66 protein-coding genes and 2 tRNA genes (1 of these 68 running past the window's edge) are annotated in these 87,603 nt (G+C 39.1%); 31 read left to right on the plus strand and 37 right to left on the minus strand.

Annotated elements, in window-relative coordinates:
* From BM107_RS13375 to msrA, 3 genes are all read right to left on the minus strand, one after another.
* Nucleotides 1-1,119, minus strand: partial view of a malate:quinone oxidoreductase gene (locus tag BM107_RS13375; protein ID WP_090984095.1) — the 5' portion only. It extends 399 nt beyond the left edge of the window; 1,119 of the gene's 1,518 nt are visible here — the first part of the coding sequence; it begins with the start codon at nt 1,117-1,119; the stop codon falls past the left edge of the window.
* Between the two features lie 222 nt (nt 1,120-1,341).
* On the minus strand, nt 1,342-1,698 hold the full coding sequence (locus tag BM107_RS13380; protein WP_208864383.1) for a VOC family protein: 357 nt from the start codon (nt 1,696-1,698) through the stop codon (nt 1,342-1,344).
* Nucleotides 1,699-1,821: 123 nt separating this feature from the next.
* Nucleotides 1,822-2,421 carry a peptide-methionine (S)-S-oxide reductase MsrA gene (msrA, locus tag BM107_RS13385; RefSeq protein ID WP_090984099.1) on the minus strand — a complete coding sequence of 200 codons (600 nt, stop codon included), beginning with the start codon at nt 2,419-2,421 and terminating at the stop codon, nt 1,822-1,824.
* A 223-nt stretch (nt 2,422-2,644) separates the two neighbouring features.
* Between msrA and BM107_RS13390 the strand changes: the two genes are divergently transcribed.
* The 3 genes from BM107_RS13390 (at nt 2,645) to BM107_RS13400 (ending at nt 5,164) form a co-directional block, all read left to right on the plus strand.
* The gene (locus BM107_RS13390) at nt 2,645-3,607 is read left to right on the plus strand and encodes an isopenicillin N synthase family dioxygenase (protein WP_090984102.1); all 963 of its coding nucleotides are present in this window, start codon (nt 2,645-2,647) and stop codon (nt 3,605-3,607) included.
* A 177-nt stretch (nt 3,608-3,784) separates the two neighbouring features.
* Complete coding sequence (locus BM107_RS13395; RefSeq protein ID WP_090984104.1) at nt 3,785-4,312, plus strand: Crp/Fnr family transcriptional regulator; 528 nt, start codon at nt 3,785-3,787, stop codon at nt 4,310-4,312.
* A gap of 132 nt (nt 4,313-4,444) precedes the next feature.
* Entirely contained in the window at nt 4,445-5,164 is a 720-nt protein-coding gene (locus BM107_RS13400; protein ID WP_090984106.1) for a sterol desaturase family protein, read from the plus strand.
* A 197-nt stretch (nt 5,165-5,361) separates the two neighbouring features.
* Here the strand turns inward: BM107_RS13400 and BM107_RS13405 are convergent, their stop codons facing one another.
* On the minus strand, nt 5,362-7,155 hold the full coding sequence (locus BM107_RS13405; RefSeq protein WP_244278808.1) for a serine hydrolase domain-containing protein: 1,794 nt from the start codon (nt 7,153-7,155) through the stop codon (nt 5,362-5,364).
* Nucleotides 7,156-7,165: 10 nt separating this feature from the next.
* Complete coding sequence (locus BM107_RS13410) at nt 7,166-8,800, minus strand: amidohydrolase (RefSeq protein ID WP_090984110.1); 1,635 nt, start codon at nt 8,798-8,800, stop codon at nt 7,166-7,168.
* A 627-nt stretch (nt 8,801-9,427) separates the two neighbouring features.
* On the opposite strand from BM107_RS13410, the gene mutL reads away from it, so the two are divergent.
* The 7 genes from mutL (at nt 9,428) to BM107_RS13440 (ending at nt 18,565) form a co-directional block, all read left to right on the plus strand.
* Entirely contained in the window at nt 9,428-11,266 is a 1,839-nt protein-coding gene (gene mutL, locus BM107_RS13415; RefSeq protein ID WP_090984112.1) for a DNA mismatch repair endonuclease MutL, read from the plus strand.
* A 119-nt stretch (nt 11,267-11,385) separates the two neighbouring features.
* On the plus strand, nt 11,386-11,523 hold the full coding sequence (locus tag BM107_RS24710; protein WP_159435242.1) for a hypothetical protein: 138 nt from the start codon (nt 11,386-11,388) through the stop codon (nt 11,521-11,523).
* Nucleotides 11,524-11,577: 54 nt separating this feature from the next.
* Nucleotides 11,578-12,309 carry a rhomboid family intramembrane serine protease gene (locus tag BM107_RS13420; protein WP_090984114.1) on the plus strand — a complete coding sequence of 244 codons (732 nt, stop codon included), beginning with the start codon at nt 11,578-11,580 and terminating at the stop codon, nt 12,307-12,309.
* Nucleotides 12,302-13,171 (plus strand): rhomboid family intramembrane serine protease, encoded by an 870-nt coding sequence (locus BM107_RS13425; protein WP_090984116.1) that lies wholly within the window; start codon nt 12,302-12,304, stop codon nt 13,169-13,171. The genes BM107_RS13420 and BM107_RS13425 overlap by 8 nt, the downstream gene beginning before the upstream one ends.
* Nucleotides 13,171-14,283, plus strand: a complete 1,113-nt coding sequence (locus tag BM107_RS13430; RefSeq protein ID WP_090984118.1) for an endonuclease/exonuclease/phosphatase family protein — start codon at nt 13,171-13,173, stop codon at nt 14,281-14,283. Before BM107_RS13425 ends, BM107_RS13430 begins: the two co-directional genes overlap by 1 nt.
* A gap of 473 nt (nt 14,284-14,756) precedes the next feature.
* The gene (locus tag BM107_RS13435) at nt 14,757-15,389 is read left to right on the plus strand and encodes an NAD(P)H-dependent oxidoreductase (RefSeq protein ID WP_090984120.1); all 633 of its coding nucleotides are present in this window, start codon (nt 14,757-14,759) and stop codon (nt 15,387-15,389) included.
* A gap of 449 nt (nt 15,390-15,838) precedes the next feature.
* Nucleotides 15,839-18,565: an alpha-2-macroglobulin family protein gene (locus BM107_RS13440; protein ID WP_244278809.1), complete on the plus strand. Its 2,727-nt coding sequence runs from the start codon at nt 15,839-15,841 to the stop codon at nt 18,563-18,565.
* Nucleotides 18,566-18,957: 392 nt separating this feature from the next.
* Here the strand turns inward: BM107_RS13440 and BM107_RS13445 are convergent, their stop codons facing one another.
* The 10 genes from BM107_RS13445 to BM107_RS13490 all read right to left on the minus strand — a co-directional run bounded on the left by BM107_RS13445 (nt 18,958) and on the right by BM107_RS13490 (nt 36,890).
* Complete coding sequence (locus BM107_RS13445; protein WP_090984122.1) at nt 18,958-19,917, minus strand: 2-hydroxyacid dehydrogenase; 960 nt, start codon at nt 19,915-19,917, stop codon at nt 18,958-18,960.
* 42 nt (nt 19,918-19,959) lie between these two features.
* Complete coding sequence (locus BM107_RS13450; RefSeq protein ID WP_090984124.1) at nt 19,960-20,766, minus strand: DUF4249 domain-containing protein; 807 nt, start codon at nt 20,764-20,766, stop codon at nt 19,960-19,962.
* Between the two features lie 4 nt (nt 20,767-20,770).
* Nucleotides 20,771-23,095, minus strand: coding sequence for a TonB-dependent receptor (locus BM107_RS13455; protein ID WP_090984126.1), 2,325 nt, complete (start codon nt 23,093-23,095; stop codon nt 20,771-20,773).
* Between the two features lie 108 nt (nt 23,096-23,203).
* Nucleotides 23,204-24,391, minus strand: coding sequence for a multiheme c-type cytochrome (locus BM107_RS13460; protein ID WP_134204185.1), 1,188 nt, complete (start codon nt 24,389-24,391; stop codon nt 23,204-23,206).
* Between the two features lie 15 nt (nt 24,392-24,406).
* Nucleotides 24,407-26,158, minus strand: coding sequence for a cellulase family glycosylhydrolase (locus BM107_RS13465; RefSeq protein WP_090984131.1), 1,752 nt, complete (start codon nt 26,156-26,158; stop codon nt 24,407-24,409).
* Between the two features lie 17 nt (nt 26,159-26,175).
* Nucleotides 26,176-27,573: a glycoside hydrolase family 30 protein gene (locus BM107_RS13470; RefSeq protein ID WP_090984133.1), complete on the minus strand. Its 1,398-nt coding sequence runs from the start codon at nt 27,571-27,573 to the stop codon at nt 26,176-26,178.
* Nucleotides 27,574-27,660: 87 nt separating this feature from the next.
* Nucleotides 27,661-29,190, minus strand: a complete 1,530-nt coding sequence (locus tag BM107_RS13475) for a RagB/SusD family nutrient uptake outer membrane protein (RefSeq protein ID WP_090984135.1) — start codon at nt 29,188-29,190, stop codon at nt 27,661-27,663.
* A gap of 10 nt (nt 29,191-29,200) precedes the next feature.
* Nucleotides 29,201-32,320, minus strand: coding sequence for a SusC/RagA family TonB-linked outer membrane protein (locus BM107_RS13480; protein ID WP_090984137.1), 3,120 nt, complete (start codon nt 32,318-32,320; stop codon nt 29,201-29,203).
* A gap of 260 nt (nt 32,321-32,580) precedes the next feature.
* Entirely contained in the window at nt 32,581-35,499 is a 2,919-nt protein-coding gene (locus tag BM107_RS13485) for a ligand-binding sensor domain-containing protein (RefSeq protein ID WP_090984139.1), read from the minus strand.
* 731 nt (nt 35,500-36,230) lie between these two features.
* On the minus strand, nt 36,231-36,890 hold the full coding sequence (locus tag BM107_RS13490) for a GDSL-type esterase/lipase family protein (RefSeq protein ID WP_090984141.1): 660 nt from the start codon (nt 36,888-36,890) through the stop codon (nt 36,231-36,233).
* A 187-nt stretch (nt 36,891-37,077) separates the two neighbouring features.
* Here BM107_RS13490 and BM107_RS13495 point away from each other — a divergent pair, with 187 nt between their 5' ends.
* Nucleotides 37,078-37,794 (plus strand): hypothetical protein, encoded by a 717-nt coding sequence (locus tag BM107_RS13495; RefSeq protein WP_090984143.1) that lies wholly within the window; start codon nt 37,078-37,080, stop codon nt 37,792-37,794.
* A gap of 894 nt (nt 37,795-38,688) precedes the next feature.
* On the opposite strand, the gene BM107_RS13500 is transcribed toward BM107_RS13495, so the two are convergent.
* Nucleotides 38,689-40,770 carry an FUSC family protein gene (locus tag BM107_RS13500; protein WP_159435243.1) on the minus strand — a complete coding sequence of 694 codons (2,082 nt, stop codon included), beginning with the start codon at nt 40,768-40,770 and terminating at the stop codon, nt 38,689-38,691.
* A 270-nt stretch (nt 40,771-41,040) separates the two neighbouring features.
* Here BM107_RS13500 and BM107_RS13505 point away from each other — a divergent pair, with 270 nt between their 5' ends.
* The gene (locus BM107_RS13505) at nt 41,041-42,021 is read left to right on the plus strand and encodes an SMODS domain-containing nucleotidyltransferase (RefSeq protein WP_090984146.1); all 981 of its coding nucleotides are present in this window, start codon (nt 41,041-41,043) and stop codon (nt 42,019-42,021) included.
* On the plus strand, nt 42,014-42,919 hold the full coding sequence (locus BM107_RS13510) for an S-4TM family putative pore-forming effector (protein ID WP_090984148.1): 906 nt from the start codon (nt 42,014-42,016) through the stop codon (nt 42,917-42,919). Before BM107_RS13505 ends, BM107_RS13510 begins: the two co-directional genes overlap by 8 nt.
* Nucleotides 42,920-43,033: 114 nt before the next feature.
* Here BM107_RS13510 and BM107_RS13515 read toward each other — a convergent pair whose 3' ends face one another.
* Nucleotides 43,034-43,480 (minus strand): JAB domain-containing protein, encoded by a 447-nt coding sequence (locus BM107_RS13515; protein WP_090984150.1) that lies wholly within the window; start codon nt 43,478-43,480, stop codon nt 43,034-43,036.
* A 1,632-nt stretch (nt 43,481-45,112) separates the two neighbouring features.
* Here BM107_RS13515 and BM107_RS13525 point away from each other — a divergent pair.
* The 8 genes from BM107_RS13525 (at nt 45,113) to BM107_RS13560 (ending at nt 50,520) form a co-directional block, all read left to right on the plus strand.
* A complete protein-coding gene (locus tag BM107_RS13525; RefSeq protein WP_090504529.1) occupies nt 45,113-45,847 on the plus strand; it encodes a DUF6261 family protein in 735 nt (244 codons plus the stop codon).
* Nucleotides 45,848-46,405: 558 nt separating this feature from the next.
* Entirely contained in the window at nt 46,406-46,906 is a 501-nt protein-coding gene (locus BM107_RS13530; protein WP_090984155.1) for a hypothetical protein, read from the plus strand.
* Nucleotides 46,907-47,022: 116 nt separating this feature from the next.
* Nucleotides 47,023-47,400 carry a nuclear transport factor 2 family protein gene (locus tag BM107_RS13535; protein ID WP_090984158.1) on the plus strand — a complete coding sequence of 126 codons (378 nt, stop codon included), beginning with the start codon at nt 47,023-47,025 and terminating at the stop codon, nt 47,398-47,400.
* Nucleotides 47,401-48,082: 682 nt separating this feature from the next.
* Nucleotides 48,083-48,274 carry a hypothetical protein gene (locus BM107_RS13540; RefSeq protein ID WP_090984160.1) on the plus strand — a complete coding sequence of 64 codons (192 nt, stop codon included), beginning with the start codon at nt 48,083-48,085 and terminating at the stop codon, nt 48,272-48,274.
* 260 nt (nt 48,275-48,534) lie between these two features.
* Complete coding sequence (locus tag BM107_RS13545) at nt 48,535-49,056, plus strand: DUF2199 domain-containing protein (protein WP_090984163.1); 522 nt, start codon at nt 48,535-48,537, stop codon at nt 49,054-49,056.
* A gap of 70 nt (nt 49,057-49,126) precedes the next feature.
* Nucleotides 49,127-49,801 (plus strand): hypothetical protein, encoded by a 675-nt coding sequence (locus tag BM107_RS13550; protein WP_090984165.1) that lies wholly within the window; start codon nt 49,127-49,129, stop codon nt 49,799-49,801.
* 1 nt (nt 49,802) lies between these two features.
* A complete protein-coding gene (locus BM107_RS13555; RefSeq protein WP_090984167.1) occupies nt 49,803-50,189 on the plus strand; it encodes a hypothetical protein in 387 nt (128 codons plus the stop codon).
* 1 nt (nt 50,190) lies between these two features.
* Nucleotides 50,191-50,520, plus strand: coding sequence for a hypothetical protein (locus tag BM107_RS13560; RefSeq protein WP_090984169.1), 330 nt, complete (start codon nt 50,191-50,193; stop codon nt 50,518-50,520).
* Nucleotides 50,521-50,999: 479 nt separating this feature from the next.
* Here BM107_RS13560 and BM107_RS13565 read toward each other — a convergent pair whose 3' ends face one another.
* The 4 genes from BM107_RS13565 to BM107_RS13580 all read right to left on the minus strand — a co-directional run bounded on the left by BM107_RS13565 (nt 51,000) and on the right by BM107_RS13580 (nt 56,125).
* Entirely contained in the window at nt 51,000-51,362 is a 363-nt protein-coding gene (locus BM107_RS13565; RefSeq protein WP_090984171.1) for a hypothetical protein, read from the minus strand.
* Nucleotides 51,363-51,472: 110 nt separating this feature from the next.
* Nucleotides 51,473-53,920 (minus strand): TonB-dependent receptor domain-containing protein, encoded by a 2,448-nt coding sequence (locus BM107_RS13570; protein ID WP_090984173.1) that lies wholly within the window; start codon nt 53,918-53,920, stop codon nt 51,473-51,475.
* A gap of 112 nt (nt 53,921-54,032) precedes the next feature.
* Nucleotides 54,033-55,775, minus strand: a complete 1,743-nt coding sequence (locus BM107_RS13575; RefSeq protein WP_090984175.1) for a PspC domain-containing protein — start codon at nt 55,773-55,775, stop codon at nt 54,033-54,035.
* A gap of 14 nt (nt 55,776-55,789) precedes the next feature.
* Nucleotides 55,790-56,125 (minus strand): PadR family transcriptional regulator, encoded by a 336-nt coding sequence (locus BM107_RS13580; RefSeq protein WP_025145298.1) that lies wholly within the window; start codon nt 56,123-56,125, stop codon nt 55,790-55,792.
* Between the two features lie 1,047 nt (nt 56,126-57,172).
* On the opposite strand from BM107_RS13580, the gene BM107_RS13590 reads away from it, so the two are divergent.
* Entirely contained in the window at nt 57,173-58,627 is a 1,455-nt protein-coding gene (locus BM107_RS13590; RefSeq protein ID WP_090984179.1) for an amino acid permease, read from the plus strand.
* Between the two features lie 207 nt (nt 58,628-58,834).
* On the plus strand, nt 58,835-58,999 hold the full coding sequence (locus tag BM107_RS24875; RefSeq protein ID WP_166672338.1) for a hypothetical protein: 165 nt from the start codon (nt 58,835-58,837) through the stop codon (nt 58,997-58,999).
* 14 nt (nt 59,000-59,013) lie between these two features.
* Here the strand turns inward: BM107_RS24875 and BM107_RS13595 are convergent, their stop codons facing one another.
* From BM107_RS13595 to BM107_RS13605, 3 genes are all read right to left on the minus strand, one after another.
* Nucleotides 59,014-59,910: an NAD(P)/FAD-dependent oxidoreductase gene (locus BM107_RS13595; protein WP_090984181.1), complete on the minus strand. Its 897-nt coding sequence runs from the start codon at nt 59,908-59,910 to the stop codon at nt 59,014-59,016.
* Between the two features lie 68 nt (nt 59,911-59,978).
* Nucleotides 59,979-60,611 (minus strand): class I SAM-dependent methyltransferase, encoded by a 633-nt coding sequence (locus tag BM107_RS13600; RefSeq protein ID WP_090984183.1) that lies wholly within the window; start codon nt 60,609-60,611, stop codon nt 59,979-59,981.
* A 106-nt stretch (nt 60,612-60,717) separates the two neighbouring features.
* Complete coding sequence (locus BM107_RS13605; RefSeq protein WP_090984184.1) at nt 60,718-61,629, minus strand: UbiA prenyltransferase family protein; 912 nt, start codon at nt 61,627-61,629, stop codon at nt 60,718-60,720.
* Nucleotides 61,630-61,745: 116 nt separating this feature from the next.
* Between BM107_RS13605 and BM107_RS13610 the strand changes: the two genes are divergently transcribed.
* Complete coding sequence (locus BM107_RS13610; RefSeq protein WP_090984185.1) at nt 61,746-62,162, plus strand: VOC family protein; 417 nt, start codon at nt 61,746-61,748, stop codon at nt 62,160-62,162.
* A 472-nt stretch (nt 62,163-62,634) separates the two neighbouring features.
* Here the strand turns inward: BM107_RS13610 and BM107_RS13615 are convergent, their stop codons facing one another.
* The 5 genes from BM107_RS13615 to recO all read right to left on the minus strand — a co-directional run bounded on the left by BM107_RS13615 (nt 62,635) and on the right by recO (nt 64,922).
* Entirely contained in the window at nt 62,635-62,886 is a 252-nt protein-coding gene (locus tag BM107_RS13615; protein WP_090984187.1) for a GIY-YIG nuclease family protein, read from the minus strand.
* A gap of 11 nt (nt 62,887-62,897) precedes the next feature.
* The gene (locus tag BM107_RS13620; RefSeq protein ID WP_090984189.1) at nt 62,898-63,587 is read right to left on the minus strand and encodes a hypothetical protein; all 690 of its coding nucleotides are present in this window, start codon (nt 63,585-63,587) and stop codon (nt 62,898-62,900) included.
* A gap of 212 nt (nt 63,588-63,799) precedes the next feature.
* Nucleotides 63,800-63,877: transfer RNA gene (locus BM107_RS13625), tRNA-Val, on the minus strand.
* A 147-nt stretch (nt 63,878-64,024) separates the two neighbouring features.
* Nucleotides 64,025-64,102 (minus strand) — tRNA-Val (locus tag BM107_RS13630).
* 94 nt (nt 64,103-64,196) lie between these two features.
* A complete protein-coding gene (gene recO, locus BM107_RS13635; protein WP_090984191.1) occupies nt 64,197-64,922 on the minus strand; it encodes a DNA repair protein RecO in 726 nt (241 codons plus the stop codon).
* A gap of 120 nt (nt 64,923-65,042) precedes the next feature.
* On the opposite strand from recO, the gene BM107_RS13640 reads away from it, so the two are divergent.
* Nucleotides 65,043-67,394, plus strand: coding sequence for an efflux RND transporter permease subunit (locus tag BM107_RS13640; RefSeq protein ID WP_244278810.1), 2,352 nt, complete (start codon nt 65,043-65,045; stop codon nt 67,392-67,394).
* 677 nt (nt 67,395-68,071) lie between these two features.
* Here the strand turns inward: BM107_RS13640 and BM107_RS13645 are convergent.
* On the minus strand, nt 68,072-68,344 hold the full coding sequence (locus tag BM107_RS13645) for an isoleucyl-tRNA synthetase (protein WP_186462462.1): 273 nt from the start codon (nt 68,342-68,344) through the stop codon (nt 68,072-68,074).
* The gene (locus BM107_RS13650) at nt 68,341-68,529 is read right to left on the minus strand and encodes a hypothetical protein (protein ID WP_090984193.1); all 189 of its coding nucleotides are present in this window, start codon (nt 68,527-68,529) and stop codon (nt 68,341-68,343) included. Before BM107_RS13650 ends, BM107_RS13645 begins: the two co-directional genes overlap by 4 nt.
* Before the next feature lie 84 nt (nt 68,530-68,613).
* Between BM107_RS13650 and ileS the strand changes: the two genes are divergently transcribed.
* From ileS to BM107_RS13670, 4 genes are all read left to right on the plus strand, one after another.
* Complete coding sequence (gene ileS / locus BM107_RS13655; protein ID WP_090984195.1) at nt 68,614-72,015, plus strand: isoleucine--tRNA ligase; 3,402 nt, start codon at nt 68,614-68,616, stop codon at nt 72,013-72,015.
* A gap of 29 nt (nt 72,016-72,044) precedes the next feature.
* Nucleotides 72,045-72,428 (plus strand): TraR/DksA family transcriptional regulator, encoded by a 384-nt coding sequence (locus BM107_RS13660; protein ID WP_090984197.1) that lies wholly within the window; start codon nt 72,045-72,047, stop codon nt 72,426-72,428.
* Nucleotides 72,428-73,030 carry a lipoprotein signal peptidase gene (locus BM107_RS13665; RefSeq protein WP_090984198.1) on the plus strand — a complete coding sequence of 201 codons (603 nt, stop codon included), beginning with the start codon at nt 72,428-72,430 and terminating at the stop codon, nt 73,028-73,030. Before BM107_RS13660 ends, BM107_RS13665 begins: the two co-directional genes overlap by 1 nt.
* A 369-nt stretch (nt 73,031-73,399) precedes the next feature.
* On the plus strand, nt 73,400-73,939 hold the full coding sequence (locus BM107_RS13670; protein ID WP_090984199.1) for a DUF4269 domain-containing protein: 540 nt from the start codon (nt 73,400-73,402) through the stop codon (nt 73,937-73,939).
* Nucleotides 73,940-74,067: 128 nt separating this feature from the next.
* Here BM107_RS13670 and BM107_RS13675 read toward each other — a convergent pair whose 3' ends face one another.
* The 6 genes from BM107_RS13675 to BM107_RS13700 form a co-directional block, all read right to left on the minus strand.
* Nucleotides 74,068-75,480 (minus strand): MBL fold metallo-hydrolase, encoded by a 1,413-nt coding sequence (locus BM107_RS13675; RefSeq protein ID WP_090984200.1) that lies wholly within the window; start codon nt 75,478-75,480, stop codon nt 74,068-74,070.
* 654 nt (nt 75,481-76,134) lie between these two features.
* The gene (locus BM107_RS13680; protein WP_090984202.1) at nt 76,135-77,154 is read right to left on the minus strand and encodes an asparaginase; all 1,020 of its coding nucleotides are present in this window, start codon (nt 77,152-77,154) and stop codon (nt 76,135-76,137) included.
* A gap of 502 nt (nt 77,155-77,656) precedes the next feature.
* Nucleotides 77,657-78,424 carry a TatD family hydrolase gene (locus tag BM107_RS13685; RefSeq protein WP_090984204.1) on the minus strand — a complete coding sequence of 256 codons (768 nt, stop codon included), beginning with the start codon at nt 78,422-78,424 and terminating at the stop codon, nt 77,657-77,659.
* A 76-nt stretch (nt 78,425-78,500) separates the two neighbouring features.
* On the minus strand, nt 78,501-81,416 hold the full coding sequence (uvrA, locus tag BM107_RS13690; RefSeq protein WP_090984206.1) for an excinuclease ABC subunit UvrA: 2,916 nt from the start codon (nt 81,414-81,416) through the stop codon (nt 78,501-78,503).
* A 379-nt stretch (nt 81,417-81,795) separates the two neighbouring features.
* A complete protein-coding gene (locus BM107_RS13695; protein ID WP_090984208.1) occupies nt 81,796-82,836 on the minus strand; it encodes a ferredoxin--NADP reductase in 1,041 nt (346 codons plus the stop codon).
* Between the two features lie 465 nt (nt 82,837-83,301).
* The gene (locus tag BM107_RS13700) at nt 83,302-84,084 is read right to left on the minus strand and encodes a lytic transglycosylase domain-containing protein (RefSeq protein WP_090984209.1); all 783 of its coding nucleotides are present in this window, start codon (nt 84,082-84,084) and stop codon (nt 83,302-83,304) included.
* Nucleotides 84,085-84,346: 262 nt separating this feature from the next.
* Here BM107_RS13700 and BM107_RS13705 point away from each other — a divergent pair, with 262 nt between their 5' ends.
* A complete protein-coding gene (locus tag BM107_RS13705) occupies nt 84,347-85,798 on the plus strand; it encodes a pseudouridine synthase (RefSeq protein WP_090984210.1) in 1,452 nt (483 codons plus the stop codon).
* 251 nt (nt 85,799-86,049) lie between these two features.
* Nucleotides 86,050-87,159, plus strand: a complete 1,110-nt coding sequence (locus tag BM107_RS13710; RefSeq protein WP_090984212.1) for a lactonase family protein — start codon at nt 86,050-86,052, stop codon at nt 87,157-87,159.
* Nucleotides 87,160-87,603 lie beyond the last annotated feature (444 nt).

The following is an 87,603-nucleotide window of genomic DNA, read 5'->3' on the forward strand; positions in this document are numbered from 1 at the left end:
CTGCCTAACCTGTTCGATTAAATATTTTGTTAAATCGAGGTTATGTAAACCAGCCGAAATCATTGGTCGGATATTGTTAAATTTTATTGATTTTGGTAAGTCTAAAAACGATCCGTTTTTGAGAAATTTAGTCGAGAAACCTGCATATGGCCCAAACAACAATGCCTGCTTGCCATTAATCATTCGCGTATCCAGGTGCGGTACCGACATGGGTGGAGCGCCAACCGCAGCCTTACCGTAAACTTTGGCGTGGTGTTTTTTGATAATTTCTTCGTTGGTGCATTTTAACCATTGTCCGCTAACCGGGAAACCGCCAAATCCTTTTCCTTCCGGGATATCAGATTTTTCCAACAACGGCAATGACCCGCCACCGGCACCGATAAATACAAATTTAGCTACTCTTTTGCGTTTGTCGCCACTTTCCAGATCTTTAACCTTTACAATCCAGTTCCCATCCTTATTCTTCTTTAAGTCGCGGATTTCGTGATTGAAATACAGGTTAACGTTGCTTTCTTCCTTTAAGTGGTTAAACATATCGCGGGTTAACGTACCGAAGTTGACATCAGTACCCAAATCCATTTTAGTAGCCGCAATTTTCTCGCCTTTTTTACGACCATCCATAATCAATGGTGCCCAGCTTTTTACAAGCTCAGCATCTTCTGTATATTGCATGTCGCTAAACAGATCGCATTGAGTTAAGGCATCATAGCGTTTTTTAAGATATTCGACATTCTTTTTACCCCAAACAAAACTCATGTGTGGAATATTGCGGATAAAATTGCAGGGATCAGATACCAGTCCCTTGCTCACCAGATATGACCAAAATTGCTTGGAAACCTCAAAATGCTCTGCAATTTGAACCGCTTTTTTTATTTCGATAGAACCATCTTTCTTTTCGGGGGTGTAGTTTAATTCGCAAAAAGCCGAATGTCCTGTACCAGCATTATTCCATGCATCAGAACTTTCTGCTGCCGCAATATCTAAACGTTCGTAAATTTCTATGCTTAAATTCGGCTCTAATTGTTTTAATAAAACACCAAGGGTTGCACTCATGATGCCAGCCCCTATCAAAATTACATCAGCGTCAGTTTTGCCAACTGTCTTTTTCTTTTTTGTCATCTTAGCTTAAAGGAGTTACAAATTTAGAATGATTTTAAACATACCACGAATTTTGGAGAGATTAAATCTTAAAAAATTGCTCAAAAATTAGAAATATTTCTAGTTTTTTAACAATTAATAATCAAATTTTAATCCAAAAAACAGTTTGATCAATTAAAAACAAAAAATGCAGGTTGAAGTTTACAAAAAGCTGGCTACTAAAACTGCTAATCGCATTGATAATTAAACGGTAACATGGCTTAGAATATTAACCAACTTACCAAATGGATCTCTGGTGTAAAACCGCCTTACACCCCATGGTTCGTTAACCGGTCCGTATTCTACAGGAAGCCCGGCCGCTTTTACCTTTTCAAATACATCATCAACATTGTCTACCTCAACGGATAAATCTGGCGTTGGTGTACCTGATCCTCCTTCAGACGCGAAACTGATCTGTACATCCATCTTTTCACCTATCGCACCGTAAGTTGCAATCCAGCCATGGTCCATGATTAGATCAAGTCCCAAAATGTTTTTATAGAAACTGGCCGCAGCTAAAATTTCCGGCGTATCAATATTAAGTACAATTCTTTTTACCATAAGGAAAAAGGTTAAATGGTATTTCATCATGAGCCTGTCGCAGGAACTACCTAAATAGGATAATCGTTTCGACAGGCTCAATGAGACATAAATTCAATATTGAGTGGAACTGTATTTTCCGAATTAGTTTTTAAGCTTAGCTTTAAATACTTTTTCCAGTTTCTGTATTTTTGGAAGGATAACCAACCGGCAATACGGCTCACTCCCGTTTTTGTTAAAATAATTCTGGTGATAATTTTCAGCGACATAAAAAGGCTTTGCGGCCTCTATTGCCGTCACCACTTTCTTGCCATAAGCATTGGTTTTGTTTAATTCGGCCTTGTACTTTTCTGCCAATGCTTTTTGCTCTGCTGAATGATAAAAAATTACCGATCGGTATTGTGTACCGCTATCTGCGCCCTGGCGATTTAGTGTAGTCGGATCGTGGCTTTTCCAAAAAACTTCCAATAGCTCATCGTAAGAAATCACCATTGGGTTATAGGCAATCTCCAAAACCTCGGCATGCCCGGTAGCCCCTGTACAAACCTCTTCGTAAGTTGGGTTGCTCAACGTACCGCCTTCATAACCTGATTTTACAGAGATTACACCTTTTAATCTTTGAAATATCGCTTCGGTACACCAAAAACAGCCCATACCAAAAGTCGCCTTTTCCGTCTTTTTTCCTTGTGCATTTGCCTGGTTTAACGACAGTATGGCAAGTAGGATCAAAAATATTTTTCTCATGTGTGTTTTTATTTATATCTAATTATACGCAAAATAAAAGGGTGTAGTTTGTATTAAATCAATAATGGATTTTGTATGACAATCGCAACAAATTGTTGATTCTGCTGGTAATGTTAACAACTTAATACATTAAATAACAAATATTTAAGTCGTTATTTTATTATCAAAACACACTTATTAACAATTCTTTTTTAAATTCGTACAACATTATAAATATAAGATTATGTCTACACCGTATATCCCCTGTTTAGATTTAGGTTCCTACATCAACGGTTCTGAAGAAGATCGTAAAAGGTTTTCTGATGAATTAGGCAGGGCTTTTAACGATTCTGGTTTCGTTACCATTACCAACCATGGTTTAAGTCAGGAATTGATTGATAAACTTTACGAAAACATCAAAGCGGCATTTTCGTTACCCGTTGAAATCAAAAGGAAATATGAAAAACCAGAATTGGCAGGCCAGCGCGGCTATACCAGCGCGGGTAAAGAGACGGCTAAGGGTGCAAAGACACCTGATTTAAAAGAATTCTGGCAGATTGGGCAAGAAGTAACCGATGGCGATCCGGTTAAAAATGAATATCCTGATAATGAAATTTTAGAGGAATTACCTGACTTTAATAAGGTAACGGGAGAAATCTATAAAAAACTGGAAGAAAACGGAACGCACTTATTGCGTGCCATTGCCACTTATTTAGAGTTGCCGATCAATTATTTCGATCAACATGTCCATAATGGAAATTCTATTTTGAGAGGTATCCATTACTTCCCGATCGAAAACCCTGAAACCATTCCGGATGATGCGGTACGCGCAGGCGCACATGAAGACATCAACCTGATCACCTTGTTAATTGGTGCCAGTGCCGATGGTCTTGAGGTGTTAACAAGAAGCAACGAATGGTTGCCAATTAAAGCACACCATACTGATATTGTGGTAAATGTAGGTGATATGTTGCAGCGCTTAACCAATAATAAACTAAAATCGACAACGCACAGGGTAGTAAATCCGCCACGTGAGTTGATGAAAACTTCCCGTTACTCTGTTCCATTCTTTTTACACCCGCGCAGCGATATGGATTTAACCAGTTTACCATCAACCATTGATGCGGAACACCCTAAAGCCTATAGCGATATGACGGCTGGTGAATACCTGGATGAAAGGTTAAGGGAAATTGGATTGAAGAAGTAGTATGGAGTTGGGAGTCCCCAGTCTTGAGTCTCCAGCGAATTTTATAAAAAACATTAAAAGCACCAGTTTCAGCCGGTGCTTTTTTTTGGTCCTTTGACCATTAGCTAAAAGAGTCACTCACTTTTACATATTGACATATAAATCTTAGATTTATGATAGTGTTTCATTAACAAAATTATGTTACCAGAGGATTATCTAGAAAACTATCAAAACTTATTTTCGGTTTTTAGCGCCATACACCCCCTTAGTAAAGAACTCAAATCTGCTATTGTTAAAAATAGCCATATTGCTCAAGTCAAAAAGAAGACCGTAATATTAAGCGCTGGAGAAAGCAGCAATGCCATCTATTTTATTGTTTCAGGAGCCGCAAGAGTATATTATCTTGATAAAGATGGCAAGCAGACCAATACCTGGTTTTTATTCGAAAACGAATTATTGATTTCTGTTTATGGTTTCTTTACCGGGCAGCCGAGTTTCGAATATATTGAAACAATGGAGAACACAACCTTGGTAGTTGTAAAAAAAGAAAAACTGGACGAAATATATCGCAAGTTTATGGAGTTCAATTTTATTGGCCGGAAACTGACAGAATATTACTATATCCGTAATGAACTACAAACTAATGAATTACGGATGTTAAGCGCGAAAGAACGTTATGAAAACCTACTCAAGCGAAATCCACACTTTTCCAGCGCGTCTCTTTAGGCCATATTGCCTCTTATTTAGGCATCTCGCAGGAAACATTAAGCAGGATTAGAAAGTAAATTTGTTTTTTGACTTTTATCAAAAATCAGCAACTTATACATCCATAGATTTGAATCAATAAATCTTAAATCTATGTTAATTATAATCTTTATCGTATTCGGATGCTGCTTTCTTATTGAAAAAATTAAACCGGGCTGGAAGTTGCCAAAGGTCTCAACCTGGACCGTTAGGGTTTTAGGAATTAATTTCATCCAATTGAGCATCGTTCTTTTAGCTGGCTTTACCTGGGAGAAATGGCTATCTTCTGTTTCGCTATTCCACCTTTCAAACTACATGCCCAATTGGCTGGGTGGAATCATAGCCTATTTTATTGCGACGTTTATTTTTTATTGGTGGCACCGTTGGAGACATACAATAGATTTTTTATGGCTGGGTTTTCATCAGATTCATCATAGCCCACAACGCCTGGAGGTGATTACCTCCTTTTATAAACATCCATTGGAAATGACTGTAAATTCGATTATTGGAAGCCTTTTAGTTTACACCTTGCTAGGTCTAAATCCCGAAGCAGGGGCTATTTACACCCTATGTACCGCCTTAGGCGAGTTTTTCTACCATACCAATATGAAAACGCCACAATGGATTGGCTATATTTTCCAGCGGCCGGAAATGCATCGTATTCATCACGAATATGAAAAACACATTCACAATTATGGGGATATTGTTTGGTGGGATATGTTATTCGGCACCTATAAAAACCCAAAAGAATTTAAAAGTTCATGTGGATTCGACAATGAAAAGGAACAAAAGTTATTGGATATTATGATGTTTAAAGATGTACACAGGCAGTAGACTGTCCTTCTTCTTAATCCCCTTAAATCAGCAATTAGATAAAAATTTACTTAATTATTTCCGTGAAATAGACTTTAAGCGGATACGACATAACCTGTAAGTTAAAGGATGATGTCATTTGCAATTAGCGCTCAGAGTTGTCAACTTTATAGCAAACCGGCTATTAAAGTTGACAACTCTGAATAATACACCAAGTTCTATTTTTTCGATTCATCAATGGCTTTATTGATTACATCCTGAATTCTACCCCTGATTTTTAAATTGGAAAGTTTATCGGTAACAGTTGGATTTACACGGTTAGATAAAAATACATAAACCAACCCCCGTGACGGATCTACCCAAACGCAGGTTCCGGTATATCCGGTATGACCATAAGTTTGTGGTGAGGCCAGATCAGAAGGATAATGTTTGGTGCTATCCGGGTCCCAAAGATCGAAACCTAAACCCCTGCGGCTCACATTTGATTGTTTGGAAGTAAAAAGATCTACCGTTGTATTTTTGAAATAAGTTTCTCCTCCATAGGTACCACGGTTTAACAACATCTGGTAAATAATGGCCAGATCGTTGGCACTGGCAAATAAACCGGCATGACCTGAAACTCCACCTGCTAAGGCCGCGCCCTGATCGTGCACATAACCTACAAGTAAGGTTTTTCTAAAATACTTATCATCTTCGGTTGGAATGATCTGCTCCGGTTTAAAACGGTTGCGCGGCAGAAAACCTGCCGTTTGCATCCCTAGTGGCTTGTAAAAGTTTTCGTAAGTGTATTGATTTAAAGGCTCCTCGCTAATATGCTCTACAATATCTTTCATTACATACATGCTTATATCGCTGTACACATATTTACCCCGCGTTTTGATGGGCGAATTTAGCATCTTAGGCCACATGAAATCTTTAAAAAAGCCTTTTTTGATATAATAATTATCGGCTACTTTGGTTGGATAGGCTGCAGATGAATCTCTGCTATAATCGCCGGTTTTAACGTAATCATGAAAAGGAATGTAAGGGATAAAACCTGCCTGGTGCAACATCACTTCGCGTACCTGAATATTATTCATAGGCGTAGTGCGTGCTTTAGGAATGTACGCCCCGATATTGGTATCCAGTTTCAGTTTTCCTTCTTCAAACAAGCGCATTACCGCTGGTGTAGTTGCCGTTATTTTCGTTACGGATGCAAGATCAAAAATATCGGTTACCTTATCTGGCACATTGCTATCATAGGTATGATTACCATAAGCCTTATTAAAAATTACTTTACCATCCTTCGCCACCAAAACCACTAATCCTGGAGTAGCTTTTTGTGCGATAGCTTCGGCAGCAATAGCATCAATTTCTTTTAAGTTGTTAGCATTTAAACCAGCATCTTCCGGAACGGTATATTTTAATCGCGTAGCTGTTGTCGTAAAACCAGACCCCATCGTATAACGGGCAGAATAAGCAGTGGTTAACTTATTTGAAGCAGCCATACCTCCAAAAATATACTGCGGTACAATAGCCGCAGCATCAGCATTGTTTTGACTGGTCCATATAATCGGCGATCTTAACAGATCGAATGATTTTAAACCGGGTCCATTGCCAAAAAATGAAACAATTACCTGTTTATTTTTACTAATACTGTTAATGAAGTTAATGTATCGGGCCTTAGTTACCTGCTGATCATCAATCGCAACTAAAATGGTATTGAAATATTTAAGGTCATCTTCCAGATCATTCAAATTCAGGCTATCTTTATAAGAATTAGTAGAAAACGAGGTGACCTTATCATATTTATTAGCCAGACTATCAAAAACGTTGCTATAGGCAAAGCCAAGGCTAACCGAAGCGATATTTTTTTTTGCTAATGATTTTAAAGGAATAATTCCATCCTGATTGTTTAACAAAACCGTTGTGTTAGCAATTGCATTCGCAATAGCCAATTTTTTTTCATTCGCTGTATGATCCTGTGCGCAGGCCATTAAACATAAAATATTGCAACAAAATGCTACAGCCATAATACACAATCTATTTCGCTTCATATACTTTTTCTCCGTTCAGATAGGTTTTTAAAATTTTGGTTTTTAATATATTTTGTGGCATTGATTTCAAAATATCGTGATCAAGCATAACAAAATCGGCTAATTTGCCTTTCTCAAGGCTACCTTTTTCATGTTCTTCGAAATTGGCTTTTGCTGCCCATATCGTCATTCCGCGTAGGGCCTCTTCAGGTGTCAGGGCATTTTCTACCTGAAAACCTCCCTTCGGAAAACCTTTTGCATCTGCTCTTACCGTTGCTGCATAAAACGTTAATAATGGATTAATGTTTTCTACAGGAAAATCTGTACCTAATGGAATCCAACCGTTTTGTTTTAGCAATTGTTTGTAGGCATATGCATTTTTTAACCTTTCACCACCTAAACGCTGTTTCGCCCAATACATATCGGAAGTGGCATGTGTAGGTTGCACGGAAGGAATAACACTGGCGTTTCCAAACAGGTTAAAATCTTTAGCATTAACTACCTGGGCATGTTCAATCCGCCAGCGCTGATCGTTTTTACCCTTTAAAATTTTATTGTAAATATTGAGGATTACGCGATTGGCCGAATCTCCAATGGCATGGGTACACATCTGGAAATGATTGGCAGCTATTTTTGCGGCCACTTCTTCAAAATGTTTCTGATCGCTTAATAAAAAACCGGTTTTATCTGGCATATCGTGATAAGGATGCAGCAGACAGGCACCACGCGAACCTAAAGCGCCATCGGCATACACCTTAAAAGCACGAACATTTAACCGGTCGGTTTTGATCGGGCCACGGTTAAAAAGATAGGTATAATTATCAGGCTCATCTGAAAGCATGACGTATAGCCTTATTTTCAGTTTTTTCGATTGCTGCAGTTTTTCGATAAACTCAACCGTCAGATAACTTAATCCACAATCATCAATGGTGGTTAAACCAGCAGCGAAACAGTTCTGCTGCGCATCCATAAATATCTTTTCGGCCAGTTTAGCATCTGGCGATGGGATTTTACGCTCTACTAACGCTACTGCATTATCAATCAACACGCCAGTAAGTTTGCCGTTTTGGGTAAGCATATCGCCACCTGCCAATTTTTGCTCACTTTTAATCCCAGCTTCATCCAGGGCTTTTTGGTTTGCAATGGCGGCGTGTCCATCAATCCGGTTTAAAAATACCGGTCGATCTGGAAAAAGAGCGGTCAACTTTTCATTTGTAGGAAAGGCTTTATTGTCCCAATCGTTTTGGTCCCAGCCATTGCCGATTAACCAGCCATCGGGATGCGTTCTGGCAAAATCAGTTAAACGGGTAAGCACTTCATCCCAGGATTTGGTTTCCCGCAGATCAGCGGTTTGCAAACTTTGTCCATAGCCATAAAAATGGGCATGTGCATCTATAAAACCGGGATAAATGGCTTTGCCTTTCGCATTGATTTCTTCTTTTGCTGCATATTGATCTTTTATCTCATCACTTCTACCCAGTGCCAGGATTTTTCCATTTTTTACTGCAAACGCTTCAACCGTATCAAACTTACTGTTAACGGTATAAACCCTTGCATTGTAAACAATGACATCAACCGCTTCCTTTTTGGCGCAGGAAGTAAACAACAATGCCAGAAAAAGACTGTATAAGATGGATTTCATTCCGCTAAAGATAGAAAAATGAAAGCATTTGGATTTGTAAATTCGGTTTTACAGAAAGACGACTCAATCGTGCATCAATCCTGGTCTTAGCGTCTCGCTAAGACCTTATAACTATACCACAATTTTTTGCCATGGAAACACAGAAAGCACGGAAATATAGCTTGACTTGATCAACCCTGGTCTTAGCGTCTCGCTATGACCTTATAACTATACCACAATTTTTTGCCACGGAAACACAGAAAGCACGGAAATATAGCTTGATTGATTAAATACCCGTAAACAAGCAAAAATTCTTCACCAGTTCAGAACGGCAGGCCCATGTAAAATAAACCTGATGGGAACGGCACCTTTTCTGGCTGTCACCCTGAGCGGAGTCGAAGGGCAGCCAAAAAGTATAGTGTACAGCAGGACTACCGGAACCGATTGGTGCAGAACCCTGCTTTTCAAAAAAACAAAACTGAGGCAAGAATAACAAATTGTTCCTTACAAAGATTCTTCACTGCGTTCAGAATGACGGGCAGCAATTCAATCCTATTTACCCACAGTCATTTATATGTTGAGTTTTAAACAAATCAGGTTCTTTAAGCTTATTTTGCATAATTTAGCAAATTCACTTTGCCTTAATACATGACTGATATTATTCACTTATTGCCTGATGCTGTTGCCAATCAGATTGCTGCCGGAGAAGTGGTTCAACGACCTGCTTCTGCGGTAAAAGAATTGCTCGAAAATTCGATAGATGCTGGTGCAGATAAGATTCAACTGGTAATAAAAGATGCAGGCAAGGCATTGATTCAGATTATTGATAATGGCTGTGGAATGAGCGTTACCGATGCCAGGATGTGTTTCGAACGCCATGCTACATCGAAAGTAAAAAAAGCAGAAGATTTATTCGCCATCCGTACCATGGGTTTTCGTGGTGAGGCCATGGCTTCTATTGCAGCCATTGCACAGGTAGAAATGAAAACCCGCAGGCACGAAGATGAAATAGGCACTTGCATTTCTATCGAAGGCGCTCAGGTAACCAATCAGGAACCGGTAGCTACGTCTCCCGGAACGCAGATTTCCATTAAAAACCTGTTTTTTAATACGCCAGCCAGAAGGAACTTCCTGAAAAGCAACCCGGTAGAAATGCGTCACATCATAGATGAATTTCAACGCGTAGCATTGGCACATCCAGGTGTTTTTCTCAGCCTGCACCATGATGGGGTTGAAATTTTCAACCTTCCAAAGGGCAACTTAAAACAGCGCATCGTCCATCTTTTTGGCAACAACTATAACGAACGTTTGGTCCCTGTTGAGGAAGAAACCACGATTATTAACTTAAAAGGATACATCGGCAAGCCTGCTTTTGCAAAAAAAACCAGGGGTGAACAGTTCTTTTTTGTAAATAACCGCTTTATTAAAGACCCCTACTTAAATCATGCAGTAAGCTCTGCTTTTGAAGAGTTACTGCCTGATGATAGTTACCCGTTATATGTATTGTTTATCGAGATCGACCCTTCAAAAATCGATGTAAACGTACACCCTACCAAAACAGAAATTAAATATCTGGATGAAAAGTCGATTTACGCCATCATGAGATCGGCTGTAAAACGTTCTATTGGCCGGTATAATATTGCCCCGACGCTGGATTTTGATCAGGAAACAGGTTTCAGCAATATGATTACTCATAAGGCAGTTGAAGATATTGTACCACCGAGTATTAATTTCAATCCTGATTTCAATCCTTTTGCGAATGACAGCAGTTCTACCTCCGGTTATGCCTCTTCGCCAAGAAATTACGATGCAAAACCGAGCGCCAAAAACTGGGGTTCGCTTTACGATATAACCGAACAGCCTGTTGTAGAGCAAACCTCTATTTATGAGGATGAAACTGTTTTGGAAACGAAGCAGAAACAATATATGCAATTACATAACCGCTATATTGTTTCGCAGATCAAGTCGGGGTTGATGGTGATCGACCAACAAATGGCACACGAGCGGATCCTTTACGAGCGTTTTCTCGTACATCTGGATGACCGCAAAGGCGCATCGCAGCAGAGTTTATTTCCGCAAACCATTACGCTAAATGCGAATGATTTCGAACTGGCCAAAAGTTTACTGGATGATATAAAAAGCCTGGGCTTTGATGTACGGGAATTCGGGAAAAATACGTTGGTAGTAGAAGGTGTTCCGGTTGACCTGGGCAGCAGCAACATCAACGAAACGCAATTATTTGAGCAATTGATTGAGGGCTTTAAAAACTCACAACAAGAATTAAAGTTGAGCAAACGCGATAGCCTGGCAAGAAGCCTGGCAAAAAACAGCGCCATAAAAGCCGGAACAAGTCTTGGTCAGGAAGAAATGAATACACTAATTGATGAGCTTTTTGCCTGTAAAACGCCTAACTTTAGTGTAAGTGGCAAACCGATTATCCAAACCATTACACTGGCAGAGCTGGATAAGAAGTTTGAGAAGGGATAGTGGTTTTTAGTTTGGAGTGAGGGTTTGGAGTCGGGAAGTCGAGGATCCGAAGATATGGAGCAGACAGACTAAGCAGTAGATCGAAAGCACTAAAGCTTTGATGCCCTTAAATGTCTTATATGGTGAAAAAAGACAGAAGTTGGGAAGTAGAGGTCAGAAGATATGGAGCAGACAGAACCAGAAGACTTAAAGCCTGGGGATTCTTAAAATATAAAAATCTGGCAACAAACATACCTCCCTTTAAAAGAGGCTATTAGATAAATAACAGTTAACCGATTTAAAAATTAACCAGTTAACCCATTTTAAATTAAATGAACAACATATATATTCCACCAGTAGTAAAAAACCTACTGATTATTAACGTCTTATTTTTCGTAGCCACTTATTTATTAACTAGCCTTCATCTGGATGATATTTTAGCTGTTTATTATTTTGATTCGCCTAAATTTGAGATATGGCAACCCATTAGCTACATGTTTATGCATGGTGGCATAGCGCATATTTTCTTTAATATGTTTGCGTTGTACTCCTTTGGAAGCATCCTTGAATCGAGATGGGGCGGCAAAAAGTTTATCATTTTTTATTTTATTACTGGTTTGGGAGCATTGGCCCTACAGTGGGCAGTACAGGCTTATGAGGTACACCAAATTATAGGTAGCGCCACCAATAATGGAAAAATAAACCTTGCCGCATTATTTCAGGGCGAATTTAATACTTCACAGCTTTCAATGGCACAAGCCGTTACACTTAGAAGCATCTACTTTGGTGGCATGGTTGGCGCTTCGGGTGCTATTTTTGGTCTGTTGGTTGCTTTTGGCATGCTTTATCCAAATGCCGAACTACTGATTATGTTTATCCCGGTTCCTGTAAAAGCTAAATATATTATACCCATTTATATTTTAGTAGAGTTATCTTTGGGTGTTGCCCAGTTTGAAGGCGATTCCATCGCCCATTATGCACACCTGGGAGGTGCCTTAATTGGCTTTATACTGGTTAAAATATGGAAAGATAAAAACGATACATTTTATACACTCTATGAATAATACTTTCAAAGATTTAAAATACAAGGTTTTTCAATCGGGCAACCCATTGTTCTTTTACATCGGGATTAATGTTATCCTTTTTTTAGTTACTGCCATTATTGGCGTAGTTGTTTTTTTAGGTCGTATTCCTGTCGATACCAATTTATGGATCAGGGAATATGTAGGCTTGCCGGCTAGTCTTCCGAAATTACCGGAACGTTTTTATACCCTGTTTACGTATATGTTTTTTCACGACGGGATTCTCCACGACGGGATTCTCCACATCTTGTTTAACATGCTCGGCTTATTTTGGTTCGGCAACATATTTATGAATTTCCTGAAAAGCAGGCAGTTTCATTTTGTATACCTTGCAGGCGGCTTATTTGGTGGTTTATTTGCTCTTGCTGTATTAAATATATTCCCTGTTTATGCTGATGGATTAGCTGGCGTAACGATTATCGGAGCGTCGGCCGCCGTAATGGCCATTATTTTCGCGGCAGCCACGCTGGTACCCAATTACAGCATTATGCTGCTTTTCTTTGGCGAGGTTAAAATAAAGTGGATCGCCATTGTATATTTTATCCTGGATTTTATTGCTATCGGCTCTGTAAATGCCGGTGGAAGTTTAGCGCATATTGGTGGTGCACTTTTAGGTTTCACCTTCATTAAAAGTTTGCAGAACGGACGGGATTGGAGCAAGATATTTGAGCGTAAACCAAAATTAAAGGTAGTACGGAATGAAAAACCAGTTAAAAAACCTGAATTTAAAGGCGGAGTAACACAACAGGAAATAGATGCCATTTTAGATAAAATATCAACTTCAGGCTACGATAAATTAACAACTGTAGAAAAGGAAAAACTATTTAAGGCAAGTAAAGATTAATGGCTACGAAAGCGAAGAAATACAGTTTCATAGATAAGCTCCTCTTGCCTATCGCGATTCTATTGGCAATTGCTTTGCTTTTAGGGGTGCTGGCCGGAAATATGGATCCGAGAAAACACGCCATTATAGCTTTTTTCGGGCTTGCTTACCCGTTTGTCTTATTTGCGAATATAATTTTCCTGGTTTGGTGGTTTTTAAGCAAGAAATGGATTTTTGCAATCGCTACCATTCTGGTAATCGCAATGGGTGCTAAAACCTTAAAAGCAACCTTTGCCATTGGTGGTGATGAAGGCAGTGCTGAAAAGGTTGATCATAGCATCAGAATGATGACATACAATGTACACAGTTTTAAATTGTATGGCGAAGACAATACCGAATCGGTAAAGGAAAAGATGCTTCAGGTAGTAAAAGACCAGAATCCGGATATTATCTGCTTTCAGGAATTTTACACCCGTTACAAAGGTGCCTTTGATACGGTTGATAGCCTGAAAGCGTTACTAAACACGAAATATTATTACTTTGTACCCATCGATAAAAATGATTATGAAGCCGTTGGCTTAGCTATATTTTCTAAATATCCGATCGAAAATTCTGGTAAAATCCCTTTTGTTGAAGGCTTCTCCAATAACATGAGTATTTATGCCGATTTAAATATTAAGGGAAAAACCCTGAGAATCTATAACGTACATTTTCAGTCTATTTCTTTTGAAAAGCAGGATTACGAATATTTGGATAAGGTTAAAGAAATGAATACCGAACTGCAGCCCTCTAAACGTATTTTAAGAATGCTTAAAAATGCCTTTCTCAAACGCAGCAGTCAGGTGGACATTATGAAAAAGGAGATGGCCGCCTGTAAAACACCTTACCTTATAGCAGGCGATTTTAACGATACGCCGGCATCTTACGTGGTTACTCAAATTACCGACGGTTTAAATAATAGTTTTATTAAAAAAGGCAACGGTTTCGGTAAAACCTATAACGGCAAATTTCCCAATTTTCAGATCGATTATATTGCTACATCCAAAGAACTTGAGGTGTTGAATTACAAAATCATTCAGGCTAAGTTATCTGATCATTTCCCGGTTAGAAGTGATTTAAGGTTTGTACCTTAAGCTTTCCCTGGTTGTGTCTCTACAGACCAGCCTTGATTATTCCCTTTTTCGTTCTGTGAGGACACAAATCAAGGATAGTTTTTTTTTATAAGAAGCGCAAGGTCTGTACAGAATAATAAGTTTCTTCCCGTTTTCCGCTTTTACGCTTCGCTTCCTCGTACCTCGTTGTTGCAGGGTAACGCTACAACCGGGGCTAGGTGGGCCAAAACAGCATTCCATTTTTGCGGTTGCAGGTCGCAGAACCCTTGTTCATAAACCTGATTGAGCGGAATAGCCAGCAGCGTAGCGAGGACTATAAGCGAAAGCGGGGCTGAAAACCGCCAAGCCCTACAACCCGTTCATTTCCTAATTCTATTTCAGTCGGTAAGACATCAACCAATAGCAAAATTATATTTTCTTACCATACATCAACAATAGGTCTATTCCTTATTTCCATATTTGCTTTATAAAATTTAAAAAAAATCTTCAAAAATATGAGCTTAATAGATGCCCTGAACTGGCGTTATGCCGTTAAGAAAATGAATGGTCAGCCTGTTGAACAAGAAAAGGTTGATAAAATTATTGCTGCAGCACATTTAGCACCAACGTCATCAGGTTTACAGCCTTTTAAAATCATTGTGGTAACCAACCAGGAGTTGAAAGAAAAAATTGCACCGATTGCTTTTAACCAATCGCAAGTAATTGATTCTTCTCACTTATTGATTTTTGCCGCAAACGAAAACTATACAGAAGAAGGTATAGACGAAGTTTTCGACAGAATGAATACCGAACGTGGTTTACCATTGGATACTACAGATGCTTACAAAACACAACTTAAAGGTATGCTTCTAAACAGAACAGCAGAAGAAAACTTTAACCATGCGGCCCGTCAGGCTTATATTGCTTTCGGTATTGCCATTGCAGAAGCTGCTGTGTTAAAAGTAGATGCTACACCAATGGAAGGTTTTAACGGACCTGCTTTAGACGAACTTTTAGGCTTAGACAAAAAAGGCTTAAAAAGTGTTACTTTATTGCCTTTAGGATACAGAGACGAAGCGGGTGATTGGTTAGTGAACCTTAAAAAAGTACGTACACCAAAACAAGAGTTCTTGATTGAATTGAAATAACAGGCAAACACCATTATAATTAAAACGGGCCGCTTATTTAGCGGCCTTTTTTGTTTTACATTTTTTTCATACCAGATATTATATGACAAAAATCCGTCATTGCGAACTGAAGCGCTGCCAGTGGAATGGCGTGAAGCAATCTTTACACATAAATTTAACTCGAAAGATTGCTTCGTCGGCTGAAAAAGCCTTCTCGCAATGACGGTGGCGATTAGTTTGAAAACTACTACCTATTAACCGATTTAAACAATTCACCTGAAAAGCCTCCATATATTAGATCCTGAAACAAATTTATAGCTATCGAATCAGGAGAATACGGCATGCGGGGGATGAACCAATGACAAGTGAGCCAATGAACCTGAATCTTTTGTAAAAAAATGTTAAACCACCATACAATTTAGGACAGCTATTTATAATTGGATATATTTACGAGCTTTAATATCCAATCCATGAAGATTTTTAGATTATCGTTTATAATACTGTCGCTTTTATCCACCCTAAGTTTTTCTTCTTCGGCTCAAACCGATACCATTAGCATCAACAGCATCATTGCCAAAACCAGTAAGGTATTAAGTAATTACCCTGCTGAAAAGATTTACCTTCATTTTGACAAACCTTATTATGCAGTTGCCGATACAGTTTGGTTTAAAGCTTATGTTACCGAAAACCAGAATTTTTTATCAGGCATCAGTAAAATCATCTATGTAGATGTGATCAACCAGAAAGATTCGCTGATCCAGACTATAAAGTTACCCATAACCGGTGGTTTTGCTTATGGCAGCTTTCCTTTAGATCAGATTAACTATAAACAAGGTAATTACCATATCAGGGCTTATACATTATGGATGCTTAACAGCGATGACCCGGCTTATTTCAACAAAACCTTCTATGTAGGCGAAGCCATTGATAAAGAGGTAAAAACCCACATCACTTACAAAAATACCTCTACAGATAAGTTGGAAAAAATTGATGCGCGTGTACAATTTAAAGATGCCAACAATAAACCCTACGCCAATAAAAATGTGAGCTGGCAGGTGGTTACCAGCTATACGGTTATTGCCAAAGGCAGGGGTACAACAGATGCCAATGGCTATTTAACCATTGCGATGAGCAATGCACAAAAGGCAGAATATCAATTACAAAAAGGCGAACTGATTACCAGCATTAATACCACCGATAAGGATGTGGCAAGCAGTAGCTTCCCGCTTAAGAAGGCTATCGTAAGCAAAGATTTTCAATTTTTCCCGGAAGGCGGAAGTTTAATTGCCGGCCTTAACAATAAAGTGGCATTTAAAGCCATTAAAAGTGATGGTTTAGGTATTAACTCAAAAGGTACCGTAACCGATAATGACGGCAAAACGGTTGCCACTTTTGCAGCGCAGCATTTAGGGATGGGCAGTTTTGAATTATTGGCAGAAGCTGGAAAAACTTACAAAGCTGCTGTTACCTATGCTGATGGCACTACTCAAACTTATAATTTACCTGCAGTTGCTGCAAATGGTGTTGCTGTGAAAATAGACAATAGCAATCCGGATAATATTGCCATAAAAATCCTGGCTAATGATGCCTTTTTTGAACAGAACAAAGGAAAAAAGCTTTATCTGATTGCGCAGAGTAAGGGCGTTATCTGCTATGGGGCGCAAACAGCATTATCAAATACAGAATATAATACTACGGTGCTTAAATCTAAATTCCCAAATGGAATTGCACAATTTACGCTGTTTAACGAATTTGGCAAACCGCTGAGTGAACGACTGGTTTTTGTTCAACACAAAAATACCATGGCGGTAACGCTTTCCAGTGCAGCAACGACGTATGGAATTAAGAAAAAGGTGAAGATAAATGTGGCCGCCAAAAAAGATGGTGCTCCTGTAGAAGGTAGTTTTTCTGTAGCGGTTGTAGATGAAACCAAAGTTCCATCAAGCGAAGACGCCACCAGCACGATATTAACAGGCCTGTTATTAAGCAGCGATGTTAAAGGTTATATTGAAAAAGCCAATTATTACTTTAATGCACCCGACGCCAGGAAAAATGCAGATTTAGATGTATTGCTTCTCACCCAGGGCTATCGCAGTTTTAAATATACCGACATCATTGCCAATAAACTGCCAAAAATTGATTTCTTACCAGAACAGGGTATTGAAATTTCAGGCATTTTACGTCAGAACAATGGTATTCCGGTTAGAAAAGGTGCCCTGCTTTTAAGCATCCCTGATAAACGTTTTAACCAGGAAGGCACTACAGATCCGGTAGGAAACTTTAAATTCTCGAACCTGGTATTTAACGATTCATCGAAAGTAACCATTACTGCCAAGTATAATCCAAACTATAAAAACATGACCTTGAGCTTAAATGGTGCGCCGGTACCTACACTAACCAGAAATTTTAGTGCCGCCGAAGAGGTTTTAAATATCGATAGTACTTTGACCAGTTACCTGGATAATAGTAAAAAACAATACGCTTACCTACATACTTTAAAAGATGTAAACATTAAAGCCGCTGCAGTTCCGAAAGTAAGCCATAAGGATTATCCTGCATTGAGCGGGCTTAGCCAGATGGCCGACCATGAAGTGAGTGGCGACCGATTTAAGGGCTGCGGTTTATTGATTAACTGTTTACAGGGTATGCTGGCAGGGGTTACTTTTGCCGATAATAACTTTTACGTAACCCGCGATTACAACCAGGGTAAAAAAATCCCGATGGGTATTTTCATTAACGGTATGAATGTGGATGTAAACCAGATTAATACAATAGATGTTAACATGCTCGAGTCGGTTGAAGTATTTTTAAGAGACGATTTAGGCTTGGTAAACCGTGCCAACAATATAAACGGTGTAATTGTATTTAACCAGAAAAAAGCACCAAAGGGCACCAGGATTTCAAAAGCGCAGTTAATGGATATGCTTCCAAAATACTACGAACTTACCTTCTCGCCACAAGGTTATAACAAAGAAAAACAGTTCTATTCACCTAAATATGATGTACCTGCCAGCATGAACCGGAACGACTTAAGGACCACCATTTACTGGAACCCTAAAGTAGTTACAGATGCAACAGGTAATGCTTCTTTTGAATATTACAATGCGGATGGTAAAGGACAGTATAAAGTAATTATTGAAGGAATAGATGCCAATGGTAATTTAGGAAGATCAGTATTTAAGTACTTGGTTAAGTAAAATGGAAAATGTGAGATGGATGATGGAATTATTTATTTCTCCCCTCATCCATCTCACCTCTCACAAATTGTTAATAGCCTGAGTGGATTATTAATATTCTCTCTAGGTAGTTTATATCGGCTTTTTAATCAAGCGGCCGTCACCCTGAACCGAGCATTGGCGAGCTCACCGAAGGTAATTCATTTCAGGGTCTTTTTCTGCTAAAAAGATGCTGAAACAAGTTCAGCATGACGAATCGGTCATGGATAGATCGTCTATAAGAAAGTATTTTTAATTAAATAATAATTATTTAGTTCGGGTTAATAGCCTAAATGGAAAATGTAAGGTGATGATGAAATTGGCTTATTTCCCATCTCACATCTCACATCTCACATCTTAAATCTTACATCATTCTACTTCACCTCAAACGGTAACTGCTCCCCTTTCAACCCTGCCACAACATTCTGCACAATAATTTTGGCCATGGCTGCTCTCGTTTCTTCAGTGGCTGAGCCAATGTGTGGTAGAACGGCAACGTTTTCCATCGCTAACAAAGGGTTATCTTTATCCATCGGTTCCGGATTGGTTACATCTAAACCAGCTCCCCATATTATTTTCTCTTCCAGGGCTCTGATCAAATCCTTTTCGTTATGAATACCACCCCTGGCTGTATTGATGAAAATTGAATTGGGTTTCATCTGTTTAAAAATATCAATTGTAAACTTATCCTGGGTTTCGGGGGTTAGCGCTGTATGGATAGAAAGCACATCACTTTGGGACAAAAGCGTTTCGAAGGATACATATTCTGCGTCGATTTCTTTTTCAGCATCTTCATTACGCGAGCGGTTATGGTAAATCACCTTCATTTGGTAGGCCGCAGCACATTTCCTGGCCATTTCTAAACCAATTTTACCCAGCCCAAAAATACCGAGCGTTTTGCCTTTTACTTCAATGCCTAGTTCTGGCGAAGGCTCATAGTTTTTCCACTCGCCCTGAATGATTTTCTTATGCGAAAAAAATGCTTTTCGAGATACGGCCAGCATCAGTAAAAAAGCTGTATCAGCAGTTGCACCACTTAAAACACCAGGCGTATTACCAATGGGGATATTCAATTTTTTGGCGGTATCCAAATCAACCTGATCGAAACCTACTGAATGCAGCGCAATCACCTTTAAGTGCTTACAGGCATTTAAAAATCCGGCATTCAATTTATTAGGGCCTACGCTGACCAAAGCATCCTGATCCTTACAGGCTTCAATCAGCTCTTCAGCCGTAATCTGCCTGTTTTCTTTCCATTGGGTAATTGTTATATTATTTTCTTCCAGTTGCTTTAAACCAACCGGAGCAATGTTGCCGCTTATAAATACTTTCATATTCATTTAACAGTAAAATCTGAACAGGAGTTTTAATAATGCTTATTTTACCGTAGTGGTAAGTACCTGATAAGTATTTGCACTAAAATAACCCAGGGCATTGTTGGTAATGTTTGATGTGGGGTTGGCCGGTGTGGTACCCTGGTTAGGTCCACGGTCTGACTGTTGACTCAATGCATACCAATAATTAAAAATATTACTGTCAATACATTCCATTTCCACCTTAATCTTATCATTGTTGTTCAGCTCATCACTGTCATGGTCATTGTTGGGTTTAAAGAAGAGCTGGATCCGTAAATCATTACCATTGGTTAACCTGTCGTTATAAGCATAATAGCGTCTTGATAGCACATCATTTACATATAGGTTAAAATGGTAAAAATTGACCTCGTTAACCGGATCTTTTAAGAAAGCGGCCGCTGTTTTGCGCTCACGCCCAAAAAAAACATTATTAATAATCCCGATTGAATCCAACTTAACCAAATTAGGCATTTTAGAACTGGCCGTATAGTTTTGTCCTTCAACAATTGCATTTAAGTTATAGGTAACACCAGGCTCCCCTTTCATGCGGTTAATATAGGTACCAGGCTTAGTTCCTTCTTTGAATATAAAAGTATTGCCTTTGCTATCGGTTACGGTAACCGTAGCACCTGAAATTTTTGGAAAAACATTTTCCTCGGTATAACCTATCGTTTTGCTGATTTTAATTTCCTGATCAATCAACTGGTTATTTATAATTCCTTCAATAACAACCTGTGGATCGGCATTTTCCGTATCAATGGAAATAATTTTTTTACATGAAGCGAAACACAGCGTAAATAAGGCAAAATATATCGTTAGTTTTTTCATGTTGTTAAAATTTAAAATCCCAGGTAACAGAAGGAATAAGGCCAAAAAGTGAAGTTTGCTGCGCGGCAGTTTTGTTCGGATTTTCAGGATCGGTGATAAATTCTATGGAGTAAGGATTTTTACGTCCAAGCACATTGTAAATACCAAAATTCCAGCTCGATTGGTATTTACCCTTTTTCTTGCCTGCTAACGTTGCACTTACATCTAAACGCATGTTGTAAGGCATACGGCCTGCATTACGCTGGGTATAATAATAAGCGGGTTGTCCACCGATGGTATATTTTCCTGCAGGAAAAGTAACTGCATTACCTGTACTATAAATAAAGCTCGATGAAAAAGTCCACCTTGAGGTCATGTTGTAAATGCCAACCAATGAAATATCATGCGTGCGGTCTTGCCTGGCCGGAAAATATTTGCCGTTATTCAGTTCGGTAAATTTACGTTCGGTACGCGATAGGGTATAACCCACCCAGCCGTTCAGCTTACCAAATTTCTTTTTAAAAAACAATTCCATTCCATAAGCACGGCCTATACCGTAAATCAGCTCCGATTCTACATTCGAATTGGCAAGTAATTGGGCAGCATTCTTGTAATCGATCTGGTTTTGAAGCCATTTATAATAAATTTCGGCAGACAATTCATAGGTGTTCTCCTTGAGGTTTTTAAAATAACCTAAGGCTACCTGATCGGCAATTTCGGGCTTGATGTTATTGCTGCTCAGCACATACTGGTCGGTTGGCGAACTGGATGTAGCATTAGTTAAAATGTGAACATTCTGCGTATTACGATTGTAGGATGCTTTAATTGAGTTTTGTTCATTAAGCAGGTAACTCACCGAAAAACGAGGCTCCAGATTGAGATAGTTTTTATAGAATTTGCCTTTAGCTACATTTTCTGTCGAGGTAATTTCGCCTGCCGCATTGTAGGTATTAAAATTACCAGGGCCCATTAAAGAGAAAGCAGCCAGCCTTACACCATATAAAAAGTTGAGGTGTTCATTTACACTCCATTCATCAGCAATATAAGCAGCAGATTCTATTCCATACCTGCGCTCTTGCGAAAGCGAATTCACCTGCGAGGAAGCATCGCTATCAATATCAATCGGCGAAATGCGGTGCTGGGTAGCATTTAGCCCAAACCTGAGGATATGCTTGTTACTGAAATACTGAAAATCTTCTTTAAAATTAAAATCGCGCACCAGCGAAGTGGCCTTAAAATTAGTCACATCGTTGAGCAAACGAACAGTATAATTATAATTGTTGTAAATGAACGATGTGTTGGAGAATAAACGATCGCTAAAAATGTGGTTTAAACGGATAGTGGTAGTTACGTTACCCCAGTTGTTTTCAAACAAATCCTTCACACCAATATTATCCTTGCCAAAATAGCCCGAAATATAGATGGTGTTTTTGTCGTTGATTTTATAGTTTGCCTTGGCATTAATATCATAAAAATTTAGGGTACTGCCATTAACAGACGAATCTGGCGAAGCCCTTAAAAACAGATCGATATAGGTCCTACGGAAACTCACCATAAATGAGCCACGGTCTTTCACAATGGGGCCTTCTGCTTTTAAACGTGAAGCAATTAAACCGATCCCGCCCTGAAATTTATATTCTTTATTGTTTCCATCATCCATTTTAACATCTAAAACGGATGATAAACGGCCGCCATACTGCGCTGGCATGCCACCTTTGTATAAACTTACATCCTTAATCGCATCGGCATTGAAGGTGGAGAAAAAGCCTAAAAGATGCGAAGAATTGTACACCACAGCCTCATCTAAAATGATCAGGTTCTGATCGGCAGCACCACCACGAACATAGAAACCGGTGTTTCCTTCGCCACCCGATTTTACACCTGGTAAGAGCTGGATCGTTTTTAAAATATCCTTTTCGCCAAGCAATACCGGAATGGAATTAAGTGTTTTCATATCAATTCTTTCCAGCCCCATCTGTGCACTTTTAACATTTTCATTTTTACGGTTATTGGCGCTAACCGTTACATCGGCCAGATCGTTTGCACTTCGTAATTCTTCATTTAACTTGGTATCTTTTTTTAAACTGATGGTTTTAACCACAGCGGTATAACCTGTATAACTTACTGCCACCGTGTAAGTTCCTTCGGCCTGCGTTAAAGCGAAATATCCATAATTATTGGTTAAAGTAGCTGCGGTAGAAGCCCCTGATATCCTTACCGTAGCACCAATTAAGGTTTCGCCGGTACCTGCATCACGGATCGTGCCGCTAAGGGTAAATTTCTTTTGAGCAAAAATAGAGGTGGATAGAAAAAGGAGGGAAAATAAGGCTAAGTAGTATTTTATGGACATATTGGCTACTATCGAATTTTTATGTTAGAAACCAAATGTACGAAATCAAACTCCTATTATTGGATAATGGAGGATTTCTTAATAAATTTTGGGATTTTATGGATTAATCTAGGGATGAATAGCAATACGGTGTGAACGTAAAAGGTAAGGACTTAAATCATCTTTACCTGCCTGCTGAAAGGTAATTAATTTAGAAGCTTCTTTAGGCATATGGCAATCGATGCAGTTTGCATTGAGCGATCCTTTTGCCAAAGTAACCTCACTGTGCTTTGTACTTTGGTGACAGCTGATACAACGTTGGGAGTAAACTTTTAAATTGCCCTTACTATTTTCATGGGTATTATGGCATGATTGACAAGTCATGTCTTTGCTTTTCCGATAGCAATTGCTGCCCATTAACATGCTGGTCTGGTTGCCGTGTACATCCGGATCGCCACCACCAAAACCCAAAAAATCCTGTGCGTAGTAATCATCGATATTATCGCCAGGGGTAAAACCAAAAACCGATTTTTGGGCAACCAAGGAATTGCCGGAGTGGCATACCCCGCAGGCATCCATCTTTTGTTTACGGCTTAGCGTCTTATAAATGGTGATGAATTTTGCGGTTTTCTCTTCTGGATTTTCGAGGTGAAAAACGGCATGTTTACGGCCAGGTCCGTGGCAACGTTCACAATCTATACCGTAAATCAGTGTACCACGCTCCAACTCCTCATCAGTAGAAACACCTGAAGTTTGGATTACTTTTTTATCTACGTACGAAGCATGGCATTCTAAACATCGGCTACCAATGGGCCTGTCGTAATAAAAGGTTTGTTTGGAGAAACCCGGACTAATGGCCCAGTTACGGATCCCGGAGAAATAGGAAAGTGGCAGCTCGTACAGCTTTTTACCTTTCCAATAGGCATAGGTATAAGCCTTTTCGCCCGAACCAAATATCATATCAAATTTTTCGGCACGAACTTCTTTTCCATCTACATAAGCGACCTGAAAAATGCCACCAGCTCTTTTTTCAATAACCACTTTTTGGTGTACATCAAAGTTGAATACATTAGCATCTGGGGTAAAAACCTTTAACAGTTCCTGATCGTACACAGGTTTAGAGCTTAAACCATGTGCATCATGCGCAAAAGACTGCTTAATCTCCTGATGGCATTTCACACAAGTGGCAGCACCGGTGTAAGCTTCACCCCTAATGTCTTTTGGCAAATCATCGTCCGTATTCATGCATCTTGAAAGGATCATGACTACTCCTGCCATCACGCCCAAAATAATGAGGATGCGTTTTATACCTTTCAAAATATTTTTTTCTCTTTATTTTATAAACTGAATATAACTAAAATTATAACCACCATTAGCGGCGAATACCTTAATTTTTTGGCACCCAGCCTTTAAAGGCACATTTTTGATTTCGAAAGTGGCAAACTTTTTCATATTGCGGGTATTTGGAACCACTACATCACTGGCAACGGTTTTACCATCAATTAAAACGGTAATGCGTCCGTTGGCCTGATCTGCTGCTGCATTGATTTTTAACGTATAGTTACCTTTTTGTGCCACCTTAACCGTGTATTGCAACCACTCTCCTTTTTCGATATGGTTTACATAATATTTTTCGTACTGAAGAGAATCTTTGGCAATATCTACACCATCATTGCGGTAAATGCCGCCGCGGTTTCCAGCCGTCCGCTTATTGGTAACCGTGTGGTAATCGGCCGTATCGTGATCGAAATAGGCAAATCCGTTTTTTCCCAAATCATAATCAACGGCGTAAATAATGCTTTTATCCTGAATTAAATTGGCCTTAAAAGGTTTGGTTTCATTGCTGAAAGGCTGGCGGATCATCGCATCAATTACATCACGGTGAATAATGGTATTTTCTAACTTCGAATAAATGGCCACTTCCATCAGGCCACTATATACGTTGCTATCTTTAGGTTTATTACCGCCATGGTTCAGGTATTTAACCAGTGCATCGTAATTGGGGTTCGATTTAATTTCCATCGGGTTATTAACGCCCATTTTCTTTAAAGGCCACCACGACCAGCCAATGTTGTTTTTTTCTAACAGATGGATGGCATCGGTAAACCAAACGTTTGAATTTTCGCCTGTTTCGCCCAGCCAAACGGGTACATTTTGCTCATCGCGGGCCTTAATGATGTGCGCTATGGAAGCCTGGTCGTTATAGTTCCAATATTTATGAAAGCTCAAGGCCATGTTTTTGTCCCATAGTGGAAAAATACCGTTGTAGTTATTGCCCCAACCATTACCTTCAATAATAATGAGGTGCTGCTGATCTACCTCGCGGATGGCTTTGGTAATCGCAACCATCAGTTTTTTTAAAGGGGCATTCACTTTCTCCTGGGTCCCGTTTTTATCTTCCTCAGGATTACTGAAACCATAATTGGGTTCGTTTATAATATCATAGGCACCGATGTAGGGCTCATTTTTATAACGTTCGGCCAGTTTCCGCCACAGGGCTATGGTTTTCTCCTGGTTGGCCTCACTATCCCACAGGTAGGGTTTCGACGGATCACGGTCGGCAATGTTTAAATCGTTACCCTGTCCGCCAGGTGCAGCATGTAAATCCAAAATGAGGTACATTTTATTGGCTTTGCACCAGTTGAGCAAACTATCGGTTAAGGCAAAACCTTTTTCGAGCCAGGTATTTTTACCAGCCACAGGCTCCTGATCAACCGGCAGGGTATAAAGATTATAGTGCATGGGTAAGCGGATAGAGTTAAAACCCCAGCGTTTCATCGAATCAACATCAATTTTACGCGTATGGTTAGCCAGCCAGGCATCATAAAATTCCTGCGTTTGCTTTGGCCCCATCAGGTCGGTAATCCTTTCGCGGATGCGGTACTGCTGCGACTCTTTATTAATTTTCAGCATGTAGCCTTCCTGCAACATCCAGCCACCCAGGCCAATGCCGCGCAACAATACGTTCTGGCCCTGCCCATCAATAATTTTTGTGCCTGATGCTTTTAAAAAACCCTGACCAAAACCGGTAAACGAAATGCTGCTGAACAGAAAAACAGATAATATAGATCTTTTAAAAAACATAGTTGATTGATTAAAAATTACCAGATATAAGTAGCTACTGCACCCTTATCGAGCGCCGCAGCATAGCTTTTGCCCTTTAGGCTAATGTTAAATGCTGCAGTTGCTTTGCCCGTATTGGCCACAATAAGTACATGTTTACCTTCGGGTGTTTTAAATGCAACATTAGCCAAACCCTCCGGCTCGTTAGATGCAACCCTTACGGAGCCCGGCCTTACAAACTTAGCGGCATGGGCAATGGAAAAGTAGGCCAGGTTACGGCTATAATGGTCGCCGTTAATGGTAACTGCACCCTGGCACATCGAGCAACCTCCCCTATCGGTATAAGGTTTATTTTCAGGATCGGCAGCGAGGTTCCATTCCAATACATTTCTGGCCCAGTTACGTGTGGCACCGATAATTAAACGCGCTACCGGATTTATGATATCAATAGTCGTAGCATCAGGCTGTTCTACCACCATTTGCTCAGAAAAATAAATATTTTTATCAGGATGGGCATCATGCACATCGCTGAGTGCTTCTATTTTCCCGCCGTAAAGATGGAAAGCAGATCCATCGATATATTTTCTGGCTTCCGGATCATCCAAAATACTGATCGGATAATCGGGCCGATCGGCATTATGATCGTAAACAATAATTTTGGTTTTAATGCTGGCTTTTGCAAACGCGGGGCCTAGAAACTGCTTTACAAATAGCGCCTGATCTGGTGCTGCCATAAACAAACTCGGGTTATTGCCCGGATGTAAAGGTTCGTTTTGCACCGTGATGGCATCAATAGAGATTCCCTCCTTTTTCATTTCCTGTACATAACGCACAAAATATTTAGCATAAGCGGCATAATACTCCGGCTTAAGCATCCCTCCGCGGGCATCGTATGTTGTTTTCATCCATAAGGGAGGAGACCATGGCGAACCCATTATTTTGATTCTAGGATTAATGGCCAGGATTTCCTTCATTACCGGAATAACATCTGCTTTATCAGGGCCTAAATCAAATTTAGCCTGCTCGACATCGGTTTGTCCTTCAGGAATGTCGTTATAAGAAAATACTTTTTCGTTTAAATCAGATGCACCAATGCTCAACCGGATGTAGCTTACACCGATATTGTTTCCATCAGTAGCAAACAACTCTCTCAATAAGGCCGCTCTCGCCGGCGCCGACATTTTAACAATATGCTGCGCACTACCCCCGGTTAATGCATAGCCAAAACCATCTATACTTTGGAAGGTTTTTTTATCGTTTATTGCAATTACAGGCTGTTTTTTTTTGGCTGCAGACAGTCTTAAACCTGCAGTCTGACGGGTAAACAGGGCTGTACGATCGGCTTTGGTTAGCCATACCTGTGGCTGGCTTTGCGCCATAACCGAAAAAGTAAAAGCACAACCTATTAAGAGTCCAATGGACTTGGTAATTAGCATATAAGGAAAATAATCTGATAAAAAACAGGAAGAAAGACTTGGCTTTCTCCCTGTAACAATTAAACTTTAACGATATAATATTCGAGCTTATTTAGTGCCGCCCCACTCTTTACTTTGTACAATTTTGGTATTGGCAAGTTCCCTTTCCGGAATTGGAAATATCTCGTTTCTGCCTGCTTTAAAACCTTTACCAGCTAATACTGTTGGTGCCAGGCCCCAGCGTACCAGATCAAACCAGCGGTGTCCTTCTGCAGCAAGCTCTAAACGGCGCTCACGCATAATATTATCCATGGTTACCGGTAATGGATTCAGGCCCACCCTTGCCCTTACGGCGTTAAACATTGTATAAGCTTTAGTTCCGGCACCAACACCTGCACCACTTTTTAACAGTGCTTCTGCTTCTAACAAATAAGTATCGGCTAAACGGATTTCGTACATGTCCTGACCAAAATTAAGTTCCAGCTGGCCAGTGGTCGCTTTTGTAGAATTACGGCCGGCATATTTTTCTATAAAGTATCCCGTATTAGCATATGCATGCTTATAAGTTACAATACCCGCTTTTTCCAAGCTGTCCAAATTTGCTACAGTTGCTTTATTCCTGGGGTCGAAATGAATCTGATCAAAGAAATCTTTGGTAAAAGGCAAAAAGCTCCAGCCCGAGATATAATCAGGTGCCAGCGCGGCATTAACAGGCACATAGTTACGCGGACCTACCAAAATACTCATTACGTTTCCTTCGCGGCTGCCAACGGTACCCCATCCCATATCAGAGGTAGTATTGTACACGATTTCGAGAACCGACTCTGAATTGAATTTATTTTTAACGTTCCATAAATCGGCGAAGTTGGGCAATAATTTATAACCATAGGTGCTGGCACCCGGAGCAGGTCCGTTTACCAAAGCAAATTCTGCCGCAGCTTCAGCCCATTTTTGTTGCCACATGTATACTTTACCCAAAACGGCGTGTGCAGCTCCCTGGGTAAGCCGTCCACCTTGAGACGCGACAGGAACCGTAGTAGGAAGGTTGGGTATAGCTTCTGATAAATCTTTAACGATCAAAGCGTAAACCTGATCTGCAGGAACCTGTAATACATCAAACATGGCACTTGGCTCAACCACATCGGTTAATAACGGAATGTTCTTGAACAACCTCACCAGATCGAAATAATAGATGGCCCTTAAAGTTTTTACCTCGGCGATATACCGTGTTTTAGTGGCTTCATCTAAACCTGCACCATTTACTTTTTGCAAAAATACATTTGCCCGGTAAACGCCGGTAAAGCCTTTGCCCCATAAGTGGCTGGCCGCCCCTGAGGTAGAAGTCAGGGTATAGTTATTAATCGTTTGTAAATCGCCAATATCGGATGGCGAGTCACCTCCGGCAAAATGATCATCAGAACCTGCCGATAAAATATTCACCTTAGTAAGGTATCCTGAAGACTGATTTCCCAGAACATCATACACCGAGATTAGTGATGTTAATGCTTCAGCAGGGGTTTTATAATAACCTGTTTCCAAAATGCGGTCTCTAGGGTTTACATCCAGCTGTTTTTTGCAAGAGACAAACAATTGCGATGAAGCGACAATAGCCGCGATATAAAAAATATTCTTTTTCATTATTCAACTATTAAAATCCAACGTTTAAACCAATCATAAATGAACGTGCCTGAGGGTAAACACCACGGTCTACACCCAATACCGTTCCACCGATTTCCGGATCATATCCGGTGTATTGGGTAATGGTCCATAAATTCTCGCTCATCAGGTAAGCCCTAACTTTTTGTGCACCAATTTTTTTCGAAACATTTTGAGGAAGGGTATAACCTACCTGTAAGGTTTTTAACCTGAAATAGTCGCCTTTTTCAAGGTACAGTTTAGAGAATTTAATATAGTTTCCATTTGGATCAGATTCTACAATACGCGGCATTGAAGTAGATGGGTTGGCTGGTGTCCAACGATCTAATATCTTGGTCTGCCAGTTGGCGTAGGTAACATCTAAACGACGTAAACCCTGAAAAATCTGGTTTCCGCCAACACCATTACCAAAAGCAACCAGATCCCAGTTTTTATAAGCCAGGTTAATGGTGATGCCGTAAGTATATTTCGGAATTGGGCTGCCTAAAAATGTCCTGTCTGATGAGTTGATTTCATTATCTCCATTTAAATTCGCGAACTTAATATCACCAGGTTTGGCATTTGGCTGTAATTTAGTCCCAGCCGGACCAACGTAGCTGTCAATTTCTGCCTGAGTTTGGAAAATACCGAGCATATCATAACCATAATATTCGTTGAAAGATCTGCCCAGGCCAGTTCTGGTAAAGTTACCCATGGTTTGAAAGCTTTGCGCATTATCTTCGATGAAGGTTTTACCTGGTAATAACCTGGTCACTTTGTTTTTAAGGAATGATATGTTTCCATTTACACCCAGGTTAAATTCACCGATTTTTTTTCGGTATCCCAGTTCAAACTCAAAACCGGTATTTTGCATATCACCTACGTTTTGCGTTGGCCCACCGGCTGCACCCACATACAGTGGAATATCAGGCGTTTGCAATACTCCTACAGTTTTCTTCTTGAAATACTCTGCAGACAAGGTGAAATCAGTAAATAAGGTCGCATCAAAACCGATATTGGTTTGGCGGGTTTCTTCCCACTTCAAATCCGGATTCGATAATGCAGCAGGACTCCAGCCGATTACGCTCTGATCGGTCGTACCAAAAGTATAGTTACGGCCACTGCTTACCAAAGAAACATATCTGAAATCGCCCAAAGCATCGTTACCGGTAACCCCATAACCTCCGCGTATTTTTAAGAAATTTACGATATCATTTTCTTTCCAGAAAGCCTCTTTTGAAGGCACCCAACCCAATGAGAATGAAGGAAAATATCCGAAGCGGTTGTTGGTACCGAAGCGCGAAGAACCGTCACGTCTCATAATACCGGTAAACAGGTATTTCTCATCATAATCGTAAGTAACGCGGGTAAATAAAGAGTTTACCACATGTAATGTTCCATCGCCACCGCCTACAAGTTTATTCGCGGTTCCCGGGTCATAATTTAAATTTGCTTCGTAGAAGCTATTGGCAATAATATTCTGATACGTGGTATTTAAACTTCTGCTGTTATTATCCATGTAATAGCCTTGCCCCAAAATGATGAAAGCGTGGTGCTTACCAAAATTGCGCGCGTAACTTAAAGTATTTTCCCAGTTATAGTTTAATACCGTGTTAATTTCGCGGTAGAACGATTTTTTATCATTTTTAGAAGAAGAGTTCAGGTAAAAAAGCGGTGTATAAGAATCGCCGCCGTAAAACGCAACTTTAGTACCTAAACTTGATCTGAATTTCAGATTGGCAATCGGTTCAATCTCCGCAAAAGCGTTACCAACAATATTATGATCCCAGCTATAATTACCCAGGCGGGTTTGTATATAAGCTAAAGGGTTACTCATTTCCTGACCAACAATAGGCGAAATACCATAAGGGAAGCCATCCGGATTTCTGAGCGTATTGGCAATGGTGTAAGGCGATTTGGCAATTAAAGCCGGATCAGTTTCTATTACAGGTGTAATCGGATCGAGGTTAATGGCCGAGCTTAACGGTCCTCCGAATTCGCTATTCGTATTACCTACACTGCTGTTTACAGAGTGGCTATAGCCCAGGTTCTCGCCAAAAGTAATCCATTTTGCAGGTTTATATGTTGAATTGATCCTTACGTTTGCCCTGTTCCATTTAGAAATCGGGCTGGCCACAATACCATCCTGTTTAATGTAGCCCATCGAACTGTAGATGGTAAATTTATCATTTCCTCCACTAACGCTAAACTCATGCGTTTGGCGGCGGGCATCATCATTAAATACCTGATCCTGCCAATCGGTACCTGCACCAAAAGCAGCAGGATTTGCATAAGGTTGGGATAATCCGGAGTTTGCTGCCGATTCGTTTCTGATGGTAGCATATTGCGTAGCATTTAATAAATCGAGTTTTTTAGCCGGTGCGGAAGTACCGTAAAAACCGTTATAATTTACGCTGATTAAACCAGCTTTACCTTTTTTGGTTGTAACAATAATTACTCCGTTAGCTGCTCTGGCGCCATAAATAGCCTGCGAGGCCGCATCCTTTAAAACCTCGATAGATTCGATATCTGCCTGGTTAAGGTAACCAATGCCACCATTATCTACAATTACCCCATCTACAACCCAAAGCGGATCGTTGTTACCTCCTGAAGCGAAAGAAGTATATCCCCTCACCCTTACAGTAGAAGAAGTACCCGGTTGTCCGTTACCACTGGCAATGGTTAAACCCGAGGTTCTGCCTTGTAAGGCCTGCTCCACCCTATTGATGGGCATACTTTCCAGATCTTTTGCCTTAACGCTCGAAATAGATCCGGTTACCACACTTTTCTTCTGCGTACCGTAACCTACAACTACTACCTCGGTCAGATCTTTCGAACCGGCCATTAGGGCTACATTAATACGGCCTCCTGCCGGAACTGTTACCGTTTGTGTGGTCATACCAATTAAACTGATGTTTAATTTTCCACCAACAGGCGCCTGGATGCTGAAAACACCATTGGCATCAGTAGATGCAGCCTTAGTTGTGCCTTCCAGCCGAACCGTTACACCTGGCAACGGACTACCATTTTGTTCTGTTACTTTTCCTGTAACCGGAATGTCTTGAGCCAATAAGGCCAACGGTAATGCCAGGATACAGTAAACGAAGAATACGAATGTAAATCTTCCTCTCATAGAAATTACTTTTAAGTGAATTAATTTGGTTAGTTCATGATACAGTCTTACTGGTTGCTGTTCATGGATCAAATCTATACACGTGTATAGCAACAGCAGAATTTAACCCTACTACACCAACCATACAACAGCCTTAAAAGTGGATAAAGAATAGAAAAAATGGACCTACATAAGCCCTACAGGCAAGTCATAAAAATCTGTATAACAGCCACTTGAATATTTCAATCAAAAAGAGCAGCGTTTGTAACAAAAAACGGCGTTTATGGCATTTTCTGTCGTGCTATTTCAATCAAAAACTCATACAGATTGGTTTCAGGCTTCAGCTGAAGTTTTTTCCGAAGGCGATAACGGCCTACTTCAATCGCTTTAATCGTTACGTTCATCAGTTGGGCCATTTCTTTTGAAGAAAGGTTCATAGACAGATAGGCACAGAACTTCAGGTCATTCTGGCTCAGGTCTGGATAAAGATCTTTTAGTCGGGTAAAGAATTCGGTATTTACATGATTGAAGTGTACACTCATGTGATCCAGTTCCTGGTCTTTTTTCTCTACATCCTTAATCAGCCTGATCAGGTGCCTGAAACTTGGCGAACTCTCATTAAGGTCGTGGTTTTTAATTACCGCAGATATCACTTCCTTAATTTTGGCCAACACCTTACCGCGTTGCACCAGGTGCATGGTCATGGTAGAAAGCTCTTTGTTTTTATAATTTACATCGGCTTCGAGCTTTTCATTCTGCAGCCGCACAATTTCTTTTTCATTTCGATCAAGCTCCAGCTGGTGCAGGTAGCTCATGCGTTCCTGCTCTTTAATGTGTTTCGTTTTTTGCCACCTGATCATTAACCTTATGGCCATTACAACTAAAATCAGGTAAACAATCCGCATCCAAATGGTATTGTACCAGGCCGGCAGCACCACGAAAGTATAACTGACCACCTCCGATTCGTTACTGATACCCGTACTCGCCTTCACATTAAACGTATATTTTCCGGCCGGTAAATTGGTATAATCTTTTTCACTTTTCGTACTCCAGGCAGACCATTCGCCATCAAAGCCCGTAAGCTGATAACTGAATTTAATGTTTTTATCATGCTCAAAAAGTGTAGAGGCATATTCGAAATGGATAGAATTTAAGCTGTTTACGTACTCAGGGATGTCATGCAAATCCTGCTTGGCGACAATGCTTCCTTTATCTACAAAATAGCCGCCAAAAACCACACTATCTTTATTGCCCATTAATTTTACGGTGCCCAACACCACGTTTGGCCGGGTGATATTCTGAATGTATTTTTTATAATTGATATGATAAGCGCCTTTGTTGGCCCCGATAAATATATTCTGACTATCGGGTGCGTATATCGATTCGAAACCACCAACCACTTTGCCATTCAGCTCGGGCAGGTATAAAATACTGAAGGGAGTTTTCCCGTTTGGCCTATGGAAATCGATAACGCCAACCTTCTTATTTGTTACAAACCAGATATTACCATCATTATCTTCTTTCAGATATTGAATAGGAATACCATTAAGGGCTGAGCCGAACAATTTAAAACGGATAAACTTTTTGCTTGCAGCATTGTATTCGAAAATTCCGCTTGTGGTGGCAATAACTACCCTGTTTTTAATATGAAATACATAATTGTAAAGCTTGGTTGGTAAGCCATCCCGATCGGAGAATAAGGTGGTATGCAAAATACTTTTATGATCGGGCTTGAGTTCTATTTTATATACACCATGGTAAGGATGCGAAGCCCAGATCTGATCGGGATTATTATTATCGGCAACTATAAAACGCAGTGTTTCGTTAATACCTGCAATTTTACCACCATTTATAAAGCGGCTTCCATCATAGGTGAGTTCCTGTAATCCGGCATAAGTACCGGCTATGACCTCTCTGGTTGGATAAACATTATCTATGGTTTGGTACATCCAGGTACCGATTAAGCTATACAGCGGGGTGGCGGTATTATCTTTCACCAGCAGGGTTCCATCTTCATGCGCCATTAGCAGCTGGTTATTAATTTCATCCAATCCCCATACCTGCCCTTTACTGTTTTTTACCTCTTCGAAATTAGCTGGCGAATAGCTTAAATCGGGCATTGCCGAATTAATTTTGGCCTGGTACAAACCGTTAGAGGTACCAATATAAATTGATTGTCCGTATTTGCGAAAGGCGTAACTGGTAATCTGTTTATTCCGATCGGGAGAAATGCTTTTTACTGCACTATTAATGGCCACGTAAGCAATCCCATCATCCAACGCCAGCCACATGTTTTTATCCTTATCCAGCAGTATACCGCGTACATTGTTGTTCTGTAAGCCCTCTTTATAGTTATATTTCTGCACCAGATTGCCGTTTTTATTCATAATATACACCCCACCAGAAGTGGTGGCTACCCCATATAAATCTGAACTGAGCTGGGTTGCAAAATAAATCCTTTCGTTTAAAAAAACCTGGTTTAAACTGCTGGTCAAAGGTTTTAGTTGATGGTTAATAAGCAAAAACAATCCTTTTTTTAACATCGAAACCAGTAAAGTATCGCCACTATAGGGCAATACAGCTGTTATACCTGATCGGTTTAAAATACTGTCCTTACAAAATGGTTTCCACATGCCGTGATCGTAAACCATGAGGCCCGAATCAGACGACTGCGAAAAGATTTTGCCTTTTGCAGTCCCCATAAACATCCAGTTGGTATTGGTTTTATAACTTTTAATTACCCCATCTTTATAATGCAGAATAGCATGTATCGACCTAAAAAATACTTCATCCCGAACCACTGAAACACCCCAGATATCGGCCAGTTTCCGCATATTTTCGGGTAATAGGTTTAACAGCGAAGTATATTTTAAAATACCCTGTGCATTGGGATAGAAATAACCAAACTCATCTTGTCCGCCTACATAAATGCGGTTTTTGGAATCGATCCCCACCGAACGTACGGAGGTAAAATTGGGTAATTTGAAGAGGTTCCAATAGCGGCCGTTAAAAGTTAGCAGTCCCTCATTGTTACCAAAATAAAGGATGCCATTTTTATCCTGCTCTACATCCCAGTTCTGAATGCCACCATTATACTGCTCGTTATTGTAGTTTACCACTTGCGGTATCCCTAACAGCACCTGTGCATGGGTATAATAAGCAGTTAAGAAGAATAATATAGCCGGTAAAAGTCGCTTCATTTTGGTTAGGGAGGAGTTAAAACGCAATAATAAATATATAATTTTAATTCTGGTTAGCCGCGCTTACAATTTCAGTGGCTTACGCGCGTTTCTAACGCGTGCAGAAATAGTTTAACGATTGTATCGTTTAATGCGCAGCATTTATAAAAGCATTTTTGAATATCTAACTTTTTGCTTTGGTCTTTCCTATTTAGTCTTCCTGTTATTTTGAAGCGCACTACCTGTGGTTAGTAGGTTGGGTTCGGTCCCGCTTTCACTGCAAGTCCTCACTCATACTTCGCTCCGGGCTTTCCGTTCTATCGGGGCTGGTTTATTGGAGACCGTGGCTTATTTGTGCTGAACAACATCCATGTTTGCGCGCGTTTCTAACGCGTGCAGAATAGCTTAACGATTGTATCGTTACGCTATTACAATACACCTTGATCGCCTATTACAAATAAATTTTAAACTCAATATCCTTACCACAGATTTCTCCACTTCGTCGCACTACGGTCGAAAGGACGAATTCAGGTTCTGGGCTTGCGCGCGTTTCTAACGCGTTCTAACGCGTGCATAATAGCTTAACGATTGAATCGTTACGCTATTACAAGACACTTTAATCAAATATTACTGATTAATTTTAACCTCAATATCATTACCATAGATTTCTCCACTTCGTTGCACTACGGTCGAAATGACGGAATTTATGTTTGGTATTCAACTTTAGTTTTCGGACTTTCCGACTAAAAAATCTACTTCAACAAATGCGGTTCAACCGCTTTTCTCCAGATGGCATAACCTTTAGCATTCATATGCAGCATATCCTCCACAAACAGTTCGGGTCTTAATTTTCCATCTTTCGTTAACATCAAAGAATAAACATTAACAAAGGTTGTATTCGCTTCTCCGGCAAGAAACTTTTTAATTAATGCGTTAGATGCTACTGCTTTCTCCTTAAATTTATCCCTGCTCGGACTTGGTTTAATCGAAATGTACACAATAGGTATAGTTGGCATTTTGGTCCTAATGGCCTGGTATAACTTGATGGTGCGGTTTAAAACGGTATCGGGTGTTACCGTTTCATTTGGCAGGTCGTTTTCGCCCACATATAGTACAATCTGTTTTGGCTGATATGGAAAAACAACATCATTTAAATAATAGGTGATATCGTTAATAACAGCACCACCAATACCACGGTTCAAAGCATTGTGTTTAGCAAAAATCTGTGTACAATCGTCCCATTTGCGGATAGATGAACTTCCCACAAACAGCACCGGATTTACAGGTGGTTTATACATTTGATCGTACTTTTTAATTACCTGTACATCATCCCAGAAATTGGGTTTCTTTTGGGCAAAAGCAGTAATCGTTAAAAAGGAAACTAAAAACAGGGCTAGAAATGATTTTTTCATATTAATAAGGATGTAAAAGTTCACAATATAACGATATCTACATTTTTATAAACCAATCAATCAAATTTATTACGCCTAAACGATTAAACCAGATCAGATCAAACTCACAAATAAATTACATCACAAACAATTGAAACTAAATAAATAGTTTTTATATTTAATCAACCAAATAATTAATTAACAGCTCATGCAAAACTACCACTTGCTACCAGCCCTTACAGGCAAAACCTTAATCAAAAAAATCAGTGTGATTCTATTTCTTGTTGCAGGTATCTTATGCTCTTGTAAACAAAATAATAAACCAGTAGATCGTCAACCAAAACCAGGCGCAAAATTGGCCAACGATAGCGCAGTTAAAATCTATCTGAATGTTATAGGACTAAAATACCCGAAAGACTCTTTAGAAAGTGCCGTTAAACTCTACAAAACAGCTTTGGCTGAAGATCCTGAATCTAAATTGGTATTTTATAATTTCTTAAATTGCTACAATTACATGAACAATTACAATGCATCCATTGCACTATGTTCTGCATGGCTAAAGAAAAACCCTGAGGATGTAGATGTTCAATATCAAAGATCGATGATTTACGAATTACAAGGGAAAAGTGAGCTGGCTAAATCAGGTTTTAAGGCAGTTGTTGATGAGATCGGCAAAAAACAAATTCCAAAAATTGATACATCCTTAACACCTGTACAGATTGATGAGTTATTGGTCGACGCCAGTTTATTGTACATTGCGGAGAAAGACAACAGCAAGTCTTTATCCTTAGTCAACCAATTAAAAGCAAGTTTCCCAGATAACACGAGGATTGAAGGTGTTTATAATACCATCATAAAGAATAATAGACTCGAAAGAATTAAAGAACACCTGAATTATAAAGGTAGTGGTGTGGCTTTGCGATAAATCGCCTTCCCTTGGTTATCGTTCTAAGCGTAGGCCAAGGAGCTTTGCGATAAATCACTGAAAGAGTTGATGCTTGCTGGTCTTCGACTCCGCTACCATTGAAAGAATCCACTAGTTCGGTCGCCATTCTCGCGCATGCAGGAATCTTAATGCAACTTTATAAGATTCCCAATCAAGTTGGGAATGACGATCTTTACATAGGAATCTGTCATCCTGAGCGTAGTCGAAGGATCTTTTATGTACAAAAATTTTGAAAATTAACATTTGATACGGTCTTCGACTCCGCTCAGACTGACAAAAAAATTAAATTTATCTTCGAAAACCAGCACTGGATATTGTGAATAAACCTGATCCTATAACTATCGGATGAAATGGAAAGCCCGAAATCCCGATTCTTCATCGAGTGAGGACTTGGAATGGAAAGCAGGACTACAATCCGCCAAGATATACTGCCCTTTCATTTCCAAAAAAACAACTAAATTGGTCTATCGACGAGGTCTTCAACTCCGCTAACATCGACGTTATTTCAAAATCACTTATTAATGATCGACTTATGGAACTATGCATTTCCATCCAGCTAGGCCATACCACCAAATCTACGTTCTACTTAAATCCGGCCTAAGAAATTTTTCGGGTTCCAATGACCAGGCCCTGCCACTGGCTTTGAAAGAAAAATTTTCAGCCGGCATTTTATTAATGGTTTTCCATTGTTTTCATTGGTATTAATGAGCTCGGCAACGCCTCGGTTTTGTTACTTTTTGATGTCAAAAAGTAAGAGCCCTTCAGCGGCGGCGAGCCGAGGCAAGACTGCGCCGTAGAACAAGAACACAATTGTACGTCACTCATATTGATTTTACACCATAAATTATCCTTCAGACTGACAAGCAATCAAATTCACCCGAAAAAACAAGCACTAAACCGCTTAAATTCATCCGATAAAGCGGCAATGTGTGCCAACTTCTGGCTCGTAGAATGATCGTCATGATTTAAATCCCTAACATCAACACGCGGTAGTGCATGATTTTTTAATACAGTTCCCTTATTCAGGTTACTTATAATTTGTTTCACCAGCAACGCATTGGCCTGCCCCGGTTGATGATGACCCGAAAGGTATATAGATGTGATAATGGCATTAATCTGGTAAATGATAGCCTGTACATCATAAAGTCCATTAAAATCGATGTGTTTCCGCATCGGTTCCTGGCTGGCGGAATCAATCGCTTCGCTTAAGCCAGACAAACTTAAATTGGCATTTTTTCGCGCCATACGCGATTGATTCTCATTCCGGTCAACGTGGTTTTGAATGGCCACCTCCAGGTAACGGATACTGGCTGTAACCGCATCCGTAATTTTTGCCCTTAGCTGCTGGCTATCCCAAATTGGGAACAAATAGGTGGCAAAAATGGCAATCACGCAGCCCAGTACGGTGAAGATAATCCGGTCGTGCACCAGGTGATCGAAATGACCTTGATAACTGCCCAGTGTTAAAATAACCGCAGGGGTAATACACAGCACACTAACGGTATAATTTAAGCGGTTAAAGGCATAAAAACCAAGCAAGAAAACCACCGAAAAAGACAGCAGCACCGCCGGACTTTTCACAAAATAGATGATGATCAGTCCGATTACCACCCCGCCCATACTTCCTTTTAAACGCTGTAAATTCCTTTTCCAGGTAATCGAAAATTTAGGTCGCGCTACAATAACCAGCGTTAAGAAAAGCCAGTAACTGTATTTGCTCGGCTCCAACTGCCAGATGAGCAGGAAACCAAACAGGAAACAGATAGCCAACCGCAGTGAAAACCTAAAAATGGGCGATTTTAGCGTCAGGTGCTCCTTAATGGAAAAGCGATCGCCGGTAATAAAAAGGGGGTAAGAAATCTTTCCGCTCAGTTCCTGCAAGTGTTTTTCGGTGGCGCGCTCATTGCCCCTGATCATTTCAATAATCCGCACAATATCGTTCATGTTCGAAACCACCTTCAGCACAATTTTACGCTGGCTTTCGTTTAAACGTTCCATCTCCTGCAATAACACGATGCGTTGCTGCTGATATTCGATATTGGTGGCTACCTCACCTTTATAAGCCTTTGCCGAACGCACGTGCCTGCCCAACTGCTCCAGCTCTTTAGCCAGTAACCTGATCAAACTGGCAATCAGTTTTAAACTCGGGCCGGTAGCCAAAGTTTTTCGTACCAAAGCATAATCGTAATGTACCGCGTTCAACTGCTCATATAAATCAATCAGTAACCTCGCCCGCTCCAGCAACAACCGGCCTTTGGGGTTGTCGGGATTCATAGCATATTTATCGGTAAGCAGCAGGTTCCGGATCAGCTCGTGTTTCTGGTTTACCTTGATGTGCAGTTTAATGGCCTCCTTCTGTTGTGGATCAAGCGGTACATCCACATCATAATTTTTAGCCTTTGCATTTAAAAATGAGGCACTGCTCATCAGGCATTCGAAAATAGCATGGTGCAGCGAACGGTAAGGCCGTATCAAAATCTGGATCAGGCTGATGACATAATACCACACACCACCCAGCAAAATATAACTACTAAAGTACAGCGGCCTGGCCGGATGGAGCCCCATTACAAAGGTGCATACAATCAGGGCCATGGTACCAATCAACGAGAGTTTTTGCCCATATACCGCAAACATAGAACAGCCAAAAGCCGCCATAACCACCACTGCCGCGGTAAGGTATGGATGGTACAATACGGATGAAACCACCAAGGTGGCCAGGAAAAACACGATGATACTGGATAAGGCTGTTTTCAGTTTATTCAGCCGGTTATCAGGCAGATCGGTTAAACTGATTAGCAAAGCCCCAACCCCTATTCCTTTTGCCGCTTCGGGATTGCCCAGGTAAAAAAATAAAATAATGGGTAATACCACGGTAATGGTGGTGCGCAGGGCATCAGAAAAGTACTCGCCTAAAAAGAAGTACGAAATGGTAGAGCCGATGCTGTTTTTGCCCATGAATAGGATAATGAATGCGGATAAGGTGTTAAAAGCTGCAAAGATAACAGATTTATAATGCATGCATAGCAAATACTATGCAAAACCAGATACCGATTTGTTCTTTGGACTTAGAGGAGGTAGTTGTAAGTTATAACTTAATCTTCGTGTTACTCTTATGAAATCTTACTCAACTGTATGATCTTACTAAAAATGTGTAATTACGGTTTACCGTATAGTTATATGTTATTTCTTTTCCATATTAGCAAATCTAATTTTCAATATTTCTTTATGGCACAGACAGTAAATACAGCATTTAACGAATTCAATACCAACATTGTAAACCTTGATCCTAACAGAACGGACAGAGCAAATTCTAGTAGAGATTGGCTTTGGGAACAATTGAATAAATTGGATGACAAAGATGACTTAGATTTTCCTTTTAAATATAAAGAAAGGCATATAAAATATGGTTCCTTTGCAAGGAAAACTAAAATTAGAGAATTAGATGATGTCGATGTAATGTTTTGCCTTACTGCGAATGGCGCAACATATCTAAAACAATATGAAAATTATATTATTAATACCCCGAATGCAGGTAATAGATTAAGGCTTTTATCAGATAATGACATTTTAAATTCAACCAAAGTTGTAAATAAGTTAAAGCTCTCACTTGCAAAAATTGAACATTATAAATCCGCCAAACTTCACAATCGAGGAGAAGCCGCAACTTTAGATCTTAATTCTTATGAATGGGTCTTTGACATTGTTCCCTGCTTCTATACCGATACTGATTTATATTTAATTCCCGATGGAAATGGAAACTGGAAATCAACTGACCCGAGGGTAGATCAAAAATTAGTCACTGAAGTAAATCAAAAAAATCAAGGTAGAGCCTTGCAACTTATCAGAACGCTTAAATATTGGAATAGGTACAATTCTACACATACAATTACTTCTTACCTATTTGAACAAATAGTCATTAATTTCATAACTACATCTCAATTGGGTCAATGGTTAGATTTTGATATAAGAGATTTTTTTTATTATTTGTCAGTACACATCTACTATGCTGTAAATGATCCAAAAGGAATTCAAGGAGATTTAAATTATCTAACTTACGAACAGAAGAAAGCAATATTAGAGAAGTCAAGTTGGGCTTTTGATAAAGCAAAAGAGGCAGTTAGCGCGGAAACCCAAGAAAAAAATCAAGAAAAAGCAATTAACAAATGGCGCGAAATATTTGGCTACAACTTCCCTAAATATGAATAATGGAAATCAAATATTGACGGCTCAAAATCTGGATATAAATATAGATAAATTGCTTGCCCAACGTAGATTATATTCAAATGCAAAAATATTACAATATTTCTTGCTTTTGATGACTATTCTAGTTCCAATTTTTTTGTCGATTATTACAAACTTTACTGCTTTAATAATAAATGAGAAGGGTTGGATTTATGTAACATATTCGATCATCGTGTTAATTTTTGAAAAAATGGTTGAAAGTATTATTGATCGTCATAAAAAAATAGCAGCCTCAATACAAGAAAAATTTGATATAGATGTTTTAGGAGTAATAGAAAACGAAACACTAAACCTAGTTCCAATAGACTTTGATATTATCCGATCAAACTCTATAAAAGATAAATTAGATCCTCATAAAGTTTTAAAGGTGACAAACTGGTATTCAACCAAGATTGGCTTGTTACAAACTAATGTTGCGATATTATTTTGTCAAAGAATGAATATATGTTATGACTTTTCAATTAAGAGGAAATATAATAATTACTTGGTAGTGATTTCTATATTGACTTTTTCTTGTTTACTGGTATTTTCTCTTTTAAATAATTTCAGTATGCAAAAGTTTATTGTCGAAGTAATCTTTCCCTCATTACCAATATTTGTGTTCACGTATAAAGAAATATCTACGAATTTAGAATCAATAGATAATCTTCAAAAACTAAAAGAAATTATTGAAAAAGAACTAGATCAAGCTGATCTACAAAATGACATTGATATTGAAAAAATAAGAAGGATACAAGATAGAATATATAATAATAGAATTTTAAGTCCTCTAATTCCCAATTTTATTTATAATATATTATGGACAAGGCTAGAAGATGAAATGAATTATTCTGTTGAAAATAGAATAATTGAATTACAATAATTTTATCGAGATAGATTTCTTTACTGCGTCGCACTCCGGTCGTATGACGGGAGGGAGCGTAAAAGCCATAAACACTAAAAAGATAGGGCTGTCTCTCAACAGCCCAGTAGAATTTTAATCCCTATACCCATCTCTAAAACTATAATGCGTTTGCGCATTACAGATTACATAATCGATAATTTCGATGTTTAGCTTTGCGCAGGTATTAAAACAGGTGCTTACAAAAAGTTCGTCGAGGGGGTTAACCTTAATGCTTTTCACATCGCAATAGTTTACCACCAGTACACCATAAGCATTACAGGCAATAGCCAAACCCGCCAGTTGCTGTATGCAGTTAATCGGTTTGGCCTGTTGCTTTAGTTTGTGCCAGCAAAAAACCTCGTGGTTTTGGTTTACAAACAGTACATACCAATCGCATTCTTTATTAGATGATGGTTTGCCACGGAGCTGTTTTAAAAATTGAATTGAATTTTGCGCCAGGTTTACATTAAAAGGCCTTTTGAGTGTGCGATAACTAAACTCCAGTTTAGATAAAGTAATTTGATTTTTTGTTAGGTGCATTTTGCGAAAAATTTAAATACAGCCCAACTGTGTTCGCGATATAAATATAGCAAAATTTTACAATTAAGCTGCTAAAAAACAAATTAAAAGAAGAATTAAATTTGTATACAGATATATTAACTACCGGATAGACCCTGAAATAAATTACCTTCGGTGAGCTCGCTTAAGGCTCGGTTTACTGCGTAGCTTTCCGCTGCGCTACAGGTCAGGGTGACGATCATCTTCAATATACTACTTCTTCTTTCTGCGCCTGCCCAAGCATTATTTTTGCCACGGAAGCACGAAGAATACGGAAAAACTTTAATTTCCTCCGTGATTTCTGTGTTTCAGTGGCTAATTAATTTTTGCACATGTTATAAAAGCGGACTTCCCTACCACCGCAACTGCCCTGCCCTTCAGTTCGCAATGATATGCCTGGAAATTTCTCCATCCGATTATCCGTCATTTCGAGCGGCGCACAGCGAAGTCGAGAACCCGAAGGCTCAGCGAAGCTAAATCTTTTAAAGTTGCATGTAAAACCCAGTTCAAAGATTTCTCCACTGCGGTCGAAATGACGATACGCCTAGAGATTTGCTATAGAAATTTCTCCATCCGATCATCCGTCATTTCGAGCGGAGCGCAGCGAAGTCGAGAACCCGAAGGCTCAGCGAAGCTAAATCTTTTAAAGTTGCATGTAAAACCCAGTTCAAAGATTTCTCCACTGCGGTCGAAATGACGATACGCCTAGAGATTTGCTATAGAAATTTCTCCATCCGATCATCCGTCATTTCGAGCGGAGCGCAGCGAAGTCGAGAAATCTTTTAACATAGTCCAAAGATCTCTCTCCCGAACGTTCGGGACTGCGCTACAGTCGAGATGACGACCAATTTTTGATACATAAATATCTGCTAAAAGATTGCTTCACGCCACTACAATAGCCCTTCGCTTCAGTTCGCAATGACGACACCAAACCTCAGTCTTCGGTCTTTCCAACTTCTGACTATAACTTGTGTCCTTTGCGCCTTTTTCTCTGTGCCCTTTGCGGTTAAAAAATTCGCAATGACGAAGCAGAGTATTTAATTATCAATAACCAGACTTCAATGAACAGGTAGCGACCGCATATTGAACGATCGCGGTAAAGCACCAAACCTCGGTCCTCCGACTCCGGACTACCGACTTCAGACTAAAGACTTTCTCAAAAATTTCTTTGCCAGTAACTAACCTTTTCGTTATCTTAGTCATATCCCTTTAAACCGGGCGGCAGTTTTTCTACCTCCACGGTTATCAAAAATCATCCCTACATTTTATTAACGGGTTTTATACCCATAAAATTAATGCGTTATGAAAATAACAGGAATGATCAGGGAACCCCCGCGTTCTGCAACATGCTGTAACCGCAGCACAAAAACATTTAAAAAACCATCTCTTTTATTTAAAAGGGGCAAATTACTTTGAAACCTTGCTGCAGTGTGCGGCTAACGATTAAAGTTTCTTTGAAATGCTCCTGCAGTGTGCAGCAAACAATCGAAGTTGTTTTGAAACCTTCCTGCAATGTGCAGTGGCTAATTAAAGTTACTTTGAAACCCTCCTGCAGGTTGCAGCAGTAAATCAAAGTAAAAAACACAAAAAACATCAACCATTAAATTAGACCTTATGATTAACTCCATCGTATTACAACCGCTCAGAAACAGCGAGTATATTCAGTTTTTAACCGATACCTTAAACATTGTATTGAAAAATGATCCGAAAGCGCTCAATGTTAGTGCGCAGTATGATGCATTGCGCACCGCAACCGACAATGTGGAGAAGCTTTTCAAAATTAGTCAGGCCAGTTTGGTAACGGCCGAGATAGAGGCTTTAGATAAACGGCGCGATGATGCCATAAACGGTATCAGCCTGCAGGTACAAAGTTTAGTTTACAGTGCAGATCCGGTAATAAACCAGCACGGCAAAACACTAAGTGCCCATTTGGCGCTATTTGGCAGCAGCATAGCCAGAGAGAATTACCAGAGCGAAACCACCATATTGCGCAACATTGTTAACGATTGGAAAAACAAACCCGAACTGCAAGAGGCGGTAAAGGCTTTAAACCTGGGCAACTGGCTAAACGAATTAGAATCGGCCAATAACGATTTTAACCAGGCCTATATTAAACGGAATGAAGAACTGGCTGCCGCACCTACCGAAAAGCTGCGCGAGTTACGCAATACTACCAATAACTTATATTATAAACTGCGTACACGGATTAACTCTAACTTCGATATTAACGATGGTGCAGAACCCTGGGCCAGTACCGTAAACCTGATTAACCAGCACATTGGCAACTATGCCCTACTGCAAAACCGCCGTGCCACTACAACAGGAGTAGAACCACCGGTGGTAAGCTAAGTGTTTTCAACTTTAAAATGCACACGGGTAATCAGCTATCTGTGTGCATTTTTGATGTGTTATCGGTGCTATGAGGGATAATTTATTTTATAAAAATCAATTTGAATGACAGATAAATCAGCAAATTGAAAGGCCAAGAGGCATCGTCATTGCGAGAAGGCTTTTTCAGCCGACGAAGCAATCTTACAACGATCGCTACTAGCGTGCGCATTAAGATTGCTTCGTTCCTCGCAATGACGATTTTTCTATTGGAGTCTGTTAATGGTAGTACAGCCTTCTCTAGCGCAAGTCTTAGCACTGAGGCCAATGCGATGGCCTGACTTGTGCTTTATAAATAATTTAAGGTAAAATTATCTATCAAAATTTCAAAAAGCACATGTCAACCCAACCCTGCTATCCCGCTAAGACTCGCGCGAGAATAGGTGCTATTTTCACATACAAATGTGGGCATACAAGATTGCAAATCACTATGAAATGTGATATATTCGCTACACTAAAAAGACCTATATGCGCTCATCCAAATTTATTCTTACCACGATTTTTACTTTAACAACAATAATGGCTTTCAGCCAATCGCCTAAACGAGCGATTAAGAAACTTGGCGCAGAGCCAGTTTACTTTATGGATAGCGTTAATGTTGACAAAGGTGAATTGATGAAATATGATCCGAACAGTATAGCGATTGTTACAGTTTTGAAAGGTGAAGAGGCCATGAAGATATTTGGTGAGAATGGCAAGGATGGAGCTGTATATATCGAAACAATTTCATTCGCTAAATCAAGATATTGGAAATACTTTCGCAGCAAATCGCCAGAATATGCAGCTTTATTACCCGTTGCTAATCAAGACACTACCATTCAGTATATCCTAAACGATAAAGTACTGGATAAGAATTTTGAGGGTAATTTAGCCTTAATTAATGATAAGGTTTTTAAAGAGATCAAAGTATTAAACAAAGAGGAGCTTCAGAAACAGTATGGTATACAGAACAAAGAAGCAGGAGTTGTCATTAAATCTGAGACACCAGAAGATCTACACAATGGGAAAAAGAAGTTTTAACCTAAGTTTGTGCAAACCTTTTATCACTTGCACAGATAACCGAATACTTATATCTTTAATGCAACATTCAATTTAGCACGAAGTAAACATTATATAGCTTGAGAATAACCAATACTATGCCTTTAAAAGAAGAAATCGTTAGAAACTATGTTGAAGCCTATAACAACTTCGATGTAGACAATATGGTGATAAACTTTGATGAAAACGTAGTTTTTGAAAATGTTCAGAACAATGAAACCAATATGTCGCTAAAGGGTATAGCCGCTTTTAAAGAGCAGGCAGAACAGGCAAAAGCATATTTTAAAACAAGGGAACAACGCATTAAATCAATCAAACATGCTGCACAGCAGGTAGAAATAGAAATTGATTATTATGCTATATTGGCTATAGACCTTCCCAATGGTCTTAAAGCAGGCGAGGCAATAAATCTTTCGGGTAGGTCTGTTTTCTTATTTGAAAGCGATAAGGTTATTAAGTTAACGGATATAAGTTAGGTATTAAATTGATGATAATTTAAAAACATGGAGGCTATTTTAACTATCTTATTTGAACTCGTTATCAATCAATTATTATTGAAGTGGACATTAAAAAGAGAGCAACGCAAAAGACTATAACTATGGTGACTCTCATTATTGGGCAAGTTAGCTTTATTTAATTAGCGTGTAAATACTTACCTAAAAAGATTGCTGCATGCCACAACCACAACCCTGCCCTTCAGTTTGGAATGACTAAATTTTCCAGACTGCTTTCTTTGTGTTGTTAGGGGTAAAACGCAATACCGAAAAAGATTCCCGCATACGCGAGAATGACGATCGAGTGGAGCTTAATTGAAGATCAACCAACTTTACGTTCTTTGCGCTCATTTTCTCTGTGACCTTTGCGGTTAAAAAATTGCCCAAACCTCCGACCTCGGTCACCCCACTCCTGACTGGAAAAAAGATTGCTTCACGCCATCACAACAATCCCGCCCTTCGGTTCGCAATGACCTACCCTTTCAGACTAACTTATTCGCCCTCATGCTGCTTCGTGTTCTCTGTGCCTTTTCTCCGTGACCTTTGTGGTAAAAAAATGCTCCCAAACATCCGACCTCGGCCACCCAACTCCCGACTAATTTAATCATTACCAAAACAATTGCCTTTTAAAACGGATTATATTAATACACCAATAACATTTGATATGAAAACGAAAATAATAATTTTAGTAGCCGCATTTGGTTTAGCATTGTCAGCATGTAGTGGTAAAAAAGCCGATCAGGAAAATGCCGACAGCATGTACAAATACACTGATACCAATAAGGTAGTTGATAGTACCAGTACCGATGCTGTAGCAGATTCGACCACCAATGCCCCTGCTGATGTAAAACATTAAAGACAATAAACAAGCAACTAGCGCTCATGCCAAAAAGTATGGGCGTTTTTTATGATTCAACAAAAACAATCTGCTTAAGTTAGGTTCACGAGCACAAAGCGCTCATCTCAAGATTAATTTGCTTATAGATTTATCCAATTTATTCGTTATTGGATTATAACCTATTGTATAATTATCACATAATCTATATTTACCGTTTTACCTACTTTGTACTCTTCTCCATAATGCATATCTTTCATTCAAATTAAATTAATCAGTTAATGAGTCAGCTCTCCACTTATACATGCCATACCTGTGGTGAAATACATTACGATTGGCCTGCACTTGCGTTCAACTCACCTTTACATTATGATAATCTACATGAGCATGATAAAGAAACCATTGCAACTTTAAGCTCTGATTTTTGTACGATAGAAGATGGGGAAGACATTGACAGATTTATCCGTTGTACCTTATTGCAGCCTGTTAACGATCATTGTGACGACCTTCAATATGGTTTGTGGGTATCGTTAAGTGAAAAGAGTTTCGAAGATTATAAGAGTAATTTTAATAATGAGAACCATGAGGTAACTTATTTCGGCTGGCTATGCAACAATATACCAGGCTACCAAGACACATTGAGTATTCCTACAACGGTTTACACCCAGAAAGGCAATAATCGCCCATTAATTATTCCACATGAGGATTTTGAGCATCAATTTGTTCAAGATTATTATGGAGGAATTCCTAAACAGGAAGCTGAGAGAAGAATTAGCGAAATGATTGGTTTAATAAATGACTAAAGAAAACAAGTTATGCCTAGCGCTGATCACCGTTGAAATAATATTATACCTCAATCAACCTTAACGCTCAATGAATCCATTCTCTATTACTTTAACAGCACTATGGATCTATCCTATTTTAAGCTTAATCTTTTTTGCATTAACTAAAAAGATACCCAAAATAAGGCAATGGGTGCTTAAAATTTCAATTATATTAACTGTTTTAACCATTTTAGCTTTATTATTTAAGCTTTCAACGATATCGATAACGGTAAACTGGTTATTGGTTTCGGCTTTTTACCTCTGCCTATCGCTTATATTATGGTGGTCGCAATTTCAGCCGAATAAATTCTTAAAAATTACCGGCACTTTGCTCATGATAGGCACTTTTGGAATAGGTTATCTTTCGGGTACACTTGGTATTTTGGGCGTAGGATTTATTGTCGCAGATTTCGAAACTGATAAAGTAAAAAAATTGGACGATGACATTATTTATAAAGAATATTCCATTGGAAATGCCATTTCTGATTACAGGGGTACACGTGTAGAAATTTATAAAACTGTTGCATGGTTACCTGTTTTTGAATACCAAATAATCAAAAAGGAATATTACAATGTAATTGCCTATCCAGATGAGATCAAAGTTAGCTACGAACCTAACAAACATATCATTTATCTATCTGCCAACATAATTTCACTAAATGATGGTGGTAGAGAAAAATGGAGTGATAGCATAAACTTAAATAAACGAATAACGAGATACTAATATGAGTTGGGATATTGTAATATTTAGCTCCAAGCAAAAAATAAGGACTATTGAAGAAGTAGACAAAGAACTACTTGTAGTGATAGATTTTAACATTATTATGGAAAAGCATTTTATCAATATTATTGCTAACCAAAATCAGCGGAAAATAAAAGGTGAAGGATACGTTATAGATTATTTTGTTGATACCGAACCTGTAAGCAATAAAGTATTTAGTCTTTATGGTGAGGCCGCTCTTTTTGAGTTAGTAAAAATTGCGAGAATTTATGACTGGCAAATATTCGATACCGGAATTGAAGAAATGATTGATTTAGAACATCCCGAGAAAAATGGGTACGGCAACTTCCAAAAATATTTGCGGCATGTTTTGAAAAATACAGGTAATTAACATGAGCAAAGCCAGAAGAAACCAACGACAACAGCAGCGCGGTAAAGTTACCTTATCTAAATTAACCTTCCATAAACTCAATTGGTTAGTCAGGAAAAACAGATTAATGCTTTTTATTAGACAAAAGGATTACCACGCTGTTCCCGAGCTGATTGGGAGAAATAAAACCCTTGCAGCGTATTTCAGAAACCAATGGGAACGTTATGTAGGCACTTGGGATTTAATATTTACCCGCACAATAGAAGGCCGAAAATTAATTTTGCAATCACGAATGAAGTCGCTTGCAGCACAGTTCCAGAACAAAGTAGAGCATATAAATAAATGGCGATAGCGTACGAAAGATCTTGTTGCTAAACGACAGTCGCCTAGCTTTGTGTGCTCTGTGTTTCTCTTTGTGTTCTCTGTGGTTTAATAAAGATTCTTCACTGCGTTCAGAATGACAGTATTGATTCCCGCTGATCACACTGATACACGCAGATTTTTCTTCATAAATCGTCAGTCTGAGCGGAGCCGAAGACTAGCTAATGATATACCAGCTGAGCCTTTTCTCTTGTTTAACTTCATCATTAAAAAAGCAATTAGCAATATATAAGCATTAAGGTTCCCGCATGCGCGAGAATGACGACCGCTTTAATTCTGCGCCCATTACCTTAAATCTGCGGGAAAAATATTAAGCAAGCATTCTCCCGCTGATCACACTGATACGCGCAGATTTTTCTTCATAAATCGTCAGTCTGAGCGGAGTCGAAGACCATTCAACTTTGCGTCCTCAGCGCCTTCTCTCAGCGCCCTTTGCGGTTAAAAAAGCACCTATTCCATTAACTTATTTTTAATCCCTTCCGTCAGTTTTTTCACTTTCATATAACCTGCTAAAGAACTGTTCTTCTTGTCGAAATTAATCTCCAACCAGCCCTTTTTGGCTTTCAGGTTAAACTTATCGCTGCCATTTAAGTTCACAAACAGATCAATATGCTGATCTAGTGGAAGTTCATTATTTAAAGCACTGTCCATGTATTTTTCCAATTTATTCGTTTTACTTTCAGCATACTTTGCTTCAAATTTAAAGTCGGTATGGTTATCTATTGTGCTTACCGATAAATGTCCTTCGCCATTGTGGCAACCAAAACTTAAGGCGACAACTAAAATCGCGATGCTGTACAAGATATTTTTCATTTTTATTGGTTAATCGGTTAATTGTTTAAATTGGTTAACTGGAGTAAAAATCACCTCTGGACTCTGGACTTCGGACTCAAGACTCATGACTCCAAACTCCCAACTCGCAACTACCCTCCCGCTCTGTTTTTAATATCATCAGTAGCTGTATTCCTGGACCGCGCCGATTTCACATTCTGGTTCCCGAAGTTATAGCTGATGCTGAAATTTGCCCTTCGGCTGGTATAATGGTTTACAACATTCATGTTGATGTTCTGATAAACCAGTTTCCCTTCCCAGTGATTGGTAAGCAAGATATCATCCATATTCAGACGTAATTTTAGCTTTTTATCCATCAAAGTTTTCTGAATTCCGGCATTTAAAGCGCCCTGATAAATGGTGGTTTGCTCTACGCCCGAAACCCGTGGGGAATTTAGCCAAGCACTAATTTCGACACTAAAGTTTTGAGGCAGGGTAAAGGAATGGGAAGTAAAAACATTTACTGCAGCTTTGCCAGCGCTGTATGCAGCACCTTCAATATTTCCATCATTAAATTTGCTGTAATAAACACTTACATTATTTTGAATATTCCACCATTTGGTAACCTTGATGGGAACATATAAATCGGCTGAATAATTCTGGAAGCGGCCTAAATTCTGGCGGATTACACTGATTACCCGGGTAGCATCATCCTGTTTGCTAATCTGTGTGATCATATCACGCGTATTCGAATAGCTCAGTGAGAAAGAAGCCTGCTTATAACTGTAGCTGATCTGGTAATTATCGGTAAACTGCGGTTTCAGGTAAGGATTTCCCTGATCAACCGCCAAAGGATCCATATAAAACACAAAGGGATTTAATTGCTGGTAATTCGGGCGGTCAACTCTTCTGCCATAAGAATAACGGAGGTTGTGGTTTTCGCTGATTTTCTGGTTAACAAAAACTGTTGGAAAAACAGACAGATAGTTCCGGTCTACTTCTTTCTGGTCGGTTACAGAAGTACCATTAGAATGTGTGTGCTCTGCCCTCAACCCCAGCTGAATCTGCCATACTTTCCATTCTTTAGAGAAACTACCGTAAATGGCATTGATATTCTCTTTATAGACGAAATTGTTCGATTTGCCTATATCATTTTGCCAAACACCGGCAATCAGCTGTTCCGAAATAAAATCGTTATTGGTTACGACGTAACTGCTTTTTAAACCAGCCTCAACCTTCATCGTTTTAGAAATGGGTAAGGTAAGATCTGTTTTAGCCGCATATATATTAATTTCGGCATCGGTATTATTCCTTAAGCTGGTTTGATTGGTTGAGTTGCCATTTGCATTTAAATAATTGGCCAAAAAATTTTCATTCTTTTTATTACTAAAACCCGAATAATCTATGTCGAACGTAAGGCTTTTGCCTTTTTTATCGAAATCGTGCTTAATATTAAAGTTGGCCGTTAAATTACCAACCGGCGAGCTCGAATTGGCATCCTGTAAAATATAACTGAGGTTCGAAGCACCATTTTGTACAGCATTAATATTGGTATTGCTGAAGTTAGTCAGCTTGGTATTTACCGTATTGGCATCCAACATTACCCCGAAAACTGTTTTCTCCGAAGCATAATAATCTGCACCTAATTTCCCCTGAAAGCCAACACCTTTATTTTTGCGGTCGAAATTTTGCGTCAGCGAACTGGCCAATCCTTCCGATAAAGTGGTACGGGTTAAAAACGTATTATTAAACTGGGCTTTGCGTGCAATAGCTCCATTTCCAAAAATGTTCCATTTGCCCTGTCTGTGGTTTAAGTTCAGGTTTACCCCGGCACGTAATAAATCGCTGGGCGAATCAGGCATAATGCCCTGCCCCGTATTAATAGAGACCGTACCATTGGTACCATAAGCTTTATTGCGTTTAAGTTTGATGTTGATAATTCCGGCATTTCCTGCAGCATCATATTTAGCAGATGGATTGGTGATCAACTCAATCGTCGAAATCTGATCGCTGCTCATGTTGCTTAGCAAAGTAGTAATATCTGCACCAGAAAGGAAGTTCGATTTTCCGTCGATCATCACCGTTACACCGCTTTTATTGTTCAGTTTAATCTGGTCACTCTGGCGATCGATCTGTACGCCAGGGGCTTTTTCCAAGACCTCTAAAGCGGTACCGCCGGCTGCTGTAATACTATTCTCTACATTCAGCACCGTTTTATCAATCTGGTGTTCGATAAAAGGCTTTTTGCCTTGAACGCTCACTTCTTTTAATTGTTTGGTTAAACTTTCTATACTGATGGCAGGTAGATTTAAATCTCCGTTGATTGAAAAATGGTCTGTCTTTTTACTTTTAAACCCCACTATAGAAACTGATAGCACATATTCGCCACTTTTTAACTGGTCGATGTTAAACTCCCCATCTATATTGGTCGATACATTTTTTACAAGGCTCGTATCCGGATAATTCAGCACCCGAACAATGGCAAACGGCACGGGATCAGTTTTTTCATCAACAATTTTGCCGGTAAGTTTATTTAATTTTTGGGCAAAAGAAGCCCCACACACCATCAGGCATGCAATTAGCGTAAATAATGTTTTCATGGTTTCTTCTTTTTAGGTGTGATCGTCAATCCCGGCCTCGCTAATCGTCATCTCGACTGAAGCGCCGCGAAACGGAGAGATCTATTTTAGTAGGTTTATGTTCTTTAAATTGCTATTGCTCAGGCTCAATCCCCAACTCTTCTTTAACCTCCCTAATCCGGTTTGATACAGAATCCTGGTAAATGGTATCCGTAGGTTTACTCTTTTTCAACTGTTCCAAATCGTATAGTTCTCCCTTTAGCTTTTCCTTTTTTAAAGCCTCTTCTTTTAATTTGGCAACACATTTCAAACCGTCGTCTGTCATGATCCAGAGACTCGAATCATTGTGGTCATTTTCACTATCGCTACACTCCCAGGTCCAGTAATTATTCACGTAGCGGTAAATATCCTGCTTTAAAATTAGTTTTGTGCCTACCGGGATTTCAAGATTTAACCTTACTTCCTGGTTTCTCCAGATGCTTCCCTTTCTCAATTGAAACCTCGGACTGAAAATCAGTTCTGAATCTTTCACTACGTAATTATAGCTGATGTTCTGTGCATTTTGCAAGGCACTTTGGAAGGTTTTGCCCTGCGATTCGTATTTCTGCGTTAAACGGGCAACACCAGTTTCGCTTTTATTAATATCAATACGGATTCGGTTCGGCGAAACAAATGGTCCATCTTCCAGGTCATCAACCACAATCTGATGGCGGTTATTGGCATCAATATGATATGCCACGCTGTCTTCTTTGCTGAAATATTTACTTTTATCAATGTTCAGGGTGTATGTAGGAAAAGATTTCAGGTCGGTTGTTTGTGTTAACTCTGCGTGCTGCTTAAACTCAGATGATATTTTAGCTGCCTGATAACCCGTTACCGCTACACCGGCCAACCAGATAATCAACAGCGCGAAAGAAAGTGTTTTATTAATGGCCTGTTTGTTAAAAGCTACCCTGATAGAGAATAATACCAAAGCCAAAACCGGTACAAAACAGACAATAAATGCAGCAAATAAAATGATCCCTCTATTGCTTTCATTAACAATGGAGAATGGAAAATATTCGTAAATGCTTGCATCCCAAAAGCCCTGAAAAGCAGCTGTACCAATAATTAAAGCAATTAAAAATAGTACACCAAATACTACGATAAAACCAGCAATTACTTTAAAAATTACCTTTCCGGTACCTGAGATAAAACGGCCAAGCCACTCGAAAAACTCACCGATAAAAATCCCGAAACGTGAAAATAAAGGCTGTGCATGTTTATTTACTTCAGTTAAACGCTCTTTAACAGCCTGCAGTTCTTCATCCAGGTTTTTCTGAAATCCCTGAAGATTTGCAGGTTCGCCCTTCATTTCCATTTTTTCTACCCTTGATTTTGCTTTTGGCATGATGATCCAAAGTAGTGCATATACCAGTATGCCAAATCCACCAACAAAACTGATCAGCAAAGTAGCCAGCCTGATCCATTTCGGATCAGCATTTACAAAATGTGCAATCCCCGCACAAACCCCAGCTACTACACGGTCATCCATATCGCGGTACAGTTTTTTCTCTACGTACTGGTGTTGGTAGGTACTGTTAATCACAGGTTCTTCCTCACCTTCTTCTACCGTATCAAAATCCTGTACCCTGCCCATTTGTGCAATCACCGAATTTACATTGGCCGAGTCTACCACTTGTTTTTTCTGTTCTTCCAATTGCTCGGTTAACAGTTCGGCAATCCGGTTTTCAATATCCGTTACAATTTCAAGGTCATCGGCATGATTGGCAAAATATTGTTTTACTTCGTTTAGGTAGGCTTTTAAGAGCTCGTAAGCACTTTCTTCAATGTGAATAATCGTGTTTCCTATATTGATGATGATGGTCTTTTCCATTTCCTTTTTAGTAATTATGAGTTGGCTCCTTTTTGTGAAATACCTACAGCATAAGCCAGCTCCTGCCAGGTTTGATCTAATTGTGATAAAATACCCCGACCATCTTCGGTTAAGGTATAATATTTACGCGGTGGGCCTGAGGTAGACTCTACCCAGTTGTAGCTTAACAAACCGTTGTTTTTAAGCCTGGTTAATAATGGATATAATGTGCCCTCAACCACCAGCAGCTTTGCCGACCTTAACTCGGCAATAATATCCGAAGCATAAATTTCGCCCCGTGAGATGATTGATAAAACACAGTATTCCAGAATTCCCTTCCGCATTTGTGTTTGCGTATTTTCTGCTATCATATAACAAAGATATATGTTTTATATACTACCATGCAATACATAGTACTAAAATAAATAGAAGTAAATTCACAACAAACTGATTATCAATAAAATAATTTTAAATAAAATTTTATAATTTGAGAATAATTTTTTAAATGCTAAGATTTTTTTATGATTTTTTGGGAAAGCAAGGCCTTGTAACGCTTCGGTTTTTGCAGTCCTGCTATTGCCTATAGCCCCAATTAAATAGACCTTAAATACAAACATTTACTTAAATCGGGAGCTATCTGGTTTAGGCAATAAGGGTCCGCCATTTAGAAGAAAAATTAATACCAATTAAAGAAAGGGAATATCATAATTGATTATGCTTGTCCATCCAGCTAGGCCAAAGTATTGCCTCACCGTTCTACACCGATCCGGCCTAACAAATTTTTCGGTTAGCACTGAAAAAGCCTTATCACATACTTTAAAAGAAAAATTTTCAGCCGGCAGTTTTTGTTTTTTCATGTTTCTTTATGTTTTTAATGGCATTCAAGCTAGCTTCGCTGGTCTTTTTGCTGCCAAAAAGAAAGAAGCCCGTCCGGCTAGGACAAGATGAAGTTTTAGTACAGAGTTTTTTTTTGAAAAGCAATGCCCTGTAATACTTAGGATCCTGCAGTCCTGCTATTGCCCATAGCCCCGATTAAATAGATCTTAAATACAAAACACTTGCCTAAATCGGGGGCTATCTGGCGCTATCAGGTTTAGGTGGAAAGGCTGTTATTACTATTTATGGTTTTCGAATAATTCTATAACGGTCCTTTGTAAATAAACCCGACAGAGCGGGTAGCCCACAGTGAAGCAAGGCGTAACGAGGACTACAAGCGATGGCGGGACTGCTGGCCCCTATGAAAAGCAGCACGCAAATTTTCAAAAATAATTAAACAGATTTCTCCAAAGCCTTTTAAACTTCCGAAGTCTCCTATCACAGCCCATTGCAGACTGCGGAAGTTAGCCACAGTGATTAAATAGATAAATACGATAGATTTAATATATTTTAATAGTTTTGCAAAATCTTAACTTATTTTCATGAAGAAATCTATTGCCAGCATTGTTGCAGAGGCAAACGAAAGTGGCGAAGGAACGCTTAAAAGAACCTTAGGCCCCATCAACCTGATTTTAATTGGCGTTGGCCTGACACTTGGCGCCGGTTTATTTTCGATTACAGGTCTGGCTGCAGCCAATCATTCTGGTCCGGCGGTAACCCTGTCTTTTGTAATTGCAGCTTTAGGTTGCGGTTTTGCGGCACTTTGTTACGCAGAATTTGCCTCTATGATTCCAGTTGCCGGGAGTGCATATACCTATTCTTACGCGACCATGGGCGAGCTTTTCGCCTGGATTATTGGCTGGGACCTGGTATTGGAATACTCTGTAGGTTGTGCTACTGTAGCCATCAGCTGGTCGCAGTATTTAACCAGGTTTTTAGCCAGTTTACACATTTATCTTCCGCCCCAGTTAACCCTATCTCCTTTCGAAACCGCTAAACTGGCAGATGGTTCTGCTGTTCACGGCATCATTAATATACCCGCAGCGCTGGTAGTGGTATTAATGACGGCCATACTGATCAGAGGTACCAAAGGCTCGGCCATTGTGAATGGCATTATTGTGTTTCTTAAAGTAGGTGTGGTATTGGTTTTTATCGCTTTAGGCTGGCAATATATCGATCCCGCAAATTATCATCCATACATCCCCGAAAATACCGGAACATTCGGTCAGTTTGGATGGAGCGGTGTATTACGCGGTGCAGGTTTAGTATTTTTTGTATTTATAGGCTTTGATGCCGTTGCCGCTTCCGCACAGGAAACCAAAAATCCGGCAAGGGATCTACCGATCGGTATTATTGGCTCTTTGGTGGTTTGTACGGTTTTGTTTGGATTGTTCGGTCATGTGATGACAGGTCTGGCCAATTACAAAGAATTTGCCAATAGTGGCGCACCGGTAGCCATAGCCATCGAAAAAACACCTTATGCCTGGTTAAGTCAGGCCATTATTTTAGCCATCCTGATTGGTTACACATCCGTAATCCTGATTGATTTAATGGCACAGTCGCGGATGTTTTACTCCATCAGTAAAGATGGATTGTTACCAAAAATGTTTTCTGATGTGCATTCAAAATTTAAAACGCCATATAAGTCGAACATTATCCTTTGTTTATTTATTGGTCTTTTTGCGGCATTTGTTCCCATGAATGTTGTGGGCGAAATGACCAGTATCGGTACCTTGCTGGCCTTTTTAATGGTATGTGTAGGTATCCTGATTTTAAGAAAAACAAACCCTGAAGCTAAACGACCGTTTAAGGTTCCTTTAGTGCCGTTAATCCCAATCTTGGGTATTTTAACCTGCATTGCCATGATGGCATTTTTACCCTGGGAAACCTGGTTAAGGCTTGCCGTTTGGCTGGTAATGGGCTTAGCCATTTACTTCGGCTATGGTAAAAAGAACAGTAAATTAAACACAGCAGAAAAACAGGCGGAAGCCCAGTAATCAACATTTACTATACAGATAGGGTAATCGGGTTGTATGGAATATCCAACAGCACGATTGCCCTTTTTTAATCACACTTTCGTAATTACAACCGTATAAATATCAATTCATTATCAAAAAATATTAGTTATCCACAATTTAACATTTTTCTTAAATATTGGCCTGGGATTTGTCCTAATAAAATCGACCCTATTAAAACATCATCCCATGATTATTAAATTAGACACATCGATTTTCAGGCTTTCGAGGCATAAAGCCGAAACCGTAAAAAAAGTGGCAACACCTCTTACCAGAGACCAATGGATCACTGCTGACAGAATCGTAATGGCAGCAATGTTTATCATCACGATTATGGGTGCCATCTTATTTTAATTTCAGATGATTGATCAAAAATCTTCAGAAATCAATTCTTTATTAATCATCACTGCAGCTATTGTTCCGGCAGCTGTAATGAAAGACAACGACCTGAACAAGGTTGTACAATCTCCTGCGGCATAAACGCCTTCGGCAGTAGTTTGCTGCTGCTCATTAACTTTTATTGTTTTCAGTTCTGTTAGTTCAAATCCTAATTGTTCGTTAAAGTTTATATGTTGCTCTATTTCAGGTTTAACATATATTGCGTTAAAGTTTAATCTTTCCCCATTTTTAAAAACAACATTTTCTAGCTGACCTTTTTGGTGTTCCAGTTCAACAAGCTCCTCTTCTAAAATGGTAATCGATTTAGATTTCAGCTTTTCGGTCTGTTCTGCATTCAATTGTGATTTTCCATTGGTTAAAATGGTTAGATCCTTATTCCAGAGGTGAAGATTTTTGGCCATTTCGAAGGCATGCTCACCATTCATTAACAAGGCTATTTTTTCATTTTTCACTTCGTAACCATGGCAATAAGGACAGTGTATTGCTGAAATGGCCCAACATGATGCCAATCCTTTAATATCGGGCAGCACATCTTTTAAACCTGTGGCCAGTAATATTTTCCGGGCCGTAAAACTTCCCGCATATTCTACCTCAACCCTAAAACCTTTATCTATCCGCTCAGCTGAAATAGCTTTTCCTTCCAAAAACCTGACAGTTGAGTATTTCAGTACTTCCTCTTTTGCCGCCTTGGTAATATCTGCAGGCCGATCACCATCGTGTGTTAAAAAATTATGCGAATGCGGAGTCTGCCTATTGCAAGGTTTACCGGCATCGATCACCAGAACATTACGGGTTGAACGGCCCAGGGTTAATGCTGCAGACAAACCTGCATAGCTGCCGCCAATTATAATTACATCAAAATCCATATCCTTATCTTTTAAAACAAAGATCCGAATTCAAATTACAAATGCAACACAGATGCATTAAATCAATGTCATTTTATTTTTTTATAGATAAGTGCTTTTATAAAACCGCGATAATAAAAACGTTGTACTGAAATCTGATAATCTGCATTCAAAAAATAAGGAGTCATGTCAATTAATTGATTGGCCTCTACAATTCCCAGTAATTTAAAAAAGCTATACATCGATTTAAGCAGTAACCATTTCCACCAATTTCCATTGACTTTATCGAGGGAAAAATCAACTATAAACCAAAATCCCTCTCTCTTTAAACAGCTATTTAACTGCCCAAATACTTTTGCAGCCCTTTCTTCAGCAAAATTATCGAAAAGGAATGGCGTTAAAATTACATCAAATAACACATCAGTTTTAAAATCTTCAATGCCGATATTCACAAATTCAACCTGATTGTTTTTACAATCTCGCTTTTGAGATAGTGCCAGCATTTTTCCTGAGATTTCTACATAAACCAGCTTCAGACCACTTGGATATATTTTGGCAATTTCTTCTAAAATCCACCCTGTTCCGCCACCTACAATTAAAATTGAACTATTTTTTGGGATATATTGAAGTTGATTAACCTGAGCATTAACCTGCGATTTAAAAAACACCAAACGGCTTAAGGTATCGTAATGATTGGCTATTTTATCGTAGTTGTTGTTCATTTTTGGTGTAGTATCAAGTATTGAGATTCAAGTATCAAGATAAATTTCTCGGTTGTAAATACGTTTTGGTCTTTCTGCTTTAGTCTTTAAGCTTTAGTCTTTCCCCTTAATAAACAAACTGCATTCCGATTATCCCACATATGGCCTTAAATAAAATCAGCCCATCAATCACCATCAGGTAGTAGAGGATGTTTTTCCTTTTGTGCATGGAATAAGCGATATAAATCGTCAAAACAAATGGCAGAACATTGAACAGAACCTGCGGTACCCCAAAACCTTTGTAACTGGCAAATATGCCCAGCGAAATTAAGCCGATAATTAACAGCGGAATCAAAATATTAAAAATGGTCCTTCGCAAACCATAACGCACCACAAACGTGCGCAGGTGTTTATTCGCATCTGTAGGATAATCTTTAATATCGAAAATAATGGCATTTACGGTGCAGAACATCCAGTTTTTAACAAATAACCAGGTCCACAGTACCGAATCGTGATAACCCACGCCTGTTTCAATTTTAAGCATAATTAAGGGCAGCACATTGGCACAACAGGCCCAAACAAAACCGATAACGAAAGCTTTAAACCAGCCGGTATTACGCAAATTGAACTTAATAAAGGATTTGGGGAGTAAGCCGTAATATAAAACACCTGCGATGATAATAACGACTATGGCTATCCAATAGCTAATCGGGAGTGCAAGAATATGCTCAAAGTTTTGGTACAGCAGATTAATGGCCAATAGCATGCAACTGATAAAAAGCACAGCCTGACTCCAGTTAATAAAAGTTTTATGTTTAAAATACCACTGATTACGCGGATTGGTAGTAGAGGGTGCCGTAGAAACTTTATTATAAGCGTAGGTATAATAAATAGTCGGTGCCAAAAATAGCAACAGGTAATAATTGAGGGAGTTAAATGGAAGTTTTAACTGCAAGGTGGCTTCCAGCGTAAGGGCTACTGCCAAAATCCCTACAAAGTAGTTTCCAAAGAAAATAAACCTGATGATTTTACTGAGCATTTAAATATGTTTTTCGTCAGCAATTTCGGATATATTATTGAATATGGTAAATAATAAAGTTGATTTTCTGCTATCTTAGGGTTAGAAAGAAATTAACAATAAAAATCAACAATAAGATGGAGGATACAAAAAACTCAAAATCAGCTAATGATGCCACACCAAAGGTGACGGGAATTGGCGGTATTTTCTTTTTTTCAGACAATCCGAAGGAAACTAAAGATTGGTATGCCAAAAATTTAGGAGTCGAAATCAACGCCTGGGGTGCTGTGAGTTTTGATTCACGAAATATCGATAACCCCGACGAAGTGGAGTCACTTCAATGGAGCCCATTTAAAAAAGGTGATGAATATTTTTCTCCTTCGAAAAAGGAATTCATGATTAATTACCGTGTACAAAATCTTGAGGCACTATTGGAAAAACTCAAAGAAAATGGTGTAACCATACTGGATGAACTTGCCACTTATGACTATGGAAAATTTATCCATATTATGGATGCAGAAGGTAATAAGATTGAGTTATGGGAGCCTAGTTAAATCTCGAGTTGGCGTCATTTCGAGCGGAGTGCAACGCAGTCGAGAAATCTAACTAAATAGATCTCTCCATTTCGCTGCGCTACATTCGAGAGGACGGCCGAATTAGTGGATCCTGTCAATAGTAGCACAGCGAAAGATTTTTATGAAATAAACTATCATCGTTTAAAATATTTGATGTTAATCGAATCCTTTTAGATATACGTTAAGAATAACAATTTACTTCCAATGAAAGATTCTTTACTGCGTTCAGAATAAAAGCATAAAAAAAGCTTTCCAGTTTCCCGAAAGGTTTAGTGGGAAATAATCCCGATCTTCAAATCGGGACGACCCTCGGCATAAAGGGAATCCCTAAACCACACGAGTTAATTTCCCTAATAGCAAAAAAGCCTCTCAATAAATTGAAAGGCTTTCAATGGTGGGAAATGATCCCGATTTCAATCGGGACGACCCTACTTAGCAAAAGACTGAGGTGCTATGACTCAGCCGATGAAATTAATTTTTCTATCATTATCCTACTTTTCCAGTTTTTGATCTGTCTTTCTTTAAGCCTGGCATCTCTTAGATTATCAAAAGCCTCAAACCAGACAATGCACCGATCTCCTGTGTGACCAGTAAATCCGGCATGGTTTGTATTATGCTTCTTTAATCTTTCGGTTAAATTAATGGTAGATCCGATGTAATATTTATCTCGCGTTTTCGAGTATAATATATAAGCGTAAAACATCTCTCTCAGGCTTATAGATCAGGGTTAAGTAAAACATCAGCCTTAATATTTTTAAGGTGACTCAGTATGGCTATTTTTGCATGATAATCTTTGGTAAATTCTAAAAAAGTGTTTTTAAAACTAAGAATTATAAAAGAGAATGCAACAAGTACAATTATTACGAACACATGAATAATAATATTCAACTCTAAAGAGTTGGTCGATGGGATTTTCTCAAAATATAAGTTAAAAAGTGGACCGATTAAAAAAGATAAAATAACCCCAAAAGCAAGATAACGTTTAACATGTACTTCAATAGTTTCCGTAAGTTCTATTATTAAGTAATCAATAAGAATGATACTGATTTTACCTTCTGAATTTTTAATTTTTGAAAAAATTTCATTCTTCATCATCAAGTTAAATGCATGCATATCAATTTTGTTTTTACTATCGATAAGAAACTTTAAATCATCATCGGACTTCACTATTCTTATCCTTTCATGAGTTTGAATCTTTATTGAAATCCAGCCAAAAACAAAAGTTATTGTTAATAATATAATAACAATGGCAAGCTTATGAAGTATAAAAAATATATAAGAAAAAATTAAACCGAGCAATAATAGCATCAATGTAATTTTAGATAAGAATTTAATCCTCCTCTTATACTTTTTAACAATCCGATAGGTAAAAGTATTCTCCAATAATTCATTTATTAGCTCCATAGTAAATTGTTTTATTCCAGAATTTTATTTTTTTGTGAAATTGCAATTAGAGTGAATTTATCAAAAATTCTTTAAAAGGTATTGATAGGCTTCGGTGGGAAATGATCCCGATTTCGATCGAGACGACCCTCGGCATAAAGGTGATCCCTAAACCAGATGAATTAATTTCACTAATAGCAAAAAAGCCTCTCAATAAATTGAAAGGCTTTTAATGGTGGGAAATGAGGGGTTCGAACCCCCGACCCCCTCGGTGTAAACGAGGTGCTCTGAACCAGCTGAGCTAATTTCCCTGTTGGTAATGTTTTAAAATCATCTCGGACTTTTCGATCCGCCCCTCCCGACTGATAATGTCGGGATGCTCTGAACCAGCCGAGTTAATTTTCCTTTTGTATATATGTCAAATCTGATAAAAAAACTCTCCGTTATCTTGAAAGTTTTGGTGGGAAATGAGGGGTTCGAACCCCCGACCCCCTCGGTGTAAACGAGGTGCTCTGAACCAGCTGAGCTAATTTCCCTTATTTTTTTTGTCAAACTTAATGCCCCACCCTCCGTTTGGGAATGCAAATATAGCGCTATAAAACTGTTCTGCAAATCTTTTTTTCTTTTTTTTCAACTTAACAAAGTTTCGAGGATTTTATGCGACTGCACCACCCCGAAAGAGGCTGTATGTAAGGTATAGAAAACCAATATCTTATCTAATAAAAACCGGCGCTGGGCATTGCTTAACTTTATTTCAGAAATTTTTTCCAGTGGCGAATTAAACAGTGAAATGAAACCAATAGCATCATCCAGTTGCAGGTAATTGGAATGAATAGGCAGCCGTGAAGTAAACGCTCCTTCCTGCAGGTCAAAATAAATCTGATCACTCCTTCTTTTCTCATTGGGAGAAAAACCTAAAAACCGGGTAAGTTTCAATAAAAAGGACAGATGAAAGTTCGGGTTAATCTCTCCAATTTCATCAAACCAGGCGATTGAGTTAAAAATATAATCAAATAAACTTTCATCAGCCGATTGCTGCCTAATGCTTTTATACAGTACCTCATTTAAAAATATAACGATACTGGTTTTTATCATATCATATGGAATACTTCTGAAAACCGGCGTTTGCCTGATTTCAACAACCCTTTGCATATTGGTATTTGCTTTATGATAAACTACCATATCCAACAAATGGAGCGATTGCAGCATATTCATTTTAATCTTCGCCTTTGGCTTTTTAACACCATTGATGAGATAAGACTGCATACCAAATTTATCAGTCAGCACCTGCACTACTACACTGCTTTCACTGTAGTTTGTAGTCTTTAAAACAATGCCCCTAACCTTGTGCAACATCCGCTTAAAACAATTTTTTCAAAAGTATGTTATTTGTGCAAATTTAATTGTGCGAAAACTAATCCCATTTTATAAATAAGATTAGTTTTGCCTTTAATATTATTAAAAACTAAGCTGCACATGTGGGTTAAGCTATCGAGATTTATTCTTCAGAATCGTATCGCAATCATCGTATTTTTTGTATTAGGAACAATTTTCATGGCTTACCAGGCCAAAGATGTAAAACTCTCTTACACCGGGAGTAAAATCCTACCTGTTACCGATAGCGCTTTCATCAAATATAATGCCTTTAAAAAAACTTTCGGAGAAGACGGAAGTGTAATGGTAGTCGGCATACAATCACCTGATATTTTTAAAAAAGAAGTTTACAACCAATGGGTCCAGCTTTCAAACGATATACAGAAATTAAAAGGCATTAAACAGGTTTTATCTTCAGGAAGAATTTTCCAACTGGAAAAAGATACTGTGAACCAAAAATTTGTATTGAAACCATTGCCCGGTGGCCTTGTGAAAACGGATGCAGAGATGGATTCCATCAAAAATGCCATTTACGGTAATCCTTTTTTTGAAGGACTGGTTTATAACCGTCAGAATGCCACATTAATGGCTATCACTTTTGATACTAAAATCTTAAATACAGCAGAACGTAACCCCATTTTAAAAGAGATTGAGGCTAAAGCCAAAGCTTTTCAAACAGCAACAAAAATCAAGGTTCATATATCAGGCTTACCTTATATCCGCACGGCAGTAAGTAAACTTGTGAGCAACGAATTTGTATTGTTCCTGGGCTTATCGATTCTGGTTTCAGCTTTAATTTTATTGTTTTTCTTTAAAAAATTCTACGCGGTATTCTTCCCTATTTTAGTGGTAGTGATGGGTGTAATCTGGAGTATCGGCACATTGGTTTTATTTGGTTTTGAATTAACCATTTTAACCGGATTGATTCCGCCTCTGATCGTAATTATCGGCATTCCAAACAGTATTTTATTGCTAAACAAATACCAGAATGAACTGCGCAAACATGGCGATAAGCAAAAAGCTTTAAGTATTACCATAGAGCGGATTGCCATTACTACACTGATTGCCAACATTACCGCAGCTATCGGATTTGGTGTTTTGTATTTTACCGGAAGTGAACTACTGATGCAATTTGGCAGTGTAGCCTCTATAAATGTGATGGTTACCTGGTTAATGTGCCTGTGTTTAATCCCGATTATCTTTAGCTATTTACCTGCACCAAAACTTAAAGCACAAAACCATGTTGAAGAAGGTTTTTTACATAAACTATTGATTAAAACTAACACACTTGTTCAAAATAAAAGCGGATTGATCTATATCGGAACGATTGTCATATCAATTATTGCTTTTATCGGAGTGATGAAAATCAACGTTAACGGATATGTGGTTGATGACCTGCCTAAAAACTCTGAAATTTTAACTGATTTAAAGTTCTTCGAGAAGAATTTTGAGGGCATTTTACCATTGGAAGTAAGTGTAGATACCAAGAAAAAGAATGGCGTTTTCAATTTAACCAACCTTAAAAGAATGGAAAAACTGGAAAAAATGATTTCCGCTTATCCAGAGTTTTCACGCTCTATTTCGGTAAACATGGGCTTGAAATATGCTACCCAGGCTTTTTACAATAACGATTCAACTTTTTTCCGTTTACCGGATAATTTAGAAAAGAATTTTATTTTAGCATACATCGCCAACGGTGGTAAAGGAAACGCCAGTCTGTTAACCAACTTTATCAGTAAAGGAAATCAGAGCACACGGATCAGCTTCCAGATGGCTGATGTAGGTTCGAAACGTTTAGACGCCATTATGGCTGAATTAAAACCACGTATCGACAGCATTTTACCTCCATCTAAATTTGATGTCGAATTGACCGGATCAAGTATTATCTTTTCGAAAGGTACGGATTATATGTTAAGGCATTTGGTCGAGAGTATTGCACTTGCCATTGTGCTAATATCGCTTTTAAGGCTGGCGCAGTTTAAGAGCCTGGGCATTATGTTTATTTCTCTGCTTCCGAACATTGTTCCTTTAATTATTACCGCAGGGATTATGGGTTATTTCGGCATTTCTTTAAAACCTTCAACCATTTTAATTTTCACCATTGCTTTTGGTCTGGCATCCGATCAGACGATTTATTTCCTTACACGTTATCAGCAGGAATTAAACCTGACCAACTTTAGTGTACCAAAAGTGATTACGGATACCATTACTGAAACAGGCGTAAGTATGACACATATTGCCTTGATCTTATTCTTCGGTTTCGGAATTTTTACGGCTTCTACCTTCGGAGGTACGGTGGTGCTGGGTTTACTCTTATCGATAACTTTATTGGTAGCCTTGATTTTCAACCTAACTTTATTGCCAGCACTGGTATTGTGGCTAGATAAAAAGAAAGTAAGAAAAGTGATATCAGATGAGGAGTCGGCAAGAAATGCCGGTGAGTTTGATCATTAATTGGGTTTGAGATTTAATAACTCAATCCAAAGGCCTCTCCCGCCTGTACCCTGCCGTGTGGAGACAATTAATTATGATATTTTTCTTCCGCTCTATGCCGCGGTGGCATGGTACTTTGGAGCGCCAAAGTACCCAAAGCGCTTCGTCAATCCAGCAATGAGCCTTTTGCACAATTCCATGCACATCAAAAAAACAGCGGCACTTCGTTTTGTGTTCAATTTTTTTAAAAAATTAAATCATCGTCATGAATACAAAACCTCTGCGTTTCAGGTTTGTTAGTGCAAGTTTATCGGGACTGCTACTGTTTTTTTGATTCCTCGGCTCCTGGGATTGACAACGTCCTTAGCTAAAATCCTTGCTTTATTAAAGTTGGTTAGCAAAATGTCAATACCATTCTTAAAAAAGATGTTTCCACGATAGGCCTGTACCGGGCAGGCACTACACTGTGCTTCGGTCGAGAGGACGATTTATGCTCAGGCTCAGGTTATCTAAACCTGATGGCAGCGGCAGCCCCGAAGCATGAGGGCTATAGCGTACAGCAGGACGAACGTTAAAATGAAATGCAGGTCTTGCTTTCCAAAAAGCCTTTTTAAACCATATAAGACATTTAAGAACACGTAAGTTCAAACGGATTTTTTTTGACCTGTAAGGTTTTTAAAACCTTATAGGTCTGTTGATTATTCTGTTGCAGGTTTTTCCTCCTCTTCATCAACCGGAACCTCAACAGTCGGATCGGTGATGATTTCGGCATTGCCATCTTTATCTTTTTTGGCGAATAAAATCGGGTAAAGCAGCCAAAGTGCACCAATCATAACGAGTACACCCGCCAGCATTTGAAAATAGATGCTTCCTTTTACCTCGTTTGCATCTAAAATTTTATATGCGATAAAAGAAAGCAGCCCTGCAGCAATTACAAAAACGGCCTTCTGCAATTTTAATAGCTTAATCATCGGGTCTTTCTTTTTAGTGTTACCATATGAACTAAAACAAAAATAAGTCCAATAAGTTCGAGCAGGCCGCAGAAATAAAAAGCATAAAGTACAAAATCCCGGTCAGAAGGGCTTACTACCACAATAATGGGCAAAACAATTACCGCAACAATCATTAAGGTAAGCCCGATATTAAATAATTTCACATTAAAAGTATTTACATCAAAACTACCAAAATTCAGCCAATTCTGTTAACTTTGCAACCTTTAATTTTTTGAGGTACTTGATTGATGTATAGCGAATTTAAACAACTGGAACTTGCCAAAATAGGGCAGGAAATATTAGATTTTTGGAAAAAAGAAAACATCTTTGAAAAAAGCATTTCTTCGCGTCCTAAATCTAATCCGTTTACTTTTTACGAAGGCCCACCCTCTGCCAATGGTATGCCAGGGATTCACCATGTAATGGCGCGCGCAATTAAGGATATTTTTTGCCGCTATAAAACTTTAAAAGGTTATCAGGTTAAGCGTAAAGGTGGTTGGGACACACATGGTCTTCCGATTGAACTGGCTGTGGAGAAAAAACTGGGCATTACCAAAGAAGATATCGGTAAAAAAATCAGTGTAGATGAATATAACGAAGCCTGCCGTACGGAGGTAATGCGTTATACGGATGTTTGGAACGACCTGACCGAGAAAATGGGCTACTGGGTTGACCTTGAAAATCCATACATCACTTACGAAAATGAATACATCGAAACCCTTTGGTGGATCTTAAAACAGCTTTACGACAAAGGATTTTTATATAAAGGTTATACCGTTCAACCTTATTCGCCTGCGGCGGGTACAGGCTTAAGTTCGCACGAACTGAACCAGCCAGGCACTTATAAGGATGTAAGCGATACCACTATTGTGGCGCAGTTTAAAACTATCGAGTCTACCTTACCCGAGGCATTAAAAGGTTTTGGTACGGTTCACTTTTTAGCCTGGACAACCACCCCGTGGACATTGCCAAGTAACACGGCATTAACCGTAGGACCGAAGATCGATTATGTACTGGTTAAAACATTTAATCAATATACTTTTGAACCGATCCAGGTGGTACTAGCGAAAGCCCTGGTAGGCAAACAATTTTCGGGCAAATATTTCTTAGCTGAAGGCGACGACGCTTTTGCAAACTATAAAGCTGAAGATAAAAAAATACCATATACGGTTTTAGCAGAATTTGTAGGTGCAGATTTAGTAGGGATTAAATACGAACAGTTATTGCCTTATGCACTGCCTTACCATAATCCTGAAAATGCTTTCAGGGTAATTTCCGGCGACTTCGTAACTACCGAAGATGGTACCGGTATCGTACACACTGCACCTACATTTGGTGCGGATGATGCCCGGGTAGCTAAACTGGCTACACCTGAAGTACCGCCAATGCTCGTTTTGGATGAAAAAGGCAATGCCGTTCCACTGGTTGATCTGCAAGGTAAATTTATTGCATCATTAGGCGGAAACTATGGTGGCAAATACGTTAAAAACGAATATTATAAAGATGGTGAAGCACCTGAAAAATCAGTTGACGTAGAAATCGCCATCCAATTAAAAGAAGAGAATAAAGCCTTTAAGGTTGAGAAATACGTGCACACCTATCCACATTGCTGGAGAACGGATAAACCGGTTTTATACTATCCATTAGACAGCTGGTTTATCAAAACCACTGCCGTTAAGGATAAAATGGTGGAATTAAACAAAGGAATCAACTGGAAACCGGAATCGACCGGAACAGGCCGTTTTGGTAACTGGCTGGAAAACCTCGTCGACTGGAACTTATCGCGTTCGCGTTATTGGGGAACACCATTGCCGATCTGGCGCACAGCTGATGGAACAGAAGAAAAATGTATCGGTTCTATCGCTGATTTAAACGCCGAGATTGCAAAATCGATAGAAGCTGGCTTTATGCCGGCAGGTTTCGAACTGAAGGATATGCACCGTCCTTATGTTGATGATGTTATTTTAACTTCATCAAAAGGCGAGAAAATGACCCGCGAAACTGACCTGATCGACGTTTGGTTTGATAGCGGCGCCATGCCTTATGCACAATGGCACTTCCCTTTTGAAAACAAGGAAGAGTTTGAAAATGCTTATGCGGCTGATTTTATCGCAGAAGGTGTAGACCAAACCAGAGGCTGGTTCTTTACCTTACATGCCATTGCGGTAATGCTGAGCGAAGCCAGCGATGAAATTAAAGCGGTAAATGCAAAAGTGGGCAACCCCGGGGTAGCCTTTAAAAATGTTGTTTCAAACGGTTTGGTATTGGATAAAAACGGTAACAAAATGTCTAAACGCCTGGGCAATGCCGTTGATCCGTTCAGCACCATCGAAACCTACAGTGCCGATGCCACCCGCTGGTACATGATCAGCAATGCATCTCCATGGGATAACCTTAAATTTAGTTTGGAAGGTTTAGATGAAGTGCGCCGTAAATTCTTTGGAACACTTTACAATACCTACGCTTTTTTTGCCCTGTATGCCAATATCGATAAATTCGAAATCGACAAAAACAACTTAAGCAAAGTTGAAGACAGGACTGAATTAGACCGCTGGATCTTGTCGTTATTACAAAACCTGATCAGCGAAGTTGATGAGAGCTACAATACTTATGAGCCAACCAAAGCTACCCGCGCCATCCAGACTTTTGTTGATGAACATTTAAGTAACTGGTACATCAGGTTAAGCCGCCGCCGTTTCTGGAAAGGCGAAATGACTGGTGATAAACGCGCTGCTTACGAAACACTTTACACCTGTTTAGAAACCCTGGCCCAGTTAATGAGTCCTGTAGCGCCTTTCTTTGCCGATTGGTTATACAGAAACTTAACCGTTACCGATGCCCATGCTGAAGAATCGGTTCACTTAACCTTATGGAAAGAAGCTGATCCAGGTTTAACAGATAATGCCCTGAATGAAAGAATGGTTTATGCGCAGGATATCTCTTCGATGGTTTTATCGTTGCGTAAAAAATCAGGTATTAATGTTCGCCAGCCGTTGGAGAAAATTCTGATTCCTTCTCTAAATGGTGATTTTGAAAAAAAGATTTCTAAAGTTGCCGATTATATCCTTTCGGAAACCAATGTGAAACATATTGAATTCATCACCGATACACATGGCATCGTAAAGAAAAAGCTGAAACCAAACTTTAAATCGCTGGGTAAAAAAGTGGGTAAGGATATGAGCATCGTAAAGGAAGCTTTAGAGAACATGACGCAGGATGATATCCAACGTTTGGAAGTTGATGGCTACATCAACGTTTTCGGCACCAACAACATTCAACATGCCATTGACCTGAATGATGATGTTGAGGTTTTTGCTGAAGATATTCCGGGATGGCAGGTAACCAATATAGGCAGCTTAACCGTTGCTTTGGATGTAACCATTTCTGAAGCGCTCAAACAGGAAGGTATTTCGCGCGAATTGGTTAACAGAATCCAGAACTTACGAAAAGAATTAAACTTTGAAGTAACTGACAGGATTAAAGTTTCATTACAAAATGATAACCTGGTAGCCAGCGCAGTTGCTAAAAACAAGGATTACATTTGTGCCGAAATACTGGCCGATGAATTTGAATTAACAGATGCTGTAAATAATGCAAACAAAATCGTAATTGATGATGTTGAGTTAAGCATTTCAGTAACTAAAATATAAATCCATATATTAGAAAATTAGAAAAGAACATGGAAAACAGCAACAAAACACGCTATTCAGACAGTGAATTACAGGAGTTTAAAGAATTAATTCAAGATAAATTACGCATGGCAAAAGAGGAACTTAATGCTTTAACGGCATCTTTAAGTAATCCTAACGCCAATGGAACAGAAGATACTTCAGGCGCTTACAAAACCTTAGAAGATGGTTCTGCAACAATGGAGAAAGAGCAGATCAATCAATTGGCTGCCCGTCAGAAAAAATTTATCGATAACCTGGAGAACGCGTTGGTGCGTATCGAGAACAAAACTTATGGTATTTGCCGCGAAACCGGTAAATTAATCCAAAAAGAACGTTTACGTGCTGTTCCTCATGCTACTTTAAGCATGGAAGCTAAATTAAAGCAGAGTTAATGAAAGGCTATACAAAACCTTTAATTGTAATCTTTTTGGTTTTACTGGCCGATCAGCTGGTTAAAACCTGGGTTAAAACGCATATGTACCTTGGACAGGAGTTCCATATTATTGGTAAATGGTTTATTATTCATTTTACCGAGAATAATGGAATGGCCTTTGGAATGGAGTTCGGCGGCGAATTTGGTAAACTAGCCTTATCGCTTTTCCGTATTGCTGCTGTAGCAGGAATTGGTTATGGTCTGCACTACCTGATCAAGCATAAATATCACCGCGGTTTAATTCTAAACGTCGCTTTGATTTTTTCCGGCGCCTTAGGAAACATTATCGATTCAGTTTTTTATGGCAAGATTTATGGATATGAAACCTGGTTTCATGGCCGTGTGGTTGATATGTTCTACTTCCCGATTGCCGAAGGTCATTTCCCTACCTGGTTTCCAATTTGGGGAGGCGAAGAATTTGTTTTCTTCAGACCCGTTTTTAACCTTGCAGACGCTGCAATTTCAGTTGGGGTAATCTTAATCCTGATCTTTCAGAAAAGCTACTTTAAAGAAGATGTAAAGGATGATGTAAGCTTAAACAGTGAAATTGTTGAAGATTGACGTCCCAAGCGACAAGAATATTAAATAAATTGAAGCCTGTTTCATAATTGAGACAGGCTTTTTCATGATCCGTCATGGAGTTAGAAGCTTTTATGATCATTCTGAACAAGGTGAAGAATCTTCCTCGGCCTATCCGTAGAGTTCCGAAGGGCTCTACGGATTATAGCATAGAAAAGAGTCTCCGACTCGCTTATTGTTGAGTTACAAACTCAATTCTAATTAGATAGCTTGTAAAAATACCGTTAAAAGATCCTTCATCTCATTCAGGATGAAAGCTATTTAACGATTGGTGCGCGCCAACTGAGCGTGTTTATATTAACAAAATGTTTATTAATTTTGTCACTCCAATTAGGAAATCACTATTGCAAAATGATCAACTTTCTTAACATCTCCTATCTACAATTTGGAAATGAGAAGCAAAAGACTGCCTATCAAATTTTAACCGATAATAAAATTTTAGAAAAACTTGCATTATATCAACCTATTTTAGTCGGCACTATACCCATTAATATAGACATTGAAAGCAGTGATCTTGACATCATCTGTTATATCCAGGATAAAATCGCTTTTACCAAATTGTTGACCAATCATTTCCAAAACGAAAAAGGCTTTAAAATCACTGAAAACCCGACCTTGCAATCCATCAATGTCAGTTTCTTTCTGGGTGGCTTCGAAGTTGAAATTTTTGGTCAGGCCATACCAACAATAAAGCAAAATGCCTATCGCCATATGTTAATTGAATATCGATTACTTCTGGAAAAAGGAGAGGAATTCAGGCAGGAGATTATAGCCCTGAAGAAACAAGGTTATAAAACCGAACCAGCCTTTGCCAAATTACTGGGAATTGAGAAAAATGCTTATGAGGAATTGCTGAAATTAGATTTTAAAGGAATAAAACATGATATATAGTGGTAATTGATATTACAAAAACATCAATATAAAATCATCCCGATTGGATAATTATCAAACGAATACCATTTGGGGCATAAGTATTATAGACTAATTACGTTACGCTTAAAATAACAATCTTGCCGCTATTACACCTTCATTGCTTTACTCGGACAGCTGAAATCTGTTCTTTTTAAACCTGTATTTTTTATTGCACCATAACCACCGGCCACATCTATCACATTTTCTACTCCACGCGACTTTAAAATGGAAGCAGCAATCATCGAACGGTAACCACCCGCACAATGAATGTAATAGGTAGCTTTGGGATCGATCTCGCCAGTCCAGTCGTTAATAAAATCCAACGGACGGCTCAGGGTAAATTCCAGGTGTTCGGCCTCATACTCACCTGGCTTACGTACATCAAGTGCAGTAATTTCACTATTTGATGCGGCCGCTGCAAAAGCATCCGCAGAAATTGTTTCAATCGTATCTATTTCTTTTCCCGCATCTATCCATCTTTCGAAACTTCCATCCAGATATCCAATCGTATTGTCATAACCAACCCGGGTTAAACGTGTAATCGTTTCCTGCTCTTTCCCCTGATCGGCAATCAATAAAATGGGCTGTTGTAAATCGCTAATCAACGCGCCAACCCAAGGCGCAAACTGTCCGTTTAAACCGATATTGATCGAATTTGGAATAAAGCCTTTTGTAAAAACCTGCGGATCACGTGTATCCAGCATAACAGCACCCTTTTGATTCGCCAGATCCTCAAATTGTTGGGGAGTTAGTGCATTCAATCCCTTTTCGTAAATATCATCAATACTTTCTACTCCGCCTTTATTAATGGCAGCATTTTTAGCAAAATATTGTGGTGGAGGCAAAATACCATTCGTTACTTCGGCAATGAACTGTTCTTTCGTTTCCGCCTTTAAGGCGTAATTTACTTGTTTCTGGTGACCTAAAGTATCAAAAGTTTCTTTACTCATGCTCTTGCCACAGGCCGAGCCGGCACCATGGGCAGGATAAACAATTACATCATCAGCTAGTGGCTTTATCTTTTCATTTAAGGAATCGTAAAGCATCCCGGCTAAATCATTCATTGTTAAATTACCTTTCTGTGCTAAATCCGGACGGCCGACATCACCAATAAACAGGGTATCGCCACTAAAAATACAATGGTCTTTACCGTTTTCATCAGTTAAAAGATAAGTGGTCGATTCTAAGGTATGCCCTGGTGTGTGTAATGCAGTAATGGTTAGGCTACCGATTTTAAACTGCTCACCATCTTTGGCAATATGCGCTTTAAATTCGGTTTTTGCAGTTGGCCCGTAAATAATCTCAGCACCCGATTTTTCGGCCAAATCTACATGACCCGAAACAAAATCTGCATGAAAATGCGTTTCGAAAATATATTTAATGGTAGCGCCCGCTTTTTCTGCTTTCTTTAGATATGTTCCAACTTCTCTTAAAGGATCTACTATTGCAGCTTCGCCTTCACTCTCAATGTAATAAGCGGCTTCTGCCAGACAACCTGTATATATTTGTTCTATTTTCATGTTTCTTCGTGACGTCACCCCGAATTTATTTCAGGGTCTTACCAGAAAGATGCTGAAACAAATCCGATAGCTATCGGATCAGCACGACGATCTATTATAGCAAAAATAGGGCTAAATAGTGATAACCGAAATGATGTTGCTCATAATTGCAGAAGTTTTACTTATTTTGATGCGTGATACAGCTTATCTGGATATTAAATTTAGTAATGCTAAATCTTAATCGTTTTATTTGAAAACGAACGTTTTGTTGTTTATGGCCAGTAAAGCCCTGCCATTCGCTTTAGTCCCGATAAAAAAATCAGGAGCTGCCGCTGCTGTCAGGTTTATAACCGAAAGGCCTGTTCCTTACATCACGTCAAATACTGCACTTTGGTAAAGTTAGTCAATTGCACGTATCATTTGTCTCTAAACCCGATCGAATCAAGATGCCAATTCTTCATCGGCAGAAGCGTGAGCGGGACTGAAAACCTCCAAAAGAGCGCAAACTGCACATTTTCTTAAAAAAATGTTATAAACGCTGGAGACGTTAATCCTTCGTCAGCTATTTCCGCAACGATTCACTTCGTTGGTCGGGATTTGCAATCCCGACCTTACTAGTTTTAAAGATTTAAAATCGTTAGTTCAAGAGACGGGATTACAAATTCCGGCTAGCATTTAATCCTTTGTCAGCTCCCCTCTTAATGATTCATCCATCAGTTTACGGCTTTCTTCTACCGTTAAGCCCAGGCCCATTACAAACATCAGCTTGGTAACCGTAGCCTCAAAAGTTAAATCGTAACCACTTACAATGCCCATTTTCAACAATTCCCTGCTGGTTTCGTAGCGACCTAACTGCACAGAGCCTTTTTTACATTGGGAAATATCAATAATAATTTTCCCGTTTAAAATGGCCTGTCGCAAACTATCTAAAAACCATCGTGCAGTAGAGGTATTGCCTGAACCAAAAGTTTCTAAAATAATGGCATCTACTTTAGAATCGGTAATAGCCTGAACCGCTTGTGGTGTAATTCCAGGGTATAATTTCAGCACGCCAATGTTAGCATTAAAATTGGTATGCAGTTTTAACTTGCCGCCGGTAGCTTTTAAAATATAATTTCTGTGAAACTGCAAATGTACCCCAGCCTCTGCCAGTACAGGGTAATTGGGTGATCGGAAAGCCTCAAATTTTTCGCTATTGTATTTTATAGAACGGTTGCCCCTGAATAATTGTGCATCAAAATAAATACAAACTTCAGGAAACAGTGCTTTGCCATCTTCTTTAGTTGCGGCAATCTCTAAAGCAGTAATCAGGTTCTCTTTCGCATCGGTCCTGATTTCGCCAATTGGCAGCTGAGACCCGGTCAAAACAACAGGTTTATCCAGATTCTCGAGCATAAAACTTAGTGCAGAAGCAGTAAAGGCCATGGTATCTGATCCGTGCAGGATCACAAAGCCATCATACTGATCATATTTGTTATAAACCAGTTCTGCAAGCGTTTTCCATATTTCAGGATCCATATTTGATGAATCCAAAACCGGGTTAAAGGAATGTACGTCTAAATGATAATCCAAACGGCTCAGTTCTGGAACGTTTTCTTTGATCTGCTGGAAATCAAACGGAACCAACATTCCGTTTGTAGGGTCGTTAACCATACCAATGGTGCCACCGGTATAGATAATAAGTATTTTGGTCATTTGGTTTAGTGAAGGTTGCTCATCACAAAGAAACTAAAAATTTAGAAATGATCCGGCTATATTTTTAAATTAGCAATAAATAACAATATTAAGGATATAAAATTATCAATTTTACAATTTTAACGTCAGTAATTACATAATTTATTATTCAAGAACGACATCATCTTGAGAACAGATCTCTTTCATTACGCTGCACTTCAATCGAAATGATAGCCAGTTTAACCTTGATTAAGGACTGTCAACTAAACCTAAACTCCAAAAATCTCTTTCGAATTTTGAGTTGTTACCGCTGCAATCTGTTCACAATCCTGTCCGTCGGGTAAGCGCAGCGTCTCTACGCCCTGGTAATGAAATTGATCGAAAACGCAATAATCACAACGAGTCAGAGCTTCTGTTCCATTTAGTATCCCCAGCGTTCCGACCGCTGTGGACAGATGAGGATTAAACCTGCTAAATAGATTGCTTCGTCTGCTGAAAAAGCCTTCTCGCAATGACGAATTAATTAAACTCCAAAAATCTCTTTCGAATTTTGAGTTGTAACCGCTGCAATCTCTTCAATGGAAACGCCATAGATATCGGCTAGTTTTTGGGCGATATAAATCAGGTAACTGCTTTCATTGGGTTTACCACGGAAAGGAACTGGTGCCAGATAAGGAGAATCGGTCTCTAAAACGAGATGAGCCAAAGGAATATCAGCAATCACGGCATCCAAACCTGCTTTTTTATAGGTAACCACACCACCAATGCCTAAATAAAAGTTTAAATCAATAGCCTGTTTTGCCTGCGCCAAATTTCCGGTGAAACAATGGAATATGCCACGCAATTTCTCATCTCTTTCACTTTCCAACACTTCAAAAACCTCTTCAAACGCTTCTCTGCAATGAATCACGATCGGCAATCCTAAGCTTTTTGCCCAGCCTATCTGTTTACGGAATGCATCCTGCTGAATGGCCAGGGTAGATTTGTCCCAATATAAATCAATCCCGATTTCGCCTATGGCATAAATTTTTCGCCCTGCTATACTGTTATATATTTCATCCAACAACGCCAGGTAATCTTCTTTTACATCACATGGATGCAGGCCGGCCATCGCAAAGCAGTTATCGGGATATTTTGCTACCAGGTCATCAATCATCGCAATTGATTTTGCATCAACATTTGGCAAAAACAAACGGTTCACATTGTTTTCAAAACAACGCTGCATTAACAGGGCTTGTTTCCCGGCATCCTGCTCATAATATAAATGGGTATGGGTATCAGTGAAGATCATGTTTTATTATAGTATCAAGTAATAAGTATCAGGTGTCAAGATGGATTTGCTGATTCTTGATACCTGTACAAGAATTCTATTTCTTTCCGGCCTTACTTTTTCTTGGTGCTTTGGCTGTAGACTCCGGACTTCCGACTGGGGACTGGGGATTATACTCCATTTCCTTTTTCAAAAATTTACCTGTCAAACTGATTGGATTCTGGATTAAACCCTCCGGTGTACCTTCAAACAAAATCCTTCCGCCGCCAGCACCACCTTCTTCACCCAAATCAATTACCCAGTCGGCAACTTTAACTACATCTAAATTATGTTCGATCACCAAAACCGTATTTCCCTTATCAACCAGCTCCTGCAAAACGCCCAAAAGCACATTAATGTCTTCAAAGTGTAGTCCGGTTGTAGGTTCATCTAAAATGTAGAACGTTTTTCCGGTATCCTTTTTAGAAAGTTCTGTTGCCAGTTTAACGCGCTGTGCCTCTCCTCCTGATAAAGTAACCGACGATTGACCCAAAGTGATATAACCTAAACCTACATCCTTTAAGGTTTTGATTTTTCTATAAATGATTGGAATATTTTCGAAGAACGTACAGGCATCTTCAATACTCATATCCAACACATCACTGATTGATTTTCCACGGAAACGCACCTCCAGAGTTTCCCTGTTGTATCTTCTTCCACCACACTCTTCGCATGGTACCTGTACATCCGGTAAAAAGTTCATTTCGATTACCTTTAAACCTGCTCCCTGACAGGTTTCGCAACGACCACCCTTTACGTTGAAAGAAAAACGGCCTGGTTTATAGCCACGGATTTTGGCTTCTGGCAACTGCACAAACAAATTCCTGATGTCAGAGAAAACACCGGTGTAGGTTGATGGATTTGAGCGTGGGGTTCTGCCAATCGGTGCCTGATCAATTTCAATTACCTTATCAATTTCTTTTAAGCCATTGATCTTTTCGTAAGACAAAGGTGTTTTTTTGGCCCTAAAGAAATGATGATTTAAAATCGGGTATAATGTCTCGGTAATTAAACTCGATTTTCCACTGCCCGAAACACCGGTTACAGCAATAAATTTACCCAAAGGAAAATCGACAGAAACCTCCTTTAAATTATGTCCGGTAGCTTTAATGAGCGATAATTTATGCCCGTTGCCTTTTCTGCGGACTTTTGGTACTTCAATGCTCCTTTTACCGTTCAAATAATCAGCGGTTAAAGTGTTGGATTTAAGGATCTGTGCGGCGGTTCCCTCCGCAACCACGGTTCCACCATGAATGCCTGCACCAGGACCAACGTCAATTACCCAATCAGCTTCCAGGATCATATCCTTATCGTGTTCTACAACCAAAACAGTATTTCCTAAATCCCGGAGGTTCTTCAATGCATTGATCAAACGTTCATTATCACGCTGGTGCAAACCAATACTTGGTTCGTCGAGAATGTACATCACATTCATTAACTGCGAACCGATCTGGGTAGCTAAGCGGATACGTTGTGCCTCACCACCAGATAGTGTACGCGCTGTACGATCTAAAGTTAAATAGGTTAGCCCTACGTCAGTTAAAAAACCAATTCTGGCTTTAATTTCCTTTAAAATTTCTTTGGCAATAATATTCTGGCGGTCAGACAAGCGCTCATCAACTTTTTCGAACCATTGGTGGAGGTTGTTGATATCCATTGAAGAGAGCTCAAAAATATTTTTGCCATCCACTTTAAAATGCAGACTTCCCTTTTTCAAGCGGGCACCATGGCACTCCGGACAGGTTTTCAGTTTCCTGAATTCGTCCATATCGTCGGATGCAGATTCGCTTCTTTTTTCGTTCTGCTCCTCAAGCATTTTAATTATCCCATCAAACGTGATGTTATAATTCTGAACGTTCCACTTGTTGTATTCTACCTCAACTTTGATCAGATCGGGTGAGCCGTTTAAAATAATATTGATTACTTCGTCGCTTAATTTTTCAATTGGCGTAGAAAGCGAGAAACTGTATTTTTTAGCCAACGCTTTTAATACCTGAAACATCCAGATATCGCGGTATTCGCCCAAGGGTGCTAAACCCCCATTTAAAATGCTCAATTTAGGATTAGGGATAACCGATTCTTTATCCACCACGAAAATATATCCTAAACCATCGCAACGCTCACAGGCGCCATAAGGCGAATTGAACGAAAAACTATTTGGTTGAGGTTCATCGTAAGAAATACCTGTGGTAGGACACATCAAAAATTTACTAAAATGCGCTACATTATTATCCTTATCGCTTATTTTGATCACTCCTTTACCCATTTTCATTGCGGTTTGCAAGGAATCGAGCAGACGTTTTTTATCCTTTACATCAACGATTAAACGGTCAATCACCACTTCAATATCGTGGATTTTATAACGATCTACCTGCATTTTAGCGGTAATATCCTTAATCTCCCCATCTACACGCACTTTAACATAACCCTGTTTACGGATCTGCTCAAAAAGTTCACGGTAATGTCCTTTCCTACCTTTAACCACAGGCGCCAGTATATTTACCGCTAAACCATCAAATTTATTAAAGATATTCTGTAGGATCTGGTCTTCACTCATCCGCTCCATTTTCTCACCCGTATTGTACGAATAGGCATCAGCCACACGCGCATAAAGCAAACGCATAAAATCGTAAATTTCGGTAATGGTACCTACGGTAGAGCGGGGGTTCTTACTGGTGGTTTTCTGCTCAATGGCAATAACCGGACTTAAACCCGAAACTTTGTCTACATCCGGACGCTCCATACCGCCCATGAACTGACGGCTGTAGGCACTGAATGTTTCCATGTACCGGCGCTGGCCTTCAGCGTAAATGGTATCAAAAGCAAGGGAAGATTTACCGCTACCACTTAAGCCTGTAATCACCACAAGTTTGTTTCGCGGAAAGCTAACGTCTATATTCTTTAAATTATGTACCCTCGCACCGTATACTTCTACATCCTTTTGCTCACCGAGGTCGACAGATTTATTGTTCATATTTTATTTAAAGTTGGGGTCAAAACCCGGGCTTAAAAACGACCAGATTTCAATCTGCAAAAATGCTAAAAATTTTATCAAAAAGAAAGTTATAACCAAGCTGTATCAAGGATTAATTGTCATAATATCAGCATTAATTCCTACAGAAATCACATGCTAAAACATGATTAATAACAAATATGTTTTAGGTTTATCGTATCGTCAACCTGACCTGTAGCGAAGCGAAAGAGCTACGCAGTAAATTTATTTCAGGGTCTATATTAATAAAAGATGCTGAAATAAATTCAGCACGACGATTGCATTTTACAGGATTACAAACGATGATTTAATCTAAATGATACTAAAGGCAAAAAAGACAAATGAATTATAGCCCGACAACTTACCAAACTATCGTCGTCCCATTCTCCGTAGGATGCCCAGTACAAACCAATACCCTTCCCCTTTCCAATTCATCATCGGTCAGTACTTCATTATAATCCATCCTTACCCCGCCCCTGGTACAATTGGCTACACAGGTACTACATACACCCCCACGGCAGCTGTAGGGTAATTTGATCTTATTTTCAAGCGCAACATCCAGAATTCTTTTTGGCCAGGGCACATCGAGATGATAGGTTTCGCCTTCAAAGTTTAAAACAACGGAATAGGTATTTTTATCGACTATTTTTTCAGAGCTGTCATCTTCATCAACTTCATCCTCCGGCAAAACAAAAGTTTCTCTTTTAATCTGTTTAATATCGAATCCCAAGCCTAATAAAGTGATACGGCATAAATCCATATAAATTACGGGTCCGCAAGTGTAAAACAGCACTTGGTCCCGATCGAAATGTAAATGCTCTTTAATTAGTTTTTCGATATAAAATTTATTTAGCCTGGCCGTCATTAAGTTTTTGCTATTGCTGAAAATCCAGATAATCTTTAATCTTTCGGGATATTTCTGTTGCCATTCGACCAATTCTTCATAAAATAAAGCTTCCTCTTTCGATCGATTACTGTAAATCAGTGTAACCAACGATTTTTGCTCCCGCACCAATGCCGTTTTCAAAATGGAAAATAATGGGGTAATTCCAACACCTGCAGCAAAAAGAAAAAGATCGCGTTCCAGATTTTCATCTGCAATATAACTGAACAGGCCTTGCGGCTCTTGTGCCAAAAGAATATCACTTACAGCAGTTTTATGATGTAAAAACCTGGAAATTTCCCCATTTTCTACCCTCTTCACCGTGATAGCCAAAGGCTCATCAACATCAGGCGAACTGTTAAAAGAATATGATCTTCTTAACTCACGGTGTTTTACCTGAAAAACCAATGATAAAAATTGTCCCGGTAAATATGCAGGATATTCATCCAGCTCTTCAAATTGAAAAGTAATATTATCGCCGGGTTGATTGATTATTTTATTGATCCGCAGTTTGAACATATGCAAAGAAAAGGTTTTGAGCGTAAAGCGAAAAGCGGTTGGCGTAAATTCAATGATCTGGTTTAGGGTTTAGGGTTTAGGGTTTAGGGTTTAGGGTTTAGGGTTTAGGGTTTAGGGTTTAGGGTTTAGGGTTTAGGGTTTAGGGTTTAGGAAAAACACCGATTAAAGAAGCTTGTTTTTGTAATAATGGAAAATACATAAATGACCAATATTTATACACATATGCGCTTAAATGACCTTAGATTTCTCCGGTAAAACCATTCCTTGCTAATCCGTTTCCGTGGCAATAAAGTTCATTTGATTTATATGCCTTTTGGCGAACCTGATGCAGATAATTTCTATGGTATCTGTAGTTCCTAATAAAAGTAGTAAGCAAACAAATCTGTGAAACAATCCCTTAAAAAAAAGCGTCCCGATTTTGAAACCGGGACGCCTTACCAAATGCTTGTCTTTATCTTAATTATATTATTCGCCGTTATAGGCTAATAATACCCTCGGTTTTTTGTAACCGTAACGTTTTGGGTGTTCCATAATCTGCTTCATTGAAATTACTTTGTAAACGTAGCCCCCTGTTTCTCGGTTCAGCTTCATTTTGTAGTAATTATCCTGATTTTGATTATTGATTTGCTTACGCAAACGCCCGTCGCCAACATTGTAAGCCGCAGCCACCAATGTCCAGCTTTCTAAACCTTTATACATTTCTTTAATGTATTTGCAGGCTGCAATAGTAGATTTGCGCAAATTATAACGCTCATCAACATCCCCGTTTACCTTTAATCCATAATTACGGGCGGTACCCGGCATAAACTGCCAGATCCCTGCTGCACCTTTTGGTGAAGTTCCTTCAGTCATTCCGGATTCGACCAGGGCCAAATACTTAAAATCATTCGGGATACCGTAAGCGGCAAGTATTGGCTCGATAACCGGAAACCATTTTGCTGCTTTCTGGTGCAAAAGATTAGTGTGTGTGTTCTTATAACTGTGTGCGGCCAAAATTTTCTTCATTTTTCTTTCCACCCTTTTATCGCCCAAAGGCAGGGTTTCATCCGCGAAATTTAACTGGGCCATTAAAGAAAGAGGTTTCACAACGTCTTCAACTTTTATGCTATCAGTTTTTGTTATTGTAGAGCTTAATTTTTCTTCCTTAAAAAGACTTTTTTTTGTTAAGGGCATTTGGTAAGTGAACACTTTTGCCAAGATAAATAGTGTTGCCACTACTGAAAATGGTACGATGTGTTTCTTTAACATTCTCCTCCTTTTTTTGGTGAAACTTAATAAAAACGTCGGCAAAGCTAAAAAATAATAATCACACTATCAAATAGTTACGAAATTAAGTGAAAAGATCGGCCTTTAAACCCCTTTAAACGCGGATTTTAAATTTGGATTTCTAAGCGATTTTACCTATTTTAGAGGCTATTTTTTTATCTGCTTTTTCCGCCCGGATAATTGTTATGTTCACCATTTTTTCATAAATTTGCAGCCCGCATTTTTAATGCGTTAAAAGCGTATCATGATAAATAAAAACAACAGGAACAGTCGGGATGACAAGTCCAAATCAGGCAGTCGGAAAACAGAAGGCAGAAGCAGTTCGGCCGGATCTGACAGAAGAAGGTCAGACGACAAAGACAGCAAATTCAAAAAATCATCCGATTCAAAAGATGGCTTCAGACCCAGAAGCTCGGATGGTAAAGATTTCAAATCGAAATCTTTCGGAGACAAAAAAGATTTCAAACCAAGATCAGGCGGACGTGACTTTAAATCAAAAGATGCAGAACCGCAGAGTTTCAAATTTGGAGATCGTGAATTTAAATCTAAAGATTCAAGCTCAGAAGATCGTGGTGCTAAATCAAGAGATTACAAGCCCAGAACTAGCGACCGTGACTTCAAATCGAGAGATGGCGGGTCGAGAGGCTACAAACCAAGAACAGGAGAAAGGGATTTTAAAACAAGAGATGGTGGTGCAAGAGATTATAAGCCAAGAACAGGGGAACGCGATTTCAGAGCTAAGGATGGAGATTCGCGCGATTTTAAACCGAGAGAGGGCGGCTACAAAGATTACAAGTCAAGAGGCAAATCTGACTTCAAACCAAGTGCAGGAAGTTCAAGAGATGTAAAACCCAGAGAGCCAAGGGAAGGCGATACACGTCCGTTTAGAAAACGTGAGGAAGCAAAGCCAAGAGATACAGAATTTAACCGCCCGGAGCGTACTGTTATTACCCAAGGCCGTAAAACGAATGAAGACAAAGGCTTGATTCGCCTAAACAGATATATTTCAAATGCAGGCATCTGCTCACGTCGTAAAGCAGATGAACTGATTACTGCCGGTATTATTACCGTAAACGGCGAAGCCATTACCGAACTGGGACACAAAGTAGATCCGGCAAAAGATTTGGTTCGTTATAATGGGGAATTACTAAAACGCGAGAAAAAAGTTTACGTTCTACTGAATAAACCAAAAGATTACATTACCACTACGGATGATCCACAGGAACGCCGTACCGTAATGCAGTTGGTTGATAAAGCAAGCCGCGAACGCATTTATCCGGTTGGCCGTTTAGACCGCAATACCACTGGTTTGTTGTTAATGACCAATGATGGCGATTTAGCCGATAAATTATCGCATCCTAAGAATGGTATCACCAAAATTTATAATGTTGAGCTGGATAAAGCTTTATCACAAGGAGATTTGAACAAAATTGCTTTTGGTTTAGAGCTTGAAGACGGTTTGATTAAACCGGACAACATTTCTTACGTTGCAGGTGGCACCAAAAAAGAAATCGGCATTCAGATCCACAGTGGTAAAAACAGGATTGTTCGCCGTATTTTTGAACACTTAGGTTATAACGTAGAAAAATTAGACCGTGTGGTTTATGGCAATTTAACCAAGAAAGACCTGCCACGTGGCAGATGGCGCTATCTTGAAGAGCATGAATTGATCCAGATTAAACACCTAATCAAATAGCATAAAAGCAGCCAATTGGCTGCTTTTTTAGTTTACTGTATTTAAATCCCCCATTGTCTCCGTTTTTAACGAGGATGCAGGAGAAAGACGATTATATCGTCCAGCAATGAACATGCATTAAAAATGCACCTCTCTACTCATCCGCGTTAAACGAGAACGATAACGACGATCAATCACGAAACATCTTGCGTATTTTCAATACCTGCGTAACATACTTTCTTTATATTTGTTAAAATCAACATCATTGTTTCATGAAAAAATTCAGTTCATTGCTTACACTCACGATACTATCTACCTTAACATTTGCCCAAAAAAGCAATTACAACCTGATTGTTGGCACTTATACCGCACCTGGAAAAAGTGAAGGGATTTATATTTATGATTTCAATGCTGGAACAGCTGCCACATCCATAAAAAGCATTACAAAAAATACGGCAAACCCAAGCTATCTGGCCTCTGCACCAGATCATCAATTTATTTATGCGGTTAACGAAACCGGAGCTACCAGTACGGTTAGCGCGTTCAAGTATGATGCAGCAAGCGGAAAACTAACTTTACTAAACAAGGTTGATAGTCATGGTGCAGATCCATGTTACATTACCGTAGATAACAAAAACGTCATTGTGGCTAATTATAGCGGCGGAAGTTTAGCCGTATTTTCACGAAAAGCAGATGGTTCTTTAACAGACGCTTTACAGATCATTAAACATACTGGAAAAAGCATTGACCCTAAGGGCAGACAGGAAAGCGCTCATGTACACATGGTTAAATTTACACCAGATCATCGATATTTGATTGTTAATGACCTGGGTGAAGATCAAACTTATATTTACAACTATAACCCAACTGCAAAAGAAGAAATATTAACCATAAAATCGGTCCTTAAAACGAATGCTGGTAGCGGACCACGACACATTACTTTTAGTCCAAATGGGAAATTTGCCTATCTGGCGCACGAATTTAATGGTAGCATAACTGCTTTTGCTTATGCGAACGGAACACTAACCAAAATCCAGGAAATTGGTACTACCCCAAAAGATTTCACAGGAAAAATTGACGGTGCAGATATCCACGTTTCTGCAGATGGAAAATTTCTCTATGAAACTAACCGGGGAGATGCCAACAGCATTTCTGCCTTCTCAATACTGCCAAATGGTAAATTAAAATTCATTGAAACCCTAAGTACGTTAGGTAAAGGACCGAGGAACTTCACCATTGACCCGACTGGAAAATTTCTTTTGATCGGACACCAGTACACCAATAACATCGTTATTTTTAACAGAAATAAAAACACCGGCAAATTAACCGATAGCGGCAAAAGAATTGATGTTGGCGCTCCGGTATGCCTGCTTTTTGATTAAAACGCTAACAATACGTGGAAATTAAATCTAGTAGCGAATATTAGAAAGCAGCGGCTTGCTTCTTAGCTTCTAATAAGTTGAATTTAATTTTACAATAGATACTGAAACAAGTTCAGTATGACGGATTTTTCGAGTAATCGTCACCCTGAACTTGTTTCAGGGTCTTTAAAAGACTGCTTTTTAACACATAATCATGGAAAGAGGGGCAGCCTCATGATTATGAAACCGTTGCTGCTTCATAGTTCAAGTAGAACAAGCAATCATAAAAAAAGAAGGGTAATTCATCTGGAGTTTAGCAATCAGCATTTACCTAAAGAACTGCACTTGTCAGAGTATTTTAATTTTTAGTTGCTAAATGTTTAAATTTCACATCTATCCATAGCGCTCCGAAGACTCTACGGATTACAGAATTGTTAAGAGTCTATGAATCGTTAGGATTGCTGA

Source organism: Pedobacter suwonensis (assembly GCF_900111825.1).
In the GTDB taxonomy this organism is placed as follows: Bacteria; Bacteroidota; Bacteroidia; order Sphingobacteriales; family Sphingobacteriaceae; genus Pedobacter; species Pedobacter suwonensis.

Coding starts and splice junctions, on each gene's coding strand:
- BM107_RS13380 (WP_208864383.1), bottom strand. CDS start 1,698: ATGGTAAAAAGAATTGTACTTAATATTGATACGCCGGAAATTTTAGCT.
- msrA (WP_090984099.1), bottom strand. CDS start 2,421: ATGAGAAAAATATTTTTGATCCTACTTGCCATACTGTCGTTAAACCAG.
- BM107_RS13390 (WP_090984102.1), top strand. CDS start 2,645: ATGTCTACACCGTATATCCCCTGTTTAGATTTAGGTTCCTACATCAAC.
- BM107_RS13395 (WP_090984104.1), top strand. CDS start 3,785: ATGTTACCAGAGGATTATCTAGAAAACTATCAAAACTTATTTTCGGTT.
- BM107_RS13400 (WP_090984106.1), top strand. CDS start 4,445: ATGTTAATTATAATCTTTATCGTATTCGGATGCTGCTTTCTTATTGAA.
- BM107_RS13405 (WP_244278808.1), bottom strand. CDS start 7,155: ATGGCTGTAGCATTTTGTTGCAATATTTTATGTTTAATGGCCTGCGCA.
- BM107_RS13410 (WP_090984110.1), bottom strand. CDS start 8,800: ATGAAATCCATCTTATACAGTCTTTTTCTGGCATTGTTGTTTACTTCC.
- mutL (WP_090984112.1), top strand. CDS start 9,428: ATGACTGATATTATTCACTTATTGCCTGATGCTGTTGCCAATCAGATT.
- BM107_RS24710 (WP_159435242.1), top strand. CDS start 11,386: ATGGTGAAAAAAGACAGAAGTTGGGAAGTAGAGGTCAGAAGATATGGA.
- BM107_RS13420 (WP_090984114.1), top strand. CDS start 11,578: ATGAACAACATATATATTCCACCAGTAGTAAAAAACCTACTGATTATT.
- BM107_RS13425 (WP_090984116.1), top strand. CDS start 12,302: ATGAATAATACTTTCAAAGATTTAAAATACAAGGTTTTTCAATCGGGC.
- BM107_RS13430 (WP_090984118.1), top strand. CDS start 13,171: ATGGCTACGAAAGCGAAGAAATACAGTTTCATAGATAAGCTCCTCTTG.
- BM107_RS13435 (WP_090984120.1), top strand. CDS start 14,757: ATGAGCTTAATAGATGCCCTGAACTGGCGTTATGCCGTTAAGAAAATG.
- BM107_RS13440 (WP_244278809.1), top strand. CDS start 15,839: ATGAAGATTTTTAGATTATCGTTTATAATACTGTCGCTTTTATCCACC.
- BM107_RS13445 (WP_090984122.1), bottom strand. CDS start 19,917: ATGAAAGTATTTATAAGCGGCAACATTGCTCCGGTTGGTTTAAAGCAA.
- BM107_RS13450 (WP_090984124.1), bottom strand. CDS start 20,766: ATGAAAAAACTAACGATATATTTTGCCTTATTTACGCTGTGTTTCGCT.
- BM107_RS13455 (WP_090984126.1), bottom strand. CDS start 23,095: ATGTCCATAAAATACTACTTAGCCTTATTTTCCCTCCTTTTTCTATCC.
- BM107_RS13465 (WP_090984131.1), bottom strand. CDS start 26,158: ATGTTTTTTAAAAGATCTATATTATCTGTTTTTCTGTTCAGCAGCATT.
- BM107_RS13470 (WP_090984133.1), bottom strand. CDS start 27,573: ATGCTAATTACCAAGTCCATTGGACTCTTAATAGGTTGTGCTTTTACT.
- BM107_RS13475 (WP_090984135.1), bottom strand. CDS start 29,190: ATGAAAAAGAATATTTTTTATATCGCGGCTATTGTCGCTTCATCGCAA.
- BM107_RS13480 (WP_090984137.1), bottom strand. CDS start 32,320: ATGAGAGGAAGATTTACATTCGTATTCTTCGTTTACTGTATCCTGGCA.
- BM107_RS13485 (WP_090984139.1), bottom strand. CDS start 35,499: ATGAAGCGACTTTTACCGGCTATATTATTCTTCTTAACTGCTTATTAT.
- BM107_RS13490 (WP_090984141.1), bottom strand. CDS start 36,890: ATGAAAAAATCATTTCTAGCCCTGTTTTTAGTTTCCTTTTTAACGATT.
- BM107_RS13495 (WP_090984143.1), top strand. CDS start 37,078: ATGCAAAACTACCACTTGCTACCAGCCCTTACAGGCAAAACCTTAATC.
- BM107_RS13500 (WP_159435243.1), bottom strand. CDS start 40,770: ATGGGCAAAAACAGCATCGGCTCTACCATTTCGTACTTCTTTTTAGGC.
- BM107_RS13505 (WP_090984146.1), top strand. CDS start 41,041: ATGGCACAGACAGTAAATACAGCATTTAACGAATTCAATACCAACATT.
- BM107_RS13510 (WP_090984148.1), top strand. CDS start 42,014: ATGAATAATGGAAATCAAATATTGACGGCTCAAAATCTGGATATAAAT.
- BM107_RS13515 (WP_090984150.1), bottom strand. CDS start 43,480: ATGCACCTAACAAAAAATCAAATTACTTTATCTAAACTGGAGTTTAGT.
- BM107_RS13525 (WP_090504529.1), top strand. CDS start 45,113: ATGATTAACTCCATCGTATTACAACCGCTCAGAAACAGCGAGTATATT.
- BM107_RS13530 (WP_090984155.1), top strand. CDS start 46,406: ATGGCTTTCAGCCAATCGCCTAAACGAGCGATTAAGAAACTTGGCGCA.
- BM107_RS13535 (WP_090984158.1), top strand. CDS start 47,023: ATGCCTTTAAAAGAAGAAATCGTTAGAAACTATGTTGAAGCCTATAAC.
- BM107_RS13540 (WP_090984160.1), top strand. CDS start 48,083: ATGAAAACGAAAATAATAATTTTAGTAGCCGCATTTGGTTTAGCATTG.
- BM107_RS13545 (WP_090984163.1), top strand. CDS start 48,535: ATGAGTCAGCTCTCCACTTATACATGCCATACCTGTGGTGAAATACAT.
- BM107_RS13550 (WP_090984165.1), top strand. CDS start 49,127: ATGAATCCATTCTCTATTACTTTAACAGCACTATGGATCTATCCTATT.
- BM107_RS13555 (WP_090984167.1), top strand. CDS start 49,803: ATGAGTTGGGATATTGTAATATTTAGCTCCAAGCAAAAAATAAGGACT.
- BM107_RS13560 (WP_090984169.1), top strand. CDS start 50,191: ATGAGCAAAGCCAGAAGAAACCAACGACAACAGCAGCGCGGTAAAGTT.
- BM107_RS13565 (WP_090984171.1), bottom strand. CDS start 51,362: ATGAAAAATATCTTGTACAGCATCGCGATTTTAGTTGTCGCCTTAAGT.
- BM107_RS13570 (WP_090984173.1), bottom strand. CDS start 53,920: ATGAAAACATTATTTACGCTAATTGCATGCCTGATGGTGTGTGGGGCT.
- BM107_RS13575 (WP_090984175.1), bottom strand. CDS start 55,775: ATGGAAAAGACCATCATCATCAATATAGGAAACACGATTATTCACATT.
- BM107_RS13580 (WP_025145298.1), bottom strand. CDS start 56,125: ATGATAGCAGAAAATACGCAAACACAAATGCGGAAGGGAATTCTGGAA.
- BM107_RS13590 (WP_090984179.1), top strand. CDS start 57,173: ATGAAGAAATCTATTGCCAGCATTGTTGCAGAGGCAAACGAAAGTGGC.
- BM107_RS24875 (WP_166672338.1), top strand. CDS start 58,835: ATGATTATTAAATTAGACACATCGATTTTCAGGCTTTCGAGGCATAAA.
- BM107_RS13595 (WP_090984181.1), bottom strand. CDS start 59,910: ATGGATTTTGATGTAATTATAATTGGCGGCAGCTATGCAGGTTTGTCT.
- BM107_RS13600 (WP_090984183.1), bottom strand. CDS start 60,611: ATGAACAACAACTACGATAAAATAGCCAATCATTACGATACCTTAAGC.
- BM107_RS13605 (WP_090984184.1), bottom strand. CDS start 61,629: ATGCTCAGTAAAATCATCAGGTTTATTTTCTTTGGAAACTACTTTGTA.
- BM107_RS13610 (WP_090984185.1), top strand. CDS start 61,746: ATGGAGGATACAAAAAACTCAAAATCAGCTAATGATGCCACACCAAAG.
- BM107_RS13615 (WP_090984187.1), bottom strand. CDS start 62,886: ATGTTTTACGCTTATATATTATACTCGAAAACGCGAGATAAATATTAC.
- BM107_RS13620 (WP_090984189.1), bottom strand. CDS start 63,587: ATGGAGCTAATAAATGAATTATTGGAGAATACTTTTACCTATCGGATT.
- recO (WP_090984191.1), bottom strand. CDS start 64,922: ATGTTGCACAAGGTTAGGGGCATTGTTTTAAAGACTACAAACTACAGT.
- BM107_RS13640 (WP_244278810.1), top strand. CDS start 65,043: ATGTGGGTTAAGCTATCGAGATTTATTCTTCAGAATCGTATCGCAATC.
- BM107_RS13645 (WP_186462462.1), bottom strand. CDS start 68,344: ATGATTAAGCTATTAAAATTGCAGAAGGCCGTTTTTGTAATTGCTGCA.
- ileS (WP_090984195.1), top strand. CDS start 68,614: ATGTATAGCGAATTTAAACAACTGGAACTTGCCAAAATAGGGCAGGAA.
- BM107_RS13660 (WP_090984197.1), top strand. CDS start 72,045: ATGGAAAACAGCAACAAAACACGCTATTCAGACAGTGAATTACAGGAG.
- BM107_RS13665 (WP_090984198.1), top strand. CDS start 72,428: ATGAAAGGCTATACAAAACCTTTAATTGTAATCTTTTTGGTTTTACTG.
- BM107_RS13670 (WP_090984199.1), top strand. CDS start 73,400: ATGATCAACTTTCTTAACATCTCCTATCTACAATTTGGAAATGAGAAG.
- BM107_RS13675 (WP_090984200.1), bottom strand. CDS start 75,480: ATGAAAATAGAACAAATATATACAGGTTGTCTGGCAGAAGCCGCTTAT.
- BM107_RS13680 (WP_090984202.1), bottom strand. CDS start 77,154: ATGACCAAAATACTTATTATCTATACCGGTGGCACCATTGGTATGGTT.
- BM107_RS13685 (WP_090984204.1), bottom strand. CDS start 78,424: ATGATCTTCACTGATACCCATACCCATTTATATTATGAGCAGGATGCC.
- uvrA (WP_090984206.1), bottom strand. CDS start 81,416: ATGAACAATAAATCTGTCGACCTCGGTGAGCAAAAGGATGTAGAAGTA.
- BM107_RS13695 (WP_090984208.1), bottom strand. CDS start 82,836: ATGTTCAAACTGCGGATCAATAAAATAATCAATCAACCCGGCGATAAT.
- BM107_RS13700 (WP_090984209.1), bottom strand. CDS start 84,084: ATGTTAAAGAAACACATCGTACCATTTTCAGTAGTGGCAACACTATTT.
- BM107_RS13705 (WP_090984210.1), top strand. CDS start 84,347: ATGATAAATAAAAACAACAGGAACAGTCGGGATGACAAGTCCAAATCA.
- BM107_RS13710 (WP_090984212.1), top strand. CDS start 86,050: ATGAAAAAATTCAGTTCATTGCTTACACTCACGATACTATCTACCTTA.